The following is a 114729-nucleotide window of genomic DNA, read 5'->3' as shown; positions in this document are numbered from 1 at the left end:
GCCAGTTCCACTTCGGAACCGGTGGCGATCAGGATCAGCTCAGGCTTGCCAGCACAATCCTTCAGCACGTAGCCACCCTTGGCGGTGTCGGCCAGTTGCTGGGCGCTGCGGTCCATCTGGGCCAGGTTCTGACGAGAGAAGATCAGCGCAGTCGGGCCGTCGGTACGCTCGATGGCGTGCTTCCAGGCGATGGCGGATTCAACCTGGTCACACGGGCGCCAGGTGCTCATGTTCGGGGTCAGACGCAGGGAAGCGATCTGCTCGACCGGCTGGTGAGTCGGGCCATCTTCACCCAGACCGATGGAGTCGTGGGTGTAAACGAAGATGGCGCGCTGCTTCATCAGGGCGGCCATGCGCAGGGCGTTGCGGGCGTATTCCATGAACATCAGGAAGGTGGCGCCGTAGGGGATGAAACCACCGTGCAGGGCGATACCGTTCATAATGGCGGACATGCCGAACTCGCGTACACCGTAGTGGATGTAGTTGCCGGAGGCATCGTCGTTGGTCAGGGACTTGGAACCGGACCACATGGTCAGGTTGGACGGCGCCAGGTCGGCAGAGCCACCCATGAACTCCGGCAGCAGCTTGCCGAAGGCTTCCAGCGAGTTCTGGGACGCTTTGCGGGTCGCGATCTTGGCCGGGTTGGCTTGCAGGGTTTCGATGATCTTGGCGGATTCAGCGGCCCAGTTGGCCGGCAGCTCGCCAGCGGTACGGCGCTTGAATTCGGCAGCCAGGGTCGGGTGAGCGGCTTCATAGGCGGCAAACTTGGCAGCCCAGTCGGCTTCCAGTTTGGCGCCCTTCTCCTGACCGTTCCACTCGGCAGCGATGTCGGACGGGATAACGAACGGCGCGTGGTCCCACTTCAGGAAGGCACGGGCGGCGGCGATCTCGTCATTGCCCAGCGGTGAACCGTGGCAGTCGTGGGAGCCGGACTTGTTCGGGGAACCGTAACCGATGATGGTGCGGCAGCAGATCAGGGTCGGCTTGCCGGTCTCGGCCTTGGCGGCTTCGATGGCAGCGTTGATCGCTTCCGGGCTGTGGCCGTCAACGGCGGCAATCACGTGCCAGCCGTAAGCTTCGAAGCGCTTGACGGTGTCGTCGGTGAACCAGCCTTCCACGTGACCGTCGATGGAGATGCCGTTGTCATCCCAGAACGCGATCAGTTTGCCCAGTTGCAGGGTACCGGCCAGGGAGCAGGCTTCGTGGGAGATACCTTCCATCAGGCAGCCGTCGCCCATGAAGGCGTAGGTGTAGTGGTCGACGATGTCGTGACCCGGCTGGTTGAACTGCTCGGCCATGGCCTTCTCGGCGATCGCCATGCCCACGGCATTGGTGATGCCCTGACCCAGCGGACCGGTAGTGGTTTCAACGCCCGGCGCGTAACCGTACTCCGGGTGACCCGGGGTGCGAGAGTGCAGCTGGCGGAAGTTTTTCAGATCGTCGATGGAGAGGTCATAACCGGAGAGGTGCAGCAGGGAGTACAGCAGCATGGAGCCGTGGCCGTTGGAGAGAATGAAACGGTCGCGGTCGGCCCACTTGGGGTTGTTCGGGTTATGTTTGAGGTGGCTGCGCCACAACACTTCGGCGATATCCGCCATTCCCATGGGGGCGCCCGGGTGACCGGAGTTGGCTTTTTGAACGGCATCCATACTCAATGCGCGAATGGCATTGGCAAGCTCTTTACGAGAAGGCATCTGTATCTCCTGCGATTGCTTCATTTGATGGCCAAGATTAAGGCGCGTTATTGTCCCAGCAGGGGGCGCGGCGTGCAAATATTATCTGGGCGAATAAAGTGGCTTTGGGAGCTCAATCGCTTTTCTTGACAGGGCAAACGATTGAGCCGTAACCGCTTTACACCCCAAATGGGGTAAAGCGCGGATCTTGTTCGGCCAGGGGGCGGTAAAACCAAAATAGTGCTGGCAATCGAGGGGGGCGCTAACTAAAATGGACGTCCAGATGTAGATACCTCTACAATCATCCTATCATCACCCGGTTATTGCTGCGGCGATAACCCCAGACAAGCTGAGAATCCCATCATGGCAAAGCTGTTTACTTCCGAGTCGGTCTCCGAAGGCCATCCCGACAAGATTGCGGACCAGATCTCCGATGCGGTCCTGGACGCCATCCTCAAGCAAGACACCAAGGCCCGTGTCGCCTGCGAGACCCTGGTCAAGACCGGCATGGTCATGGTGGCCGGTGAAGTAACCACCACCGCCTGGGTAGACATCGAGCAGATCGTGCGCGACACCGTGCGCGACATCGGCTACACCCACTCCGACATGGGCTTCGACGCCGACTCCTGCGCCGTGCTGAACGCCATCGGCAAGCAGTCCCCGGACATCAACCAGGGCGTTGACCGCAGCGATCCGCTGGAGCAGGGCGCGGGCGACCAGGGCCTGATGTTCGGCTACGCCACCAACGAAACCGACGTGCTGATGCCGGCCCCCATCACCTACTCTCACCTGCTGGTGAAGCGTCAGGCTGAAGTGCGCAAGAACGGCACCCTGCCGTGGCTGCGCCCGGATGCCAAGAGCCAGCTGACCTTCGCCTACGACGACTCAGGCAAGATCATCGGTGTGGATGCCGTGGTTCTGTCTACCCAGCACGCCGAGTCCATCAGCCACAAGGATCTGGTGGAAGCGGTGCGCGAAGAGATCATCAAGCCGGTACTGCCGGCCGAGTGGGTCAACAAGGACACCAAATACTTCATCAACCCGACCGGCCGTTTCGTCATCGGCGGCCCGATGGGTGACTGCGGTCTGACCGGTCGCAAGATCATCGTCGACACCTACGGCGGCATGGCCCGTCACGGTGGTGGCGCCTTCTCCGGCAAGGATCCGTCCAAGGTTGACCGCTCCGCTGCCTACGCCGCCCGCTACGTGGCCAAGAACATCGTCGCCGCCGGTCTGGCCGATCGCTGTGAAATCCAGATCTCCTACGCCATCGGCGTGGCCGAGCCGACCTCCATCAGTGTCGAAACCTTCGGCACTGCCAAGGTGGCCGAGGATCTGCTGGTCAAGCTGGTACGCGAGCACTTCGAACTGCGCCCGTACGGCCTGATCCAGATGCTGGATCTGAAGCGCCCGATCTACCAGGCCACTGCCGCCTACGGTCACTTCGGTCGCAACGAGTTCCCGTGGGAACAGACCGACAAGGCCGAACTGCTGCGTTCCGCCGCCGGTCTGTAAGCGTCACGCTTGTGGTATAAAGGGGAGCCTGGCTCCCCTTTTGCTTGTCCGCCATTTGCCGAGAACCCGATGTCCGTCACCGCTACCCGCCTCGACTCTGCCCTGCACCAGCAGTTGCTCGCCCGTGTCGATGCCTGTTTTGTGCAGGCCGAAGCGCGCCTTGGCCGCCCCTTTCCCCGCCCGCAAGTCCATTGCAACATGCGTGGCCGGGCGGCAGGGTCGGCGCGGCTGCAAACCTGGGAGCTGCGCTTCAACCCGGCCCTCTATCAGGCCAACCAACAGGCGTTTCTGGCCGAGGTGGTGCCCCACGAGGTGGCCCACCTGCTGGTTTATGCCCTTTGGGGTGAACATAGCGGCGAAGGGCGTGGCAGATCGCGGGTGCTGCCTCACGGCCGCCAGTGGCAATCGGTGATGCGGGAGGTGTTCGGCCTTGAGCCCAGAACCACCCATAGCTTCGATCTGGCGGTCCTGGCGCAGCCGACCATCCCCTATCGCTGCCTCTGCCAGCAGCATCAGCTGTCGGTGCGCCGCCACAACAAGGTGGTGCGCGGCGAGGCTCGCTACCACTGCCGCAGCTGCAAGCAGCCGCTGGAACGGGCTGGCTCGTCGCAGTAAGCCAGCCGGTGTTGCGTCCCTGTGCTAGGGTGCCTCTCTGCTTTTTCCGCCAACCATCTCATTGCCAAGGATCACCATGTTTCGTCCCCTGCTCTCTCTCGCCCTGACCCTGCTGGTCAGTCTGCCCCTGCATGCCCAGACCTTTCGCGCCGCCAAACAGGATCTGAACCGCCTCTATCAGGATCACCCGGTTACCTTCTATTGCGGCTGCAAGATTGACTATCAGGGCAAGAAAATGAGCCCGGATCTGGCCAGCTGCGGCTATGAGCCGCGCAAGCAGCCCAAGCGCGCCGCCCGCATCGAGTGGGAGCACGTGGTACCGGCCTGGGAGTTCGGCCACCAGCTTCAGTGCTGGCAGCAGGGCGGTCGCAAGAATTGCGGCAAAAGCGACGAGTTCAACCAGATGGAGGGGGACATGCACAACCTCTTCCCCGCCATCGGCGAGGTGAACGGCGATCGGGCCAACTTCCGCTTCTCCGACTGGAATGGCACCCCGGATCAGTACGGCCAGTGCCGGATGCTGGTGGACTTCAAAAATCGCCAGGTGCAGCCGCCCAAGGGGCCGGTACGTGGCCAGATCGCCCGCGCCTACCTCTACATGAGCCAGCAGTATGGGCTGCGTCTGGCGGCGCAACAGCGTAAACTGTTCGAAGCCTGGGACAGGCAGTACCCGGCCGACGGCTGGGAGTGCGAGCGCAACCGCCGCATCGGCAAGCTGCAGGGCAATACCAACCCCTTTATTGAAAAGCAGTGCCGATAACCCCATCTATGGGCACAAGGGATTTAAACCCCCTCTTCTTGAACCAGAGACTGACACTGAGCCATGCGCATTCCACGTATCTATGAACCGGCCGCCCTGCAGGTGGGCCAGACCCTCGCCCTGTCGGAAGACGGTGCCAACCACATCGGCCGGGTGCTGCGCATGCAGCCGGGTCAGCAGCTCGAGCTGTTCAACGGCGACGGCAACCAGTACCCCGCCACCATCGCCAACGTCGGCAAGAAGTCGGTGGAAGTGACCATCGACAGTTGCGACACCCGCTCGGTGGAATCCCCGCTGGCCATCCACTTGGGTCAGGTGATCAGCCGCGGCGACAAGATGGACTTCACCATCCAGAAATCGGTGGAGCTGGGCGTCACCTGCATCACCCCGCTCTTCTCCGAGCGCTGCGGCGTCAAGCTGCCGGCCGATCGACTGGAGAAAAAACGCGAGCAGTGGCAGAAGGTGGTGATCAGCGCCTGCGAGCAGTGCGGCCGCAATACCGTGCCCGAGGTGCGCATGCCGATGGAACTAGACGCCTGGCTGGCGGAAGAGACTCAGGAGCTCAAGCTCAACCTGCACCCGCGCGCCCCTTACAGCATCAACACCCTGCCAATCCCTGAGCACGGCGTGCGCCTGCTGATCGGCCCGGAAGGGGGCTTGTCGAGCGACGAGATCGCCCGTACCGTGCAGGAAGATTTCAAAGAGATGCTGCTGGGGCCGCGGGTGCTGCGCACCGAAACCGCCGCCCTGACGGCGATTACTGCGCTGCAATGCCGATTCGGCGATCTCGCTTGATCCCATCGGCCGCATTGAGCAGCCGCACGGCAACCTCGATGCAGCCGCAAGCGGCCGATTACGCTGCGCTAATCGACCCTACAACCCCCTCGAGCCATTAAGAAGGAACAGCGGATGACCATTAAACTCGGCATCGTGATGGACCCCATCTCGGCCATCAACATCAAGAAGGACTCCAGCTTCGCCATGCTCGAAGAGGCGCAAAAGCGCGGCTACGAGCTGTTCTATCTGGAGATGAAAGACCTCTACATGGAGGGCGGTCGCGCCTTCGGTACCATGCGTCCGCTCACCGTCAAATATGACTATGCCGACTGGTACACGCTGGGCGAGGTAGTGGATCAGCCGCTCTCCAGCCTGGACGTGATCCTGATGCGCAAGGATCCCCCCTTCGACACAGAGTTCATCTACGCCACCTACATGCTGGAGCGGGCTGAGGATGAGGGCTGCCTCATCGTCAACAAGCCGCAGAGCCTGCGCGACGCCAACGAAAAGCTCTACACCGCCTGGTTTGCCGAGCACACCCCGACCACGCTGGTGACCCGCCGTGCCGACAAACTGCGCGCCTTCCACGCCAAGCACAAGGACGTCATCCTCAAACCGCTGGACGGCATGGGCGGCGCCTCCATCTTCCGCATGAAGGAGGATGACGCCAACGTCGGCGTCATCATCGAGACCCTCACCGAGCACGGCAGCCAGTACTGCATGGCGCAGACCTATCTGCCCGCCATCAAGGATGGTGACAAGCGGGTGCTGGTGGTGGACGGTGAGCCGGTGCCCTACTGCCTGGCTCGCATCCCGGCCCAGGGGGAGACTCGTGGCAACCTGGCGGCCGGCGGCCGTGGCGAGGCGCGCCCCCTGAGCGAAGCAGACTGGGCCATCGCCCGTGCGGTGGGCCCGACGCTGAAAGAGAAGGGGCTCATCTTCGTCGGTCTCGACATCATCGGCGATCGGCTGACCGAGATTAACGTCACCAGCCCGACCTGCATCCGCGAGATTGAAGCGGCCTTCGACGTGCACATCACCGGCATACTGATGGATGCCATCGAGCGTCGGCTGGCCAAGGCTTGAGCGGCTCCAGCCACGACTACAGACGATAAACTACAGAGGCGGCCCCGGGGCCGCCTCTTTTCTATCCTGTTTTTTTCCATCCTGCCTTTGCTCTTTCCTGCCTCTGCCCATCAGCAGCGGAACTGCCCCACCTTCACCTTGAGTTCGCTTGATAGCTGTTCCAGCTCGTGGCAGCTCTGGTTCAACTGGGAGGCGGCCTCTGTCGACTCGCTGGCGATGTGGGCGATATTGACCACGTTGCGGCTGATGTCCTCGGCCACCTTGCTCTGCTCCTCCGCCGCCGTGGCGATGTGGGTATTCATCTCGTTGATCACGTTGACCGAACTGACTATCTCGCCAAGCGCCTGACCGCAGGCCAGCACGGTGCGGTTGGACTGCTCCACCTGATCCAGTCCCAGCTCCATGCTGGACGCCGCCTGGGTAGCCCCCTGCTGCAGCTTGACGATGGTCTTGCCGATCTCCTCGGTGGATCGCTGGGTACGCTGGGCCAGGGTGCGCACCTCGTCGGCCACCACCGCAAACCCTCGCCCCTGATCGCCGGCCCGCGCCGCCTCGATGGCGGCATTGAGCGCCAGCAGGTTGGTCTGCTCGGCGATGCCGCGAATGGCGTCCATCACGCTGCTGATATTGCGGCTGTCATCAGCCAGCTGGGTGATCATGGCGGCGGTGTTCTGGATCTGGGACGACAACCCGGACATGCACTGGATGGCGTCCGCCACTATCTGGTGACCGTGCCGGGCAATCCCGTCGGCATGGCGCGCCGCATCGGCAGCGTTGTTGGAGCTGTTGGCCACTTCCGCCACGGTCGCGCTCATCTGGTTCATGGCCGTCGCGGTCTGATCGGTCTCGGCCTGCTGCTGGGCGAAGCGCTGGCGGCTCTCGACGCCGATATGGGCCAGCTGGGCCGACTCCCTGGCGAGCTGCTCCGCCATGCCGTTGATCTGGGTGATGAGCTCACGAAAATGGCAGATCACGTCGTTGAGGGAGTGGGACAGCCCGCCCATCTCGTCCTTACGCAGCACCGGTGCCAGCTTGCTCAGATCGAGATCCGTCTGCATGCCGCGCAAGATCCCGCCCATGGCAGCCAGGGGCTGGCTGACGCTGCGCCCGGCCCACACCCCGAAGAACAGGATGCAGGCGCCGCCGACCACCAGCAGCAAGATAAACAGCCGGTTGAGCTGTACCCTGAGCACGTTGAGCTCGGTCATGTTCTTCTCGGCCTCCTTCAGCTGATACTCCACCAGGGCGCTGATCCCGTCGCTGACCGGGTCGATCACCCGATAGAGTGGCATGATATGGGCGGCCAGCTGACCCTGATTGCTCCCCTGCATGTCGGCCAGGATCTGCATCACCGCCTCAATCTCCCGGTCTGCCGCCGCGAACAGCCCCTGCATCTGGTCGGCTTCCCGCTGCTCCGCCTGGCTCATCGGCTGGCTGCGGTAGCCCTGCCAGATGCGCTTGATCTCCTGCTGGGCGGCGCTCATGTCCGCGCGCGATCTGGCGGGGTCAAAGCCCCCCACATTGGCCTTGTTGGCCGCATCGATCACCTTGACCGCGTAGAGATCGGCGATCTGCTTGAGCTCCTTGAGCTGCACCACCTCCCCCTGATACATGCTGTTCATCCCTGCCATCAGCTGGGACATCGCCTGGATAGCCCCGATCACCAGCAGCACCAGTGCCAGCAGGGGTACCACACAGCCCAGGATCAACTTCTGTCTGATCGAAATACCTTCCATGGTGTTATCTCCATCCTGGCTGCGGCGGGGAACCGGCCCGCAAGCGGTAAAAAGCGGTTTTGCCCGCCTCGGCGAACTGCCATAATTGACCCAAATACCTTTGCAATATTTGGCCCATATGCAAACACTGCAAAATCACTTCCTGCTCGCCATGCCGAGCCTCTCCGATCCCTATTTCGAGCGTTCGCTGGTCTACCTGTGCGAACACAGCGAAGAGGGCGCCATGGGGCTGGTGGTCAACATCCCGGTGGACATGTCGCTGGATGCCATGCTGACCCAGCTCAAGCTGGCGCCGCCCCCCAGCCCCGAGCTCAAGCAGCCGGTGCTGCAGGGAGGGCCGGTGCACGCCGACCGCGGTTTCGTGCTGCACAGCTTCCGACCCGGCTTCAACTCCACCCTGCAGGTGGGGGATGAACTCATGGTCACCACTTCCAAGGATATATTGGAAACCCTGGGCACCGAGGAGGCCCCCGCCCACTGGCTGGTGGCGCTCGGGTATGCCGGCTGGAGTGCCGGCCAGCTGGAGCAGGAGCTGGTCGACGGTGCCTGGCTGGTGATACCGCCCAATCCGGATCTGGTGTTCAAGACCCCGATCCATCAGCGCTGGCAGCAGGCCGCCGCCAGCATAGGGGTCAACCCCATCCATCTATCCAGCGACATCGGCCACAGCTGATGCCGTTTGCCACGCATTTCGCGAGGCATTTTGAGGAATCAATGCAATGTCATCACGCAGTATCATGGGCTTTGACTACGGCACCAAAAGCATAGGGGTGGCCATCGGTCAGGAGCTTACCGGCACGGCCCAGCCCCTGCGCGCCATCAAGGCCAACGACGGCATCCCCAACTGGGACGACATCGACAAGCTGCTCAAGGAGTGGCAACCGGATCTGCTGGTTGTCGGCCTGCCGCTCAACATGGACGGCACCGAGCAAGAGATCACGGTGCGGGCCCGCAAATTCGGCAACCGGCTGCACGGCCGCTTCGGCAAACAGGTGGAGTTCAAGGACGAGCGGCTCACCACCACGGATGCGCGGGCGCGTCTGTTCGAGCGGGGAGGTTATCGGGCGCTGGAGAAAGGCAGCGTGGACGGGGTCTCCGCCCAGCTGATCCTGGAAGCCTGGATGGAAGAGCAGTACGGTTGACAGACGGGGGAGAGGCAGGTCAATCCTGCCCCTCCCCCATGCCTGCATCAGGCCTTGGCCTGTTGCGAGAGCAGATCCTCCCCTTCTTCACCCTGACCGGCATGCATCATGCGGTTGAGCCAGGGCACCATCAGCGCCATCACCACCGCCACCAGCAGCGTCACCAGCCCAATCTTGCCAAACACGTCCGTGTAGATTGGCAGGGTCTGCAGCGGATCGGTCACCCCTTGCGGCACGGCGGTAAAGGTCGCCACATAGCCTCCCAGCAAAGAGGCCATCGCCTGGGTCAGGAACCACATCCCGAGGATGAAGCCCATCAGCCGCTGCGGCACCAATGCCGCCACCATGGCCAGCCCCAGGGCGCTGATCATCAGCTCTCCCAGACTCTGGAACAGATAAATGAGCACCATGAACCAGGGTGAGGTGAGCCCCTGTGCATCGGCAAACCAGATGCCGGACGCCGCCGCGGTGAGAAAGCCGAGGGAGCAGAACAGCATGCCCAGGGTGAACTTGAGGGGCATGGTGAGATCCCGCCCCTTGCTGCCCAGCCGGGTATAGATCATCGCCAGCACCGGGCTGCCCACCACCACCCAGAAGGGGTTGAGCGCCTGGAAGCTGATGGGGTTGACGCTCATCCCCAGCATCTCGTGATGCATGTTGTTGATGGCAAAGAAGTTGAGCGAGGTCGGCATCTGGGCGTAGAGCACGTAGAACACCACGGCTTCCAGCATCAGCACGAAGGCCACGTACATCTTGTTGCGGGCCACCGCATCGAGCTTGAAGGCCTCGCGAAAGAAGAAGATCACCACGGCCAGGGTCACCGTCATCAGCACCATGTTGGCGATCACCACGTGGTGCATCAGCCAGGCGCAGAAGAAGACCAGCGCCACCGATCCCAGCAAGACCAGCAGCAGCTTGCCGTAATCGAGCGGCAGATGGTCGGGCTCGGAGCCGATGTCCCTGACCATGTGACGACAGGCGAAGAAGGTCAGCAGCGCGATGACCAGGCCCACCCCGCACAGGTTGTAGGTCACCGTATAGCCGTAGTGATCGGCGATGACCGGCGCCAGCGACAGCGAGATGAGCGAGCCGATGTTGATCGACATGTAGAACAGGGTGAAGGCCCCATCCAGCCGGGGATCGCCGCGCTCATAACACTTGGCGAGCAGGCTGGCGGGGTTGGCCTTGAACAGGCAGTTGCCGACCGCGATGGTGCCCAGTGCATAGAAGATGAGGTCGGGATTGTAGATGGACATGCCGGTCATGAAATAGCCGATGACCAGCACGATGGCCCCCAGCACCATGGTGCGTTTGGTGCCCAGCACGTGGTCGCCCACATAGCCACCCACCGAGATGAGGCCATATACCAGCGCCGAGAAGGCACCGAAGGTGATGAACGACTGCTCCTGTGAAAATCCCAGCTGCTGGACGAAGAACACCGCTAGGATCCCCTGGACGCCGTAATAACCGAAGCGCTCCCAGAGTTCGACGAAGAAGATCATGAAAAAGGGTTTGGGCTGTTGCAACAACCCGGTCGGGGCCGATGGACGCATGCTAACCTACCTGTCTTGGTGTTTTTTATTGGTGTGATATGGGGCCGCCGCACGGATAAGTGTGCACGGGCACCTCTGTCTGTGGTGATCACCACTGTGCTCGCAGCGGCGGATGGTCAGCTGGCAGGGCTGGGAATAAGCCGGATGGCTCCTGACACGATAAGGTGGGGGATCGGGCGACTTCATGCCCGGCACAATATTCCGCAGGCGTTTGGCAACGGGCTGGCAGCTGTTTGCACCCGTCATCGCACACCGTACACTCTCGCGACAATTGTAAAAGCCGAAAAATCGACAGATGGCATGATAAGACACTGCTATTAACGCAAACCAATAGCCGATCACACTTCACTTGTTGCAATAGGTGAAGTTTTCTAATGAAACCACATTAGTTTTATTGGTGCAAACGGATCTGTTTTTCCCGCTGCCAACCCTCTATGCATAAAAAAACGCCGGACTGGCCGGCGTTTTTCAATATGGTGTTGGCGACCCGTGGGCCGTCCGCCAAGTGTGGCGGATCAAGGGGCCAGCTGGCTCAAAATGGCATGGGCCGCGCTGATCCTGGCTTCGTTGGGGTAGTTGCGGTTGGCCAGCATGACGATGCCGATCCCTTTGGCAGGCACGAAGGCCACGTAGGCACCAAAGCCGTTGGTCGAGCCGGTCTTGTTGTAGAGTCGCGCCCCCCCCGTCTCTTGGGACGCGGCAACAGGTTTGACCGGGTTGGCATTGTAAATCACCGCCGAGGAGTTGCCCGCCAGCAGCGTCTGCTCGCTGACGGGATAGGTGTAACTCTCCCAGCCCAGCCCCTGGGTCATCTCGCCGACCGAGTAGCGTCCTTGGTGGGTCAGGGAGATGGCCTGCTGCAACGCCTTGTCATCAACCCCGCTGATATTGGCCTTCACGAAGGCGAGCAGATCCGCCGAGCTGGTCTTGATGCCGTAGGCCTCGTCGGCCAGCATGCCGGGATTGACCCTGATGGACTTGTCCTCTTTCGAATAGCCATAGGCGTAGTCCCCCATGGCCTGCTTCGGCACTTCGAGATAAGTGTGATGCAAGCCGAGCCCGGGCAGCAGGGTCTGCGCCATCAACTGGGCAAACGGCTGCTGCAGACTGCTCGCCGCCAGATAGCCGAACAAGCCGATGCTGGGGTTGGAGTACTGGCGATGGCTGCCCGGCTGATAGGCCGGCGTCCACTGGCGATAGTAAGCCTGCATCTGTTCGACCGATTCCACCTCGTCGGGGAATTGCAGCGGCAGCCCCCCGGCGCTGTAGGTGGCGAGTTCCGCCATGGTGACACCATCAAAGGCGGAGCCCTTGAGCCAGGGCGCGTGCCGGCTCACCTTGTCCTCCAGCCCAATCGCCCCCTTGACCACGGCGTAGGCACCCAGGGTGGCGGTATAGGTCTTGCTGACCGAACCAATCTCGAACAGGGTCTGCTCGCTGACCTTCTTCCCGGCCGCCATATCGGCCAGCCCATAGTTGAAGTAGTGGGCCTGCCCCCCCTTCAGTACGGCGACCGCCATGCCCGGGATCCTGTGCTGCTTGAGCATGGGGCGGATGGCGTCATCCACCACAGCGTTCAGCGGATCAACGGGGGCCGCCAGGGAGAGCGGGGCAAGCAGCAGGGTGCCGAGGGCCGGCAGTGGCAGGGATCTGGTCTGTTTCATGGCAAAAATCTCAGTATGTTCAGGAGCTGTCAGCCTAACCGGCCTGCGTGTGCCGGGCATGAGCCTGGGTGAAGTCTGTGTGAAGTCACCCACCAAATCATCCAGATTCAATGAGTTATCCATGACTTGCCCCTCTTGCCCGGCAACGGGCGTATAAGCTGTAGGGGCGGCATCACACAGGGAGGCGCACGTGCAGACACAACCACAGATAACCCGGCTGCTGACGGCACTGGAGCAGGTGATCCTCGGCAAGCCGTTGCAACTCAAGATAGCGCTGGTGACCCTGCTGGCTCGCGGCCACCTGCTGATCGAGGATCTGCCCGGCATGGGCAAGACCACCCTGGCCCACGCCCTGGCGCAGGTGCTGGGGCTCGACTGCCGGCGGGTGCAGTTCACCGCCGATCTGCTGCCGGCCGACCTGCTGGGGCTGCAGATCTTTGACCCCCACCAGCAGCAGTTTCGCTTTCATCCGGGCCCCGTCTTTACCCAGGTACTGCTGGCGGACGAGATCAACCGCGCCAGCCCCAAGGTGCAGAGCGCCCTGCTGGAGGCCATGGCCGAAGGCAAGGTGAGCATAGAGGGAGAGAGCCACCCGCTGCCCGCCCCCTTCTTCGTCATCGCCACCCAGAACCCGGCGGATCAGGCGGGCACCTACCCCCTGCCAGAATCCCAGCTCGATCGCTTCGCGGTGCGCCTCTCCCTCGGTTTTCCCACCCCGGAAGCGGAGCGGCGACTGCTGCGCGGGGCCAGCCAGAGCGCGCCCCTCGAGCGGCAGCTGAGCGCCGCCGAGCTGGCTGCCCTGCAGGCCGAGGCGGCGCAGATCCACCTCTCCGATGCCAGTCTCGACTACCTGCTGGCGCTGGTGCAGCAGAGCCGCTTCGACGCCGACCTGCCGCAACCGCTCTCACCCCGCGCCGCCCAGACCCTGCTGGCGGTGAGCCGGGCCTGGGCGCTGGTGGCGGGCCGCCGCTTCGTCAGCGTGGAGGATGTTCAGGCGGTCTTCCCCTACGTGGCCGAGCACAGGCTCAGGGGCAGCTTTGGGGTGCAGCGTGGCGAAGCCTGCCCGCTGAGCCAGCGCCTGCTGGCCCGGGTCGATCCGGATCGCCCCTGATGAACTGGCGCCAGCGCAGGGCCAGTTGGCAACAAGGCTGGCTGGCCCGGCGCATCCCGCCGGCCCGCCAGATCACCCTGCAGGGGCGCTGCCTGTTCATCCTGCCCACCCGGCTCGGCCTCTGGTATCTGCTGGTGATGCTGGCCATCTATCTGCTCGGCACCAACTACCAGAACAACCTGGTGTTGCTGGTGGCCTACGGCCTCGGCAGCCTGTTCATGGTCACCATGTGGCTCACCCACCGCAACCTGCTGGGGTTGTCTCTGCTGGGGGGGGCCACCGTGCTGGGAGAGGCGGGCAGCCCCCTGCCCATGCCCATCACGGTGCGCAGCGAACGGCCGCTGCAGGCACTGCAATTTTCCCTCAATGAAGGGCGGCTCTGGCTGGCGCAGGTGGATGCGGTGCCGCAACCCCTGCTCCTGCCGGTGCTGGGCCCTCGGCGCGGACGCCTGCCGCTGGAGAGGCTGCGGGTGGAGAGCCGCTACCCCCTCGGCCTGTTTCGCTGCTGGACGCTGCTGGACCTGCAGCTGGAGGGCTGGCTCGCGCCGGCCCCCGAGTACGGTCCCCTGCGCGGGGAGGCGACGGCCGATGCGGCGGGCAACCGGGGGCAGCCCACCCCGGCCTCGATGGGGGATTTCGACATGCTGCGGGCCCACCAGAGCGGGGAGCCGCTGAGCCGGGTCGCCTGGAAGCAGCTCGCCCAGGGACGCGGCCTGCTGGTGAAGCAGTTCTGCGAGCCGGGGCAGGATGATACCCACCTCAGCCTGCAGCGGGTCGGCGGCCGGGATCTGGAGCAGCGGCTGGCGGTGCTCGCCTGGTGGTGTGACGACTATACCAAACGGGGCATTCCCTTCAGCCTGACGCTGGCGGGCCGGACGCTCGGGCCGGACAGCGGGGCCGCCTTTTTGCAGCGCTGCCGGCTGGCGCTGGCCCGCGTCGATGCCATAGAGCCGACGCAGGAGGTCGACCTCGATGTTGCTCGATAACCGGCGCCTGCTACCGCTGCTCGCCCTGCTGCAACTGCTGCTGATCCCGGCACTCTGGCCCCAGCTGCAACTCTGGGTGGTGGCCGTTTCACTGCTCACCCTGGGCGGGCGGGCCATGATGCTGTGGCGGGGCTGGCGTCCGCCGCCTGCCGCCGCACTGGCACTGCTGGCCATGCTGGGTGTGGCGCTGCTTGGCTGGCAGTGGCGCCAGCTCGGCACCCTGCCGGCCCTCATCAACCTGCTCTGGCTCGGCTACGGCCTCAAGCTCATCGAGGTACGGCGAGAGCGGGATGTGGAGCAGGTGCTGCTGCTCGCCTTCTTTCTCGTCGCGCTGGCGCTGGTGCAGCGGCAAAGCATGGGGTGGGCCCTGGCGATGACGGGGGCGCTCTGGCTGGCGGTCACCACCTTGCTGGCGGCGGTGCAGCCCCTCGGCCAGCGGCTGTGGCGCCGGGCCGGGCTCATCCTGCTGCTGGCCATCCCCCTGCTGCTCACCCTGTTTCTGCTGCTGCCAAGGCTGGCACCGCTCTGGCAGATGCCGAACAGCAGCCGCGCCCTCTCCGGCCTCTCGGAGGAGGTGGCCCCCGGCGACATCAGCGAGCTGGTCAACTCCTCCGAGCTGGCCTTTCGCATCACCTTCGCCGCCGCCCCGCCCCCGCCAGAGGAGCGCTACTTCCCGCTGATGCGCCAGGAGCGGTTCGATGGCCGGCGCTGGTTGCTCAGCGAGCAGGTGCGCCGCTGGCAACAATCCCAATCCGTGCAGATGCAGCCGGCGGCCAACCCGGCGACCCCACTGCCGGCCGGCAGCTATCAGGTGATCGCCGAGCCCCAGCGCCTGCGCTGGACCCTGGCCCTGGCCAACCCCGAGGTGTTGAGCGGCCCGGTCACCTTGAGCCCCCTCGCCACCCTCTATCGCCAGGATCGGGGGGATGGCCGCGTCAGTTACCGGGTCAGCACGGCCGCCATGGCGCCACCTGCCGATGAAACTGCCCGTCACCTCAACCTGCAGTTGCCCGCCGGTGGCAACCCCAAGGCCAGGGCCCACGCCCTGGCGCTCAAGGCCCGCCATCCGACGCCGGAGGCGCTGGCCGCCGCCCTGCTGGGCGAGTTTCGCCAGGGCGACTTCTACTACACCCTGCAGCCGCCGCGGCTGGGACAAGACGGGGTGGATGACTTTCTGTTCGAGAGCCGGCGCGGCTTTTGCGGTCACTACGCCACGGCCACCGCCTTCGTGCTGCGGGCGGCCGGCATCCCGGCCCGGCTGGTGACCGGCTACCTCGGCGGCGAGTGGAATCCGAGGGGCAACTACCTGGAGGTGCATCAGTTTGATGCCCACGCCTGGGTGGAGTATCTGGATGAGCAGAACCGCTGGCAGCGGCTCGATCCCACCGCCGCAGTGGCCCCCCAGCGCATCGAGGGGGGCATGCCGGCGGCCCTTGGCGGCGAGTTCGCCGCCGCTGACCCCCTCTCCTTGCAGCGCTATCGCAACTGGGCCCTGCTCAACCAGTTGCGCTGGTGGGGGGCCAATCTCGACTACCAATGGACCCGCTGGGTGCTCAACTATGATGCCGCCAGCCTGTGGCAGCAGCTGGGACAACGCTGGCCGGTGCTGGCCGGCCATACTCACTGGCTGATCCTGGCCGCCCTGCTGGGGGTGGCCAGCCTGGTGGGTGGCCTGCTGATCTGGCGCGGCCCCGCTCCGCTACCCCTGCGGCTATGGCAGCCCCTGCGCCGGCGCGCCGCCCACCATGGCTGGCAGCCCTTGGCGGGGGAGAGCCTGGCCAGCTGGTGCGAGCGCCTCGCCGACCTCAGACCCTCTCTCGCGCGGCCACTGCAACAGGGCGCCTGGCTCTACCGGCGCTGGCGTTATGCCCCCTTGTCGGCTGCACAGCGCCACCGCACCTTGCGCCAGCTACGGCGGCGGTTACGCCAGATCTGCCGGCGCTGGGATGCCCGCCACTGACGGCAGTGCAGCGTCAACACACCTTGCGCCAGCTGCGGCGACGACTGCGCCAAATCTGCCGGCGCTGGGATGCCCACCACTGACACGCCCAAACGAAAGGGGAGCCAGTGGCTCCCCTTGTTGTCAGACAACGGCGACTGCGAGGCTTATGCCTGCTTGCTGTTTTGCGCCGGATTGTCCCAGATCCCCTCTTCCAGCTGGCTGCGGATCTCGGGGTACTTGTTGGCGTCGAAGGTGGGCACCTTGCCCAGCTTGAGCTGGTCGTTGTAGTCCCGCGCCAGCTTGATGGCCACCCCGGAGAGCAGCAGAATCGCCACCAGGTTGACGATGGCCATCAGCCCCATGGAGACGTCCGCCATGGCCCACACGGTCGGCAGCTCGCCCACCGAGCCGAACATCACCATGCCCAGCACGAACATCCGGAACAGCATCAGGCCGCCCTTGTGGTTGTGCTCGAGGAACACCAGGTTGGTCTCGGCGTAGGAGTAGTTCGCCACGATGGAGGTGAAGGCGAAGAAGAAGATGGCCGCCGCGATGAAGATGTTGCCACCGCCACCGATCTGGGAGGAGAGCGCCCTTTGGGTCAGCTCCACCCCGGTGATGCCGGAGCCCGGTTCAAACTGGCCGGACATCAGGATGATGGCGGCAGTACAGGTACAGATGACGATGGTATCGAGGAACACCCCCAGCATCTGCACATAGCCCTGGGAGGCCGGGTGCGGCGGATAGGGCGTCGCGGTTGCGGCGGCGTTGGGAGCGGAGCCCATACCGGCTTCGTTGGAGAAGAGACCGCGCTTGATGCCGTTGATCATCGCCTGGGAGATGGCGTAGCCCAGCGCACCGGAGCCGGCCTGCTCAAGACCGAAGGCAGACTTGATGATCAGGCTGAACACCCCCGGCAGCTCGCTGATGTTCATGGCCACCACGAACAGCGCCATCAGGATGTAGGCCAGCGCCATGAAGGGCACGACCAGCTCGGCGAAACGGGCGATGCCGCGAATGCCGCCGAAGATGATGAGACCGGAGAGAACCACCAGCGCCAGACCGCTGACCCAGTCGGGGATGCCGAAGGCCACGTTCATCGCCAGGCTGATGGAGTTGGCTTGTACCGCGTTGAACACCAGACCGAACGCCAGGATCAGGCAGAGCGAGAACAACACCCCCATCCAGCGCATGCCGAGCCCCTTCTCCATGTAGTAGGCGGGGCCGCCACGGTAGTTGCCGTCCTCATCCTTGACCTTGTAGAGCTGGGCCAGGGTGCTCTCGACGAAGGCGGTCGCCATGCCGATGAAAGCGATCAGCCACATCCAGAAGATGGCACCCGGGCCACCCAGATAGATGGCCACCGCCACCCCGGCCAGATTGCCGGTACCCACGCGGGCGGCAAGGCTGGTACAGAGGGCCTGGAAAGAGGAGATGCCGGCGTTGTCTGATTTGCGGCTGTTGCGCAAGACGGAGAACATGTGGCCGAAGTGGCGGATCTGGATAAAACCCAGGCGGAAGGTGAAGAAGATGCCGACGCCGATGAGCAGGTAGATGAGCACGGCTCCCCACATCAGGTCGTTAATCATTGCGATCAAGGTGTCCATATTTCTCTCGTTGTTATCACATCCATGGTCAGTCTGCGCTGACCCCTTGCTGTCTGTTTCTGAATTTGCGGTTCACTAAAGGGGCGGAATCTAGCATAGCGAGGGAGTTCAGAATAGTGATCGGGATCACTGCGGAAACAAAAAACGAGCGATCCAGTGCATTAAAGCTTCATTTAACTCGCAAAATTTCAACAAAACTGAGAATCCAATCAATCAGCCGACAAATTAGACCCAAAAGAGCACTTTTTGGCAATTATCTACATAGAGGTAGAGCAAGCAGAGAAGGGGGCAAACCATTACGCAAGCGTTTATCCATCCGGGTAGCCAAAACCCCCTTGTTTCGCCAAACGTTTTACACGTAATAAAATTTCAAGAGGCTGATCTGACAATTTGTGTGATCGATGCCACAAAACCGATAATCAACCAAAAAAGTTGTTTTTGGCGGCCGCTAAATTCACTCTGGCAAAAATGATAAAAGTCGTTTTTTATCAAATACTTTTAGCCACTCTTTCCCACTGCGGCCAGGGAGTGGCTGATAAGCATACAGCCCCCCCTATTGCAGGATGAGCCACATCCGTATTAATTAGGCAGGCAATGACGATGGGGCACACCCATCGCGCTTTTCTGAGCCTGAGTCGCCGGGATTTTGTAATTTTATTTCAGAACTGTCGTCTCACGCCCGCCACCCCCGAGCCAGCACCCTTTGCAAGAGAGTGCGCCCTCATAAAGAGATGATATTTGCCATGGCCGATAAATTAACCCAGCTGAAAGCCCTGACCACAGTTGTCGCCGACACCGGTGATATCGAAGCCATCAAGCGCTACCAGCCCATCGATGCCACCACCAACCCCTCTCTGGTGTTGAAGGCATCCGAGATCCCCGAATACGCGGCGCTGATCGAAGACGCCATCAACTGGGCCAAAGCCCAGAGCCAGGACAAGGCACAGCAAATCATCGACGCGGGCGACAAGCTGGCGGTCAACATCGGCCTGGAAGTGCTGAAAATCGTCCCGGGCCGCATCTCCACCGAAGTGGATGCCCGTCTCTCCTTCGATACCCAGGCCAGCATCGCCAAGGCCCGCAAACTGATCCGTCTCTACAACGAAGCCGGTATCAGCAACGATCGCATCCTGATCAAGCTGGCCTCCACCTGGGAAGGCATCCGTGCCGCCGAGGTGCTGGAGAAAGAGGGTATCCAGTGCAACCTGACCCTGCTGTTCTCCTTCGCCCAGGCCCGTGCCTGTGCCGAAGCCGGCGCCTTCCTGATCTCCCCGTTCGTCGGTCGCATCCTCGACTGGTACAAGGCCAAGCACAACCGTGACTACACCGCCAGCGAAGATCCGGGCGTGGTTTCCGTCACCTCCATCTACGACTACTACAAGCAGCACGACTACCCGACCGTGGTCATGGGCGCCAGCTTCCGCAACACCGGCGAGATCCTGGAACTGGCCGGCTGCGACCGTCTGACCATTGGCCCGGCCCTGCTGGAAGAGCTGAGCAAAACCGAAGGCGCCGTGGTCCGCAAGCTGAACTACACCGGCGAGCGCAAAGCCAAACCGGCTCCGATGACCGAAGCCGAATTCCGCTGGGAACTGAACCAGGACGCCATGGCCCACGAGAAGCTGGGCGAAGGCATCCGCATGTTTGCCATCGACCAGGGCAAGCTGGAAACCATGCTGGCCAGCCGCCTCTGATGAGAGCCGTCATGAGCCGATGAAAACCGGGTTCCCGCAAGGGAACCCGGTTTTTTTATGAGCGTCGGACCCTTGTCATGTGTTCGTCACGAAAACGTTTTATTTTCAATGCCGTTATGTTATACGGATGGTGAAAACGAGAATAACCAAGGAGGGAGCCATGGAAATGTTCAACTTCGAATATGACGATGTAGTTGAGCTCGGTTCACGTAGCCGCGGGACAACGGGAAAGAAACGTAAATGGCGTGAGATTGAGGCGTTGAAAGACAAACACCGCCTGCAGAAGGAGCTGCAATCCATCGACATCGCCTACGAAGGTCTCTCAGACGAGATCGAACTGTAAAAACAAGGCCCCGGTTAACCGGGGCCTTGTTTTTTAAGAGAGTGTTTCCCCTCAGGAAGAGAGCGGCAGCGATAGACGCTTGGCCAGTGCCTGAAAGTGCTGGCTGATCTCGGGCCCGAACAGCGGATCCCCGATGGCGCGGTTCTGCCAGATCTGTTCGAGGTGACGCCAGTCATCCTCGGTCAGCGAGTCGCGCAGATGGGGGAAGATGACCCCCTCCTCGTAGTTCATGTGCGCCTCCTGCAGCGCCACGAACTGCTCCAGCTTGGCGGTAAACTGATCGAGCGGGATCACCGCATCCATCAGGATCATCTCCACCATCTCCTTGAGTTCGGCGCCGGCCTCCAGCAACTTGGCATGCTCGGCCTGAAGCCGGTTGGCAACGTCCCCCTCCACGACCCGGTACTTGAGGTAGTAGTCATAAATGATGTCTTCCTTCGGATGGTGATACTTGTCCGACACCTCCCTCAGGTAATCCACCACATCGCGGATCAGGAAATAGCTGACCCGCTGTTCATCGCGAATGGCGGCGAGCTTGTGTTTGAGCAGATCCAGCAACCTGGCGATGTTGAGATGGTCCTTGTGCAGACTGGCTAGCATGGGCACTCCTTGCGCTGAAATGAGACGATCCTGTTTCGAGTATACGGTCATTTATCGCGCCAACTTTGCACTCAATCAAGTCATCTGCAGACAAAACAGCGGGTAACGCACAATGCCGCCCCCCTGTTCATGCCCCCGCTCGTCAGCCGTCGGGCCCCTTACTCGCAGACCGAGTGCCAGTTGATGGGGCTCATCCCCTGCTGGCTCAGCAACCGGTTGGTTTCGGAGAAGTGGCCGCAGCCGATGAAGCCGCGATGAGCAGAGAGCGGGCTGGGATGCGGCGCGCTCAGCACATGATGCCGCTGCCTGTCGATGAAGCGACCCTTCTTCTGGGCATGGGCGCCCCACAGCAGGAAGACCACCCCCTGACAGCTGGCATTGATCTGCTCGATGACCCGGTCGGTGAAGGTCTCCCAGCCCAGATGGGCATGGGAGTGGGCCTGGCCCGCCTGGACCGTCAGCACGGTATTGAGCAGCAGCACCCCCTGTCTGGCCCAGGACTCCAGAAAGCCGTGACTGGGTGTGACAAAACCCGGCAGGTCCCGCTGCATCTCCTTGTAGATGTTGACCAGCGAGGGGGGCGTGCGCACCCCGGGCAACACCGAGAAGCAGAGGCCGTGTGCCTGATTGGGGCCGTGATAGGGATCCTGACCCAGGATCACCACCTTGACCTGATCCAGCTCGGTCAGCTTGAAGGCATTGAACACGTCGGTCGCCGGCGGATAGATCACCTTGCCCGCCTCCCGCTCACTCCTGACGGTCGCCAGGGTCGCCTTGAAATAGTCCTGCTCCTTCTCGGAGCCAATTACATCAGTCCAGGTCTGCACCCCAATCTCCTCATTGAATCTGTCCGGATGGACGCCCTGTTACCCCGTGCAGGGTCACACCGTCTGATGCGGGTCGGCGCGCCACCATCCTCGATGAATACGGCGGGTTTTGCGGCATGCGGCTTGGCCCATGCCGGGCCATGCGAGCCAGCACGCCGCCATCCTCGCTGAATGCGGCAGGACATGGTGCTGGGCCAGTGCTGGCATCACCATGCCCTCATTAATGCGGCAAGGGGCTCAGGATAGGGGGCCAGCCCCCGGGACGCAACCTTGGCACCCTCTTCCGAGCCCCCTCGCCCCCGAATGGCAACGGTATGACAACCTCCCGCTCACCCAGCTCTCCCGGCCACTGTGGGCAACGGGGTCACGTTGACCGTGACAATCGGCGGCTCGGCTGAGGCAGCCTTATGCCAAGGCAACCTTATATAGCTGTGTGAACAGCAGAGAGAGGGCAAACCTGGCCCCGCCACCTTCACCGCAGGCTTGGCCCTGATGCCCCCACACAGAAGATGAGGTCGGCTCATGCATGACGCAAACCTTAAAACATGTAGTTAAATTACTAGATTTAATTAATAGAAGATGCATAATTAAGATATCTTACACAATCAGAGAAATGACCTCTTTTTGATTAATCTCAATAATTTAATCCCTTCAAGCTCGCGCAAACCGCGTATTTTTTGATTTAGATCAATTTTCGTAATATTACCATCGTGGTATATATGACCCAACAAAGTAAAGGTGTAAGGCAAGGGCCCTTTAAATCATCCCGGTGGTTTAAATACATCAGGGTAATTTCCTTACAGTTGAATCCGCTTTCCTATGAGGAGTCATACCATGATCAAGGGCATCCAAATCACCCAGTCTGCCAACGCCGCTCTGCTGAACTCGTTCTGGCTGCTGGACGAAGAGAAGCAACAGGCTCGTTGCATCTGCGCCAAAGGCGACACCTTCGCCGCCGATCAGGAAGTCAGCGTCTCTGACCTGGGCCAGTTCGAATACCGTGAACTGCCGGTACAAGCCGAGCCGGCTGTCGAAGGTGGCCAGCACCTGAACGTCAACGTCCTGCGTCGCGAGACCCTGGAAGACGCCATTGCCAACCCGGAAAAGTACCCGCAGCTGACCATCCGTGTCTCCGGCTACGCCGTGCGCTTCAACGCACTGACCCCGGAACAGCAGCGTGACGTGGTGACCCGCACCTTCACCCAGAGCCTGTAAGTCGCTCTGCACCAACCGGTATCATGAAAAACGGCCCAAACGGGCCGTTTTTTTATGGCTTGAATTCACCCACCCGCGCTCGCCGCCCTTGCTCGACAGGCTGTCAGCGCACGGTGCGGGCATCGGCGGCTCAATGCTGATCCAGCTTGACGGCTTGTGGCGGCTTGCTCAACGCCTCGTGCATCTGCTGCTCATCGAGCTGATCGCAGTAACGGGCCACCACCAGGGTTGCCACCCCGTTGCCGATGAGGTTGGTCAGGGCGCGGGCCTCCGACATGAAGCGATCGATGCCGAGGATCAGCGCCAGCCCGGCCAGCGGCAGGTGGCCCACCGCCGAGATGGTGGCCGCCAGCACGATGAAGCCACTGCCGGTCACCCCGGCGGCCCCTTTCGAGGAGATGAGCAGCACCACCAGCAGGGTGATCTGCTGGAACAGATCGAGCGGGGTGTTGGTGGCCTGGGCGATGAAGATAGCCGCCATGGTCAGATAGATGGAGGTGCCGTCCAGGTTGAAGGAGTAACCGGTCGGGATCACCAGCCCCACCACCGACTTCTTGCAGCCGAGCGCCTCCATCTTCACCAGCATGCGCGGCAATACGGATTCAGAAGAGGAAGTTCCCAGCACGATCAGCAGCTCTTCCCGGATATAGGAAATAAAACGCAGGATGCTGAAGCCATTCGCTCTGGCAATACTGCCCAGCACCAGGAAAATAAACAGCAGGCAGGTCATGTAGAAGCAGGCAATTAATTGTCCGAGCTGAACCAGCGAGCCGATACCATATTTCCCAATGGTAAAGGCCATCGCACCAAATGCCCCAACCGGTGCCAGCCGCATGATCATGTTGATGATCCCGAAAATAACCTGGGAGAAGCTGTCGATGACATTGAATATCACTTTGCCCTTCTCGCCGATATGGTGCAGGGAGAAGCCGAACAGCACTGCAAATAACAGCACCTGCAGAATGTTGCCGCTGGCGAAGGCGCCGATCACGCTGCCCGGGATCACGTCCAGCAGGAAGGGGATGATGCCCTGTGCCTTGGCCTGCTCGGCATAGGCTGAGATGGCGCTGGCGTCCAGCGTGGCGGGGTCGACGTTCATGCCCGCCCCCGGTTGCAGCAGGTTGACCACGCACAGCCCGATGATGAGGGCGATGGTGCTGACCACTTCAAAATAGAGCAGCGCGATGGCGCCGGTTTTACCCACCGCTTTCATGCTCTCCATGCCGGCAATACCGGTCACCACGGTGCAGAATATAACCGGGGCGATGATCATTTTGATTAATTTAACGAAACCATCCCCCAGCGGTTTCATGTCCGCACCGAGGTCGGGATATATATGCCCCAGAATGACCCCGAGGGTGATCACTAACAACACCTGAAAATACAGGCTGCTGACTATTCTTTTCTGCATTCTTAACGTCCTGTCAATTTAATGAGATGTGTCATGGCAAAAATACGCATGCAGCAATCCGTGACGAAATAGAGTTATCTCGCCCGGTTCGTGCCGTTCCCTCATCACAACAGGGGTTACTTTCCCATGTTAAAAAAAGCAATTAATAGACATCAATCACACAACTGATTTAACAACATTAACACCACGGAAACCTGACTGTATTTATTCTGCGATTGATTTATGCTGACCAAAGAAATAAAAACAGGCCGCAAACAAAAATGCCCCGCAGTGCGGGGCATTTTTATTGGGCAAGCAAAGCCAGACTTAGATGGAAGTATCGAGCGGCTCGAAGCCCTTGATGAGATCGTCGATGGCCTTCATCTGCTTGAGGAAGCCTTCCAGCTTCTCCAGCGGCAGCGCGCTCGGACCGTCGCAACGGGCAATCTTGGGGTCCGGGTGGGATTCAATGAACAGACCGGCCAGACCGACCGCCATGCCGGCACGGGCCAGCTCGGTCACCTGCTCGCGGCGCCCACCGGAGGCAGCGCCCATGGGATCGCGGCACTGCAGGGAGTGGGTCACGTCGAAGATGACCGGATAGCCGCCGGTGCTCTTCTTCATCACGCCCAGCCCCAGCATGTCCACCACCAGGTTGTCATACCCGAAGTTGGCACCGCGTTCGCACAGGATCAGACGGTCGTTGCCGCACTCCTCGAACTTGTCGGTGATGTTCTTCATCTGGCTTGGGCTCAGGAACTGCGGCTTCTTGATGTTGATGACGTTGCCGGTGCGGGCCATGGCCTCCACCAGATCGGTCTGGCGCGCCAGGAAGGCGGGCAGCTGGATGACGTCGACCACCTCGGCCACCGGTTTGGCCTGATGGGGCTCGTGCAGATCGGAGATGACCGGCATGCCGAAGGTCGCTTTCAGCTCCTGGAAGATCTTCATCCCCTCTTCCAGACCCGGACCGCGATAGGAGTGGATGGAGGAGCGGTTGGCCTTGTCCCAGCTCGCCTTGAACACGAACGGGATACCCAGCTTGGAGGTCACTTCCACGTACTTCTCGCACACCGCCATCGCCATGTCGCGCGATTCCAGCACGTTCATGCCGCCGAACAACACGAACGGTTTGTCGTTGGCAACGTCGATGCCATTGACCTTGATATTCTTCTGTTCCATCTCAGGCTTCCTTAGGTAAAAGGGCTTGCAGGGCTTGAATCCACATCCGGCCGTGCTGCCCAAAGCTGCGCGACCTCGATACTCGTCGGTTGCATCTCCCAGGCCTTGCATGCAACGGCATGGGACTCTTCATTCGGCCAGGGCCTCGCCATGCAGCGGGGCCGTTGCCCGCCCCTCAGTGGAGGGGCTTGGGGCTCAGATCCAGCGCGGCCAGCTGGGCCTTGAGCACGTCCGCCACCGGATCGTCCGGGCACTGTTCAATAAAGTATTCAAAATCGTCGGCGGCAAAACGCGGGCAGTCGAGCTGCTCGTAGATGAAGCCGCGATCCCGCGTCTCCAGCGGGTCGCCGGGCTTCATCCGCAGCAGCAGTTCGCTGCAGCGCAGCGCCTCGGTCATCCGGTCTTCCCGCAGCAAAGCGCCCTTGCTGACGTTGAGCAGCCGCTCGATGATCTCCCACTGACCGGCAGGCTGCAGGTGATCCGAGCTGAGGGTGGCCAGATTGCCGAGGGCCCCGCGCAGCAACAGCTCGATGTGGTGCAGGCTCAGCTCGTCGCCGGTAAAGGGGTCGACATAGACCTCTCCCTCACTGCCGGCAAAGCTCACCAGGAAGTGGCCGGGGAAGCAGATCCCCTCCACATCCAGCCCGAGCTTGCGCCCCAGCTGAATGATGAGGATGCCAAGGCTGACCGGAATGCCCTGCTTGCGGGCCAGAACCTGGGCCAGATCGCAGTTGGCCACCGAGAAGTAGTCCTGCCAGTCGCCGTGAAAGCCTAAGGTCTGATAGAAGCCCTGCAGCAGCTGGCGGCGCACCTGGTCGCAATCCCCTTCCTCGATGGCCTCGTCCAACCAGGCGTCGAGCCGGGCCAGCTCCGCCGTCCCGCGGCCGCTGATGCCATGGATCTCGTCGCTCACCGACAGCGCCAGCTCGGCGATGTCATGGGCTTCGAAATCGGTCCATTCGTCTACGCGTATCATCGTCATCATCCTTAACCGAACAGGCTGGCCTGCTTGTAGACGGCCAGCTTGGCGATGAAGAAGACCCAGCCGAGGGCTCCCAGAAACGCAAACCAGCGGATGCCGTTACTGCGGGCCAGGCGCAGTGCCATCATGGCCAGAAAGGCCACCACCAGGATGGCGGTCAGCTTTTCGCTGAGCCAGGGGGTGGCGTTGTTGAGCGGGTTGAGATCCAGCACCATGCACAGCAGCACGCCGGAGAGCACCACCAGGCCGTTGAGCCAGCCGCTCAACCTGAGGGTACCGGCGCTGGCGGCGCGGCTCGAGCCGGTCTGCAGCCAATAGAAGCGCAACATGAACATCAGCACGGCCAAGCCTATCAGCAGCAAGTGCAGATGTTTGATAGCAAAATACATAACGTGTCCTTGAACAAAGGCAGGCCCGGCCTGCCCGTCATCATCACTGAGCCAGCCGCCCCAGGGTCACCCGCTCGTTATCGCCGTAATCGCGCACGGTTTCCACCTGAAGGTAGCCCTGTTGCAGCAGGAGTTGACGCACCGCCTCCCCCTGCTGCCAGCCATGCTCCAGCAACAGCCAGCCGCCCGGCAGCAGATGGGCCGGCGCGCCTGCCACGATCAGCCGGATATCCGCCAGTCCCTGCTCGTCCGCCACCAGGGCGGAGCGGGGTTCGAAGCGCACGTCCCCCTCATCGAGGTGCGGATCCGCCCCGTCGATGTAGGGCGGGTTGGAGACGATCATCGCAAAGCGCGGCGCCTTGCTTGACGAGGGCGCGACCAGCGGCTCAAACCAGCTGCCGTCGCGCACCTCGATGGGAAGGCCAAGGGCGGCGCTGTTGGCACGGGCCAGGGCTGCCGCTGCCGGCATCCTGTCCACCGCCCATACATCGGCATCGGGTCGTTCCGACTTGAGCGCCAGTGCAATGGCGCCGGTGCCGGTGCCCAGATCCAGCACGACGCAGGGGCCTGCTGGCAACCGCGCCAGCGCCTGTTCGACCAGCACCTCGGTATCGGGGCGCGGGATCAGGGTGGCCGGGCTCACCTTGAGCGGCAGCGACCAGAACTCCCGCTCACCGATCAGGTGGGCGATGGGCTCCCCCTCAAGACGGCGTTCAAGCCAGCCCTGCAGGGTCACCTGCTGGGCTGCATCGAGCTCGCGCTCCGGCCAGGTCATCAGGTAGCTGCGCCGGCACTCCAGCAGATGGCAGAGCAGCGCATCGGCATCGGCGCGTGGGGATTCCCCCCCTGCCAGGGTCGCCATGATGTGGGCGCGAGCCTGCTGGATCTGCATCAGTTGCTCTCGGCCAGGGAGGCGAGCTGATCGGCCTGGTACTCCTGGATCATCGGGCTGATGACGCAGTCCAGGTCCCCTTCCATGATCTCGCCGAGGCGATAGAGGGTGAGGTTGATGCGGTGCTCGGAGAGGCGCCCCTGCGGGTAGTTGTAGGTGCGGATACGCTCGGAGCGATCTCCCGACCCCACCAGGTTGCGGCGGGTGCTCTGCTCGGCGGCGCGGTGGCGCTCATCCTCGGCCGCCTGCAGGCGGGCGGAGAGCACCGACATCGCTTTGGCGCGGTTCTTGTGCTGGGAGCGCTCATCCTGGCACTCCACCACCAGCCCGGTGGGCAGGTGGGTGATGCGGATGGCGGAGTCCGTCTTGTTGACGTGCTGACCGCCGGCCCCGGAGGCGCGGAAGGTGTCGATCTTCAGCTCCGAGGGGTTGATCTCGATCTGCTCGGCTTCCGGCACTTCCGGCAGCACGGCGACGGTGCAGGCGGAGGTGTGCACCCGGCCCTGGGATTCGGTTTCCGGCACCCGCTGCACCCGGTGACCACCGGATTCAAATTTGAGGCGGCCGTAGACGTGCTCGCCCTCTACCTTGGCAATTACCTCCTTGTAGCCGCCATGCTCGCCGTCGTTGCAGCTGACGATGGAAACCCGCCAACCCTGGCGCTCGGCGTAGCGCGAATACATGCGGAACAGATCGCCCGCAAAGATCGCCGCCTCGTCACCACCGGCACCGGCGCGGATCTCCAGATAGCAGTTGTTGTCATCCTTGGGGTCGCGCGGCAGCAGCATCACCTGCAGCGCCTGCTCCTGCTCCTCGAAGGTCGCCTTGGCCAGTGGCAGCTCCTCCTGCGCCATCTCGCGCAGGTCGGCATCATCCTCTTCCAGCATCTGGCGGGTGGCATCCAGGTTCTCTTCGGCCTGGCGGAATTGCTGGAAAGCGTGAACGATATCTTCCAGCTGGGCATATTCCCGGGTCAGGGCGCGGTAGCGATCCTGATCCGCGGCCACGTCCGGCTCGCCGAGCATGGCCTGTACTTCTTCGTGGCGCTCGATGAGGCCTTCCAGCTTTCTGATCAGTGACGGGTTCATAAATCTTGTGTTCTCGATGGAGGACGGGACGACCGGCTGGTCGCCCCAAAACTATGACTCTTGTGACAACCCCAGCACTTGGCGCAACTGGGCCAGCTGGTGGTGATCCCCCTGGGCCGCGGCATGGCGCAGAGCCTGGGTCGGTGCGTGGATCAACTTGTTGGTGAGGCGGTGGGCCAGCGCCTTGAGCGCCTGCTCGGCATTCTCGCCCTGCTGCAGGGCCAGCAGGGCGCGCTGCAGCTCTTCGTCGGCCACCTGTTGGGACTGGTGGCGGTAATCGCGGATGAGATCCACCGAGTGCTGGCTGCGATACCAGCCCATGAAGTCGTCGCGCTCTTCCTGCACGATGAGCTCGGCCTCGGCGGCGGCCCGTTTGCGGGTCTCGAGATTCTGCTCGATGATGCCCTGCAGGTCATCCACCGTGTAGAGATAGGCGTCCGAGAGCTCGTCCACCTCCGCCTCGATGTCGCGGGGCACGGCGATGTCCACCAGGAACATGGGCTTGAAGCGGCGGGCCTTGAGCGCGCGCTCCACCATGCCCTTGCCGATGATGGGCAGGGGACTCGCGGTGGAGCTGATGACGATGTCCGCCTCGTGCAGGTAGTCCGGGATCTCTTCGAGCGTCATCACCTGGGCGCCGAACTCCTCGGCCAGCAGCTGGGCCCGCTGCAGGGTGCGGTTGGCCACCATCATCTGGGTGACGTTCTGCTCGCGCAGGTGGCGGGCCACCAGTTCGATGGTCTCGCCGGCACCGACCAGCAGCACCTTGGTCTGGGAGAGATCGGAGAAGATCCGCCGCCCCAGGCTCACCGCGGCAAAGGCCACCGACACGGCGCTGGCGCCAATCTCGGTATCGGTACGCACCCGCTTGGCCACCGAGAAGGATTTCTGGAACAGCCGCTCCAGCGATCCCTTCACCGCCTCGGACTGCTGGGCATGGGCGTAGGATTGCTTGATCTGCCCCAGGATCTGCGGCTCGCCCAGCACCAGGGAGTCGAGCCCGCAGGCCACCCGCATCAGGTGACGGACCGCCTCCTCGTCCTGATGCTGGTAGATGGCGGAGACCACCTCGGCCGCATCCAGACCGTGGAAACGCTGCAGCCACTGCAACACCTGCTCGCCCTGCCCCTGCGCCAGGCTGCAGTAAAGCTCGGTGCGATTGCAGGTCGAGACGATCACCGCCTCGCTTACACCGGGTTGGGCGACCAGCTCACGCAAGGCGCGATCGATGCAGTCCGGGCCGAAGGCGACCCGCTCCCGCAAGGCGACACTGGCGGTGTTGTGGTTGATTCCGAGGGCAAGCAAACTCATGAGTGGGCGTGGATCGTATCTGTGCGCTGGGAGTAAAGGCTGCCAATTGTACGAGAAAGGGTAAGTCTTTAAAAGCAATACGGCCGCCCCGTATACTGTGGCAAATCACCTTTTCCGGAGCATGACCTTGTTGTTGCGTCTTTTCACCCTTGGCTGCCTGCTGTTGCTGGCCGGTTGCGCCACTACCCAACCCCAGCGTGATCAGGTCAACTGGCAGCAGGAACGTACCCGTCTCGAGCAGCTCAGCCACTGGCAGCTGTCAGGCAAGATGGCCATCATCACCGCCCAGCAGAAGGGCAGCGCCCGGGTCAACTGGCAGCAGGATGGCGACGACTATCGCCTCAACCTCACCAGCCTGATCGGCACTCACATCCTCGAGCTCTCCCGCAGCAAGGGCGAGATCACCCTGATCGACAACGAGGGCAACCCGCACCAGAGCCAGGATGCCGAGGCGCTCATCTATCAGCTCACCGGCTGGAACATTCCGGTGGCCGGGCTGCCGGAATGGATCAAGGGCCTGCCGGGCCAAGCCGAATTCGAGCTCAACCCCGACCGCAGTCTGGCAAGCGTGCGGGACGGTCAGTGGCAGATCGTCTATGGCGACTACCGGGATCAGGACGGTTACCGCCTGCCGCACCTGCTCACCATGACCGGCCAGGGCAGTCGCCTCAAGCTGCAGATCAACCAGTGGACCATAACCCGCTGATGGCGGCCATCGACAAGGACTCCTCCATGAGCGTCATGCGCTGGCCGGCTCCGGCCAAACTGAATCTCTTTTTGCACGTCAACGGCCGTCGCCCGGACGGCTACCACGAGCTGCAGACCCTGTTCATCTTCCTCAACCACGGCGACTGGCTCGAGTTCGAGCCGCTCACCGATACCGACTTGCTCACCCTGAGCCCGGCCATTCCCGGCGTGCCCGACGAGCAGAACCTGATCATCCGCGCCGCCCGCCTGTTGCAGGCCAGGCTGCCAAGCCCGCAGGGAGCCCATATCCGGCTGGAGAAGGTGCTGCCCATGGGCGGCGGCATCGGCGGCGGTTCATCGGACGCGGCCACTACCCTGGTCGCCCTCAACCATCTCTGGCAGGCCGGCTTGAGTGAAGACGAGCTGGCCGAGCTCGGCGTGCAGCTGGGCGCCGACGTGCCGGTGTTCGTGCGCGGCAAGGCGGCCTTTGCCGAGGGGGTCGGTGAACGGTTGCAGCCGGTCGAGCTGCCGAGTGCCTGGTATCTGGTGCTCAAGCCCGATTGCCATGTGGCGACCGCCGCCGTGTTTCAGGATCCGGACCTGCCCAGAGATACCCCGAAAATGGCATTGCACAATCTGCTGGAAGGGGAGTGGAAAAACGATTGCGAATTGCTGGTGAAAAAGCGCCACCCCGAGGTTGCCAATGCGCTCGGCTGGTTGCTAGAATACGCGCCGTCAAGAATGACGGGCACAGGAGCCTGCGTCTTTGCTCAGTTTGAAGACGAAGTGGCTGCTCGGGAAGTGTTGGCAAAAGTGCCGAAAGGATGGGATGGGTTTGTCGCCAAGGGCGAGAACATATCACCACTCTTCGCTGCATTGCAACAAGTCAGTGATTGGGGTATCGCCAAGCGGTAAGGCAGCGGGTTTTGATCTCGCCATTCCTAGGTTCGAATCCTAGTACCCCAGCCATCTCCTGAACATCGAACAGGGTATATCGATTCACCTGCCGCAGCAGTCTTGCCGGGAGTGCACACTCCCCCTCGCCGGTTGCAGCACCCATCGTTACCCTCTCGTTGTCGGGAGGTCACTGGTCATCATGGATGACGGGGCGTCGACCAGCACGACGCTCAACCGACTTGCCGCATGCAACGTAGGCACCTGGCCTGAAAGCAGCCTATAGTGGTCTGACCCGTCAACTTGATAAATCGTTTGCCCCAAAACGATAAGGGTCTGAATAAGACTCCCCACATACTGGATGCAACCCCGAGGTTTCAAACCGTGCCTGACATGAAGCTGTTTGCTGGTAACGCAACGCCGGAACTAGCCCAGAAGATCGCAGATCGCCTGTTTATCAAACTCGGCAATGCTGCCGTAGGTCGCTTTAGCGACGGCGAGATCAGCGTACAGATCAACGAGAATGTACGTGGTGGCGATATCTTCATCATTCAATCCACCTGTGCCCCGACCAACGACAATTTGATGGAATTGATCGTGATGGTGGATGCTCTGCGTCGTGCTTCAGCTGGCCGTATTACTGCCGTTATCCCCTACTTTGGTTATGCCCGTCAGGACCGCCGCGTCCGCTCCGCCCGTGTTCCCATCACCGCCAAGGTCGTCGCCGACTTCCTCTCCAGCGTCGGTGTGGATCGCGTGCTGACCGTTGACCTGCATGCCGAACAAATCCAGGGCTTCTTCGACGTCCCGGTCGACAACGTGTTCGGCAGCCCGGTGCTGCTGGAAGACATGAAGTCCAAGAACCTCGAATCCCCCGTGGTCGTGTCGCCGGACATCGGCGGCGTGGTACGTGCCCGTGCCATCGCCAAGCTGCTGGACGATACCGACATCGCCATCATCGACAAGCGTCGTCCCCGCCCGAACGTCTCCCAGGTCATGCACCTGATCGGTGACGTGGCCGGCCGCGACTGCATCATCGTCGACGACATGATCGACACCGGCGGCACCCTGTGCAAAGCCGCAGAAGCCCTCAAGGAGCGCGGCGCCAAGCGTGTATTCGCCTACGCCACTCACCCGGTCTTCTCCGGTTCCGCCGTGGAGAACATCAAGAACTCCGTGATCGACGAACTGATCATCACCGACTCCATCCCGCTCACCGCGGAGATGAAGGCGGTCGACAAGGTCAAGCAGCTGACGCTCTCTTCCGTGCTGGCCGAAGCCATTCGCCGCATCAGCAACGAAGAGTCCATCTCTGCCATGTTTGAGCATTGATAGACCCGGTTGTGACAAAAACCGCCAGCTGGCGGTTTTTGTCTTTTTAGTCCCAGTTACACCCGGTACTGCCCTGCCCCGTCGCAGGTTAAGGATTGTTCCATGAATCGCTTGCGCCCGCTGCTGCTCCTTGCCTTCTGCAGCTTCCTGTTCGCCTGTCAGCCCGGCAATGAAGGCCAGCCCTTCGTGCTGACCCTGGCTCACATGAACGACACTCACTCCCAGTTTGACCCGGTCAACGCCGAGCTGAAGGGGCCCATCTTTGGCAAGCAGGGGGAGACCGACACCCTCTACACCCGCTTCGGCGGCTATCCGCGCCTGCTCACCATGGCGAAATCCTTCCAGGCCGATGCGCTGGCCAAGAACCAGCCGATCCTGCTGCTGCACGGCGGCGATGCCTGGCAGGGCAGCGGCTACTTCAAGCTCAACGAGGGGATGGCCAACGCCGAGCTGCTGAGCCAGTTCGGCCTCGACGCCATGGCCCTTGGCAACCACGAGTTCGATCTCGACAACCAGAAGCTCGCCCGCTTCATCCAGGGAGTCAACTTCCCGGTGCTGGCCGCCAATCTGGACACCCGCGACGATCCGGATCTGCGCCACGCCGCCAATCTCAAGCCGTTCGTCATCTACGCCTTCGACGGCAACCAGAAGAGCCCGGTCAGCGATCTCAACAACCTGCCCCAGGGCAAACAGCTGGTCGCCGTGATGGGGCTGGTGCTGGAGGACATGGCCAACATCTCCCCCAACGTCGGCAAGCTGCGCTTTGGCAACGAAATCACCTCGGCCCAGGCGACGGTGGACCTGCTGCGCCAGCACGGCATCAACCAGATCGTGGCGCTCACCCACATCGGCAACCAGCGGGATCTGGCGCTGGCGGCCAAGGTGAACGGCATCGACGCCATCGTCGGCGGCCACTCCCACAGCCTGCTCGGCGATTTTCGCAACATCGGCTGGGGCAACACCGGCGAGTACGCGGCGCTTGTCACCAACCCGGACGGGGTCGGCATGACCTGCGTGGTGCAGGCCGGCTCCTATGCCCAGGCCATCGGACTGGCTCAGGTGAGCTTCGATGCCCAGGGCCGGGTCATCGCCTGCAAGGGCCAGAACCAGCTGCTGGCCAGCCGCGACTTCTTCGCCGATCCCGCCCGCAAGCAGGCACTGGACGAGGCCCGCGGCAAGCAGGCAGCCAAGTTCATCGACGCCCAACCCAATCTGGTGACCGTGGATGAGGATCCCCGCCTGCGCGGCATCATCGACAGCCACTACAAGCCCGCCCTCGAGCAGGCCTTCGGCCCCGTCATCGCCACCCTGCCGGCCGCCCTGCAAAATGCCCGTCGCCCCGGCGACAACGGCAGCGACAGCCACGGCTCCGACGTCGCCCCGCTGGTGGCCGAGGGTCAGTACTACTGGGCCAATACCCCGGCGGTGCAGGCGCTGACCGGCGGCCCGGTCCACTTCGCCCTGCTGGCGGTGGGCGGCGTACGCGCCGATCTGCCGGCCGGCGAGCTGCGCGAAGGGGATGCGGCGCTCACCCTGCTGCCGTTCAAGAACCAGCTTTCGGTGCTCACCCTGACCGGCGCCGAGGTGCGTGCCCTGTTGACCGAAACCATCACCGCCACCCTGCCCGCCAGCGCCCACGCCGGCAAGTTCCCCTACGGTGGTCACCTGCGCTACACCTTCACCGAGACCACACCGGGCAAGCGCGGCACGCTGACCCAGCTGCAGTGGCAGGACGCTGACGGCCAGTGGCAGGATCTGGTGGATGCGACGCGCTACCGGGTGGTGATGAACGCCTACAGCGCCAACGGCAACGACGGCTGGCAGGCGCTGGCCCGCGCCCAGGCCCAGCACGCCGAGCGCCAGGATCTCGCCTGGCAGGATGGCAAATTGACGGCGTTCCCGGTCGAGCGGGTGGAGCAGAGCGGCGATCAGCTGAGCGCCCGCTACACCGCCGGCCATCAGCTTGACTGCAAGGCAAGCGGCCTGGATTGCGGCACCGACGCCGCCTCCTTCGTGCAGTATGTGCGCGAACAGCGCCCTACCCTGACGGCGCTGGCGGAAGAGACCGTCACCCTGGTGCGGGCCGCCCAATGAGTCGACTCTGCCACCGGCAAGCCACACCACGGGCCCCACGCAGGGGCCCGTTTTGCTGCCGTTGGCCACCGGTTCTCCCGCTTTTCCCCGGCACTGGCCGAGCTTTGGTTGAGTGATCGCCAGTCGGCGGCTAGAATATTGCGTCCCATTGCCCTGGGCAGTCGGCCCATTGCAAGCAGCGAGTGAAGAAATCAAGCGTGACAAGCCAAATCAAACTGATCGTGGGTCTGGGCAATCCCGGCCCGGAATATGCCAAGACCCGCCACAACGCCGGGGCCTGGTATGTGGAGCAACTGGCACGCTGGCACAACGTCAGCCTGCGCGAAGAGCCCAAGTTCTTCGGCCACACCGCCCGCATCCAGGTGGATGGCCAGGATGTGCGCCTGCTCATCCCGAACACCTACATGAACCTCTCCGGCAAGGCGGTGGCCGCGCTGGCCCGCTTCTACCAGATCGAGCCGGAAGCCATGCTGGTGGCCCACGATGAGCTGGACCTGCCCCCCGGCATCGCCAAATTCAAGCAGGGCGGCGGCCACGGTGGCCACAACGGCCTCAAGGACATCATTGCCAGGATGGGCAACAACAATAATTTCTTCCGGCTGCGACTGGGGATAGGTCACCCGGGCGCCAAGGAGCTGGTCGCCGGTTTCGTGCTGACCAAGGCCCCCAGCAGCGAACAGAGCCTGATCGACGCCGCACTGGACGAGTCCCTGCGCGCCACCGACATCCTGTTCAAGCAGGACATGACCAAGGCCATGAACCGGCTGCACAGCTTCAAGGCCGAGAAAGTCTGAATACAGATGCCTGACACGCGTCAGGGTCGAACAATATGACGGGGTCGCCCAAGAACCTGTTCATGCTCTGTAACGAGAGGTTGTCAGCAAGGTAAAGCGCAGCGCAGGAACCGGAGCGTATAGTCATACGTGAGCGCTCTTGGTTTCACATAAGCGAGCAGCACATGAGCCTTGATCACGGCCTCGCAGCAAGAGCATGGACAGGTTCTGCGGCCCTCACACAGCATCCATCAAGTAAGGTAACAATCCATGGGTTTTAAATGCGGTATCGTGGGCCTGCCCAATGTAGGCAAATCCACCCTGTTCAACGCGCTGACCAAGGCCGGCATCGAAGCCGCCAACTTCCCGTTCTGCACCATCGAGCCGAACACCGGCGTGGTACCGATGCCGGATCCCCGCCTCGATCAGCTGGCGGCCATCATCAATCCGCAGCGCGTTGTGCCGACCACCATGGAATTCGTGGACATCGCCGGCCTGGTGGCCGGTGCCTCCAAGGGTGAAGGTCTGGGCAACCAGTTCCTGGCCAACATCCGTGAAACCGAGGCCATCGGTCACGTGGTGCGCTGCTTTGACGACGAGAACATCGTCCACGTCGCCGGCAAGGTCTCCCCGGCCGACGACATCGAGGTGATCAACACCGAGCTGGCCCTCTCCGACCTGGATGCCTGCGAGCGCGCCATCAACCGCCAGTCCAAGCGCGCCAAGGGCGGCGACAAGGATGCCAAGCTGGAAGTGGAAGTGCTGGAGAAGATCAAGGTGGCGCTGGAAAACGGCCAGATGATCCGCGGCATGAAGCTGGACAAGGATGAGCTGGCCGCCGTCAGCCACCTCAACTTCCTGACCCTGAAACCCACCATGTACATCGCCAACGTGGCGGAAGATGGCTTCGAGAACAATCCCTACCTCGACAAGGTGCGCGAAATCGCCGCCGCCGAGAACGCGGTTGTGGTGGTCGTCTGCTGCGCCATAGAGGCTGACATCGCCGAGCTGGACGATGCCGACCGCGCCGAGTTCATGGCTGACCTTGGCATCGAAGAGCCGGGCCTGAACCGGGTGATCCGCTCCGGTTACGAGCTGCTCAAGCTGCAGACCTACTTCACCGCCGGTGTGAAAGAGGTGCGTGCCTGGACCATCCCGGTCGGCGCCACCGCTCCGCAGGCGGCCGGCAAGATCCACACCGACTTCGAAAAAGGCTTTATTCGTGCCCAAACCATCGCCTTTGAAGACTTTATCACCTACAAGGGTGAACAAGGTGCCAAGGAAGCGGGCAAGATGCGCGCCGAAGGGAAAGAGTACATCGTCAAAGACGGCGATATCATGAACTTCCTGTTCAACGTCTAATCCCATGAGAGGCCAGCATTTGCTGGCCTCTTTTTTAACTGGCCAAGGCTCGTATCTGCTGGCAAATGTCGTAAAAAAAACCAGATTGTTGGGCTTTTGCACGACAGCGACCAATAACTCACCAAACGCACCCAAATTCGGTTTTTCAAACAAAAAAAGGGTTGACGCCCCAGAGCCAGATACGCATAATTCGGCCCGCACAGTGACGAGGCAACGAGGCACTGGAAGCAAGGTTGGCTATGTAGCTCAGTTGGTTAGAGCATCGCACTCATAATGCGGGGGTCACAGGTTCGAATCCCGTCATAGCCACCATCTCTAGTTGGGGTATCGCCAAGCGGTAAGGCAGCGGGTTTTGATCTCGCCATCCCTAGGTTCGAATCCTAGTACCCCAGCCATTATTTCAGTTGTCGGCATTCAGATGTCGGTGACGGGTCAAGGGAAGCAGTGATGGGTGTTGAACTCGTCAATGTGCCCAGGTTCAAATCCTGGTATCCCGGCCACTGTTAAAAGATGTTTGATAGAATCTGTCAGGCATCGCTGTTGGGGCATCGCCAAGCGGTAAGGCAGCGGGTTTTGATCTCGCCATACCTAGGTTCGAATCCTAGTGCCCCAGCCATTTTTAAAAGATGTTTGATAGTCTCTGTCAGGCATCACTGTTGGGGTATCGCCAAGCGGTAAGGCAGCGGGTTTTGATCTCGCCATCCCTAGGTTCGAATCCTAGTACCCCAGCCATTATTCTGTTCTCTTCCACACCGTGGTTGACAACAAACGGCTATGTAGCTCAGTTGGTTAGAGCATCGCACTCATAATGCGGGGGTCACAGGTTCGAATCCCGTCATAGCCACCATTTTTAAAAACGTTCCTTCAATCATCTGATTGCAAAGAACACTGTTGGGGCATCGCCAAGCGGTAAGGCAGCGGGTTTTGATCTCGCCATACCTAGGTTCGAATCCTAGTGCCCCAGCCATTTTTGCTTGTATTCGACGCAAGTCGTGCACAAGACGGCTATGTAGCTCAGTTGGTTAGAGCATCGCACTCATAATGCGGGGGTCACAGGTTCGAATCCCGTCATAGCCACCATTACTCCTGCGGAAGTGGCGAAATTGGTAGACGCACCAGATTTAGGTTCTGGCGCCCTAGGCGTGAGAGTTCGAGTCTCTCCTTCCGCACCATCAAAAGCAGTACCAAACAGACCAGCTCAGGCTGGTTTTTTTGTATCCGGCGTTTGCCACTCTTCTTCCCCTCCCCATGCCATCGCACGTCTGCAATACCGCCCATGTATCAACGGCTGCGCCCTGTGCTCCCTCTACGACGGCGCTGATGCCCGGTTCCCGCTTTATTCATCCCTTTTCATGTCAGAGCATTGCGGGCAATAAAAAGGCGGCCCGCAGGCCGCCATGTCGTTTGCTGTCGTCAGAACGGGAAGAACCAGGGAATGGCGATGACGCTCACCACCATCACCAGCAAGGTGAAGGGCACGCCGATGCGCACAAAATCCACGAACCGGTAGTTGCCGGGGCCCAGCACCAGGGTGTTGACCGGCGAGGAGACCGGCGTCATGAAGGCCGCCGAGGCGGCGATGGCGATGGTCATGGCGAACGGATAGGGGGAGATCCCCATCTGCTGCGCCGTGCCCAGCGCAATCGGCGCCATCAGTACCGCCGTCGCGGTGTTGGAGATGAACAGCCCAATGATGGCGCACAGGGCGAACAGACTGGCCAGCATCACCCGTGGCCCCATCTCCCCTACCGCCGAGATCAGCGCGCCGACGATGAGATCCACCCCGCCGGTCTTTTGCAGCGCCAGCGCAAAGGGCAGCATGCCGACGATGAGGATCAGGGTCGGCCAGTGGATGGACTTGTAGGCGCTCTCCATGTCGATGCAGCGGAATTTGCCCATCAGCAGGCAGGCGATCAGCGCCGCGATCACGTTGGGCACCGGATCTGTCACCATCAGGGCGATCATCACCCCGAGGCAGATGAGGGCGTGAATGGCTTGACTGCGGGCCGGCGCCATCTCGTCCACCTCGGCCGGCAGCCCCAGCAGCAGGAAGTCGCGGCTGTGAGTCTGCAGCAGGCGGATCAGGCTCCAGTTGCCCACCACCAGCAGGGTGTCCCCCAGTTGCAGCGCCTCGTCCACCAGCTTGCCGCCAAGCGCCTCGCCGGCGCGGCGGATCCCCACCACGTTGAGGCCGTAGTGGGAACGAAACGCCACCTCGCGGATGCTCTTGCCGAGCAGACGGGATTCCGGGATGAGCGACACCTCTGCCATGCCCACCTCGCGCGCCTGATCAGAAAAATATTCGCCGCGCAGGATCATGGGCTCGAGTCGCGCCTCGCTGCAGAACTCGCGCACGTCCACCTCGGGGTCGGACATGTCGATGAGCAGCACGTCCTTGGCCTGGAACTCGGTCACCCCGGAGACGGTGACCATCACCCGCCGAAACTTGCGCCAGCGCTCCACTCCGATGACGTTGGCCCCGTAGCGGGCTCGCAGTTGCAGCTCGTCCAGAGTCTGGCCGATCAGCGGTGAATCGGGCCGGATCGCCAGCCGGCGCGCCCGGCCGGCCAGCCGGTAGTCGCGAATGAGATCGCGCATGGTGCTGCGCCCGATCTGCTTGCTCTTGCCCTCCTCCCCGTCACGCACCAGGGAGGTGCGCATCAGCAGCATGTAGAGGATCCCCATCCCCAGGATGATGACCCCCATGGGGGTGAAGCCGAAGAAGCCGAAGCCGTGGATGTTATGGCGCATCAGCTCGCTGTTGACCACCATGTTGGGCGGCGTCGCCACCAGCGTCATCATGCCGCTGATGAGGCCGGCAAAGCCGAGCGGCATCATCAGCCGGCCGGCCGGGATCCCCATCCGGTTCGCCACGCTCAGCACCACAGGGATGAAGATGGCCACCACCCCGGTACTGCTCATCACCGCCCCCAGCAGGGCGACCGCCACCATCAGCAGCACCAGCAATCGGGTCTCGCTGCTGCCGGCCACCTTCACCAGCGCATCCCCCACCTGATAGGCGATGCCGGTGCGCACCAACCCCTCCCCCACCACGAACAGGGCGGCAATCAGGATGACGTTGGGATCGCTGAACCCCGCCAGCGCCTCCGGCAGGGTCAGGGTGCCGCTCAGCACGAACAATATGATGATCAGCAAGGCAACCACGTCCATGCGGACCTTGTTGCTCACAAACAGATAAATGGCGCCCACCAGCATGCAGAGGACCCAGACCAACTCGGAATTCACACTTGCTCCTTTTGTTCAGCTCCACCCCGGCCGGAGCGGATTCCATCAGACCACAGCTCATTTCTCCCCGATTTGTTACATATCAATAAAGGGGCAGGGCATCATCGCATATCAGGGCGCCATCGGGGGCCTAAAGTTGCCCCTGCTGTTTGCCCATTCTTTGAGGTGGCTCGGCTCGGGTCGGACAAAAGTCCTGCCAGCCTCCCCCCATCGCCCCTAGAATAGGCCCGGTTCACGCCCCCAATTTTCAAAGGAAACGAAAATGAGCATATTCGAGTGGTTCAGCATCAATCACACCCTGGTGACCATACCGCTGGGCGGTGGCTACGCCATGTCGTGGATTGAAGCCGTCGGCACCCTGTTCGGGCTGGCCTGCATCTGGTGCGCCAGCCAGGAGAAGACCATCAACTACCTGTTCGGGCTCATCAACGTCAGCCTGTTCGCCATCATCTTCTTCCAGATCCAGCTCTACGGCCTGTTGCTGCTGCAGCTGTTCTTCTTCTGCGCCAACCTCTATGGCTGGTACGCCTGGACCCGCCCGGCCAACGCCCAGGGGGACACCCTGCAGATCCGCTGGCTCAGCAAGTCCAAACTCATCGCCACCGCCGCCGTGAGCGTGCTGGCCATCGCCCTGCTGACCCTCTACATCGACCCGGTGTTCGCCGCCCTGGCACGTACCTCGGTCGCCCTGCTCAACCTGTTTGGCGCCAATCTCGCCACTCCTGAGCCCTCCCCCGATGCCTTCCCCTTCTGGGATGCCAGCATGACGGTGCTCTCCGTGGTGGCCCAGATCCTGATGACCCGCAAGTACGTGGAGAACTGGATCCTCTGGGTGGTCATCAACATCATCAGCATCGGCGTCTATGCCGCCCAGGGGGTCTATGCCATGTCCCTTGAGTACCTGATCCTGCTGTTTATCGCCGCCAACGGCACGCGCCTGTGGATGGTCAGCGCCAAGCGCCCGCAACAGGAAGCGATCGCATGAGCCTGCTGCCCCATCTGCAATGCCGCCCGGACCAGATCGCCGAACGGGTGGTGCTGTGCGGCGACCCGGCTCGGGTCGACCGCATCGCCGGCCAGCTCGACGGGTGTGACGTGCTGGGCCAGCACCGGGAGTTTCGCCTGATCAACGGCCGCTACCGGGGGCTGCCCGTCACGATGTGCAGCACCGGCATCGGCGGCGCCTCCGCCGTCATCGCACTGGAGGAGCTGGTGCAGGCGGGCGCCCGCGCGCTCATCCGGGTCGGCTCCGCCGGCGCCCTGCAGCATGAAATCGCGCTGGGGGATCTCATCGTGGTGGAGGGGGCGGTGCGCAGCGAAGGCGCCTCGCAGGCCTACCTGCCCCCCGAGTACCCCGCCTGCGCCGACATCCGCCTGCAGGCCGCCCTGCTCGCCCATCTCGGCGCCAGCGGCCAGCCTCACTGGCACGGGCTGGTGCGCTCCCACGACAGCTTCTACCGGGATGACGAGCAGGACGTCTGCCGCTATTGGCACGCCCGTGGCGTGCTCGGGGCGGACATGGAGACCGCCTCCCTGCTCGCCGTGGGGCGCCTGCGCAAGGTGCGGGTGGCCGCCGTGCTCTGCAACGTGGTGGCTTTCGAGCAGGACGTGCAAGCGGGGGTGAGCGACTACGCGGCCAGCGAAGCCGCCATGATGATCGGCGAGCGGCTGGCCATCGCCGCCGCCCTCCACGCCCTGACGCAATAGACCGGGTCTGCCGGGGCCGCAGCGGCCCCGGCAAAACGTTAAGCCCGGCACATTCAGAGGCGCCAAAGCTGGCATCCCGCCTGCGCTCTTGCTAGCCTCATGGCCCTCGTCAAGCCGGGCCTTCACCATGCAGCAACAACCCTATCCGCTCGGTCGCTTTCACGCCGAGCTTGCCGCACTCGAACCGCGCTTTGCCGCGGCGCTGGCAGACTGCACCCTGTTCTCGCGCCGCTATCTGCCCGGCGAACCCATCATGCGCCAAGGGGAGTTGTGCGAGCAGCTCTATCTGGTGGCCCAGGGCCGGATTTCCCTCAACAGCGCGGTCCACTCAGGGCGGTTGTTTCAGCTCGGCGAGATTGAGTGCCATAGCCAGATCTTCGGCGAGATGGAGTTCTTCAGCGCCACCCCGGTGCAGTGGAGCGTGGTGGCCGAGACCGAGCTGGACGCCGCCGTCATCTGCGCCGACCAGCTGGCCAAACGGCTGCTGGCCGAGCCCGAGCTGACCCTCTTCTTCGCCGCGGCGCTCGCCAGCGATTATCTGGATACCCTGGACATCACCACCAGCCGATTGCTGCACCCCATCGCCTACAACATCGCCTTCGAGCTGTGGCGCGAGCGCCAGCGTACCCCCATGCTGGGCTCGCGCAAGCGGGCCCACGAGGCGGCGCGCTTCGGTACCACCGAGCGGGTCTATCGGCGCGCCCTCAAGGAGCTGATCGAGCAGGGCATAGTCGCCGACGGCAGCGACGGCCCGGTCATCGCCGATCTGGTCAGGCTGCGCGCCTACCTCGACCTTTGATTTCCATTCACCCCATTTCGATTCACCCTGTCAGGAGAGTGCCATGCCTACCTATCCCGAGTTCACCTTCTTCAGCCGCTTCGTCGCCGACATCCAGGCCGGCCGCAAGACCATCACCATCCGCGACGAGAGCGAGGCCAACTGGCAACCCGGCCAGCGGCTGGCCCTGTTCACCAACCCGGAGCACCAGCCCTTTGGCACCATAGAGGTGCTCTCGGTCAAGGCGGTCGCCTTCGATGAGCTCAATGACGAACACGCCCGCCAGGAGAACATGACCCTCCCCGAGCTCAAACAGGTGATCCGCGACATCTACCCCGCACTGCCGCCGCTCTATGTCATTGAATTCAAACTGCTTGCCTGAGCCGGATTTGGTCTTTGCCGAGCGATGTGTTAATAGTGTCCTCTTTTGAATCAGGGAGGTGACCCGAGTGTTTGAGATAGCGAGCCTGCGAGAGGGCATGATGCACGGGGTCGAGCTGTTCCAGCTGCTGCTGGAGATCATCTCCATCGCCTGCGTGGTGATAGGGCTGGGCAAGACCCTCTGGCTGGCGGCGCGGGTGCGGGATCACGAGCCCGGCTTTCCCCACATCCGGCTCTGTTTCGGCAGCTGGCTCATTCTGGCGCTGGAGTTCCAGCTGGCCGCCGACATCCTGGCCACCACGGTGGCACCGAGCAAGGAGGAGCTGATCCGCCTCGCCATCATCGCGGTGATCCGCACCTTCCTTAACTACTTCCTCGGCAAGGAGCTGGAAGCACAAGCGGAACGCCAGCAAGACAAGGCAGAGCGCCAGCAGGAGCAACGCAGCGAGCAGGCCAAGGCGGCTCAATAACCCGTTTCTTTGCACAGCATCATCGCTAAGTGTCGTGCCATCCCGACCACAACCATGGCTCGGGATGGCCCAGTTGTGACCCTCCCCTCACTTTTGGCAATCAGCCAACTATGGAACCCTTTTCAAGCCTTTCTCCGCCCTGTCGAGGGCCCGCACATCTGCGTAAGATAAACCATCGCTTCCCCCAACCGGCCCAGTTGATGAACCCGCGACCTCTCCACACACCCGACATCGACCTCGATAGTTGCGTCATCTACCAGATCTACCCCATGAGCTTTCAGGACAGCGATGGCGACGGCATGGGCGACATCAACGGCATTCGTCAGCGCCTCGGTTATCTGGCCACCCTGGGGGTTGATATGCTCTGGCTCACCCCCATTTATCGCTCCCCCAAGCGGGACAACGGTTACGACGTGGCGGACTACCGTGCCATCGACCCCGCCTTCGGTACCCAGGCCGAGATGGAGCAGCTAATCGCCGAGGCGGCCGCTCACGGCATCGGCATCATGATGGATATCGTCGCCAACCACACCTCCACCGAGCACGAGTGGTTTGTGCAGGCGCTGGCCGGCGATCCCCGCTATCAGGGCTACTACGTGTTTCGCGACCAAGCCTTTGTAGATGCCCACCCGGTTACCTCCATCTTTGGCGGCAGTGGCTGGCAGTACGTGCCGGCGCTTGATCGCTACTACCTGCACAACTTCGATGCGAGTCAGGCAGATCTGGACTGGGACAACCCGGCGGTACGGGCCGAAATGGCGCAGGTGATCAACTTCTGGCTGGGCAAGGGAATCAAGGGATTTCGCTTCGATGTGATCGACATGGTGAGCAAGGAGTGGGACCGACTTGCCATGAGCAATGGCCCGCGCCTGCACGACTATATCCGCGAGCTCAATGCCGAGAGCTTCGGCGGCCAGGGGATCATCACGGTGGGGGAGACCTGGGGAGCGGATCTCGCCCATATGCAGAACTATTCGAGCCCCGATGGCAGCGAGTTCAGCATGGTGTTCAACTTCGAGCATCTGGGGCTCGGCAGTGACAAGTGGACCTCCCGCTTCGACCCCCTTGCCTTCAAACGGGCCATGGCCCGCCACCAGCAGGGGCTGCACGGCCGAGGCTGGAACAGCCTGTTTCTCGGCAACCACGACCTGCCCCGCGCCGTCTCCCGCTTTGGCGATGACAGACCCGAATGGCGTGAAATCAGCGCCAAGCTGTGGGCCATGGTGCTGCAGGGCACCCCCTTCATCTATCAGGGGGAGGAGCTGGCCATGACCAACCGCCACTGGCAGCCGGGCGAGCTGCGCGATGTGGAGGCCATCAACTACCGCGCCAGCCAGTCAGGGCTGGATCCTGCCGAGCTGAATAGGCGGCTCGATGCCATCGGCCGAGACAACGCCCGCACCCCGATGCAGTGGGACGCCGGCCCCCACGCCGGTTTCAGCACCACCACGCCCTGGATTGCCCTCAACGCCAATCACGTCGAGATAAATGCCGCCGAGCAGCTGGCCCGCCCCGACTCGCCGTTTCACTGCTATCGCCAGCTCATCGCCCTGCGCAAGGCTCACCCTGTCGTTCGCCACGGCGACTTTGAGCTGCTTGATGGGGACGACCCAGATCGCATCAGCTATCGCCGCTGCTGGCGGGATCCGGCAAGCGCAGAGCGGCACACCCTGCTGCTGCTCGCCAACCTCACCGAGCGCCCCCTGGTCATGCCGCACCTTGATCAGGTGGAGGCAGGTGCCACCCTGCTGATGAGCAACTACCCGGGGCAGCCCACCGCCACCTTTGCCCCCTATCAGGCGGCCGCCTGGCTGCTGCCAGCAAGGGAGTAACTGGCAGCGCCAGCCTCCGTCACGAGGGGGCGGCCCCTGCCCCCGATGATTCCCCTCCCCTCGGCGGTCGATACGCCCCGGTGATTTACTCACTTAAAAACTTCGCGTTTTCAGGCTCACACCGCCTTGCCAGGCAATATCCAGTCACGGCTTGCTATCGACAATTGAAATAGTTCAACACCCTGTCTTTATTGGCAATAGTCGCCATCAAAAACGACGTTTTTATCATCAAGTGGCGATATTAAACGCTGTTTAGTCAGGGTTAAAAGTCAATTCAGATTTGCGCCCTTGTGGTTCTTCGTCGGCTCCTTATGGTTTCCATCCGAAGCGTGCGGCACGGCGCCGCACGCCGACGTTCAGGCTCGCGGGCACTCTCCCGCCATAACAACAGGAAATCATCATGCGCAAAACCGGCGTGGCACTCGCCCTCTCCACCCTCTTCTGGTTCCACTCGGCCATGGCGGCCCCTCTGATTTTCCCGGACGATCCGACCCTCACCGACGGCCAGCACTCCCCTGCCCTCGATCGCAGTTTCCAGCTGGCCCAGGACGATCTGGGCAACCGGATCCACCAGCTCCACCTGCCCCTCCAGACTGAACCGGAACTGGTGGCGGAGCTGGAGCAGATCGGCAAGGAGCAGGGGTTTTCGGTCAGCACCCACGCTGACATGTACACCTGGACCGAGGACAACATGTGGCTGTCTCGCGATGGCGCTCTCATCTTCCGCCCCCGGGCGCCGCTGGCCAACAAGGACAGCTACCACGCCTTCGTCACTGCCCTGACAGAGCAGAGCCCGGAGGCCGAGCAGGAGGGGCACTACAGCCTCGGCAGCCAAGCCTCCCAGGGGCTCAACGAGAGCATGCTCTCCCAGGCCAACACCTTCGCCGAGGCGCAGGGGCGCGAGCTCATCCCCACTTTCTCCATCATCGATGGCGGCAACATGCTGACCGGCCAGCGAGCCGACGGTACGCCCTATGCCCTGATCGGCCGCGACGCCCTGCTGCAGACCACCCTGCACCACAGCCGGCTGGACAGTGAGCGCATCGCCGCCTTGCAGGAAAAGATGGAGCGCGACGGCGAGTTTCGGCTGCACCTGAACGAAGAGGAGTGGCTGGGCAGCCCCTATACCTTCCAGAAGGGTCATGACACCGAGGTGGACCTCATACTGCTGGAGGCTGCCAACCTGCTGCCGCAGGGGCTGGATGAGCCGCAGCGCCACGCCTTTGCCAGGACCGCGCGTGCCAAGGCCGAGCTCGCCAAGTACGAAGTGGATGGGCCAACCCGGGAGGCGGTGGAGCAGCGGATGTTTCTGAGCCCGCAGCAAGGGGAGCGGATTGCCGAGCGCTATCGCACCATCCATGGCCAACCGCTGCCGGCCTCCTTCGATCTGCTGACCCGCCTCAAGCAGGAGTACGCCAGCCTGGTGGTGACCGCCGAGCTTCACTCCGAGTTCAATGATGAGCAGATAGCCCAGGCACTGCCGACGCAGGCAGCCGATGCCGCCACCCTGGCCCGGCTGGGTCACATGTTGCAAGCCGGTGGCTACCAGCGAACAGGGCTGGCTGGCGCCGAGCAAGATCACCAGACCCGCCGCTTCCTCGCCATGATGGCCATCAGCCAGCGCCTGATGGCGCAGGAGCTCAAGGTGGCCGAGCAGGATCTGGTGATCCTGGCCCAGCCCGGTTTTCACCTCGACATGGCCATGCGCCCACTGGCCGACGGTCGTATCCTGCTGAACGATCATGGAGCCAGCGCAGCGCTGATCGAACAGGTGCTGGCCGAAGGCGGCAGCCTGAGCGAGAGCGAGCGGCAGGAACTTGGCCAGAGCGTGACCGACCTGCGCCAGCAGAGCGAGCGCTGGCACAAGATCCATGCCCTCATCCGCCAGCAGTTGACCGATGCCGGCCTGACCCCCATCGCCACCCCGGGCGCGTTCAGCGTGGGCAAGCGGCCGGTGAACTGGATGAACGGCATCATGGGCACCCGCCAGCAGCCCTTCTACATCACCAATGCCGCCAGCATCGCCCCCCTCAATCAGGCATTCGCCGCCTGGCTGCAACGCGAGGTGGCCGGGCTCACCCCCTATTTCGTGGGTCAGGCTGCCAGCAACAAACGGGAGGAGTTCAACCAGGCGGAAGCCCTGCTGCGCGGCAGCGGCGGGCTTGATTGCATCACCCTGCACCACGAGTAGGACAACGCCCTCGCACGGGCCGGCATCACATCAGGCTGGTCCGTTCCCCGAGGCCAGATGCAAGGGAAATAGTGGTAGCAGAGAGACGCCAAGATGATTCAAAAGGGCTCCTTAAGGAGCCCTTTTTATGACTGATGTGAAAGGCCATCCCGCACCATGACCCTGCCATCCCGGCCGTGAAACACTCTCGCATCGCCCGACGGCGCAAATTAATTTGCCGCTTGATTATTTATTGACGGGGCCGGATCGACCCGTTTTGCGGCCGATCCAGTTAATCGAATTACCCTCAATAACCATCCCGCCCGACCCTCTGCCGACTTGCCCCCGTCACCGGCGATAGGCCGCCATCCCGCGCCACCGCGGCCTTTGGCATGATTATTTATCCCGTTTGTTCCGCGTTTATTTCCACTCTTACTATGGCGGCGACCTATCCATGGCCGGCTGATCACAGCCGTCATTCAAACTGGCATAGTAAGTGGGCAATTCATGATCACCACAGACGGAAACAACGCGGTCGCCTCGGTGGCCTACCGCACCAGCGAAGTCATCGCCATCTACCCCATCACCCCCAGCTCCAGCATGGCGGAACAGGCGTCAGCCTGGTCGAGCGAGCGGGGCCTGAACCTGTGGGGCGACGTGCCGCGCGTGGTGGAGATGCAGTCGGAGGGGGGCGCCATTGCCACCGTCCACGGCGCGCTGCAAACCGGGGCACTGGCGACTTCGTTTACCTCGTCCCAGGGCCTGCTGCTGATGATCCCCAACCTCTACAAGTTGGCGGGCCAGCTCATTCCCTTCGTGCTGCACGTGGCGGCGCGCACGGTGGCGACCCATGCCCTGTCGATTTTCGGCGATCACTCGGACGTGATGGCGGTGCGCCAGACCGGTTGCGCCCTGCTCTGCGCCAGCAATGTGCAAGAAGCCCAGGACTTTGCCCTGATCGCCCAGGTGGCCAGCCTCAACAGCCGGCTGCCCTTCATCCACTTCTTCGACGGCTTTCGCACCTCCCACGAAATCACCAAGATAGTGCCGCTCGATGACGACACCCTGCGCGCCCTGCTGCCCGCCGAGGCGATCCGTGCCCATCGGGAGCGGGCGCTGACCCCCGACAAACCGGTCATTCGCGGCACCGCCGCCAACCCGGACACCTATTTCCAGTGCCGGGAGGCCACCAACCCCTGGTATGACGATGGGTATCGCCATGTGAGCGAGGCGATGGACGCCTTCGGTGAGCGCACCGGCCGCCACTACCGGCCGTTCGAATACCTGGGTCACCCACAGGCCGAGCGGGTGCTGGTGCTGATGGGTTCCGCCATCGGCACCTGCGAGGAGGTGATCGCGCGGCTGATTGAACAGGGCGAGAAGGTGGGGCTGGTGAAGGTACGGCTCTACCGCCCCTTCTCGGCCGCGCACCTGCTGGCGGTCATTCCCGAGAGCGCCCGCAAGATTGCGGTGCTGGATCGCACCAAGGAGCCGGGCGCCCTGGCCGAGCCGCTCTATCTGGACGTGATGAGCGCCCTGGCCGAGGCGGTCAGCCGGGGGGATCGTGCCAGCCTGCCGCGGGTCATCGGCGGGCGCTACGGCCTCTCCTCCAAGGAGTTCAACCCGGCCTGCGTGCAGGCCATCTTCGATGAGCTGGCGCTGGATAACCCACGGCCGCGCTTCACCGTCGGCATCTTCGACGACGTCACCGGCCTCTCCCTGCCGCTGCCGACGTTGGATCCCGGCATTGGCAACCAGCACAAGCTGGAGGCACTGTTCTACGGCCTTGGCAGTGACGGCACCGTGTCGGCGGCCAAGAACAGCATCAAGATCCTCGGCAACCACACCGACCTCTACCCCCAGGGCTACTTCGTCTATGACTCCAAGAAGGCGGGTGGGCTCACCGTCTCCCACCTGCGGGTCGGCGAGCGGCCGCTGCAATCGGCCTACCTGGTGGACGAGGCGGACTTCATCGGCTGCCACCAGTGGCAGTTCATCGACATGTACCAGATGGCGGAGCGGCTGAGGCCCGACGGCATCTTCCTGCTTAACAGTCCCTACGACGCCGATCAGATCTGGCAGCGACTGCCCCAGGAGGTGCAACTGGCCCTGCTCCAGAAGCGTGCGCGCCTCTATACCATCAACGCCGCCAAAATTGCCCGCGAGTGCCAGCTCGGCAATCGCATCAATACCGTGATGCAGATGGCCTTCTTCCAGCTCACCGCCATCATACCGCCGGCAGAGGCGACCGAGCTGCTGCGCCAGACCATCGCATCGAGCTATGGCAGCAAGGGGCAGACACTGGTGGAGCGCAACTGGCAGGCCCTGGCCGCCACCTGTGAGGCGTTGACTCAGGTGCCGCTGCAGGCGCTTGACCCCGCCAGCCACCAGCGCCCGCCCGTGGTATCGACCAAGGCGCCGGACTTCGTGCAGACCGTCACCGCCACCATGCTGGCGGGGCTGGGTGACAGCCTGCCGGTCTCCGCCTTCCCGCCGGACGGCACCTGGCCCGTGGGCACCACCCGCTGGGAGAAGCGCAACATCGCCAAGGAGGTGCCCATCTGGCAGGCAGACCTCTGCACCCAGTGCAACTACTGCGTGGCGGCCTGCCCCCATTCCGCCATCCGTGCCAAGGTGGTGGACAAAGCGTCGCTGGCCGGTGCCCCCGCCACCCTGGATGCACTGGATGTGAAGGCCCGCGACATGCGCGGCCTGCAATACGTGCTGCAGGTAGCACCTGAGGATTGCACCGGCTGCAACCTCTGCGTCGAGGTATGCCCGGCCAAGGATCGCACCGAGCCGAGCCGCAAGGCGATCAACATGGAGTCCAGGCTGGATCACCTCAAGGCCCAGAAGGCCAACTACGACTTCTTCCTGGACTTGCCCGAGCGCACCGCCGAGCAGCTGGAGCGCATCGACATCCGCACCTCCCAGCTCATCTCGCCGCTGTTTGAATACTCGGGTGCCTGCTCCGGCTGCGGCGAGACCCCCTACATCAAGCTGCTGACCCAGCTCTACGGCGACCGGCTGCTGATTGCCAACGCCACCGGTTGCTCCTCCATCTATGGCGGCAACCTGCCCAGCACCCCCTACACCACCAATGCGGACGGGCGCGGGCCGGCCTGGGCCAACTCCTTGTTCGAGGACAACGCCGAGTTTGGCTTGGGCTTTCGGCTCACCATGGATCAGCATCGCGAGCGGGTACGCCGCCTGCTGGCGAGCCTGGGGGACGCCGTCCCGGCCGGGCTGCAACAGGGGCTGCAAGACACCAGCCTGCCGGTCTCCGAGCAGCGCGCCCATATCGAGCAGCTGCGCGCTCTGCTGCAGGGGCGCACCGACGCCGCGGCTCAGGAGCTGGCCCGTGATGCGGACTACCTGGTGGAGAAATCAGTCTGGCTCATCGGCGGCGACGGCTGGGCCTACGACATCGGCTACGGCGGGCTGGATCACGTGCTGAGCCTGGGGGAGAACATCAACGTGCTGGTGCTCGATACCCAGTGCTACTCCAACACCGGCGGCCAGCAGTCCAAGGCCACCCCGCTCGGCGCCATCACCAAATTTGGCGAGCAGGGCAAGCGCAAGGGGCGCAAGGATCTTGGCGCCAACGTGATGATGTACGGTCATGTCTACGTGGCGCAGATCTCCCTCGGCGCCCAGATGAACCAGACGGTGAAGGCCATTCAGGAGGCCGAAGCCTACCCGGGTCCGTCGCTCATCATCGCCTACAGCCCCTGCGAGGAGCACGGCTACGATCTGGCCCAGAGCCACGAGCAGATGAAGCAGCTGACCGCCACCGGCTTCTGGCCGCTCTATCGCTACGACCCGCGCCGCAGCGAGGAGGGCAAGGCGCCGCTGGCACTGGACTCCCGGGCCCCCAGCGCATCGCTGGCCGAGACCCTGCAGCAGGAGCCCCGCTTCAAGCGGCTGGAACGCCAGTTGCCGGAAATCGCCAGCCAGCTCTACCGGGAAGCGGAGCTGGACGCCAACCGCCGCTTCGCCTGGCTGAGCCAGCTGGCCGGCAAGGAGGCGCCAGCCCAGGAGTAGCAACGCAGACCCACCAACAAACAGGGCTCCCCATGGGGAGCCCTGTTGCTATGTCGCGGTGACGCCATCAGGCGTGGATGCTGGCCAGCTCGTGACGTTTCAACGCCAGCAGGGTGATGAGTAGCGCGGCGGTGGCGATCAGCGCCATGCCGATATAGGTGGCGCTGAAACCGGGCGCCAGCTCGGCCGGGCTCAGGCTGGCCAGGTTGTGGCTGCTGCCCGCCGGCAGAGCGGAGTGAAACAGCACGGAGCAGATGGCCACCCCGACCGCCCCCCCCAGCTCGCGACCGAAGTTGAACAGCGACATGCCGATGCCGCGATCTTCCCGTGGCAGAGCGTTTTGCACCACCACCGACAGCGCCGGCAGCACCAGGCCCAGCCCCAATCCGGCAAACCCCAGCCCCAGTCTGGCCCAGACGTCGAAGTGGATCTGCCACAGCGCCAGCGCCGACAGGGCGAACCCCACCACCACGAAGCGCCGGTAGTAACCGGTGCGGCCGATCAGCTTGCCGCCGACGAAGGCCCCCGCCGTGATGCAGACCATGAAGATCACCATGTAGAGCCCGCTCTCGCTGGCCCCCATCCCCTTCTGCCACTGCATTTGCAGCGGCAGATAGACCAGCACCGCGAACATCAGCAACTGCGAGGCCAGCGCCAGCAGCACGCTGACCAGATAACCGGGCAGCCGGGCCAGATGGGCCGGCAGTATGGGGTCGTGGGCCCGCCGCTCCACCAGGATCAGCAGCAGCAGGGCCAGCGCCAGTCCCGCCGCCAGCCAGATGGCGGGCAGGGCCGTCTCCGGCGAGAGCAGCAGCAGGCTCAGGGTGGTGACGGTGATCAGCAGCGCCGCCCCCTTCCAGTCGAAGCGACTGTGGCGACGCACATTGAGGTGACTCAGGTTGCGGTTCACCAGCCAGAGCGCGAGCGCCCCGAGCGGCAGGTTGATCCAGAAGATCCAGCGCCAGCTGAGCTGCTCGGTGAAGTAGCCGCCGAGCAGGGGCCCGGCGATGCTGGAGACCGCATAGACCGCCGAGATGTAGCCCTGATACTTGCCCACCTCCCGCGGCGGTATGCTGTCGGCGATGACGGTGAAGGCGAGCGCGATCAGGCCGCCGCCCCCCAATCCTTGCAGCACGCGGGCCGCCAGTAGGGTCGGCAGATCCTGGGCCAGGCCGCAGGCCACGGAGCCGGCCAGAAACAGGCCGATGCCGATGTTGAGCATGCGCACCCGGCCGAACATGTCGCTCAGCTTGCCGTAGATGGGCAGGGCGGCGGTGGCCGCCAGCAGGTAGGCGGTGACCACCCAGGTGAGGGCGGCGCCGGCGTTCAGCTCGGCCCCTATGATGGGCAAGGGGGTGGTGACTATGCTCTTTTCCAGTGAACCCAGGGCGATCACCAGGGCCACGCTCGAGAAGATGGTTTTTGGGGACATATGACGGGCTCGCTCATTTGAAAATGCCGGGATCTGCAACGCAGAACTTATTATTGTCTCATAAATCATCAGCCGATGGCCAAAACCGCCCCTGAGCGGCAAGCATGACCCCGGTCGCGGCATTGCCTCCTGCATTCTGGTAGGCTGGCTGTTCACCCCCAAGAGGAAGCAGCCCCATGTCCGAGCAGTTCCGGTTTGAGCAATACGATGCCCTGATTTTCGATATGGACGGCACCCTGGTCGACTCCATGCCCCTGCATCTGGATGCCTGGGAGGAGACCAGCGCCGAGTTCGGCCTGCCCTTCGATCGTGCCCAGCTCAATGAATTCGGCGGCATTCCCACCCGCAAGATAGTCGCCATCCTGGCCGAGCAGCATGGGCTGGATATCGATGTGGACGCCTTCACCCGGCGCAAGGTGGCGCTCTATCTTGAGCATATCGACAAGGTCAGCGTGTTTCCCGCCATGTGGGAGCTGGTCAAGCGCTGCCACGGCAAGGTTCCGATGGGCATAGGAACGGGCTCATCGCGCGAGCACGCCCTGCACATCCTGAAAAACACCGGTCTGGATGCCTATATTCCCGTACTGGTCAGTGCCGATGACATCGACAACCACAAGCCCCACCCCGACACCTTCCTGAAAGTGGCCGAGTTGCTCGGCGCCAATCCCGCCAACTGCCTGGTGTTCGAAGATACCCAGATCGGCCTGCAGGCCGGCCGCGCCGCCGGGATGGAGACGGTGCTGGCACTGGAGGGGGAGCTCTACCAGCGCTAGGCCACAATGCCCCTGCCACCAATGAAAACGCCTCCACAAAGGAGGCGCTTTGCATGCAGCAGTGCCGGGATAACCCGGCCCCGCCTTACATGGCGTTGGTGGATTCGAAGATCTTGTCGGCCGAGGCTTCGACGAAGCCCGGGTAGAGTACGCCGTCGGCCTGCGGGTAGCGCAGGGCGAATTCGTAGAAGCAGCTCGGGATGGTGCGCACGCCGTCGGTGAAGGCCACGTCCGCCTTGTCGGCCATGGTAGACGACTGCTCCAGCATCACCTGCGGGTCACCTTTCACCTCGCCACCCACGCCATTGAGCACGAAGCCCGCGGCCTTGAGGGCGGCGTTGACCTGCTGGATGGTGTCAAAGTCCTTCAGGCGGTTGATGTTGACGGTGAAGTGGTTGGCACGATAACCCCAGGCTGCCATCCAGGCCGCATACTCGCTCTCCGCCAGCAGGGTCTGGTAATCGGCCCAGGAGACCTGCCAGGGGGCGCCGGCATAGAGGAAGGCCTGGGTGTCGGTCAGATGATCGGGCACCTGAGCCGCCAGCTTGTGGATGATGGCCTGGGCCGCATCGGAGAGCTCTTCCACCTTCAGCTCGCTGATGAACACCTTGGGCGCGTCCGGGTCTTTATGCTCGAAGTGCTTGGCATAGAGCTTCTTGGCCTTGAACACGTACTCGCCCTTCTGCTCGTAGCCGAGCGCCAGGAAGTGGGCGGCCAGCTTCTCCAGCCCCAGCTTGGGCAGGTTGTAGGTGCGAAACGCCACGTGGTCGTTGACGATGGGCTCGCCACCACCCAGCAGTTGATGAACCTTGTGGGCACTAGGGGTGACTTGAATGTAGTTATCCCACAAATGACCGAACAGGGTGTCGATATCCTTTTGCATCTCTCTTTCCTTTGATTGCGGGTACAGACAAGGGCACCTGTTCAGTGCCCCTTTTATTGTCGTGGTCAGGCGCTGGCTTCAACGCAGAGAGCGCCTGCCTTTGCCTTGCTTAGAACGTCAGACCGGGAGACAGCTGATCCGGCATGGCGGCCTTGCTGTCTTCGACGGAAGCCACCGGGTACGCACAGTAGTCGGCAGCGTAGTAGGCGCTCGCCCTGTGGTTGCCGGAGGCGCCGATGCCGCCGAACGGCGCGGCACTGGAGGCGCCGGTGATGGGCTTGTTCCAGTTGACGATGCCGGCGCGAATACGCTTGAAGAAGTGGTTCCAGTCCGCCTCGCTGTCGCCGAGCAGGCCGGCCGAGAGGCCGAAGCTGGTGGCGTTGCCCTGGTCGATGGCGGCATCAAAATCGTCGTAGCGAATGAGCTGCAGCAGCGGGCCGAAGTACTCTTCATCCGGCAGCGCGCTGACTGCGGTCACGTCAATGATGCCCGGGGAGACGAAACCGGTGCCCGCTTCCAGATGCTTGAGGGTGAGCAGACTCTCGCCACCGAGGCGCTGCAGGTTGGCTTGCGCCTCGACCATGCCGAGCGCTGCCTTCTCGCTTATCATGGCGCCCATGAACGGCTGCTCGGCGGCGTCATAGAGGCCGACCTTGATCTGACCAACCACCGCTACCAGGCGCTTGACCAAGGCATCGCCCTGGGCGCTGCGCTCGACAAACAGGCGGCGCGAGCAGGTGCAGCGCTGGCCAGAGGTAATGAAAGCGGACTGCACGATGGCATGGACGGCCCCGTCGATGTCGCTCACGTCTTTCACGATCAGCGGGTTGTTGCCACCCATCTCGAGGGCCAGGATCTTGCCCGGCTGGCCGGCAAACTGCTGGTGCAGGAAGTGGCCGGTACGGGACGAACCGGTGAAGAACAGGCCGTCGATGTCCGGATTGCCCGCCAGCGCCTTGCCGGTGTCGACCTCGCCCTGCACCAGGTTGAGCACGCCCTTGGGCAGCCCCGCCTCCTGCCAGATCTTCAACATGGCCTCGGCTACCATGGGGGTCAGCTCGGAGGGCTTGAACACCACGGTATTGCCGGCGATCAGCGCCGGTACGATATGGCCGTTGGGCAGGTGGCCCGGGAAGTTGTAGGGGCCGAACACGGCGACCACGCCGTGGGGCTTGTGGCGTACGAACGCCTTGGCGCCCGGCATGGGGTTCTCCACGGTGCCGGTACGCTCGTCATGGGCGCGGATGGAGATGGCGATCTTGCCCTGCATGGCGGCCACTTCGGTGCGGGTCTCCCACAGCGGCTTGCCGGTTTCGCGGGCGATGGTCAGCGCCAGCGCCTCCTTGTGCTCGCCGAGCAGGTCGGCATAGCGACGCACGATGGCCAGACGATCTTCGAGGGCCAGATCGGACCAATGATAGAAGGCATGGCGGGCAGCCTTGACGGCAGCCTCCACCTGGGCGGCGCTGGCGGCCTCCCCTTGCCAGATCACCTGATTCTTGGCCGGGTCCTTTGACTCGAACGGCTTGCCTGCACCGGCCAGCCACTGACCGTCAATAAACTGAACTAACTGGCTCATCCTTCACTCCCTGTGGTTCGCAGGCAGCCTTGGCTGCCTGTTTCATATGCGGTTTTACTGCTGATATGGCTCAATCGAGATCGACGGCGCGCACCATGTCGCCATCCTGCACCTTGAGTGCGGTCGCCATCTTGGGCGGGATGATGGCTTCGTGCTTGTCCAGATCGACCCGGATATTGCCATAGCAGGCGCGGTAGTGCTCGTAGCGGGTATTGCAGACCAGATGGGTCTTGCCGCCGATGGGCTCACCCACCAGCACCCGCAGCTTCTGGCTGCGGCGCACGCTGCGAATGTTCTTCACGTCGCACTCGACGGTGGGGCCGGCATCGAAGATGTCGACATAGCCGCGATTCACGAATCCTTCGTCCTGCAGCATCTTGATGGCCGGGCGAGTCTTCTCGTGGGTCTGACCGATGACGGCACGCGCCTCGTTGCTCAGCAGATTGACGTAGATGGGGTACTTGGGCATCAGTTCGGCGATGAAGCGCTTCTTGCCGATGCCGGTGAGATAGTCGACGGTGGGAAAATCCATCGAGAAGAAATGCTTTTGCAGCCACTCGTAGAAGGGGCTGTGACCATCGGTATCGGAGACGCCACGCATCTCGGCGAAGACGGTCTCGTCAAACAGCTCGGGGTGTTCGGCCATGAACAGAAAGCGGTGCTTGGAGAGCAGACGGCCGTTGAGCCCCTCGCGGGCGCATTCGCGCAGAAACAGGGTGCAGAGCTCGGAATTGCCGGTGTAGTCGTTGGAGAGGGTGAGGGTTTCCACGACGTTGTAGATGCCGAGCTTGGGGGAAGAGTGCACCACCTTGCCGATGTGATAGTTGTAGAACGGCTGGGACAGGCCCACGGCCGCATCGATGGCGCAGGTACCGACCATTTCGCCGGTCTCCAGATCCTCGGCGACGAAGAAATAGAGGCAGTCACCCTTGCCCGCAGGCTTGTCCGAAAAGGTCTGGGTGGAAGCGTCTATCTTGCGCTGCAGCAGTTCATCGTTGACAGGCAACGAGGTCATGCCGGTGCCGGATTCGATGGCACAGGTCTTGAGACCGGCAAAATCTTTTTGCTCGATGGGACGGATAACCAACATAAATGACAACTCCCTTTCATTGACGACAGGTGGGGTCCCGGCTCCTGCCGGGAGGGCTCCCCACCTCAATTTGGATCAGGCGTTAACCACCTGGGCAACCGCTTTTTCGAACCGTACCAGCCCTTCCTTGATGTCCGCTTCCGGAATAACCAGGGACGGCGCAAAACGCACCACGTTGGTGCCGGCGACCAGCGCCATCAGACCCTGGTCGATGGAGGCCAGCAGGAAGTCGCGCGAGCGTCCCTTGTAGTCGTCGTTCAGCACGGCGCCCAGCAGCAGACCCTTGCCGCGCACTTCGCTGAAGCAGTGGTACTTGGCATTGATGGCCTCGATCCCTTCGCGGAACAGCTGTTCGCGCTGCTTGATGCCATTGAGCACTTCCGGGGTGTTGACCACGTCGATCACTGCCTCGGCCACCGCGCAGGCCAGCGGGTTGCCGCCGTAGGTGGAGCCGTGAGTGCCCACTTTCAGGTGGGAGGCGATCTCGGTGGTGGTCAGCATGGCACCGATGGGGAAGCCGCCGCCCAGCGCCTTGGCGCTGGTGAGGATGTCCGGCGTGACGCCCAGACCCATGTAGGCAAACAGATCGCCGGTACGACCGACGCCGGATTGCACTTCGTCATAGATCAGCAGGGCGTTGTGCTTGTCACACAGCTCGCGCACCCCTTTGGCAAACTCGTCGGTGGGACGAATGATGCCGCCCTCGCCCTGCAGCGGCTCCATCACCACGGCGCAGGTATTGTCGGAGATGACGGCTGCCAGCTCCGCCAGATCGTTGTAGGCCACGTGGGTGATGTCTGCGGGCTTGGGACCGAAACCATCGGAGTAGGCAGCCTGGCCGCCCACGCTGACGGTAAAGAAGGTACGACCGTGGAAGCCCTGGTGGAAGGCGATGATCTGGGTCTTGTGGGCACCGAACTTCTCGATGGCGTAGCGACGGGCCAGCTTGAGGGCGGCTTCGTTGGCTTCGGCACCGGAGTTGCAGAAATAGACCTTGTCGGCGAAGGTGGCGGCGACCAGCTTCTTGGCCAGGCGCAGGGCCGGCTCGTTGGTCATCACGTTGGAGAGGTGCCACAGCTTCTCGCCCTGGGTTTTCAGGGCCTCGACCAGCTTGGGATGGCAATGGCCCAGGCCATTGACGGCGATCCCGCCGGCGAAATCCACATACTCACGGCCTTCCTGATCCCAGACACGTGACCCTTCACCACGCACCGGGATGATCTTGGCGGGCGCATAGTTGGGAACCATCACTTCATCAAACACTTCACGTGTCACTGCCAACAACTCTGACATATTGCTCTCCTTCGATCTGGCGACAGAATAATCCACCGCCCAAAAGTTAAATCCATGTAAACACACCGGCATTGTCACAGAAAAAAAGCTAAAAGTCTGCAACAAAGCGCGTTACAGGGAACAATGTTCGACTGCCCGTGAGATTTTAGGCAACCGCATTGCATAACGGCTCAGGGGGTGTTGGCAAGAGATAATTTGGACAGGGAGGGAGGTGAATAAAGTGTCAGGGAAAATATTTTTGGCCTCCTTTCAATTCTGGGAGGCCGATCACAACTATTCAAGGATTAGCCAAAAAATTGGCCAGCAACTGATGACCCTGCTCGCTCAGAATGCTCTCCGGATGGAACTGAACACCCTCTATATTCAACTGCTTATGGCGCAGTCCCATGATCTCGTCCGGGCTGCCATCGGCATGCTCGCTCCAGGCGGTGATCTCGAGGCAATCGGGCAAGGTATCGCGCTCCACGATGAGCGAATGGTAACGAGTGACCCGCAGCGGGTCGTTGAGCCCCTTGAATACCCCCTCGCCGCGATGGCGAATGAGCGAGGTCTTGCCGTGCATCACCTGACGGGCGCGCACCACCCTGGCACCGAAGGCCTGCGCCAGCGACTGGTGGCCGAGGCAGACGCCGAGAATGGGGAGCTGGCCGGCAAAACGGGAGATGGCCGCCAGCGAAATACCCGCCTCATTGGGGGTGCAGGGACCGGGAGAGATCACCAGATAACGGGGAGAGAGCCGGGCAATGGCGTCCAGCGTCAGCTCGTCATTGCGCTTCACCACTACCTCCTGTCCCAAGGCGCCAAAATATTGCACCAGATTCCAGGTAAAGGAGTCGTAGTTATCGATCAACAACAGCATGGGTCAACCAGAGCAGAGAATTAACGATCCAGATAGCGACCCTGTTCCATTTCACGCTCGCGCTGGCACTCGGCCAGATAGATGGCGGCGGCGATGGCAGGGGTTTTGTGGTGCTTGTCGATGGCATTGGAGACCATCAGTTGCAGGGTATTGAGGTTTTTGGCCTTGCGAAACTTGCGCAGCCAGTGACCCTTGTCACCCAACTCTTCAATCGTGGTATTTGATTCGACAGACATGCTAACTCTTGGGGCAGACGCCCGCGTTTGAAATTGGAAGATGAAATAACGAATAGCAGGTCGGGTAAAACAAAGAAAGCCAGGCAAATACCCAGCTCTCTTCTACTACACCTTCCCAGTATGTCAGGCTCGAGGAACGAAGCCGACTACATCATATACGCTGGCCAGGGTTTTTTCAGCCCTTTCCCGCGCCTTTTGTGCACCGGCCGCCAAAATGGCCTGCAGATGAGCCTCATCCTGACGCAGCTCGTGGAAACGGGCCTGAATCGGCTCCAGCAGGGCAACCACGGCCTCGGCGGTCTCGGTCTTGAGATGACCGTACATCTTGCCTTCGAAATGCTGCTCCAGTTCGGGGATGGAGCGGCCGGTCACCCCGGACATCAGGGTCAGCAGGTTGGAGACCCCCGGCTTGTTTTCCGGATCGAAACGCACCACCGCCGGCTCGTCGGAGTCGGTCACCGCGCGCTTGATCTTCTTGACGATCTGCTTGGGATCTTCCAGCAGGCCGATGAAGTTGGCCTCGTTGTCGTCCGACTTGGACATCTTCTTGGTCGGATCCTGCAGGCTCATCACCCGGGCGCCTTCGGTCGGAATAAAGGGCTCAGGCAGGGTGAACACCTCGCCGTAGAGGTTGTTGAAGCGGGTGCAGATGTCGCGGGTCAGCTCCAGATGCTGCTTCTGATCGTTGCCCACCGGCACCTGATTGGCCTGATAGAGCAGGATGTCGGCCGCCATCAGCACCGGATAACCGAACAGGCCGACGTTGACGTTGTTCTCGAAACGGGCGGACTTGTCCTTGAACTGGGTCATGCGCGACAGCTCGCCCATCTGGGTGTAGCAGTTCAGGATCCAGCCAAGCTCGGCGTGCTGTGGCACGTGGGACTGGATGAACACGGTGCTCTTGGCCGGATCGATGCCGACCGCCAGATAGAGGGCGGCGGCATCCAGGCAGGCCTTGCGCAGGGCGGCCGGATCCTGGCGGGTGGTGATGGCATGCAGATCGACGATGCAGTAGAGGCAGTCGAAGTCATCCTGCATGTTGACCCACTGACGCAGGGCCCCCATGTAGTTGCCGATGGTCAGCTGGCCCGACGGTTGGGCCCCGCTCAATACGATAGGTTTAGTCATCAGAGTGTTGATCCTTGTTATTCGGCCTGCCTAGCCAGCTTATTCGGCCAGCAGCGCGTCGAGCTGGGCAAACTGTTCGCATACCCAGTCCGGGCGGGAATCTGCGATGGGACGGCCGTAGTTGTAGCCATAGGTCAGTCCCACCACCTTCATGCCGGCAGCCTGGGCGGCCAGCACGTCATTTTCGGAGTCGCCCACCATCAGGGTGCGCGACGGGCTGACACCCAGCTCGTGGCAGGCCAGCAGCAGCGGCTCCGGGCTTGGTTTCTTGACGGGCACGCAGTTGCCCCCCAGCCAGAGTGCGAAACAGTCGCCGATGCCGAGGGCATCGAGGATCGGCTGCACGAAGTGACTCGGCTTGTTGGTCACGATCGCCTGCTGGTAACCCAGCGCCTGCAGGCGGCGCAGGCTCTGTTCGACCCCGTCATACATGGCCAGCCCTTCCAGCAGGCAGGCCTGATAGTGACGGTCAAACAGCGGACGGGCGCTGGCAAACAGCTCGGGCGCTGCGCGATAGTCCAGCGCACGCTGGATCAGCTTGTCGGCACCGTTACCAACCCAGGTCCGCACCACGGCCTCGTCGGCCTCGGCCAGCCCGAGTTCGGTCAGCGTACGGTTGACCGCCAGCGCCAGTTGCGGGGCGCTGTCGATCAGGGTGCCGTCCAGATCGAACAGCACCAGGTCAAAATCACGTTCAGCGTTTGACATGAGAGAGCTCCGCCCGCATCTCGTCGATCACCGCCTTGTAGTCCGGACGACTGAAGATGGCCGAGCCGGCCACGAACATGTCGGCGCCAGCCTGGGCAATTTCACGAATGTTGTCGACCTTGACCCCACCGTCGATCTCGAGGCGAATGTCACGGCCGCTCTCGTCGATCAGGCGACGTACCTGGCGCAGCTTGTCGAGGGTGCCGGGGATGAAGCTCTGGCCACCAAAGCCCGGGTTGACCGACATCAGCAGGATCACATCCAGCTTGTCCATCACGTACTCCAGGCAAGTGAGCGGCGTGGCAGGGTTCAGCACCAGGCCAGCCTGGCAGCCCTGCTCCTTGATGAGGCCCAGGGAGCGGTCAACGTGGTCGGACGCTTCCGGATGGAAGGTGATGAGGGAGGCACCCGCCTTGGCAAAGTCGGGAATGATGCGATCCACCGGCTTGACCATCAGGTGCACGTCGATGGGGGCTTCGATACCGTAGTCACGCAGGGCCTGGCAGACCATGGGGCCTATGGTCAGGTTGGGCACATAATGGTTGTCCATCACGTCGAAATGGACTACGTCGGCACCGGCGGCCAGTACCTTGGCGACATCGTCCCCCAGACGGGCAAAGTCGGCGGAGAGGATCGAGGGGGCAATCAGAAAGTCTTTCATCAGCGTCATCCATTGGCAGCGTGGCAGAAAAAGCGGCGCAATTTTACCGCAAACGGACGCTGAAAACGACCCGCACACGGTACGGAAAAAGCGAACGCCATCATCACCACAAACGGATGCTGAAAACGACCCGCACACGGTACGGAAAAAGCGAACGCCATCATCACCGCAAACGGACGCTGAAAACGACCCGCACAGGGTACGGAAAAAGCGAACGCCATCGTCACCGCAAACGGACGCTGAAAACGACCCACACAGGGTACGGAAAAAGCGAATGCCATCATTGGCCGCAGCAGACATAAAAAACGGCACCCCGAGGTGCCGTCTGTGTCAGCCGAGTGGCGCCAGTTTGGCATCGCTCGGGTAGTAGCCCTGCTCCGGCTCGATACCGGGCGGATAGAGCGCCAGCAACTCGGCCACCTTGTTGCGGGTGCCGCCGTTGCGGCTGATGGTGCGCTTGACCAGGATCTCGTCGAGGCGGGCGCCGCGATAGAGCTCGCGGGTCAGCTCGATGTCGTGGTTGCTGATGAGCACGGGCACCCCTTTGCGCGCCGCGGTGTGGCGGGCCAGCCTGGCCAGCACGGCCTGATCGTCCAGGGTGAAGCCACCGGCCGAATAGGTGGTGAAGCTAGCGGTAGTGGAGAGCGGAGCATAGGGGGGATCGCAATAGATCACCCAATCCTCTTCGGCGCGCTGGATGGCATCGGCATAGCTTTCACAGATGAAGGTCGCCTTCTGCGCCTTCTCGGCGAAGGCCCACAGCTCTTTTTCCGGGAAATAGGGCTTCTTGTAGGAACCGAACGGGACGTTGAAGCCCCCCTTCTTGTTGTACCGGCACAGGCCGTTGAAACCGTGTCGATTCAGAAACAGGAACAGCAGGGCGCGCTCGAAGCTGGTGTCGGTCTGGTTGAACTGGGTGCGCAGCCGGTAGTAGGCCGCCTTGTGGTTGTGCTCGGTCACGAACAGCTTGCGCGACTCAGCGATGAACCGATCCGGCGTCAACTTGAGATGATTGTAAAGACCGATCAGATCCGGATTGATGTCGTTGAGCACATAGGCGTCGTAGTCGGTGTTGAGAAACACGGACCCGGCCCCGACGAAGGGCTCCAGCAACACACGCCCGGCCGGCAAACGCTCGGCAATCTCTTCAACCAGGGAGTATTTTCCCCCGGCCCATTTTAAAAAAGCGCGTGTTTTTTTCATGGAAATCCGGTGTTAAGAAGGCATCGACCAAAAAAGGGGGACGATTCTACCCCCTTCCCGGCCAAAATGGCTATTGCTTCAACTCTTTTTGTACCTGCGCAAACGACTTGGGCCAGGGTTGCCCCTTCAGCAAGGCGGGCGACAGCTTGCGAATGGCGGCCTTGGCCTGGTTGCTACTGGCGTAGTCCCCCTGCAGCACCACGTACCAGGGGCTGCCGCGGAACTTGGTTTGATAGACCCAGATCTTGCCGGCCAGAGCATTTTCGGCCACGAACTTGTCGACCGCCTTGGTGTTGCTCGCCCCCATCAGCTGGATGCTATAGTGGTTTCTGGGCTTCTTGTTCAGAGTGGCTGCGGGGGTCAACGCCACCTTGGGAGCAGGTGCCGCCACCGGTTCAACCGCGACTGGCTTGGCCACCGGCTTGCTGGCCGCTGGCGTGGCTTGGGCCTTGGCGGTGTTTGCCGGCTGGGCAGTCTGAGCGGTGGTATTGGGTGTGACAGCCTTCTCGGCAGGAGCAACTTGAGTGGCCGCTGCTTGCGAATCGGCGCCGGTCAGCTCATCCACCACCGCAGTGGGCAGGGCGCCGCTGACGTTGGGCTGCTTCATCAGCTTCTCGACCACCTCGTCGGAGATCACCACCCGGCGTCCTTCGTAGTTGGTCGATTCGGTGGTCACTGTGTCGCTCTCCACTGCCTTGGGCAATACCTTGGCATCCGGCTGCCAGTCGCGTACCACGCCGCCGGGATTGCTGGCGGCGCCATCACTGGCCGCACTCTGGCTGCCGTTCTGGCTGGTGTTGCTGCCGCCGATGGTCAGCGGATCGCCACCCGAGACGGGGATGGGCAACGCTGTGGTTTGGGTGGGCTCGGGGGCGGAACTCTTGCTGTCGCCGCCAAACAGGGCCGGCAGCAGATAACTCAGCGCCAGCAGAGCGCCGGCCAGCAGGGCCAGCAGGGTCGCAATCTTCTTGACGGGCAACTCGGCCTGACGTTTCTTGGGCCTTCTGTCGGTCATGATATCCTCCAGTAACTGCATGATGGTGGACGGATGTCCATTTGCCACTTTCAGGATCTCTTCCACTTTCGGCTTGGGCAAGAGGGCTGTCGGGATCTTGAGCTCTTTGGCCTTCTCATACAAGAAGATGCGTTGTTCGGGCGCGCCAAGCGGCGCGACTTCCAGCTCCAGCGCGGGCATGGCACGCCCTTTCAGCTGCGCCTTCTGATTGCGACACCAGACGTCACTGCCGGAGAGCACGATAGCCAACTGATGGGGGATCTTCAGGGTATCGTTGTGACGACACAGGCTCCACAACTCGCCGACCAGCTCGGCAGGCAGCTCGTCGGCCCGCTCAATGAGCAGCAGCAGGGTGGCGGGTTTGCCTTCCAGCATGCGGAAAAAGCTGTCTGCCAGCGCATCCTGTGGATTGAACAACGGCCGGGCCACCACCTGGGGCAGCAACAGCTGGCGCACGTCCACCATCTTCATGGCGGGACTGCCGATCAGGCTGACCACCCGCACTTTTTCCGGCAACGCTCCCAGCAGGGATTCGCACAAAGTGCCACGGCCACTGCCGGGTTTGCCGGAGAGAAAGATAAAAGGGTGATTGAATTCAATCAGATGCAGCAGCCGGTCAACCAGCTGCCGCTGGGAGGGAAATTTCAGCAGTTTATTCGTCACGACCAGACTCGATCACCGCCAGCAGTTCAGCATCGGAGACATCAGCCACCACCTGGGCATGACCTATGCCGACCGGCAGCACCAGACGCAGTTTGCCTTCCAGCACCTTCTTGTCGCGGCGCATGTGACGAATGAAGGCCGCAAAATCCATCTCTGACGGCGCCTGCACCGGCAGATTGGCCGCCAGCAGCAAGGCCCGGATACGGTCTACCTGTTGCTCGGTCACGTCCCCACGGGCCAGGGCGGTATTGGCGGCCAGCATGGTGCCTGCCGCCACGGCTTCGCCGTGCAGCCAGTTGCCATAGCCCTTCTCGGCTTCAATGGCATGCCCAAAAGTGTGGCCCAGGTTAAGCAGGGCACGCACACCGTGTTCGGTCTCGTCCTGGCCAACCACATCGGCCTTGATCTCGCAGCAGCGGCGGATGGCGTAGGCCAGCGCAGCCGGCTCCTGCGCCTGCAGACGGGACATGTTGGCTTCGAGCCAGCAGAAGAATTCGACATCCCAGATGATGCCGTATTTGATCACCTCGGCCATGCCGGCGGCAAATTCGCGGGCAGGCAGGGTCTGGAGACACTCGGTATCGATCACGACGTGTCTGGGCTGATAGAAGGCCCCGATCATGTTCTTGCCGAGGGGGTGGTTGACGGCGGTCTTGCCACCAACGGAGGAATCAACCTGGGAGAGCAGTGTGGTAGGCACTTGAATGAACGGAATGCCACGTTGATAGCTTGCAGCAGCGAAGCCGACAACGTCCCCTATCACACCGCCACCCAGGGCAATCAGAGTGGTATCACGACCATGGTTGGTTTCCAGCAGAGCGGACATGATCCGCTCAAAGGTAGCCAGGGTCTTGTAGGCCTCACCATCCGGCAGGATCAGGTGTTCAACCTGATAGCCCGACAGCAACTGGACAATCCGCTCAAGATACAAGGGCGCAACCACTGTGTTGGTCACAATCATGACCCGCTTGCCCTTGATGGTTTGCGTCAGCACCTCTGCGTGCTGCAACAGACCTGCGGCTATCTCGATGGGATAGCTGCGTTCACCCAGTTCGACCTTCAACCTTTCCATGGACGTCCTCTATATTACATGCCGATCAACTTAACGATTTGATTGGCAACAACTTTAGCGCTCTGGTCATCAGTCTGGATGACAAAGTCAGCCACTTCTTCATACAGGGCGTTGCGTTCTTGTGCCAGACGCTCGAGTACTTCGCGCGGCGGCTCTTCGGTTTGCAGCAAGGGGCGACGCTTATCTCTTTGCGTACGTGCCAGTTGCTTCTCAATGGTGGTTTCGAGGTACACCACGATGCCGCGAGCAGAGAGCTTGTTGCGTGTTTCACGGCTCTTGATGGCACCGCCACCCGTCGCCAGCACGATACCCTGCTGTTCGGAAAGGTCACCGATGACCTTCTCTTCGCGGATCCGGAAACCCTCTTCGCCTTCAACATCGAACACCCAGCCGATATCGGCACCACTGCGGCGCTCAATCTCATGATCTGAGTCGAAAAACTCCATATGCAGTTGTTCTGCCAGATGTCTACCTATGGTGCTCTTGCCCGCACCCATGGGACCTATCAGGAAAATATTGCGTTTCTCAGCCATGTCTTTTCGTTAGTAATTACAAACTGTACGACCCCGACAAACTCTCGATCGGGGTACCTATGAACCTTATCTTGCGATGGATCAGGAGGGGGATTATCTCAATAGAAATCAGGACTGGCAACCGCAGCCCTTACGCCCCAGCCTCATTGGGGCGTAAGGTTATATGTGTTTTACCTTCACATGTAAAGTCTTCAGAAGGCGTCGGTGACTATCTTCGGCGTCACGAAAATCAGCAGCTCGCGCTTTTTGTTCTCGCTGGTTGTCTTGCGAAACAACACCCCCAGACCCGGGATGTCACCCAGCAGGGGCACCTTGGTGACGTCGCTCTTGATGGTCTGTTGATAGATGCCACCAAGCACTAACGTCTCGCCATTGTTGACCAGCACCTGGGTGGTGATGGACTGGGCGTTGATGGAGACGGCATCACCGGTACCGGTCGGCACGGTTTCACCCTTGGTATCCTGGGTCACGGTCAAATCCAGGATCACCCTGTTGTCGGGGGTGATCTGCGGCGTCACCTTGAGGCTCAGCACCGCCTTCTTGAAGGTGACCGAAGTTGCCCCGCTGGAAGAGGACTCCACATAGGGGATCTCGGTACCCTGTTCGATCAGCGCCGGCTTCTGGTTGGCCGTGGTGACCCGGGGACTGGCAATGATCTCGGCCTTGCTCTCTTTCTCAAGGGCCGACAGCTCGAGATCCAGCAAGGTACCATCCGCCAGCCGCGCCACCTGGAAGGCCAGGGTGCCGGCGGCGTTGGTCACCGGCAGATTGACGTTCAGCCGATCGTCCACCCCAGGTCGGGTGATGGTCGAGCCGCCATTGTTGTTGCCGGAGCCGTCATTGCCCTCGATGGTGCCCGAGGTACTGTTGCCGTGACCGTCATTCTTGGTTACCCCCCAACGCACCCCGAGCGCCTCGTCAAAGCCGTCATCAATGGTCACCATCCGCGCCTCGATCACCACCTGCTTGACCGGAATATCCAGGATATCCAGCATGCGCTTGATGTTGCTGATGACGTCGGCAGTGTCCTTGACCACCAGCACGTTGGTCCGCTCATCAACACTCACCGCCCCCTTGGAAGAGAGCAGCTTGGTGCTCTCGGACGAGAGCAGCGCCGCTACTTCGGATGCCTTGGCATAGTTGATTTGCAGATACTCGGTATAAAGCGGTGCCAGATCGGCGACCTGGTTGCGGCTCTCCAGCTGCTGTTTCTCGCGAGCGGCAATCTCTTCGGCTGGCGCGACCAGCAGGATGTTGTTGTCCAACCGCTTGTCGAGCCCCCGCACCTTCAAGATGATGTCGAGTGCCTGCTCCCAGGGCACCCCGTCCAGCCGCAGGGTGATGTTGCCCGACACCGAATCCGTGGTCACCAGATTGAGGTTGTTGAAATCCGCGATGAGCTGCAGCACGGTTCTCACCGGGATATCCTGGAAATTGAGAGAGATGGGTTTGCCCTGATACTGCTTGCCGGCAGTCGCCGCGCTGCGCTTTTTCACCTCGACGATGAACATCTTGTCCGCCTGATCATAACGGTAGTCAAACTGGCCGTTGACCGAGAGTTCAAACAAGGTGTCGTTACCCTGGCGGAACACCTCAACCTGAGAGACAGGGGTAGCAAAATCCTGCACGTTGATCAGATTAAGCAAATCGTCCGGTACCCGGGTGCCGTGAAACTTGGCAAGCACCGTCTGGCCACGGCTGCTGACGTCAACGGCGGCGGAGCTGTTATCCAGCGTCACCAGAAATTCCCCCTGCCCGTCCTTGCCACGCCTGAAATCGACCCCTTTCACGGAATTGAAGTAGGCACCGCTGGCCGCCGTCTGTGGTGATGGCAAGACCGGCTTGCTGGCCACGGGCGCTGCCACTGGAACGCTCTGGCGAGCAAGCTGCTGACTGTTGATCAGTGCGGACGAGGCTGCCGGCTGGGTATTGATAAGTGCAGACGAGGTCGGCTGGGGGGCCACCAGTCCAGAGGATGCTGTGGTGGCTGGCAGCGGCATGGCTGCTTTTTCTCCCAGTGCCACCAACAACTTGTTGCCCTGCTGATGCACCTGATAGGGGGTCAGTTGATCGAGGGCGATCTTGATATCGAGACCTGCCCCCTTGCCCTCAACCTTGAGGTTGTCCACCCCTTGCTGCTTGATGGGCAAGGGGTTCACGTTGAGTGCTCCCACTGCCCCCGGCACATGCAGCAGCAGTTGGTTGGGTTCATAGGAGAGACGATCGGTAAATCCGCTGACCGGTTCACTGAAACTCAACTCCAGCAACAGCTGATCGGCCATCAGCGGATTGACCTTGACCTCCTGCAGGGTTGCCACAGCCCAGGCCTGGCTCCATGCTCCGGCGCAAAACAGCAGGGTAACTCGGGCTACCATACCTATTGTTGTTTTCATCGCATCATCCCTGATTATCGTTTTGCTTCAAGATTGGCCATGCCCAGCTGAGTTTCTCGAGTCACCCAGCATCCTTTGCCATCCGGTATAGTCTCAATCAAATCCACGTAGGTGTCAGTGATCCTGATCACCCGTCCTTGATCCAGTCCCATGTGTTGATTGAGACCCACCCGGATGGATTGACCATCAGGAGTCCTGATCAAGGCCCACAACTGTCCCTGCTTGCCAAGTGAGCCCTGCATGCTCAGGCTGGCCAGTGAATAGCGCTCCAGTACTTCTTTCTCCCTGTTGGCCACTATCTGGGCGCAATCCGGCTTCACCTTGGCATCCACCTTGGCACTGCTGGTTTCAGGCTGGGGGGCGATGAAGGGGCTGCGCTGATCGCTGAGGTGATAAGCCATGGGGGAAAAGGGTTTGATTTCGGGAAGAGGCTCGATGGGTACTGGTTTTCTGGCCTTGGTTGCGGCCACATAGTTGTCCATGTCGTCCTGCCCACCGCAGGCGGTCAACAACAGGGCAGGCAACAGCACGCAGAGTAGCTTCATTTGGTCTGCCCCACGGTTTTGCCATTGTATTTGTAAGTTTTGGCCAGCATCGACATGGCAATCCTGTCACCCTGCTCCTTGCCCTGTCCCAGCGTGAACGATTCCAGGATGACGATACGCGGCAAGGCCGCCATGTCGGCCGTGAACTTGCCTATCTCATGATAAGTGCCCACTACTTCGATTCGCATGGGCAGCTCGGTGGAGAACTCGTGTTTGATCTCGGGCTCCCAATTGATGCGATTCAATTTGAGCCCATTGTCGGTAGCAATGAAACTGATGTCATCCAGCAATCCGGCCACTTCGTGAGTATTCGGCAACTGCTTGAGCTGGGTATCAACCAACTGTTCGAGCTGCACCATCTGCGTCTTGTAGGCACCGAGGTTGGCTGCCAGCATCGCCTTGCTCTCGAACTGCGCCTTGAGTTCGGCCTCCTCGTTGGTTTCCTGGGTCAACAGGGTCAGTGAGTTGGCAATCACGTAGTAATAGATGGCTCCCCCCAGCAAGGCACAGAAGAACAGGATGAAAATCCCCTTGGCCAGCTTGGGCCAGCTGGCAATGTTGTTGAGATCCAGTTCGTTGAGCTGTTGTAGATTCATTGCTGCTCCTTAGCCACATCGACCGTGGCACCTGCCGCACCCGCGACCTGGAACATCATGGAGAACTGGCTGAGCGAAACGGGCGCCACATCGGCCGCAAAAATCGTGCTGATCTGCGACTGCCCCAGCCAGCCGGAGCCATCGATACGACGCATCATGCTGGCTACCCTGCCATAGGCCTCGGTCTTGCCATTCACATCTATTTGGTTGTTCTGCAAGGCAAGCGTATTGAGGTAAACCCCGTTGGGAACCAGCGAAGGCAACTGGTTGAACAGACGAACCGGCAGATTGCGACGCATCTGCAGGTGTTCGATCAATTGCATGCGATCGATCAGCTCCTTACGTCGCTCCTTGAGCAGGCGGATCTCACCAAGCTGGGCATCGAGGATGGTCATCTCCTGCTGCAAACGCTGGTTGCGCTGCTGCTGATGGCCTATCTGCTGCTCTACCAGCCAGTCGGCGGCAAAGCCGAGTGAAGCCGTGATGGCCATGAAGATGCCCAGCATGACCCCGAATTGCTTTTTCTGCCGCTGGGCCCTGGCCTCACGCCAGGGCAGGAGGTTTATATTTGACATGGCGTGAAGCTCCTCAATGCCAGACCCAGCGCCGTCATGAACTTGGCACCGTGGACCGCCCCCTCCCCTTTCGGCTTGCCGAACAGGGCAAAGGGATCAGGATGCAATACCTCACAGTTCAACTCGTTGCCGACCTGGGCCACCAGCCCGGGTAGCAGGCTTCCACCGCCGGTGAGCACCAGTCTGGAAAGCTCCCTGTGTCCGGAAGAGCTGCAAAACAGCTGCACGTTCCGCCTGACTTGCTGCAGCAGGGCATTCATATGGGGCAGCAACACATCCAGTTCGTGATCAACCGGCAGCTTGCCTTGCAACTTGGCTTGCTCGGCATCATCCAGCGACAGGTTGTAGAAAGAGGCCAGCGCCTGACTATATTGATCGCCACCGAAGTTTTGCAGGCGTGAGTAGATAACCTCTCCCTTTACCAGTGCAGCAAAGGTCATGGCGCTCGCTCCGATATCAATAACGCCGACCGGTTTCTCCCACTCCTGCAGCTCCGGCAGGCAGGCAAGCACGGCGCGGCCCAGTGCGTGGGCGCCCACATCCACCACCTTGGTGGTCATGTCGGCTTCCGCCAGCGCGGTCACCCGCCCGCTCACGCTCTCGGTGCGGGCCGCACTCAACAACACTTCGCGGCGCTCCTGATCGTTGACCTTGCCCAGAATTTCAAAATCCAGGCTCACTTCATCTAGGGGAAAGGGGATGAGTTGTTCGGCCTCGAGCTGAACCTGATTCTCCAGCTCGTTCTCACCCAGCGCGGCATCCACCTGAATGACTTTGGTGATAACGTTGGAACCGGTGACGGCAGTCGCAACATACTGGCTGCTGCCGGAGATGAGGCGCTTGAGGGCCTTGAGAGACTGGCTGACCCGTTCGATATCCTGCAGCTGATAATCGACCAGAGTGCCTTTGGGAGTGGCAACTTCGGCCACCGATTCGAGATGCAGTTTGCCGGGACGACCGGTAATGGTCACGGCCTTGATGGTCTGGCTGCCAAAATCAATACCCGCCAGAGGAAGCAGAGAACCTTTGTTGAATAGCCCAAACATATACACATCCATGCGTTATTGGGTTTTAGGATTGATTGTAGGACAGCTAATCAGAAGATGATGACTTAACTCATCCTAAATGCTCTATCTATCAATGTCATAAAGTTTATGCCGAAAAGTGATACAACTCGCTTTCCGGCTGCCCCTCGCCTCCCCTTGGTTATTGAGCCACAGAATGCTAACCTCCCGCCTCTTCTCGAGGAGCCGGGCAGCCGTCAGGAAAACCTCGAATTTCCGGAGGCAAAAGGGCTATACTCTGCGCCCGTTGGCTAATTTTAAGACGATTGGTAGTTCTTCCATGCTGAAATGGCTCGTACGCCTGTTTATTGTCATGATGCTGGGTGCTGTGCTGGGTGTTGCCAGCCTCATCGGTATCTACTTCTACATCAAGCCCCAGTTGCCGGATGTGACCGCGCTGCGCGACGTCAAGCTGGCCACCCCGATGAAGGTGTACAGCCGGGATGGGGAATTGATCTCCCAATTTGGCGAAATTCGTCGCATCCCGCTGCATCTGGATGAAATTCCCCAGTCCATGATCGATGCGGTACTGGCGACCGAAGATGCCCGTTTCTATGAGCACCCGGGGATCGACCCCATCGGCATCATTCGTGCAGCCACCGTCTGGGCCGTCTCCGGTCAGGCCCGCCAGGGCGCCAGCACCATCACCCAGCAGGTTGCCCGCAACTTCTTTCTGAGCAATGAAAAGACGCTGGTGCGCAAGATAAAAGAGGTCTTCCTGGCCTGGCGCATCGAGCAGAATCTCTCCAAGGACGAGATCCTGCAGCTCTATCTCAACAAGATCCCGCTCGGCTACCGGGCATTCGGGGTCGGTGCCGCCGCCCAGGTTTACTTTGGCAAGGAGGTCAAGGACCTGACGCTGGACGAGATCGCCATCATTGCCGGTCTGCCCAAGGCGCCGTCCATGCTGAACCCGATCCGCTCACCGGAGCGTGCCTTTGCCCGTCGCAACGTGGTACTTGGCCGCATGCTGGAAACCGGCAAGATCACCCAGGCCCAGTTCGACGAAGCATCCAAGATGCCGGTCAAGGCCCGCTATCACGGTGCCGAGATCACCTTGAATGCCCCTTATCTGGGGGAGATGGTGCGCCAGAAGATGGTGGAGCAGTTCGGTGAAGATGCCTACACCATGGGTCTGCACGTCTATACCACAGTCACCGCCAAGCGCCAGCGCGCCGCCCGTCAGGCCTTGCTCGACGGCGTTTTCGACTATGACATCCGCCATGGCTACAAGGGCGTGACCGCCCAGCTGTGGAAAGCGGGCGAAGCCGATTGGGATTATGACAAGATCATGGCCCATCTGGCCAAGCAGCCCACCTATGAGCCGCTGATGGCCGCCGTCGTCACCAAGCTGGCTGACAAGAGTGCGACCATAGTGCTGAAGAACGGCAAGCAGGCTGAGCTTGGCTGGAACGGCATCAAGTGGGCACGCGCCTTCATCACCGACGATCGTCAGGGCTTTGCTCCCCGCTCGGCCCGCGACATGCTGAAAGTGGGCGCCCAGATCTGGGTACGGGAAAAGGGTGAAGAGCTGCTGCTCTCCCAGATCCCCGAGGTCAACGCCGCCCTGGTGGCCATGAACCCGCAGGATGGTGCCATCGAGGCGCTGGTAGGCGGCTTCAGCTTCGAGCTATCCAAGTTCAACCGGGTCGATCAGGCACGCCGCCAGATAGGCTCCAACATCAAGCCCTTCCTCTACGCCACCGCGCTGGAACAGGGCTACACCCTGGCCTCCCTCATCAACGATGCGCCGATCAACCAGTGGGATCCCTCCAAGGGCCCCATGTGGCAGCCCAAAAACTCCCCGGCCATCTATGAGGGGCCCACTTCCCTGCGCCTCGGCCTCGCCAAGTCGAAGAACGTGATGTCGGTGCGCCTGATGCGCGCCATCGGGCTGGATACCTACATCGACGGCCTGACCCGCTTCGGCTTTGCGCGCGATACCATCTCGCCCAACGAATCGCTGGCCCTGGGTGCTGCCGAGTTCACCCCGCTGGAAGTGGTGCGCGGCTACTCGGTCATGGCCAACGGCGGCTTCCAGGTCACCCCCTATTTCATCACCGAAGTCACCGACAGCTTCGGCGCGCCTCTCTATCAGGCCAACCCGGCAGCCGCCTGCCGTGACTGTGGTGTGCTGGCCGCCGCCGGTCTCGACAGTGCGGATGCCTATGCCAATACGGCGCCGGACTGGAAAGCCCAGTGCCCCATCGATCCGGTCGTTCCCGGCAACATGGCACCGCAGACCATCAGTGCCCAGAGCACCTTCTTGGTGACCGACACCCTGACCACCGCCATCTGGGGTGGCAATGGCTGGCGCGGTACCGGCTGGCGGGCGGCGCGCGACCTCAAGCGCCACGATATCTCCGGCAAGACCGGGACCACCAACGAATCCCGTGATGCCTGGTTCTCCGGCTATACCCCGAATCTGGTCGCCACCTCCTGGATCGGTTTTGACAACCACCAGCGTGGTCTGGGCCGGGCCGAATTTGGCGGCGGTGCCGCACAGCCCATCTGGATCGACTTCATGAAGACGGCGCTCAAGCAGGTGCCTGAGCGCAAGATGCCGGTACCGGAAGGGATCATCACGGTGCGGATCGATCGTGAGACCGGCCTGTTGACCAACCGAACCGACGGCAGCAGCACGGAAGAGTTCTTCAAGGAAGGCACCGAGCCGACCCGCTACGCGACACAGAGCTCGGATGGCAATCAGGTGTACGGCGGTGAGGGTTCGCCCACCGATGGTCCCGTCTCCACCGACGATATCTTCTAAACCACCGCAGAAGATAAAAAAACCGGCGCAATGCGCCGGTTTTCTTTTTTGTGGCCTTGTAGTAGCGATGTGCAGTCAGCCAAGCAGGCTCTGCATCAAGCGCGAGATACGAGCGGCCAGCTCGTTGAAGCAGGGACGGCGCACCGAGTAGTGGCGATAGAGCAGCGCTATGGTGCGCCCAGGCACGGGGTCTACCACAGGTCGATAGCTAACGCCTCCCTCTTCGGCATTGGCGGGCACGGCGAGCCTGGGTACCAGCGTCATGCCGCTGCCGGCGGCCACCATGTTGCGCAGTGTTTCGAGGCTGGTGCCCTTGAAGCGCTGATCCTCGCCGATACCGGCGGCGAAACAGAATCCCATCGCCTGATCCCGCAAGCAGTGGCCATCGGCCAGCATCAGCAACTTCTTGCCCTTGAGATTACTGAGCGGCACCGCCTTGGCCTTGGCCTCCGGATGCTGCTGGGGCACCGCCAGCCACATGGGTTCCTGATAGAGCGGGATCGAACCAAATCCGTCCATGCCCTCCAGCTCGGCCAGGATCAGGCAATCCAGCTCCCCCTCTTCCAGCCGCTTGAGCAACACCTGGGTCTGCTCTTCATAGAGGTAGAACTCCAGCTTGGGAAAATGCTCGCGCAGATCCTGAATGATGTGAGGCAGCAGATAGGGCCCGACGGTAGGAATGAAGCCGATGTGGATCTCGCCGGACATGGGCTCGGCAAAGTGCTGGCCGATGCTCTTGAGCTCACGTACCTCTTTGAGTACCTTGCGAGCCTGCTGGGCCATTGCATCGCCAGCCGGGGTAAACAGCACCTTGCGCGAGGTACGCTCGATCAGGATCACCCCTAGTTCATCCTCCAGCTTGCGCAGCTGGCCGCTCAGGGTGGGCTGACTGACGAAGCAGCGCTCCGCCGCCTTGCGAAAGTGCTTCTCCTCTTCCAGCGCCACCAAATACTCGAGATCGCGAAGGTTCATACATCCAGAATCCTGCCAACCAATGGGGTCATTAGCATGCCCAAGAACGGCGGAACGAACAAGGGATGGTGCAAGAGGGAGAGTCGATAGGCCGATAAAACAAGGCGGGCCCGGATCCAGGATCCGGGCTCGCAGCAGCGAGCATCCAACCCGTCTTTACACCCGGAAGCGGCGTACCATCTCCTGCAACTGGGTCGCCAGGTGATTGAGGTCGTTACAGGCCTGTGCCATCTGGGTTGCACCAGCGGCCACTTCCTCGGAGGCATGGCTGATATTGACCACGTTGCGGTTGAGCTCTTCACTCACAGCCCCCTGCTCTTCGGTGGCGGTCGCAATCTGGATATTCATGTGGGAGATGCTCTCCACCGAGCCGCTGATCTCGGAGATGGATGCCCCCGCCTCCCGCGCCGTGCTCACGGTGGAGTTCATCATGTCCTGGCTCTGCTGCATGGTGGTGCCGGCCTGCTCGGCCCGCTGCTGCAGTTCGGCGATGATGGTGTTGATCTGGGAGGTGGAATCTTGAGTCCGCTTCGCCAGGGTGCGCACCTCGTCGGCCACCACCGCAAAGCCGCGCCCCTGCTCGCCGGCCCGGGCCGCCTCGATGGCGGCGTTGAGCGCCAGCAGGTTGGTCTGCTCGGCGATCCCGCGGATCACCTCCAGCACCATGCCGATGTTGCGGCTGTCGTCGCCAAGCTGACGGATCACCACGGCGGTGCTCTCGATGGCGCCGGCAACCTGTTCAATACGTTTGATGGAGTCGTTGACGGTGCGAGCCCCCAGTTCGGCGGTGCTGCTGGCGGCACTGGCTGCGCTGGCGGCATCGCTGGTGTTGCGGGACACCTCCTGCACCGTGGCTTGCATCTCGTTCATGGCGGTGGCCAGCTGGTTCAGCTCGTGCTGCTGGCTGTTCATGTTGTTGGCGGACTGGCGCGCCACCGCGCTGATCTCTTCGGCTGCCGAGCTCAGTTGCACCACGGAGCCGGAGACTTCACTGACCAGGGTACGCAGGTTCTTCTGCATCTCGCCAAAGCCCTTGGCCAACTGCCCCAGCTCGTCGTTGTTGAACTGGCTGGCGTCAAGATGGGCCGCCAGATCGCCAGCAGAAACCTTGCGGGTCTGCTCCAGCAGCGCCATCACCGGATTGCGGATCTGGCCGGTCAGCAGCCAGGCCACCACCACCACGAACAGCACTGTGATGAGGCTCACCACGATACTCATGGTGCGCGAGCTGCTGTAAAGGTCGGCCACCGACTTCACCATGCCATCGGCAATCTCGTTGTTGATCTCACGCAGGCGGTAGGATTTGGTACCCACTTCCTCCAGGGCAATCCGGGTCTCGTTCTTGCGCAGGCTCTTCACTTTTTCCAGATCGCCGCTGGCAAAGGCGGCTACCAGCTGCTCGTGCACCGAGAAGTACTTGGCGCCAGCAGCCACCAGCTGTTCATAAGTTTGCTTCTCTTCATCGGTGCTGAAGGGCAACGAGCCGTACTTTTGCGCCGCCGCGTCAAACTCCTGCTTGGCCTTGTTGAAGGTGACGGTACGTTCGCTTACCTCCTGGGCATCCTTGTTGAGGCCGCCAATCACCTGCGCCAGTTCGGAGCGACGGGCATCGAGAATGGCCACGTGCATCTGGCTGGCATAGCGGGTCGATGGCAACAGGTTGCCCGAAATGGTGGCGGTATCCGTGTAGAGACGGGACAGCTGAGTGATGGAGAACCACGCCAGTCCCACCACTAGCAGGGCCAATACGGCAAAACCGGCGCTCAACTTCTGACCTATAGACATATTTTTGAACATGATTGGTATCCTTGGCGGCTAGACGCAAGCCTGCGGAGCCGAGCTCCCAGACTATCCCCATAGAGCATAGCGCGATGATCGCAAGCGGATGATTTTCAAACTGTCCGCTACTGAATATATCGTCTCGCCTGGGGATAGCATGAGCGCCGGACAGGTAGGAAAAATCTGCGACGAGCACCTCGGACGCTGCACATCCGCCATCGGATACGACCTGCTGTTCGCTCAACGATTCATCATGAGCTGGATCTGGCGAGCAAACACCTCTGGTTCACCCAGGAAGGAGGAGGCGGACAAGGGGGTTACTTTGTCGCCCTGTACCAATCCCAGGGTCGGGTAGCCCTGTCCACCGAGACGGCGCATCCAGCGCTGGCTGTCGGCCAGATGACTCGCCAGGTCGGCCTGCTGGTAGGCCTTCACAAAATCATCCGCGCCAATGTTCTGCTCCGCCGCCAGGCTGGTCAGATGCTCGAGCGAACCAGTCCAGATGCCATCGCGATAGTGGGATTGCTGGATGCGGTGCAGCAGGCTCAGACCGTTGCCACCCTGAGCCGTCACCGCCAGGATGGCACGGATGGGCTGCTCCGAATCGAGCAGCAGACCATCGCGCAGCAGCAACTCGTTGAAATAGCGCTCGCCGAAAGGCTGGCCGGTCAGCGCCTGGATCCGCTCGTCATGGGGACGGACGTAGTCGCGCAGGGCCTGGCCCATCGCCTGCCTGCGCCCGCCAAGCCATAGACCACCGGCGTGCAGCTCGATGCGCAGCTCCGGAATGGCAGCCGCAGCCTTCAACAGCGGGGCGGCGCCGTAGCACCAGCCGCAGAGGGGGTCGTATACATAATGCAGAGTCGTTTCGTTCATGTGATTCACTCGTTCATTCGGCTAAAAAAACCGGGCCCTTGGGCCCGGTAAAAAAACACAGGGAAGTAGGCGTCAGGGGTTTACCACTTCATCTCGCCGGTGTTGACCTTGGCACCGATGGCCAGACCATCGTCGACCGGCAGGGACGGGTAAGCCTTCTTGAGTGCTTCAATCAGCTGGCCGGAGTTCTTGGCTTTGGCCAGCTCCTGCTCAAAGCGCTCTACGTAGTCACGGGTGAAGGTCACGGCGGCGCTGCCCTTGGGAGCAGTCCCCAGGAAGTGACCCGGCACCACGCGCTCGGGCTTCAGCGCCAGCAGATTGTTCAGCGCCTTGACCCAGTTGCTGCGAGCAGCCTTGGTCTGGCTGTCAGCCATCCACACGTGCACGCCGCTGTAGACCGGTACGCCACCAAACGCCGTCTTGATGGACGATGCCCACAGGTAGGCATTCGGGGTGTTCATCTCTTTGATCTCGATCTTCTCGCCATCCAGGGTCAGATGGCTGGCCGTCATCACTTGCGGCACGGTCAGGCTCTTCGGTGCACCCTTGCCGAGGATGGGGCTCCAGTAGCTCAGCTTGGCGTCCTTGGTCTGGTTGATATGGTCGACCACATGCTGGTCCGCCAGCACCTTGACGTCCGGGAAGGCTGCCTTGATGGGTTCCAGACCGAAGTAGAAGTCGGGGTCACCGGCACTGATATAGACGGTGGTCAGCTTCTTGCCGCTCTTCTTGATCATGTCGACCAGCGCCTGGCCGTTTTGTACGTCGAACTGGGCATCGATCAGGATCGCTTCTTTGTCGCCGGTCACCAGGGAGGAGGAGACCGGGAAGATTGCCTTCTCGCCCGGGTTGTAGACGGTCACGGTGAGCGGGGCGGCCATGGCGGCACCGCTCAGCAGGGTGGTGGCCAGGGTCAGGTTGCGGATCAGGGTATTGTTCATCGGGTATTCCTCATCAAGTCATCAGGGGTTCATCAGATGGACACAGTTTATTGGATCAATTACGGTACAAATACAGCATAATAAGCGCATCACTGTTGCATTAATCGAGCATATAGAGAGCCTGAGATGGATCGACTGACCGCATTGCGGGTCTTTGTCAGCGTAGTCGAACAGGGCAGCCTGAGCGGCGCCGGGGAGAAACTGGAGATGTCGCGCGCCATGGTGACGCGCTACCTGGCGGAGCTGGAGCAGTGGATGGGGGCACGGCTGCTGCACCGCACCACCCGCCGGCTCAGTCTGACCGGCCCTGGGGAAGAGGCGCTGAACCGGGCCCGCGCCATGCTGGCGCTGGGGGAAGAGATGGAGCAGATCGCCGTGCGCGGCGACGAGGCCCCCAAGGGGCAACTGCGCATCACCAGCAGCTATTCACTCTCGGAAGCCCTGCTGGTGGGCGCCGCCAATGACTACCTGGCACGCTATGCGGGCACCGCCATCGATATCCTGCTGCTGGACCGCACCGTCAATCTGGTGGAGGAGCGGATCGATCTCGCCGTGCGCATCACCAATGACCTCGACCCCAACCTGGTGGCCCGCCGGCTCGGCACCTGCCACTCCGTGGTCTGTGCCAGCCCGGCCTATCTGGCCAGGCACCCGACCCCGCACAAGGTGCAGGATCTCGCCCTGCACAACTGCCTCACCTACACCTATTTCGGCAAGAGCCTGTGGGAGTTTCAGGGACCGGACGGGCCCGAATCGGTACCGGTGAGCGGCAACCTCAGCGCCAACATCTCCAACCTGCTGCTGGAGGCGACGCTGGAGGGGGCCGGCATCAGCCTGCAGCCCCGCTACTCGGTCCAACCCCATCTCGATACCGGCACCCTGGTGCCGCTGCTGGAGCAGTGGCAACCCAAGCGACTCGGCGTCTACGCCGTCTACGGCACCCGCAAGCAGATGTCACCGCTGTTGCGCAGCTTCCTCGACTTTCTGGTGGAACGCATGGCCATCGACCCCATGTGGCGAGAGTAGTGGCCGGAACAAGAGACAACGCAAACATGCGAAAGGGGCCAGCAGGCCCCTTTCGCGCATATGTCACACCAATTTGTTGGCGTCAGGCTTCGAAGCCGGTCAGCGGGGTTTCGGCAGGCGTCTCCTGCGTCACGTCCAGATAGATATCCCGATAGGCCACATAGATGGAGTAGTTGAGCGCCGGGATCACCACCAGCAGACCCACCAGCATCAGCGCCGCGCCAAACAGCATCAGGATGGCGGCGATCAACCCCCACCAGAGGAAGGGCCACATGTTGGTCAGGCAGCCTTTGAAACTCAGTTTGGCGGCCTGCAGGATCCCCACGTCGTGGAAAAAGATGAGGGCGGGGGCGAAGGTGATGGCCATCAGCACCGGGATCAGCAGTGCCAGCCCCAGCAGCAGACAGAGCAGCAGCCCCTGGGCCTGGGCCGCCGTCACCACCAGAGATTCGGGATCCTGGGTCAGCAGGGAAGTGAGCCCCCACATGGAGAGCAGTCCCAGGCAGATGAGGCCGATCAGGCTGAACAGGGCCAGCACCAGCAGACCCCCCAGCATCAGCGGGGTCAGCTTGTGGCGAAAACCGGAGAAGAAATCGGCAAAGCGCAGCGGATTGCCTTCATAACCGTGACGGGCCACCGCCACCCAACCGGCCCCCCAGACCATATAAAGCAGCTGGGAGATGAGGCTGCCCGCCGGCAGACGCTCCAGCAGCAGACCGACCGCAAACCAGATGAGGACCATGGCGACACTGACCCCCATCCCCTTGTTGAAAACATCGAAACCGGATCGCACCCAGACCCAGCCACGCCCGATGGGGTGACGAGCAGGTTCTGCGCGCAGGGGGGACAATCCATTCATAACATTTCCTCGGTTCAAAACGGCTGGTTGCCGATTCTAGAGCCATGGGCCGACCGACTCAATGGCGGGTCACCGCCGAGACCGGTTTTGCACGTCATGGCTGCTTGTATCAGACGTTACGGTTATCATAAGAGACCCCTTTGCAAGGGGCATTCACTTATTCAAGAGAATCCAAGATGCGTACATCTCACCTGGCGCCAATTCTGCTGGCCTCCCTGTTGCTCAACCTCTGGCAGTGGCAGGCCGACCCTGTCAAACCTCAGTCGGGATCCGACACCGCCAGCCCCGCCAACAGCCCGTCGCAATGCGATTCGGCCACCAGCCAGAACAGCGGCCAGAGCACCGGGCAGAGCCTGCTGGCCAAGCTGCCCGGCAAGGGCAGCCAGAGCGAGCCCGCCCCCGCCCAGGAGGTGCTGCCTCCCAATCCCGAGCTGGAGGCCGCCATCAGCCAGTGGAGCCAATCGAGCGAAGGATCCGTGCTAATCGAGCGGCTCTATGACGCCGAACAGGGCAGCCAGCTCACCACCGTCTTCGACCGGCTCGACATAGTGGAAGACGTGCGCGGCCAGGTTCAGGAGCAACTGCGCGAGCTCTATCGCCTCGGCTTCGACCATCCCGATGCCTACGAGCAGGAGAGCCAGCGCATCTGGGGCAACCTCGGCAACCTGCTGGGGGAGGATACCCGCACCCGGCTCGAACAGGAGATCTACTCGGGCGATACCAACCGCCTGCTGGAGATCCAGGGTCGCCTGGCCGAGCACGGCGAGCTGCTGGCACCGGCCCAGCGCCAATCCCTGACGCGTCTGCTGAGCGAGGCGAACCAGCAGCTGGCCCAGCAGGAGAGCGGTGATGCCGGCACCTATCTGGAGAACCAGCGCGCCTATACCCAGCGGGTACTGGAGAGCAGCCGCAGCTTCCTCAATCCGGATCAGCTCAAGGTGGTACAAGACATGCTGGAGCTGGACCTGGTGCGCCAGGAGGTGTCGGTCCAGATGGAGGCCATCTACCAGCGCTTCCAGCCAGCGTCCTGATTTCGTTACCGTTTCGTTTTAGTCAACCCAGTCTGGAATCATCATGAGAGTCGTTTGTTGTCTATTGTTGCTGCTGGCCAGCCAGTCCGCCCTCGCCGAGGGCTTCATCAGTCGCCTGCTCAACCACCCTGTGCCGGGGGGCGTCGCCGTGGTGGCGCTCGGCAGCGAGGCGCAGGCCCCGACCGCCCGCTATCAGGGCAAGCCGGTGCTGGTAGTACGTGAAGAGGGCAAACGCTGGATTGCCATCGTCGGCATCCCCCTCAAAAGCCAGCCCGGCCCCCACCAGCTGCAGGTGAGCGATGGCCGCACCCTCGGCTTCACGGTCGGCACCAAGCACTACCGGGAGCAGCACATCAAGCTCAAGAACAGCCGTCAGGTCAACCCGCTGGCCGAAGACATGACCCGCATCAACCGCGAACTGGCGGAGCAGACCCGCGCCTACCAGACCTTCAGCCCGACCCAGCCGAGCAACCTGCTGTTCGACAAACCGGTGGACGGGCCGCTCTCCAGCCCGTTCGGGCTGCGCCGCTTCTTCAACGGCGAAGAGCGCAACCCCCACTCCGGTCTCGACTTCGCGGTCGGTGCCGGCACCCCCATCAAGTCGCCGGCGGCGGGCAAGGTGATCCTGATCGGCAACTACTTCTTCAACGGCAATACGGTGTTCGTCGATCACGGTCAGGGCCTCATCAGCATGTTCTGCCACATGTCGAAGGTCGACGTGAAGCTGGGCCAGAGCCTACCCCGCGGCGGCATCGTCGGCCGGGTCGGCGCTACCGGCCGTGCCACTGGTCCCCACATGCACTGGAATGTCAGTCTCAACGACGCCCGTGTCGACCCCGCCATCTTCATAGGCGCCTTCAAGCCCTGAGGTCGGTGACCTGTCAGGAGCGCTCAAAACGAAAAAGGCAGCCTAGGCTGCCTTTTTGATGGCCGACTGACGACATATCAGGCGGCGTGCTGACGCGCCTCCTTGCCCATAGCTCGCCACATCACCAGTACCAGCAGGGTGCTGCAGGTGGGCAATGCCAGCCAGACACCGGATACCCCCCACAGGGAGGAGAAGCCCCACAGGAAACCACCGATCAGCACCAGCTTGCCGCCGGTGAGCAGGGAGGCGATACGAGCCCGGTTGATCGCCTGGAAGTAGGTGGCCCCCACCAGCAGCAGGCCTTCCATCGGCAAGCCCCAGAAGTAGAGCCAGATGCCGAGGCTGGCCACCGGCAAGAGGGCTGCGTTGTCCCCGGCAAACAGGTAGACCACCCCCTCCGGCCACAGATAGAGCGGCAGCATGCCGCACAGGGCCACCAGCAGGGTCACCCCCAGCGCTAGGTTGCGCACCCGCAGCACCCGTGCCCAGTTGCCCGCCCCGGCGTTGAAGCTGGCGATGGGCTGGATGCCCATGGCGATCCCCTCGAAGATGAGATAGAAGAAGGCCTCGCTGTAACTGATGACGCCGTAGGCCGCCACGTGCAGCGAGGTGCCCACCGCCAGCAGCGCCTTGTTGTGCAGCGCCAGCACCACCGACAGGTAGAGGTACATCAGAAAGCTCGACACCCCGAGTCGCAGCGTCTCACCCATCAACCGCCAGTCGGGTCGCAGGGTGTCCCAGCCAATGCGCAGCTGGCTGCGCGGGGTGAAGAAGTGCCACAGGCAGAGGCCGCCGGTCACCGCCTGGGAGAGCATGGTCGCAATGGCGGCCCCCGCCAGTCCCCAGGGGATCACCGCCATCAGCAGGTAATCGAGCAGCACGTTGAGCACGCCGCCTCCCACCAGGATCCAGGTGGTGAGGCCGGGTCGCCCGTCGTTGCGCAGCAGGGCGGTAAACGCCATGGAGAGCACCGCAAACACCCCGAGCCAGGCATACCACTGCAGATAGGCGAAGCCGGCGTCAAAGATGACTCCCTCCGCCCCCATCCAGATCAGCATGGCCTCGCCGTAACGGATGCCGATGAAGGCGAGCAGCCCAGAGGCGATGAGCACCATCACCAGTGCGTTGCCGACGATGTGGCGGGCCCTCGCCTGCTCCCCCTTGCCCAGATAAAACGAGGCGAGCGCCGAGGAGCCCATGCCGATCAGCGCCCCCACCGCATAGAGCACCGCGCAGATGGGGTACGCCAGCATCATGCCGGCCAGCCCGTCCTGACCCAGAATATGGCCGACGAAGATGCCGTCTATGGTGACATAGATGCCGGTGACCAGCATGGCGGCCACGGTCGGGGTGACGTAGCGCCAGAACAGGCGGGAAAGAGGGGCCGTGCCCAGATCGACTGCGGACATAAAATGCTCAACGGAGGGAAAAACGGCCAGAATGATAGCCAAAGCGGGCCGGGAACGCCCGTTATTTATGTTACAAATCATTAATATGGAAAACTTTACCCGCCCCGGCCCCTGCTTTAGGCTAGGGCGACCTCACCTGAACGGAAACGTGCGCCATGTTGCAACGCCTGCTCTGCCTGCTGCTCTCTCTTACTCTCCTCACTCCCCTTGCCCAGGCCGATGACGCCATCACCCAGGTGGAAGAGCTGCTGCAGAGCGTGCCCAAGACCGACACCCCGGAAAACCAGAAGTTGCGGGAAAGTTACCAGCAGGCGCTGCAGTTTGCCCGGGAGGCCCAGCGCTATCGCGAGCAGGGCAAGGCCTATCAGCAGATCCTCATCGACTATCCCAAGGAGTCGGCCCGTCTCAAGGAGAGCCTGCACAACTACCAGCCCCAGCCTCGCCCGGCCCTCTCCTCCCTGAAAGAGGAGGCCCTGCGCCAGGCCATCGGCCTGAGCAGCAACCGCCAGCTCAACCTGCGCAAGGAGCGTCAGGGGGTGATGGACAGCCTCAACCAGCTGGAGAGCACCGGCCAGGAGTATCACCTGCGGGTCGACGAGCTGCGCAAGCAGTTGCAGCAGACCCGCGCCCTGCTCGACCGGCTCAGCTTCAGCAGTGAATCGGATCGCCTGCAGGATGCCCAGCAGCTGGTCACCCGCCTCAAGGAGCAGAGCCTCTCCGACCGGATCCAGATGCTGGAGCTGGAGCAGCTCTCCGCCCAGCAGCGCAACGATCTCGGCAAGCTCAGGCTGCAAGAGCTCAACCTCGCCATCACCGACGAGGATGAGTGGCAGGCCAGCCTGCTCAACCAGCAGAACCAGCTGCGCCGCGACAAGACCGAGCAGGCGCTGGCGGAGAGCGAGCGGCTGCGCAAGCAGCTCACCTCCGACATGCCGCTGCTGCTGGAGCAGCAACAGCAGAACCAGGCGCTCTCCATCCAGCTCGGCGCGCTGGAGGATCAGATAGAGCGGGTGCAGGATGAGCAGCGGGTGATCGACAAGAACCTGTCGAGCCTGAACGACCTGGTCAACTCGGTGCGCGAGCAACTGGAGTGGCTGCAGATCAGCAACGCTTACGGCGAGAACCTGCGCAGCAAACTCTCTGATCTACCCGCCTACTTCCCCCTCGACAAGCTGGAGTCGGCCATCGTCAACGCCCGCATGGCCAAGTACCAGTACGAGACCGAGCAGGACGCGCTCAAGGATCCGCGCCAGATGCGCGATCAGCTGCTGGCCACCGACGAAGTGGCCCTCGATCGTGCCCAGCAGGCGGTGCTCGACAACCTGCTCAAGGCCCGTCGCCAGCTGTTGACCCGGCTCAACGACGCCTCCGACAGCCTCATTCAGGAGCAGACCCGGCTCAAGCTGCTCTACAGCCGCCAGAACAGCAAGATCGACGAGATCCGCGAGCTCAGCGCCAGCCACCTGTTCTGGATGCCGGACGTGCGCCCGCTCACCCCGGCCGTGCTGCTCGGGGTGCCGGCGGCCCTCGGCCTCGCCCTCAACCCGGTCAACTGGCTGCAACTGCCCCAGGCCATCGCCGAGAACAACCCCATCACCCTCACCTTCGCCGGCATCGGCATCCTGGTGCTGGCCTGGTGCTGGTTCAAACTGGCTCGCCACCTGACCCACTACAGCCAGCACATAGCGCCCCGCATCGGCAAGGTGACCCAGGACAAGTTCAGCCTCACCAGCCGACTGCTGATGCGCTCCCTGCTCGCCTCCCTGCCGCTGCCCGCCATGGTGCTGATGGTGCGCGGCCTGCTCGACGGCGCCTGGCAATATCCGTTTGCGGTGGCGGTGGCCCGCGGCCTTGGCGAGATCTGGTTCCTGCTGCTGGCGCTCTTGATGGCCCGTCACCTGACGCTGGAGAAGGGGATCCTGATCCTCCATTTCCGCTGGCAGAAGGAACGGGTGCAGAAGGTGTGGAGCCAGTTTCGCACCCTCTTGCTGGTGATCATCCCGAGCTTCTTCGTGCAGGGCATGGCCAACAGCTATCAGGAGCACGCCTTCTACGACTCCCTCGGCCGGCTGGCCTTCATCGTCGGCGCCCTCTGGCTGCTGCTGTTCTTCGCCCGCCTCAACCGGGAGCGGCTGCCGCTCACCTGGGGCCAGGCCGACATGACCAAGCCGCACCTGCTGCACCACTTCATCTGGAACAGCCTGATGCTGGCCCCGTTGCTGGCGGTGATTGGCTCCCTGCTCGGCTACTTCTACACCTCCCGCATCCTGCTGCGCCAGCTGGAGCTGAGCCTGCTGATGGGGCTGGGCTGCCTGCTCGTCTACTATCTGGCGCACCGCTGGATGCTGATCCAGCGCCGCCGCCTCGCCTTCGAGCGGGCCAAGAGCAAGCGGGCCGAGATCCTGGCCCAGCGCGGCCGGGAAGAGGGGCATGACGAGCTCAGCTCCGAGATCCCGGACGTGGTGGAAGACACCGAGCTGGATCTGGATACCATCAGCGCCCAGTCGCTCGGGCTGGTGCGCACCCTGCTGATGCTGGGCTTCACCATGCTGGTGGTGGTGCAGTGGTCCGAACTCAACTCGGCGTTCAGCTTTCTGCGCAGCATCGAGGTGTGGCAGGTGAGCAGCAAGATTGGCGGCATCGAACAGCTCTCCGCCATCACCTTGCAGGATCTGATGCTGACGGTGTTCACCTTCATCTTGACCGTGGTCACCGCCCGCAACCTGCCGGGCCTGATGGAGCTGACCCTGCTCCAGCACCTGAGCCTCTCCCCCGGCACCGGCTTTGCCATCACCACGGTGACCAAGTACATAGTGCTGGTGGTGGGGGCGCTGACCGGCTTCTCCATCCTCGGCATCGACTGGTCCAAGGCGCAGTGGATGGTGGCGGCCCTCTCCCTGGGCCTGGGTTTCGGACTGCAGGAGATCTTCGCCAACTTCGTGTCGGGCCTCATCATCCTGTTCGAGAAACCGATCCGGCTCGGCGACACCGTCACCATTCGCGAGCTGACCGGCACCGTCACCAAGATCAAGACCCGCGCCACCACCATAGTGGACTGGGACAGGAAGGAGATCATCGTTCCCAACAAGGCCTTCATCACCGAACAGTTCATCAACTGGTCGCTGTCAGACGCCATCACCCGGGTACGGCTGCGCATCCGCATCGGCCTGACCCAGGAGCCCAGAAAGATACAGACCATTCTGGAAGAGTCGATCCGGTCCTCCACCCTGGTGCTGGAGACCCCCTCTCCCGAGGTGTTCCTGATCGAATTCACCGACTCGGCGCTGATCTACGAGATCCGGCTCTACGTCAACAGCATGGATCACCGCATGCCCATCACCCACGAGGTCCACTCGCTGGTGCTGGAGAAATTGCAGCAACAGGGGCTGGGGCTGCCGCACCAGCAGATCGACATTCGTCTGAGCCGGGCCTGAGCAGGCACCACAGGAGTACATCATGCAGATCATTGCCCATCGCGGCGCCAGCGGACTGGCACCGGAAAACACCCTCAAGGCCATCCGGCTGGCGCTGGCGCTGGGCGCCGGGGCCATCGAGATCGACGTGCAGCTGGCCGACGGCGAGCTGTGGGTGTTCCACGACCGGCGGCTGGAGCGCTGCACCGACGGCGGCGGCGTGTTGACGGCCCAGTCGCACGCCTATCTGGCGAGCCTGGATGCCGGTGAGGGAGAAGGGATCCCGACCCTGTGGCAGGTGATGGAGGCGATTGCCGGCCAGGCCGAGCTGCACATCGAGCTGAAAGGATCACAAACAGCCGACGAGGTGGCCCGACTGACCCGGCGTGCCGAGGCCGAGCTTGGTTTCGCGCCCACGCAGTGGGTCGTCTCCTCCTTCCATCACCCGGAGCTCGCCCGCTTTGCCACCCTGCGCCCCGACATCCGGTTGGGGGCACTCACTTCCACCATTCCCCTCACCCTCGCCAAGTTTGCCGCCGAGCTGGGGGCCTGGTCGCTCAACTGCGACGTGGATTTTGTCGATCAGGCTCTGGTGCAGGATGCCCACGACCGCGGGCTCAAGGTGCTGGTCTATACGGTCGATGAACCCGCCGATCAGGCGATGCTGGCCGCCATCGGCGTCGATGGCGTCTTTACCAACCGGCCGGACCGCTTCCTGCCGCCGGCCAAAAACGGACTCATTGTGCCAGGGAGAGATCGATAACCGCTGATTTAAGCTATAAATTTAAAGGCGCACCGGGATACAAAAAGTTCTACTTTGGCCGATACAGTGTTGGCCCATAACAATAAAACCACACATCGCAGACTGACGCTCACAAGGATGTAAACATGAACTTATCCATCAAGAACAAGCTTGTCCTCGCCATCGGGGTCATTATCCTGGTCATCACCGGCCTGCAGGTCTGGTACAACACCACCCAGCTGAGAAGCGAAACCCAGCGCCTGATCTGGAGCTTCATCGACGACAGCTCGGCTGCCAATGTGAAAGGCATCTCCCGCTGGCTGGATGCCCGCATCAGCATGGTCACCTCCACCAAGGAGGCCTTCGCCAAGGAGGACGAACCCATCAGCCATCTGGCCCAATCCATGAATGCCGGCAACTTTGACCTAGTCTACGTCGGCACCAAGGATGGCAAGATGATCCAGAGCAAGCCGACCGATCTGCCAGCCGGCTATGACCCTCGTCAGCGCCCCTGGTACAAGGACGCCATGGCCGCCGGCAAGCTGGCCATCACGGCCCCCTACGCCGACATCACCACCGGCCAGCTGATCATCACCATCGCCGAGCCCTTCACCCGGGGCAATACCCAGGGAGTCATCGCCGGTGACGTCTCCATCGACGCCCTGGTGCGCGACGTACTGGCCATCAACTCGGAAGGGACCTACGCCATCCTGGTGGACAGCAATGGCACCATCATCGCCCACCCGGACAAGGAGCTCGCCCTCAAACAGGCGACCGCCATCTCCCCCGAGCTGACCGCCGCCAAGGTCAACGAGCTGGCCCATGACAACACCATCTCCGAGATGGATATCAGCGGCAAACCCAGCGTGTTCGACCTGACCGAGATCCCCAACACCAACTGGTATTTCGGCATAGTGGTGGATGAAGCGGTCGCCTATCAGTCCGTCTCCCGCATGGTGACCTCCGCCCTGCTGCAAGGCCTGCTCACCATCCTCATCGTCGCCGGCTTCTCCTATGTCGCCATCAACGGTTCGCTGGCCCCGCTGAAAACCCTGGGCGAAGCGATTGCCGATCTCTCCCGCGGCAACGGCGACCTGACCCGCCGCGTCAAGATCGAGCGTGAAGACGAAGTGGGTATCGTCGCCAAGCACGTCAACACCTTCATCGACCGGATCCACGTGATGGTGCAGGACATTTCCAACTCCTCCGGACAGCTGAACCAGCAAGCCAAGTCGTCCCACAACATGGCGGAAAAATCGAGCCAGGGTCTGGCTCGCCAGCAAAACGAGATCTCCCAGATCGCCACCGCAGTACACGAGATGTCCGCCACCGCAGTGGAAGTGGCCAGCAACGCCGAGCAAACCGCCGATGCGGCCCGCAGCTCTTCCAGCAGCTGCGAGCACGGCAAGCAGGTGATCGCCCGCAACCAGCGCTCCATCACGGATCTGGCCACCCAGGTCAAGCAGGCTTCCGGCATCATTCAGGAACTGGAAAAGAACGCCCAGGAGATCAACACCATCCTCTCCACCATTCAGGGCATCGCCGAGCAGACCAACCTGCTGGCGCTGAACGCCGCCATTGAAGCGGCCCGGGCCGGTGAACAGGGTCGCGGCTTTGCGGTGGTGGCCGACGAGGTGCGGGTACTGTCCCAGCGTACCCACAGCTCCACCGTCGAGATCCGCAGCATGATCGAAACCCTGCAGCGCAACACCCAGGGCGCCGTCAGCACCATGCACGAGGGTCAGTTGCTGGCCCAGAACAGCGTGGAAGATGCCAACGATGCCACCCAGGCACTGGAGCAGATCACCGCCTCCATCAACCAGATCTCCGACATGGCCACCCAGATCTCCAGCGCCGCCGAGGAGCAGCGGGCGGTGACCGACGAGGTCAGCCGCAACATCCAGGCGGTCAAGGATGTCTCGGACGAGCTGGCGGTTGATGCCGACAGTTCGCGCCATCTGTCTGAACAACTTAAAAATATTTCAGGTGAACTGAGCAATCAGGTCGGCATGTTCCGGATCTGATCAACCGAAATCAAAGGGGCCACACAGGCCCCTTTTTTTATGAAAAAATGCTTTTGTTTCAATAGTTATTACCACATCAACAATCGGGACTATGGGGATGGAAATCCCCATACGAAGCGCTATCTCGTCATAAAGCAACGCATCAAGGCCGACATTCGGATTAGTTTTTTGAACTCAAGCACAGTATTGTTCTATCCGTGAATAATTATTATTAAATATTTTTGATAAAAAACTTAAAAACTTTATGGGTAATACCTAAAAAGAGAGGTGTTTCTCATTTTTTTGAAAGAAAACTAAGTATAATCCTGAGCTTAAAATAACCATAGCAATGACAGCGGCTGATACCGATAACTGAAGGATGGCGATAATTACGGCGTTTTCATCCAAGGAATGGGGTGATTTTGATAAAAGTCACCATTGCCAAGCACTAAAACAAACCAGTTTGACTTGCATCAAGCCTGAATTTTTTTCATAGAGCAAAATCGTGCCCAGCAAATCTATCCCTAAGGAGGCAGATGTGGATATTATCAAGACCGATGTCGCCATCATCGGTGCTGGTGGCGGTGGCCTGCGTGCCGCAATCGCCATAGCAGAAGCCCACCCGGAGCTGGAGATCGCCCTGATCTCCAAGGTCTACCCGATGCGCAGCCACACCGTGGCCGCAGAAGGCGGTGCCGCCGGTGTCGTCCGTGATGATGACTCCCTCGAAAACCACTTCAACGACACCGTATCCGGTGGCGACTGGTTGTGTGAGCAGGACGTGGTCGACTACTTCGTCAACAATGCCACCAACGAGATGATCCAGCTGGAGCACTGGGGTTGCCCCTGGAGCCGCAAGCCGGACGGCAAGGCCAACGTGCGTCGTTTCGGCGGGATGAAGATCCCCCGCACCTGGTTCGCGGCAGACAAATCCGGTTTCCACATTCTGCACACCCTGTTCCAGACCTCCATCAAGTACCCGACCATCAAGCGCTTTGACGAGCACTTCTGCATGGATCTCATCGTGGAAGATGGTCGCGTCCAGGGCGTGTTGACCTTCGACATCCAGAACGGCATCACCCGCTTCATCCAAGCCAAATCCGTCATTCTGGCCACCGGTGGCGCCGGCCGTGTCTATCGCTACAACACCAACGGCGGCATCGTCACCGGTGACGGCATGGCGCTGGCCTACCGCCACGGCGTGCCGCTGCGCGACATGGAGTTCGTACAGTACCACCCGACCGGTCTGCCGGGCACCGGCATCCTGATGACCGAAGGTTGTCGTGGTGAAGGCGGCATCCTGCTCAACAAGGATGGCTACCGCTACCTGCAAGACTACGGTCTGGGCCCGGAAACCCCGGTCGGCCAGCCGAAGAACAAGCACATGGAGCTGGGCCCGCGCGACCGTCTCTCCCAGGCCTTCTGGCAGGAGCAGCAAAAAGGCCGCGTGATCCAGGGCCCGATGGGCGATGTGGTTCACCTCGACCTGCGCCACCTCGGCGAGAAGTACCTGAAAGAGCGTCTGCCCTTCATCTGCGAACTGGCCAAGGCCTACGTGGGTGTGGATCCGGTGAAAGAGCCGATCCCGGTCCGTCCGACTGCCCACTACACCATGGGCGGCATCGAGACCAACGGTCAGTGCGCCACCCGCATGCCGGGTCTGTACGCCCTGGGCGAGTGTGCCTCGGTCGGTCTGCACGGCGCCAACCGTCTGGGTTCCAACTCCCTGTCCGAGATCGTGGTATTCGGCAAGGTAGCCGGCGAGCACGCCGGTGAGTTTGCCAAGACCCAGCAACACGGCAACACCCAGGCGCTGGCCGCCAAGGCCGAGGCGCTGATCAAGCAGCACCTCTCCCTGCTCGATATCGATGGCACCGAAAACCCGGCCGATATCCGCAACGAGTTGGGCATGTCCATGGAAGCCGGGGTCGGCATCTACCGTACCGAAGAGCTGATGCAGGGCACCATCGACAAGATCAACGAGCTGAAGGCCCGTTACAAGAAGATCAAGATCAACGACAAGTCCTCGGTCTTCAACACCGACCTGCTGTACGCCATCGAACTGGGCTACATGCTGGACGTGGCCGAAGCCATGGCGCACTCCGCCCTCAACCGGAAAGAGTCCCGCGGTTCGCACCAGCGTCTGGACGGTTACGAAGAGCGTGATGACGTGAACTTCCTCAAGCACACTCTCTCCTTCTACAACGGTGAAGGGGCCCCGACCATCGATTACTCCGATGTGAAGATCACTAAATCCCAACCGGCGAAACGCGTATACGGTTCCGAGGGTGAGAAACAAGACGAGGCTAAGAAGAATGGCTGAGATGATCGAAATTGAAATCCTGCGCTACCGTCCCGAGCAGGATAACGAGCCCTGGATGCAGACCTTCCAGGTGCCCTACCTCAAAGAGATGTCCCTGCTGGATGCGCTGCAATACATCAAGGATCATCTGGACTCTACCCTGAGCTTCCGCTGGTCCTGCCGGATGGCGATCTGCGGCTCCTGCGGCATGATGGTCAACGGCATTCCCAAACTGGGTTGCAAGACCTTCCTGCGCGACTACCTGCCGGGCAAGATGACCATAGAGCCGCTCAACAACTTCCCGATCGAGCGCGATCTGGTGGTCGACATGTCCGACTTCATCGAGAAGCTGGAGAGCATCAAGCCGTACATCATCCCGGCCGAGCCGCGCAGCCTGTGCGACGGCGAGTACACCCAGACCCCGGCTGACATGGCGAAGTATCACCAGTTCTCCATGTGCATCAACTGCGGTCTGTGCTACGCGGCCTGCCCGCAATATGGCATCAACAAGAAGTTCACCGGTCCGGCAGCACTGGCGCTGGCCTATCGCTACAACGCCGACAACCGCGACAGCGCGTCCAGAGAGCGGATGAAGATCATCAGCCAGGACGAGGGCGTCTGGGGTTGTACCTTCGTGGGCTACTGCTCCGAAGTGTGCCCGAAAGGCGTGGATCCGGCGGCGGCCATCCAGCTTGGCAAGGTCGAGAGCGCCAAGGACTACATGATCGCCATGTTCAAGCCAGATTGAGATCAGGAATGAGACCATGAACAACACCAATAGCAAACGTAAGCCTTACGTCCGCGAAATGAAGAAAGACTGGTGGCTGAAGAATGCCTTCTACACCAGTTACATGATCCGCGAAGGCACCAGCATCTTCGTCTCCATCTACGCCGTCGTGCTGATGTGGGGTCTGTTGCGGCTGGTACAGGGTCAGGAGGCGTTCAACGGCTGGCTGGAATCCCTGCAAAGCCCGATCGCCATCCTGTTCCATGTCATCGCCCTGGCAGCCTGCCTGTTCCACGCCAAGACCTGGTTCGCACTGGCCCCGAAAGCCATGCGCATCTTCCGTGGCGAAGACCTGGTGCCGGAGAAGCCGATCGTCATCGCCCAGTATGTGGCGCTGGCGGTGGTATCCCTGCTTGTCCTGATCATCGTGGCCTGAGGAGAAAACCATGAGACGTTCTGACGAACCCAGTTATTGGTGCCTGTTTGGTGCCGGGCTGTCACTCAGAAACGTTGGCCACGATCTCTCAATCATGATTTGAGGAAAAAATATGAGACGTTCTGACGAGCCTATATACTGGGGACTGTTTGGTGCCGGTGGCATGGTGGTTGCCATGCTGCTGCCGGTCATTGTCCTCATCACCGGTCTGCTGGTGCCCATGGGCATCATGGACGTGGAGACCATGAGCTACGAACGCGCACTCGAGTTCGCCAGCTCCTGGTGGGGTGCCTGCATCCTGCTGGTGATCATCGCCCTGCCCATCTGGCACGGCATGCACCGCATCTACCACGGCCTGCATGATCTGGGGATCCACACCACCAAGCTGCACCACTATGTGTTCTATGGCTTCGCCTTCCTGGTGTCCGCCATCACTCTGGGTCTGCTGATGGTACTGGTATTCCAGTAAGCGCATCCTGACGCAATGACAAACCGGGCCAAGTGCCCGGTTTTTTTATGGCCCCTCGGCGGCTCACGCCGCAGCCCGATAACGGGCATGATCCCTGGATGTGTCAAGGCACTCAGCAACGTTCAATGCCAACTGTCAGCCCCGTCACCAGAGCATCGGCGCCGGTTCACGGCCGTTTTCCGCGTAGTAGAGCGACGGCAGAAACTGCGCCAGATAGCTGAACTCGCTGTAGCAGTGGCGCATCAGGTTGAAGCCTACCTCGTCCGGTACCTCGTCAAACGGATTGGCGCAGGCCTTGCCCAGCAGGAAGCGGCTGCGCAGCACACAGCCATAGGAAGTATCGCGCGCCAGGTGCAGCATCTCGCCATCCAGCGGCGCCCCCTGTTCATCCAGGGCTACCTCGTCGCCAAAGCCGATACGGGCGCAGATGGCGGCAGAGAGAGCCTGCGTCTCCCGCGCCTCCTGCAGCGCCTGCGACGCGAACACCTCTTCGGCACCGTGAAACTTGAGGCGGGCCGCCACTGGCGGCAGTTCGGCAAGCCACTCCACCGCCGCTATGCTGGCCCCCACATAGCGCTCCCCTTTTTTCCAGTGATGATCCCAGCCCCGGTGCTCGACGTGGTCGTGCGGGTGCCACCACCTGATGTGCTGGGTCGTCTCGAAGAAGGTGAACCACCAATCCAGCATGCGCCCCTTGCAGCCGTGCAGATCGGTGCGGATGGCGACCGTCAGCAGGCCGTCGGTGCTGCGGGTCAGGCCCATTTCCAGGCGCAGCGGCTGCGGCCTGAGCAACTCATTGATGTCATTGACGCCCCAGGGGGCAAACAACGGGGAAGTATCCATGATGAGACTCCGATAAATTAGGAAACTAATTTCGTTTCCTAATTTAGGCTATGCCTGTATGCTTGGTCTGTCAATGCTTTCCAGGAGCCCATCATGTCACAGCAAACCGATGAAGAAACACGCTCACGAGGCCGCCCGCTTACCCCGGAAGCCGACCTGCGCGCCGCCCTGGCCGAGGCGACGCTGACCTTGTTGCTCAAGGGGGGCTACGGCGCCGCGACCGTGGATGCGGTGGCCAAGCAGGCGGGGGTTGCCAAGAAAACCCTCTACCGCTTTGCCGCCAACCGTGACGATCTGGTGGCGCAGGCGGTGCGCAGCTGGACCGATGCCTTTCAACCGGCCTTCGAGCAGGATGCAACCCATTCCGAGGCGCTGGGGGAGATGCTGGAGCAGGGCTTGCAGGCCATTGCCAGCCAGGTGTTGAGTGCACCGGCGGTGGGCATGTTCCGGCTGCTGCAGCATGAGTTCGCGGGGCGCGATGCCCTGCTGGCGGCCTATCAGGAGAACGGCATTGCGCGCGGCAGGGCGACCCTGGCGGCGTGGTTGCAGCGCCAGCAACAACTGGGCTGGCTGCGCGAGCTGGACACCGCCCAAACCAGCGATCTGTTGCTGGCGATGACCATGGCGGAGCCGCTGCGCCAGATGGCACTCGGCTTGCTGGCACCGGGCAGCGACATCCGCACGCGTATCGCCGCCGCCGTAGCCCTGGTCCTGCCCGGTCTGGTGCGAGAGTAAAGCCCCCTTGGCAAGGAGGCTGCGCCAGGGCAACAGGTGAGATGACATCCGAACGCAGAACCTGGCGAAGAGCCGCCAGGCCCCATCACCGCCATAAAAAACCGGGCGTCAGGCCCGGTTGTTGATGGTGCTCACTCTGTCGGCGGTAAAAAGCGGCGCATCACCTCGTCGCTGTAACCGCTGTCCTGAAACTCGATGAACACCTGATTGAGGCGGGTCACCAGCTCATAGGCTCGTGGCGATCCCTTGCTCACCAGCAGATAGAAGCCCTTGCGGCTGGGCAGGGCGAGGTTGAGCAGGCCGCTCTCGCTCTGGTAGATGCCAAGGCCGATGCCGCTCATCAGCGGTTCAATTTCGCTGGGCAAGAAGTCGCAGCGATCACGCCCCAGCATGTCCAGCGCCTGCTGCAGCTGCTTGACCCGGCGCGGCTCCAGCGCCAGTCCGTAAGGGGCATAGTTGTAGCCGATCACCCCGCACACCCGGGAACGATTGACCGTCTGCAGATCGGGCGCCTCGGGGAAGCGCCGCTTGAGGTAGAAAAATCCGAGGTGGGTGTAGTAGAGCGGCACGCTGTAGAAGGCATACTCCGCCCGCTCCGGCTTGTAGCTGGCATCCCAGGTCAGCTCACACAAGCGGTTCTGGCGATAATCGGCCAGCTCCTGCTGCACTCGCGCCCAGGGCAGATAACGGATCTTGTAGGGCAACCCGAGCTTTTTCAGGGCCTCGAGCACCTGGGTCGTGGCGGAGCCGGTGAGACGGCGGGTGTCGGGCACACCATCCTTGCGCTCCCAGTAGGTGAAGGGGGCCCACTCGTTGCCCTCCCCCAGACAGATCTGCACCTCGGGCTGGGCCGCCTCCACCAGCCCGGCCAAGCCCCATCCCAGCAGCAACAACATGGATCGCGTCATCGTCTCCCTCCTTCGCTTCCCTTGCAGCTTAGTTCAGGTGGGCGTGACGCTCCCCGTCAGGGTGCCTTCTCCTGCCACAGGGCCAGCAGGGGCGCGGGGATGGCGCCGTAGCGCAAGGTCGGGGTCTGGTGCCAGTCGGCCAGCCGCTGCAGCGCTTTGGCCAGATCCTGCGCCAGGGTCCGGGTCACCCTGACTCCCGCTTCCAGATAGAGACTCTTTACCTCGAAGATCCCCTGCTGGCGATGGGCCTTGGCGTCCATCCTGCCCACCAGCTTGCCGCGATGCAGCAGCGGCAGCACGAAGTAGCCGTACTGGCGCTTGGGCGCCGGGGTGTAGCACTCGATGCGATAGTCGAACTGGAACAGCTCGCTGGCCCGTTTGCGATCCCAGACCAGCGGATCAAACGGCGACAGCGCCGTGGTGTGGCTGGCCTTGAGAGTGCCGGACTGGGCCTGGGCCAGCTCATCTGCCAGCGAGGCGTGCACGAAGGCGCCGTGCTGCCACCCCTCCACCCGCACCGGCAGCAGCTCTCCCTCGTCCGCCAGCTGATGGAGCAGGGCGTCGTATTTGCCGCGCCGCAACCGATAGTAGTCGGCCACCCAGCCGGTCTTGACCAGCCCCAGCGCCCGGCAACTGGCCCGCACCATGTCTCTTTGTGCCTGTTCCAGGCTCGGCAGATCCCGCTCGTCGCGCCACTCGGGTATCACCCGCTCGGCCAGATCGTAAACTCGCTGGAAGTTGCGCCGCTCGCGCACCATCAGCTGGCCTGCGGTAAACAGCACCTCCAGGTGGCGCTTCTCCGGCTTCCAGTCCCACCAGCCGTTGCCCTTCCCCTCTTTGCGTTCAAAATCCGCCGCTCGCACCGGGCCGTGCTGGCGAATGCGCTCGATGATCTCGCCAATATCCTGTTGGTGGGTGGCGAGCCAGTTGGCCGAAAATTTCCAGCCCATGGCAGCGGGATCCAGCATGCGATGGCGCAGCAGCCGGTAATCCTCGCGCGGCACGAAGCAGGCCTCGTGCGCCCAGTATTCGAAGATCTGGCCATCGGCCAGCAACTGCTCCAGCCAGCGCGGATCGTACTGCCCCAGCCGGCTGAACAGCACCAGATAGGGGCTGCGGGCCACCACCGAGATGGTGTCTATCTGCAGCAGCGCCATGCGGCGGATGGTAGCCAGCAGGTCGACCGCGCGCGCCTTGCCGCGGCGCGGCGTCAGCAGGCCCTGGGCCGCCAGTTGCAGATGGCGGGCATCCTGCAGTGAAAGATGGGGAATCGACATGACGAACCACTCCTTGGTATCGGGGGACGGGCGGCTGGCGGCGCCAGGGGCTAAATGCAGGGAAACAGGTAAGCGGACCCCGCCAATCAGGCCATCAGCATGCCCAAGCCGCCGCCAAATGAAAATGCCCGGCTCAGAACCTGTTCACGATCTGTGACGAGAGGTCGTCAGCAAGGTAAAGAGCAGCGCAGGAACCAGAGTGTATATAAATACATGAGGATTCCGAGCAGCACATGAGCCTTGATCACGACCTCACAGTAAGAACATGAGCAGGTTCTCAGGGTTTGGTGATGACCGCCACATCCACGTGGGGAAACTCGACCTGCGCCTGCCAGCAGGCTGCCAGGGCCCGAAAGGAGGCCTCGGCGAAGAAGACGATGTGGGTCGGATCGTGGCGATAGCGCCACTGCCGAAAGCGCTCATCCCCCAGCACCCGCTGAGTCTGCAGCACCAGCAGGCCGCCGGGCTTGAGGCAGCCCCACAGCCTCTCCAGCACGGCGCGCGGGGTGGCGATGTGCTCGATCACCTCGGTACTGGTGATGAAGTCATACTGCTGCGCCAGCAGCTCGGGCTCATCGGCATAGAACTTGTCGTAACCCGCCATCTGGTAGCCCGCCTCGCGGCCCATGGCGATGAGCGCCGGGCCCGGGCCGCAGCCAAAATCGAGGCCGCTGGCCGGCGGAGGCAGGCGGCGCTGCACCTCGCCGAAGGCCCGCTGCAGAAACTGGCGATAGCGGGGATCATCCACCTGGTTGTCGTGGCCGTCATAGACCGCCTTCTCGCGCGCGGGATCCAGGTGCTCGGCCGCATCCAGCCAGACCAGCTCGCAGGCCCGGCAGCGATGGTACAGCTTGCCGGCCACCGGCAGCTCATAGGCATCGGCGACATAGCAGAGCGGGCAGGATAAGGGGGTCATGGCATCTCCTCTCGAAAGCGGGGCGGTCAAAAGTGGCCGCAGCTTGCCTGCCCGTCTGGCGGCTGACAAGGATTTTGTCCGGCTGCCCCACGATCGGGTCGCAGCTTTACCTCTCTTTTCAACCAGTTGCTTCGGTGTTAAGCAGATTTTTTACCTCTTAAGGGTTTCTTAAGTTTGCCCCTTTAGTCTGATGACAATCGACAAGAAGGAGCCATCCATGACCACTGAAATTCAAGCCCCCTATCGGCTGACGCTGGCCGATACCCCGCAACAGGTCATGGCACTGCAGGGTTACATCCAGGCCGCCTACAGCCAGGAGTTCAACGCCCGCATTCCCCATTTTCTGCCCTGCCTGCTCGGCCTCTACCGGGCCGACGGCCTGCTGGTCGGCGCCTGCGGTCTCAAGCTGGCCAGCAGCGAGCGCCTCTATCTGGAGCAGTATCTGGAGCAACCCATCGAGGCCGCCATCGAAACCCGGCTCGGCGCCCCCGCCCGGCGGGATCGCATCGTCGAGGTGGGCAACCTCGCCTGCAGCGAGCCCGGCAACGCCCGCCTGATGTTTGCGGCGCTCTGCCGCCTGCTGTGCGACAACGACCTCGACTACGTGGTGTTCACCGGCACCGCCAAACTGCGCAACAGCTTTCACCGCCTCCACCTCACCCCGGTCGAGCTGGCCCCCGCCCAGGCCGACAAGGTGGGTGACGACGCCAGCGCCTGGGGCGCCTATTACCACTGCCAGCCCAAGGTGATGGTCGGCGATCTCGGCCAGGGACGGCAGGCACTGGCCCAGGGCAGCCTGCTGCTCTCGCTGCTGGCGCCCATGCCGTCCCTGTTCAACTGCCCGCACCGGAGCGCCTTATGATGCTGTTTGACCAAATCGCCTACTTCGCCCGCCAGACGCCCCACAGCCCGGCCCTCGCCAGCAGCCAGCACAGCCTCAGTTACGAGGCGCTGTGGCAGCAGTTGCCGCCGCTGGCCGACCGCCTGCAGATGGCCGGGATCAGCCGGCTGGCGCTGCAGCTCGACAACGGCCTGCCCTGGGCGCTCATCGATCTCGCCTGCACCATGGCCGGCATCGTGGTGATCCCGATCCCCCACTTCTTCAGCCTGGAGCAGCAGGAGTGGCTGCTAGAGAGCAGCGGCGCCGACGCCCTGATCGGCCCCCACCATCCCGGTTGGCAGGCCAGCGATCCGCTGCAACTGGCGGTCGGCGAGCTGCCGCTGTGGCGCCGTACCCCTGCCCGGTTGCCGCCTCTGCCGGCCGGCACCGCCAAGATCACCTATACCTCCGGCACCACGGGTCAGCCCAAAGGCGTCTGCCTGTCGCTGACCCAGATGATGGCGGTCTGCGCCTCGCTGGCCGAGCGGGTCGCCCCGGCCAAGGTCGAGAAGCACCTGACCCTGCTGCCGCTCACCACCCTGCTGGAAAACCTGACCGGCCTCTACGTGCCGCTGCTCACCGGCGCCTGCAGCCGCATCCCTTCACTGGCGGAGCTCGGCTTTGCCGGCTCCAGCAAGCTGGACCCGGCCACCCTGGCCCAGGCCCTGCTGCGCTGGCCCACCCACAGTCTGGTGCTGGTGCCCGAGCTGCTGCGCCTGCTGCTGGCCCTGTGCAGCGCCAACCCGGCGCTGGCCGAGCAGCTGGCCGGCCTGCGCTTCGTCGCGGTGGGCGGCGGCAAGGTCTCGCCCGAGCTCATCAGCCGGGCCCGCAAGCTGGGGCTGCCGGTCTACGAGGGATACGGTCTGTCGGAGTGCGGCTCCGTCGTGGCGCTCAACGGTCCCGACGGCCACAGCCTGGGCAGCGTCGGCCAGCCACTGCCCCACTGCCGGGTATCGATCGCCGCCGACGGCGAGATCCTGGTGGAAGGGGCCGCCATGCTCGGCTATCTGGGCAGCGACGAACCGACGCCAGCACAGGTCGCCACCGGCGATCTGGGCCACCTGGATGATGAGGGCTATCTGCACATCACCGGGCGCAAGAAGAACGTCCAGATCACCGCCTTTGGCCGCAACTTCTCCCCCGAGTGGGTCGAGGCGGAAGCCCAGCTCTGCCCGGCCATCGCCCGCATCGTGATCTTCGGCGACGGCCAGCCGGCCAACGTCGCCCTGATCCAGACACTGCCAGGCGCCGACGCCCAGCTGGCCCAGCAGATCGAGCAGCTCAATCACCGCCTGCCCGACTATGCCCGCATCCATCACTGGCTGCCGGTGGCGCTGGATCAGCATCCGGAGCTGCTGACCGCCAACGGCCGCCCCCGTCGCGAGCGGATTTATCACCACTTTTCCCGGCAGATCAGCCAATGCCTTACAGGAGAGACCTCATGAGCTTCTATCAAGTGCTGCAACAAGCCACCGCCCCGGCCCGGGAGCATCTGTTCAACGCCCCCATCATAGAGGCGTGCCGCAAGGGGGAGATCTCCCGCGACATCTACCTGCGCTTCCTCTCCCAGGCCTTCTATCACGTGCGCCACACGGTGCCGCTCTTGATGGCCACCGGCGGCAAGCTGGGTCAGGAGTATGAGTGGGTGCGCGGCGCCATCGCCGAGTACATCGACGAGGAGTACGGCCATCAGGAGTGGATCCTGAGCGACATCCGCGCCTGTGGCGGCGATGCCGAGGCGGTGCGTCACGGCCAGCCCGAGCTGCCCATCGAGCTGATGGTGGCCTTCCTCTATGACCAGGTACAGCGCGGCAACCCCATGGGCTTCTTCGGCATGGTCCAGGTGCTGGAAGGCACCAGCGTCGCCATCGCCCTGACCGTGGCCGATCAGCTCAAGGCGGGTCTCGGCCTGCCCCCTCAGGCCATGAGCTACCTGAGCTCCCACGGCGCGCTGGATCAGGAGCACCTCAAGTTCTTCGAGTCCCTGATGAACCGGGTGGAGAGCCCGGCCGATCAGGCAGCCATCATTCACTCGGCCAAGGTGGTCTACCGCCTCTACGCCGACATGCTCTATCAACTGACGGAAAACCAGACATCATGAAGCTTGAAGGAAAACTCGTGCTGCTCACGGGCGCCAGCGGCGGGATCGGCGAAGCGCTGGCCCAGGAGCTGGCGGCCCAGGGGGCACACCTGTTGCTGCACGGACGCAGGGCCAGTGCGCTGGAGCGGCTGTGTAAGGAGCTGCCGCACCCGGAGCGCCACCAGACGGTGATCGCCGATCTGGGCTCGCCCCAGGAGCGGGCCAAACTGTTGCAGCACCCGGCGCTGGACGAGGGGCTGGACGTGCTGATCAACAACGCCGGCTGCAACCAGTTTGCCTGGCTGGAGGATCAGAGCAGCGAGCAGGTGGAGCGCCAGCTGCTGCTCAACGTCGAGGCGCCGATCCAGCTCACCCGCATGCTGCTGCCCCGCCTGCGCAAACCGGCGGTGATCATGAACGTCGGCTCCAGCTTCGGCGCCATCGGCTACGCCGGCTACAGCGTCTACTGCGCCAGCAAGTTCGCCCTGCGCGGCTTCAGCGAGGCGCTCGGCCGCGAGCTGGAGGGTACCGGCATCCAGGTGCTGCACTTTGCTCCCCGCGCCACCCGTACCCGCCTCAACTCGGAGGCGGCCTACGAGATGAATGCCGAGCTCGGCACCCACACCGACAGCCCGCAGGACGTGGCCGAGGAGGCCGTCATCGCCCTGTGCAACGAAACCCGCCGCAGCTGGCTCGGCTGGCCGGAGAAGCTGTTCGTGCGGCTCAACGGCCTGCTGCCCGGCCTGGTCGACCGGGCGCTGGCCAAGCAAAAACCCATCATAGAGCGCTATGCCCGCCACGCGGCGCCCGCTGCCGGCAATGCGGGACACACCACTTCCGTCATGACAGAGAAGGAACGTTAAGATGAAGCACGCCACTTTCCGCCCCCGTTTCACCCACGGCGCCCTCCTGCTGCTCATGCTGGGCTCGGGGATGGCCCAGGCCGCCGACGCCCTGCCCGTCATCCAGCAGCAGTGGGCCGTCTGTCAGTATCAGCAGACCGGCAAGGCCAAGGAGAGCTGCCTCGAACAGCTGAGCAGCCAGGCCGATCAGGCCAGCGCCAAGGAGGCCTTTCGCACCGACCTGCTGATCTGGTCGGCCATCGTCAAGAGCACCTGGGCCGGCGCCAAGGGCGGGCTGGGGGCGCTGGGTCTGGTCAAGGAGGCCAAGGCCAAGCTGGAGATCGCCCTCAAGCAGGATCCCAAGGCACTGGACGGCTCCGCCTATACCAGCCTGGGCTCGCTCTACTATCAGGTACCGGGCTGGCCGGTGGGCTTTGGCGATGACGAGAAGGCCGAGCAGCTGCTCAAACAGGCGCTGGCCATCAACCCGACCGGCATCGACCCCAACTTCTTCTACGGCGACTTCCTGCTGGATCAGGGTCGCAAGGCCGAAGCCAAGAGCTATCTGGAGAAGGCGCTGAGCGCCCCGCCCCGGCCGGGTCGCGAGCTGGCGGATCAGGGTCGACGCATCGAGATCCGCGATCGCCTCGACAAGCTGTAAACCCAAGTCGGCTCAGAGCGCTATTTAAACTCTGCCCACCAGCTTGCATACTGGTGGGCAGCGTCTTTTGAGGGGAATAACAATGCGGATCCTGTTGGTGGAAGATGATGTGATGCTGGGCGACGGCATGGTGGATGCCCTGCGCAGCAGCGGCTACACGGTGGACTGGCTGCAGCAGGGGCTGCCCGCCCTGTCGGTGCTCAAGAGCGAGGAATTTGCCGCGCTCATTCTGGATCTCAACCTGCCGGACATCGACGGCATCAGCCTGCTGCGCAAACTGCGCCGGGAAGGCCAGACGCTGCCGGTGCTGATCCTCACCGCCCGCGACGCCCTGGATGACCGGGTGCTGGGGCTGGATGCCGGCTCCGACGACTACATGGTCAAGCCGTTCGCCCTGCAGGAGCTCAATGCCCGCCTGCGCGCCCTGGTGCGGCGCAGCAAGGGGCAGGCCCAGGCGGTGCTCGAATACGGCGAGCTGCAGCTCTATCCCGAGTCCCAGCAGGTCACCTATCGGGGCGAGCCGGTCAAGCTCACCCCCCACGAATACAAGCTGCTGCAGGAGCTCATCACCCAGAGCGGCCGGGTGCTGAGCAAGGATCAGCTGCAGCAGAGCCTCTACGGCTGGGACGAGGGGGCCGAGAGCAACGCGGTGGAGGTGCACATTCACCACCTGCGCAAGAAGTTCTACAGCGACCTCATCCGCAATATCCGCGGGGTCGGCTACATAGTCCCCCAGCTTGAACAGGCCCAGCGCCGGGACCACCGGGCATGACGCGTCCCCGCTCCATCCGCCGCTTCCTGCTCTCCGGCATCCTGGCGCTGGTCAGCGCCAGCCTGGCCATCAGCGCCCTCATCGGGTATCTGGAGGCCAATCACGAGATGGAGGAGCTGTTCGATGCCCGTCTCGCCCAGTCCTCCCGCATCACCAACCAGCTGCTCAGCCGTTATCTGGAGCAAAATGGCGAACTGCCCGCCAACGGCACCGTCTATCAGGACTGGGAACAGCACAACCCGGATCAGTGGCAGAAGGACACCAGCTTCAACCTGCGGGGAGAGGACAGGGAGCTCACCCCCTTCGGCCACGAATTCGAGCGCAACCTCTACTTCCAGCTGCTGAGCGAGCAGGGCCACATACTGCTGCGCTCCCCCAGCGCCCCCAGCCAGCCCCTAGGCGCCCTGGCCCCCGGCTTCAACAACGTCACCAAGGACAACCACGAGTGGCGCACCTTCACCCTCTACAACCAGGACGAGCACACCTGGCTCATCGTGGCGGAGCGGGATGACGAGCGCAGCGAGCTGGCCAGCAAGATGGCCACCCTGGCCATGCTGCCGCTGCTCATCACCCTGCCCTTCCTGCTCGGCCTGCTGTGGTGGCTCATCTCCCGCGGGCTGGCGCCGCTGCGGCAGCTGGCCCAGGCCATCGGTGAGCGCCACCCGGCCAACCTGAGCCCGCTCACCCTGAAGATCCGGGCCCAGGAGCTGACCCCACTCACCAACGAGATCAACCGGTTGATGCACGCGCTGGCCGACACCATAGAGCGGGAGAAGCAGTTCACCAACGAGGCGGCCCATGAGCTGCGCACCCCGCTGGCGGTGCTGCGCATCCACAGCGAAAACGCACTGGCCGCCGAGGATGCAGAGAGCCGTCAGCACTCCCTGCAGAAGATGCTGCTGGCGCTCGATCGCAGCGATCGGCTGCTGCGCCAGCTGCTGACCCAGGCCCGCATCGACAACCAGCAGGGGCTGGAGCTGACCGAGCTCAACCTGAACCAGCTGTTGCAGGGCACCCTGGCCACCCTGGCCCCCATCGCCCTGAAAAAGGATCAGCAGCTGTCGCTGGAAGGCACCGAGCAGCTGACGGTGATGGGGCAGGCCACCCTGCTGGAGCTGATGTTCAGCAACCTCATCGACAACGCGCTGCGCTACACCCAGGCGCAGGGCGAGATCGCGGTCGAGGCGCGCCAGGAGGGGCACAGGGTCAGGGTCGACATTCGCGACAACGGCCCCGGCATCCCCACCGCCGCCCTGTCACGCCTGTGCGAGCGCTTCTTTCGGGTCAATCCCCAGCAGGGGGACGGGGTCGGCCTCGGCATGGCCATCGTCTCGCGCATCGCCCAGTTGCACGGCGCCGATCTCGATATCCACAACCGGCCGGAAGGGGGGCTGGAGGTGAGCGTGCTGCTGCCCGCCCCCTCTCGCCCAGCCTGATCATCACCATAAAAAACGGGGGCCTGGCCCCCGTTTTTTATGTCGTTCGCTTCCCTCAGCGACAGCTCGGCTGCACCGTGAAGGTACGGCTCGAATCCACTGCGCCCAGATCTGCCAGCAAGCGGCGCCCCAGCAACACCGGATAGATCATCTTGCTGCGATCGCGCAGGGTGAACCACTCCTCATACACCTTGTCACCCAGGCAGATGGACATGGTGACCGTGGGGCGCTGCTCCATGCCGCCGGCACCGCGCACCGTCACCATGTGCTCCACCGGTCGCTCCAGGGTCTGGCTCACCTGCCGGTCGGTGTTGGCATCGGTCACCTGCAGGGTAAAGCGCACCCAGGACTTGCCGTCACGCTTGAAATGGCGCAGATCCCGCGCATCGAGCGAGGAGGTAAGCGCCCCGGTATCCAGCTTCATCTTCACCGCCACCCCGCTCGGCATGATGAGTCCCTTCTCAATCCAGCCATAGACGGCAGGATCGGAGGCAGCCCGCGCCGCTCCCGGCAGGGCGAGACCGACCAGCAACAGCAGCGGCATCATTCGCAATCCGAACATCTTCACTCCTTGTCAGGGCAGGGCCGACGCTGGCCCGAGCAGCCCAGAGTGGGGATGGAAAAGGCAGCTGTCAACTGGTGAACGTGGCCGCCTCGCCGCCACCAGCGCGGCCATGGCGCGCAACGTCAGGATCACGCAGCAACATGCCAAACAGGATTCAATCAGGATCTTTCAAGTGAACGAACGGGGAGACATGAGCGGGCTTGGATGAAACCCAAGGCTGCGCTCAGGTTGTGACGCCAAAGGCTACCACAAGGCTTCGTGAATTATCAGTCTTGTTCCGACGGGATTTTTGCCTACACTGTTGTAAACCGGAGGGCCTGAAAACCACCGGTTTTTTTGCGCCTGCCGAAAAGTTGCCACTGCAAAGTGACCTATCAAACAAGGCTCAATAAGGAATTCGTAATGCGTATCGAAGAAGACTTGAAGCTCGGTTTCAAGGATGTCCTGTTCCGCCCCAAGCGCTCTACTCTCAAGAGCCGTTCCCAAGTCAGCCTGACCCGTCAGTTCACCTTCAAGCACACCCAGACCCAATGGCAGGGCGTGCCCGTCATCGCCGCCAACATGGATACCGTCGGCAGCTTCGCCATGGCGCGTACCCTGGCCAGCTTCGAGATGATGACTGCAGTACACAAGCACTACAGCCTTGCGCAGTGGCAAACCTTCGTCAACGAGACCGACCCGGCGCTGCTGGGTCATGTGATGGTCTCTACCGGCACCTCCGAGGATGACTTCACCAAGACCCGCCAGATCCTGGCCATGTCCAGCGCCCTGCGCTTCATCTGCGTCGACGTGGCCAACGGCTACTCCCAGCACTTCGTCGAGTTTCTGCGCAAGATCCGCGAAGCCTGCCCGAACCACGTCATCCTGGCGGGCAACGTGGTCACCGGCGAGATGGTGGAAGAGCTGATCCTCTCCGGCGCCGACATCGTCAAGGTCGGCATAGGCCCGGGCTCGGTCTGCACCACCCGGGTCAAGACCGGCGTCGGCTACCCGCAGCTCTCCGCTATCATCGAGTGTGCCGATGCGGCCCACGGCCTGGGCGGCCAGATCGTCGGTGACGGCGGCTGCACCTGCCCGGGGGATGTGGCCAAGGCGTTTGGCGGCGGCGCCGACTTCGTGATGCTGGGCGGCATGCTGGCGGCCCACGAGGAGTGTGGCGGCGAAATCGTCGATGTGGATGGCGAACCCTTCATGAAGTTCTACGGCATGAGCTCCTCAAGCGCCATGGACAAGCACGCCGGCGGCGTCGCCGAGTACCGCGCCTCCGAGGGCAAAACCGTGCTGCTGCCCTATCGCGGCCCGGTCGAAAACACGGTGCGCGACATTCTGGGCGGGGTGCGCTCCACCTGTACTTATGTGGGTGCCAGCCAGCTGAAAGAACTCACCAAACGCACCACCTTTATCCGGGTACGTGAGCAAGAAAACAACGTCTACGGCAAGGAGTAACCTGCCGCAGCCACCGTCACGCGCTGACGGTTAGAAGCCAGCCAACCGGTGTGCTACCCTGCGCACCGGTTTTTTTGTATCTGGATGCCCTGACATGACCAGCCCCCTCCCCCCGTTTGACTGGGATATCTTCTGCTGCGTAGTGGACAACTTCGGCGACATCGGCGTCACCTGGCGGCTGGCTCGCCAGCTCAAACAGGAAGGCGCGCTCCCGACCCACGGCGATGAGGTGCAGGTGCGGCTCTGGGTGGACGATCTGGCCAGCTTTGCCCGCATCTGTCCGGGGCTCGACCCCGCGCAGGATAGCCAGTGGGTCGATGGCATCCATATCCAGCACTGGCACGATACCCTGCCGGCCGACACCCTCCCGGCCAAAGTGGTGATCGAGGCCTTTGCCTGTCAGCTGCCCGCCCCCTTCATTGAACGAATGGCCGAGCAGATGGCGAGCCAGCCCAGGCCCCCCTGCTGGATCAACCTCGAATACCTCTCGGCCGAATCCTGGGTCGAGGATTGCCACGCCCTCGCCTCGCCCCAGCGGGTCGGCAACCAGAGTCTCAACAAATACTTCTTCTTCCCGGGCTTCACGGCCAGAACCGGCGGCCTCCTGTGCGAGCGCGGCCTCATCGCCGAGCGTGAGCGCTGGCAACAGGATGAAGCCGGGCTTGCCGCCTACTGGGCCAGCCTCGGCCTGCCGCCCAAGCAAGAGCACGAGCTGCGGGTCAGCCTCTTCACCTACGAGAGCCCCGCCCTGACCAGCCTGGTCGAGAGCTGGTGCCAGAGCGCCACGCCCGTCACCCTGCTGCTGCCGCTCGGGCGCTCCCTCAACGACGTGCTCACCGGCGCCGGGCTGGCAGCGGCCATTCCGACGGCCAAGGCAGGGGCGCTGCTGCAGTCGGGCAACCTCACCATCAAGCTGCTGCCGATGACCGATCAGGCCGGTTACGATCGGCTGCTGTGGAGCTGCGATCTCAATCTGGTGCGCGGGGAAGACTCCTTCGTGCGGGCCCAGTGGGCCGCTCGCCCTTTCCTGTGGCACATCTATCCGCAGGAAGAGCAGACCCACATGGTCAAGCTGGACGGCTTTCTCGACCACTATCTGGCAGAGCTGCCCACCGCCACCGGCCAGTGGCTGCGCGGTTTCAGCCACGCCCTCAATCAGGGGGAAAACTGTCGCGATTGGTGGGCGCAATGGCCGGAACACGCCGCGATATGGCGGCAACATGGGCGACCTTGGTCACAGAAGCAGCTCAGGGATGGGGATCTCGTCACTCGGCTGGTGAAATTTTTAGAAAGCCGTATATAATCTGGCAGTTTTTATCTGCCCGTATACGAACAGGAATTTTTACATGAAAACCGCACAGGAAATCCGCGCTGGTAACGTCGTCATGATCGGTACCGAGCCGATGGTGGTCCAGAAAGCCGAATTCAACAAATCCGGCCGTAACTCCGCCGTGGTCAAGATGAAGCTGAAAGGCCTGCTGAACGGCAGCGCCACCGAGACCGTATTCAAGGCCGACGACAAGCTGGAAGTTGTTCAGCTGGAACGTAAAGAGTGCACCTACTCCTACTTCTCCGACCCCCTGTATGTCTTCATGGACACCGAGTACAACCAGTACGACGTCGAGAAAGACAACCTGGGTGATGCCCTGAACTACATGGTTGACGGCATGGAAGACATCTGCGAAGTGACTTTCTACAACGAGAAAGCCATCTCCGTAGAACTGCCGACCACCATCGTTCGCGAAGTCGAGTACACCGAGCCGGCCGCCCGTGGCGACACCTCCGGTAAAGTGACCAAGCCGGCCCGTCTGAAGGGCACTACCTACGAGCTGGCCGTTGCCGCCTTCGTAGAGATCGGCGACAAGATCGAAATCGATACCCGCACCGGTGAGTTCAAGCGTCGCGTCAACTAAGTTGACCCCTTGAATCCATGGTGAAAAAGCGAGCCTTTGGCTCGCTTTTTTTATGGGTGCACGACGCCACCCGGCTGTATTCAAAGCGCAAACATGGCTAAATGGGCAAACTGGTTTGTGCCATCCTCCGGAGCGCCCCATGACATCTCTGCATAAAGGTCTGTTGCTGCTGTTGACCCTGGTACTGCTGGTCCTCTCCGGCTGGCAACCCTATGACAGGGCGACCTGGTTGATGGAAGTCGCGCCGGTGCTCATCGCCATGCCGCTGCTTGCCCTGACGCACCGCCATTTTCCGCTCACCAGCCTGCTCTATCTGTGCATCACCCTGCACGCCATGGTGCTGATGCTGGGCGGCGCCTATACCTACGCCCGCGTCCCGCTGGGATTCGAGCTGCAGCAGTGGCTCGAGCTCAGCCGCAACCCCTATGACAAGATTGGCCACTTCTTTCAGGGCTTCGTGCCCGCCCTGGTGTGCCGGGAGATCCTGCTGCGCGGAGGTTATGTGCAGGGCCGGCGCATGCTGGCGTTTCTGGTGGTCTGCGTGGTGCTCGCCATCAGCGCCACCTACGAGTTCATCGAGTGGGGGGCCGCCCTCGCGCTCGGTCAGGGGGCGGATGAGTTTCTCGGCACCCAGGGCGACCCCTGGGATACCCAGTCCGACATGTTCTTCGCCCTGATTGGCGCCGTCACTGCCCTGCTGCTGCTCTCGCCCCTGCACGACCGCCAGCTGGCCGGGCTCGCCAGCACCGATCGGCCGTCACCCTAGCGCTGCCACTTCCCCCTTCAGAAAATCGGCCTGGTGCCGCTAACCCGAGTAACCGGGGGAGCGCACTATGGCCAGATTGTTTTTATCACTGCTGTTACTGACCCTGCTGGCAAGCAACCCCTTGCAGGCCAGCGAGGGCACACCGCTTACGCCGCTCGACTACTGGCAGAACAACGACTGGCAGGGGCTGCCCAACAGCACCCAGATCGACAAGCAGACAGTACTGTTCGCCAAGCACGACAGCGACAGCTATGTGGGGCTGGCCATCCTCTTGCCCGACTGGCAGCGCAGCGGCCAGCTGTGGCAGCTGACCCGGGCCCTCGGCCGGCTCGGCTTCGATACATTGCTGCTGCTCCCCTCGCCCCAACAGACCGAACTGGACCCCGCCGCCGAGAAAAAGCAGCAGGCCATCGACGACTTTCGCAAGCAGTTCGCCACCCGCATCAGCAAGCTGGGGGATGCCAAGCTGCAGGAAGGGGGCTTCAAGCTGATACTGGCGCAAGGCACCGGCGCCGCCTGGGCCACCAACCTCATCGCCAGCGACCAGCTGCCCGCCCCCGATGCGCTGGTGCTGCTCGACGGTTTCTTCCCCGACCAGCAGAGCAACCAGATCTTCGCCAAGGAGATCGCCCAGGCCACCATGCCCACCCTCGACCTCTATCAGGAGGATGGCGGACGCTGGCCGCTGCTGGCCGCCGAGGCGCGCAGAAGCGAAAGCCGCCGCAGCCACAAGCTCAACTACCGCCCCTACGCCCTGCTGGAACTGGACGAAACGCCGACCCGGATCCAGGGCTGGCTCACCCATCTCGGCTGGCTCTGACCCGAAAAATGCCGCCTGCCTCACATCCGGCGCGATTGCCAAGCCATTGATGCGCAGCAAACTGGCCCTCGGTCGCCGATGTTTGGCATCATGAACGCCTCAACGGCAGGAGGCTCCATGCAGCAAATTGTGTTTCTCGACAGCGATACCCTGGATACCGGCATCACCCTGCGCCACCCCGATTTTCCCCATCACTGGCAGAGCTACCCGAGCACGGCCCCCGAGCAGGTGGTGGAGCGGCTCAAAGACGCCAGCATCGCCATCATCAACAAGGTGCGCATCGGCGCCGCCGAGCTGGCCCGGCTGCCGGACCTGAAACTCATCGCGCTGGCCGCCACCGGCAGCGACAACGTAGATCTGGAGGCGTGCCGCGCCGCCAACGTCGGCGTCTGCAACATCCGCAACTACTCGGGCCCCTCGGTGCCGGAACACGCCATGGCGCTGATGCTTGCTCTGGCGCGCAACCTCTTCTGCTGGCGCCAGTCGCTGCTGGAGGGGCGCTGGCAGCAGAGCGGCCAGTTCTGCTTCTTCGATCACCACATCACGGATCTGCACGGCAAGCGGCTCGGCATCATCGGCAAGGGGACGCTCGGTCAGGCCCTAGGCGAGCGGGCCAGGGGGATCGGCATGGAGGTGCGCTACGCCCAGAGCCAGGTCGGCGCCAGCCACGACGAGGATCGGCTGCCGCTGGACGAACTGCTGCAAAGCGCCGATGTCATCAGCCTGCACTGCCCGCTCACCCCCTATACCCGCAACCTGATTGGCGAGCGGGAGCTCGAGCTGATGAAGCCGGGCGCCCTGCTGATCAACGTCGGCCGTGGCGGTCTGGTGGACGAGGAGGCCCTGCTGCGGGCACTGGCCAACGGCCGCCTCGGCGGTGCCGGTTTCGACGTGGCGAGCGTCGAGCCGCCGCCTCCCGACCATCCGCTGATGCAGGCGCTGCAGTACCCCCACTTCATCCTCACCCCCCACGTGGCCTGGGCCAGCGAGGAGTCGATGCAGCGTCTCGCCAATCAGCTGATCGACAACATCAACGCCTTCGCCGAGGGGCGCCGCCAACACCGGCTGGTGTGAGCGGCCAGCCGAGCCAAACAAGAGAGGGGCCTGTCGGCCCCTCTCTCATTGCTGGCAGCGATCAATCATCGTCGTGCCATCTGTGTTTCTTGTGCTTCTTGTGTTTCTTGTGGTGCCTGTGCTCATCGTCGTAGTAACGATCGTTGCTGCTCTTGTGGCCATCACCAGTCTTGGCGCCGATGGCGGAGCCGCTGGCCCCGCCGACACCGGCCCCGATCAGCTGACCCGCGCTGCCACCCACGCTCTTGCCGATGGCCGCGCCACCGAGGGCCCCGACCGCGCCACCAAGGGCCGCTTCATTCTTGTTGCCCTTGTTGGCCGTGGCGGCGCCACCAGCCGCACCGCCCAGCGCCGCCCCCACCAGGGCACCGGTATCACCGCCCAGCTCCTTGCCGATCATGGTGCCGGCCACGCCACCCGCACCGCCACCGAGGATGGTATTGAGTGTCTCCGAGGCCTGCGCTACGCCGCTGACCAGCAGCAGTGAGCCCAGCAGGGCCAGGGCGCTCATGCCACGCTTGTTCATCTCCATGGGGTACTCCTGTCAAACCTGATTAATTTCCCCGAACTATACGATTCCCGCCAAAGGGCGCCACTGTCGCAGGAGAGCGACACCGCCTCCCACGCCGCCTGCGACGCCGGTCAATTAGCTCATAAGATATTGAATCTAAATACGTAAATGACATCGCATGGAAATTGGGCAGCGAACGGTGCCGGGGCCCACCGAGCGGCAGCGGTCGCTTAGCCGTTATCCATATGACAGGATCTGTCAGCACCCTGCTCCTGCCGGGTCCGCTCCGTCAAAGACCAGCCATCGCGCCCCAGCCGCTTGCTCCGATAGAGACACTCGTCGGCCCGCTCGAACAGCAGCACACCCTCATCCGGGCTGTGGGCGCCGCCCACGCTCAGGGTCACCGCCTCGCAAAACTCGCGCCACTGCTGATTACGCACCCGCGCCAGCAGTCGGGTCAGCCCGGCCTCCAGCTCGCTGCGTGGCCAGGGCAACAGGGCGGCGAACTCGTCTCCCCCGATCCGGTAGACGCAGCCACTGCCCAGCTCCGCCACCAGCAGCTCGGCGACCCGGCAGAGCACGCCGTCCCCCACCGTGTGCCCCCAGTTGTCATTGATGCGCTTGAAGTTGTCGACGTCGAACAGCAGCAGCCAGTGGGGAGTGGCGCTCTCCTCCAGTTCGCTGCGGCGCTGGGTGAAGGCCCGCCGGTTCATGATGCCGGTGAGGGGGTCGTGCAGCAGGGCATCCTGCCCCTACAGAAAACTGGCCCGCACCTGATCTATCTCGCTCAGGCTGCTGTGCACGAACCAGGTCTTCAGCTGGCAGGGAGTCTGGGTCGGATCCCGCACTATGCCGGTCAGCGAGCCGGCCACCAGCGCCTGCTCCTGATTGAACACCCGCACCAGAAAGTTGATGCTGCAAAACCAGATGGCAAACAGCGAGAACAGCGGCAGCACCACCATCAGCAGGGCCTCCTCGAGGCCGTCGTGAAACAGCTCTGGCGGCAGATAGATGTTGAGATCCCAGTCGATCCCCTCCAGCTCCCGGCGCAGATGGCGGCCATGCCAGATCACCTCCAGTCCGCTGCCCGCCACGCCCGCCGTGGTCACCGGCGGCTGATAAAGCGCCATGTTGCAGCCCACCACCAGCTGACCTCCCCCCCGCGAGCTGATGTAGATGGCCGCCTGGTTGCGACCCATGGCCCGCTGCAGTGCCTGCTGGATGGCGTTGAACGACATGTCGACCATCAGCAGGCCGAGCAGCTGACCATCCAGCCCCTTTACCCGCTTGATCAGGGTCAGGATCTGCTTGTCCGAGCCGTACTCCTGGTAGGGCCCCAACCAGATGAGCTCATCCCCCGGCATCGACAGAGCCCGATACCAGGGCCGGTTGGCGGCACGATACTCGGCAGGCTGCTGCCAGGCCGGGTAGCTGCTGATGCGGTCCGTTTGCGGGTGGTAGAAGTAGATGTAGTGGCTGTCGCGCTTGATCTGGTGGGCAATGGCCCAGA

At 62.3% G+C, this 114729-nt stretch carries 100 protein-coding genes, 9 tRNA genes and 1 pseudogene (2 of these 110 running past the window's edge); 62 read left to right on the top strand and 48 right to left on the bottom strand.

What is annotated here, in order from left to right; all coding sequences use genetic code 11:
* Positions 1-1694: the 5' portion of a transketolase gene (gene tkt / locus PG881_RS01620; RefSeq protein WP_016351585.1), read on the bottom strand. It extends 298 nt beyond the left edge of the window; only the first 1694 of its 1992 coding nucleotides appear in the window; its start codon is at positions 1692-1694; its stop codon lies beyond the left edge, outside the window.
* A 342-nt stretch (positions 1695-2036) separates the two neighbouring features.
* On the opposite strand from tkt, the gene metK reads away from it, so the two are divergent.
* The 5 genes from metK (at position 2037) to gshB (ending at position 6426) form a co-directional block, all read left to right on the top strand.
* Entirely contained in the window at positions 2037-3188 is a 1152-nt protein-coding gene (gene metK, locus PG881_RS01615; protein ID WP_270797839.1) for a methionine adenosyltransferase, read from the top strand.
* Positions 3189-3257: 69 nt separating this feature from the next.
* Positions 3258-3803, top strand: coding sequence for a SprT family zinc-dependent metalloprotease (locus PG881_RS01610; protein ID WP_270797838.1), 546 nt, complete (start codon positions 3258-3260; stop codon positions 3801-3803).
* 76 nt (positions 3804-3879) lie between these two features.
* Positions 3880-4563 (top strand): endonuclease, encoded by a 684-nt coding sequence (locus PG881_RS01605; RefSeq protein ID WP_060390007.1) that lies wholly within the window; start codon positions 3880-3882, stop codon positions 4561-4563.
* Positions 4564-4626: 63 nt separating this feature from the next.
* Positions 4627-5358 (top strand): 16S rRNA (uracil(1498)-N(3))-methyltransferase, encoded by a 732-nt coding sequence (rsmE, locus tag PG881_RS01600; RefSeq protein WP_029304178.1) that lies wholly within the window; start codon positions 4627-4629, stop codon positions 5356-5358.
* 114 nt (positions 5359-5472) lie between these two features.
* Positions 5473-6426 carry a glutathione synthase gene (gene gshB, locus PG881_RS01595; RefSeq protein ID WP_270797837.1) on the top strand — a complete coding sequence of 318 codons (954 nt, stop codon included), beginning with the start codon at positions 5473-5475 and terminating at the stop codon, positions 6424-6426.
* Between the two features lie 110 nt (positions 6427-6536).
* Here the strand turns inward: gshB and PG881_RS01590 are convergent, their stop codons facing one another.
* Positions 6537-8162 (bottom strand): methyl-accepting chemotaxis protein, encoded by a 1626-nt coding sequence (locus PG881_RS01590; protein WP_270797836.1) that lies wholly within the window; start codon positions 8160-8162, stop codon positions 6537-6539.
* A 118-nt stretch (positions 8163-8280) separates the two neighbouring features.
* Here PG881_RS01590 and PG881_RS01585 point away from each other — a divergent pair, with 118 nt between their 5' ends.
* Positions 8281-8835, top strand: coding sequence for a YqgE/AlgH family protein (locus tag PG881_RS01585; RefSeq protein ID WP_016351591.1), 555 nt, complete (start codon positions 8281-8283; stop codon positions 8833-8835).
* Between the two features lie 46 nt (positions 8836-8881).
* Positions 8882-9304, top strand: coding sequence for a Holliday junction resolvase RuvX (gene ruvX / locus PG881_RS01580; protein WP_011706917.1), 423 nt, complete (start codon positions 8882-8884; stop codon positions 9302-9304).
* 47 nt (positions 9305-9351) lie between these two features.
* Here the strand turns inward: ruvX and dtpB are convergent, their stop codons facing one another.
* Together dtpB and ampC are read right to left on the bottom strand one after the other, a co-directional pair.
* On the bottom strand, positions 9352-10857 hold the full coding sequence (gene dtpB, locus PG881_RS01575; protein WP_011706918.1) for a dipeptide/tripeptide permease DtpB: 1506 nt from the start codon (positions 10855-10857) through the stop codon (positions 9352-9354).
* A 515-nt stretch (positions 10858-11372) separates the two neighbouring features.
* Positions 11373-12521 (bottom strand): FOX/MOX family class C beta-lactamase, encoded by a 1149-nt coding sequence (gene ampC / locus PG881_RS01570; protein ID WP_270797835.1) that lies wholly within the window; start codon positions 12519-12521, stop codon positions 11373-11375.
* Positions 12522-12711: 190 nt separating this feature from the next.
* Between ampC and PG881_RS01565 the strand changes: the two genes are divergently transcribed.
* From PG881_RS01565 to PG881_RS01555, 3 genes are read left to right on the top strand one after another with little or no spacing between them, the layout of a single operon-like run.
* The gene (locus PG881_RS01565; RefSeq protein ID WP_270797834.1) at positions 12712-13632 is read left to right on the top strand and encodes an AAA family ATPase; all 921 of its coding nucleotides are present in this window, start codon (positions 12712-12714) and stop codon (positions 13630-13632) included.
* Positions 13632-14618: a DUF58 domain-containing protein gene (locus tag PG881_RS01560; RefSeq protein WP_270797833.1), complete on the top strand. Its 987-nt coding sequence runs from the start codon at positions 13632-13634 to the stop codon at positions 14616-14618. Before PG881_RS01565 ends, PG881_RS01560 begins: the two co-directional genes overlap by 1 nt.
* A complete protein-coding gene (locus PG881_RS01555) occupies positions 14605-16578 on the top strand; it encodes a transglutaminase family protein (protein WP_270797832.1) in 1974 nt (657 codons plus the stop codon). Before PG881_RS01560 ends, PG881_RS01555 begins: the two co-directional genes overlap by 14 nt.
* Before the next feature lie 146 nt (positions 16579-16724).
* Here PG881_RS01555 and PG881_RS01550 read toward each other — a convergent pair whose 3' ends face one another.
* The gene (locus PG881_RS01550) at positions 16725-18167 is read right to left on the bottom strand and encodes an alanine/glycine:cation symporter family protein (protein ID WP_011706925.1); all 1443 of its coding nucleotides are present in this window, start codon (positions 18165-18167) and stop codon (positions 16725-16727) included.
* A 743-nt stretch (positions 18168-18910) separates the two neighbouring features.
* Here PG881_RS01550 and tal point away from each other — a divergent pair.
* Entirely contained in the window at positions 18911-19861 is a 951-nt protein-coding gene (tal, locus tag PG881_RS01545) for a transaldolase (protein ID WP_016351598.1), read from the top strand.
* Positions 19862-20021: 160 nt separating this feature from the next.
* Complete coding sequence (locus PG881_RS01540) at positions 20022-20204, top strand: DUF3545 family protein (protein WP_016351599.1); 183 nt, start codon at positions 20022-20024, stop codon at positions 20202-20204.
* A 51-nt stretch (positions 20205-20255) separates the two neighbouring features.
* On the opposite strand, the gene PG881_RS01535 is transcribed toward PG881_RS01540, so the two are convergent.
* Positions 20256-20804 (bottom strand): hemerythrin domain-containing protein, encoded by a 549-nt coding sequence (locus tag PG881_RS01535; protein WP_011706927.1) that lies wholly within the window; start codon positions 20802-20804, stop codon positions 20256-20258.
* A gap of 158 nt (positions 20805-20962) precedes the next feature.
* A complete protein-coding gene (ung, locus tag PG881_RS01530; protein ID WP_016351600.1) occupies positions 20963-21631 on the bottom strand; it encodes a uracil-DNA glycosylase in 669 nt (222 codons plus the stop codon).
* Positions 21632-22465: 834 nt separating this feature from the next.
* Between ung and grcA the strand changes: the two genes are divergently transcribed.
* Entirely contained in the window at positions 22466-22846 is a 381-nt protein-coding gene (gene grcA, locus PG881_RS01525; protein ID WP_011706929.1) for an autonomous glycyl radical cofactor GrcA, read from the top strand.
* A 130-nt stretch (positions 22847-22976) separates the two neighbouring features.
* Here the strand turns inward: grcA and PG881_RS01520 are convergent, their stop codons facing one another.
* From PG881_RS01520 to hemA, 7 genes are all read right to left on the bottom strand, one after another.
* Entirely contained in the window at positions 22977-24257 is a 1281-nt protein-coding gene (locus tag PG881_RS01520) for a dicarboxylate/amino acid:cation symporter (RefSeq protein ID WP_270797831.1), read from the bottom strand.
* Between the two features lie 306 nt (positions 24258-24563).
* Entirely contained in the window at positions 24564-25418 is an 855-nt protein-coding gene (gene kdsA, locus PG881_RS01515; RefSeq protein ID WP_011706931.1) for a 3-deoxy-8-phosphooctulonate synthase, read from the bottom strand.
* A gap of 175 nt (positions 25419-25593) precedes the next feature.
* Complete coding sequence (locus tag PG881_RS01510) at positions 25594-26394, bottom strand: SirB1 family protein (protein ID WP_010633228.1); 801 nt, start codon at positions 26392-26394, stop codon at positions 25594-25596.
* Between the two features lie 11 nt (positions 26395-26405).
* Positions 26406-26789: a SirB2 family protein gene (locus tag PG881_RS01505; protein ID WP_224480950.1), complete on the bottom strand. Its 384-nt coding sequence runs from the start codon at positions 26787-26789 to the stop codon at positions 26406-26408.
* A 43-nt stretch (positions 26790-26832) separates the two neighbouring features.
* On the bottom strand, positions 26833-27681 hold the full coding sequence (gene prmC / locus PG881_RS01500) for a peptide chain release factor N(5)-glutamine methyltransferase (protein ID WP_270797830.1): 849 nt from the start codon (positions 27679-27681) through the stop codon (positions 26833-26835).
* Positions 27681-28769, bottom strand: a complete 1089-nt coding sequence (gene prfA, locus PG881_RS01495) for a peptide chain release factor 1 (RefSeq protein ID WP_011706935.1) — start codon at positions 28767-28769, stop codon at positions 27681-27683. Before prfA ends, prmC begins: the two co-directional genes overlap by 1 nt.
* A gap of 51 nt (positions 28770-28820) precedes the next feature.
* Positions 28821-30080 carry a glutamyl-tRNA reductase gene (gene hemA / locus PG881_RS01490; protein WP_016351604.1) on the bottom strand — a complete coding sequence of 420 codons (1260 nt, stop codon included), beginning with the start codon at positions 30078-30080 and terminating at the stop codon, positions 28821-28823.
* 121 nt (positions 30081-30201) lie between these two features.
* Between hemA and lolB the strand changes: the two genes are divergently transcribed.
* The 15 genes from lolB to PG881_RS01415 all read left to right on the top strand — a co-directional run bounded on the left by lolB (position 30202) and on the right by PG881_RS01415 (position 38394).
* Positions 30202-30786, top strand: a complete 585-nt coding sequence (gene lolB, locus PG881_RS01485) for a lipoprotein insertase outer membrane protein LolB (protein WP_011706937.1) — start codon at positions 30202-30204, stop codon at positions 30784-30786.
* A gap of 26 nt (positions 30787-30812) precedes the next feature.
* Entirely contained in the window at positions 30813-31682 is an 870-nt protein-coding gene (ispE, locus tag PG881_RS01480) for a 4-(cytidine 5'-diphospho)-2-C-methyl-D-erythritol kinase (RefSeq protein WP_270797863.1), read from the top strand.
* Positions 31662-31736: transfer RNA gene (locus PG881_RS01475), tRNA-Gln, on the top strand. Before ispE ends, PG881_RS01475 begins: the two co-directional genes overlap by 21 nt.
* Before the next feature lie 309 nt (positions 31737-32045).
* Positions 32046-32993, top strand: a complete 948-nt coding sequence (locus PG881_RS01470) for a ribose-phosphate pyrophosphokinase (RefSeq protein ID WP_005298464.1) — start codon at positions 32046-32048, stop codon at positions 32991-32993.
* 102 nt (positions 32994-33095) lie between these two features.
* Positions 33096-35087: a bifunctional metallophosphatase/5'-nucleotidase gene (locus tag PG881_RS01465; RefSeq protein ID WP_270797829.1), complete on the top strand. Its 1992-nt coding sequence runs from the start codon at positions 33096-33098 to the stop codon at positions 35085-35087.
* Between the two features lie 197 nt (positions 35088-35284).
* Entirely contained in the window at positions 35285-35881 is a 597-nt protein-coding gene (gene pth, locus PG881_RS01460; protein ID WP_005298460.1) for an aminoacyl-tRNA hydrolase, read from the top strand.
* Between the two features lie 249 nt (positions 35882-36130).
* Entirely contained in the window at positions 36131-37222 is a 1092-nt protein-coding gene (ychF, locus tag PG881_RS01455) for a redox-regulated ATPase YchF (RefSeq protein ID WP_016351608.1), read from the top strand.
* 235 nt (positions 37223-37457) lie between these two features.
* Positions 37458-37534: transfer RNA gene (locus tag PG881_RS01450), tRNA-Met, on the top strand.
* An 8-nt stretch (positions 37535-37542) separates the two neighbouring features.
* A tRNA-Gln gene (locus PG881_RS01445) sits at positions 37543-37617 on the top strand.
* A gap of 146 nt (positions 37618-37763) precedes the next feature.
* A tRNA-Gln gene (locus PG881_RS01440) sits at positions 37764-37838 on the top strand.
* Positions 37839-37879: 41 nt separating this feature from the next.
* Positions 37880-37954 (top strand) — tRNA-Gln (locus PG881_RS01435).
* Positions 37955-37992: 38 nt separating this feature from the next.
* A tRNA-Met gene (locus PG881_RS01430) sits at positions 37993-38069 on the top strand.
* Between the two features lie 45 nt (positions 38070-38114).
* Positions 38115-38189 (top strand) — tRNA-Gln (locus PG881_RS01425).
* Between the two features lie 36 nt (positions 38190-38225).
* Positions 38226-38302, top strand: a tRNA-Met gene (locus PG881_RS01420).
* Between the two features lie 8 nt (positions 38303-38310).
* Positions 38311-38394, top strand: a tRNA-Leu gene (locus tag PG881_RS01415).
* 241 nt (positions 38395-38635) lie between these two features.
* On the opposite strand, the gene PG881_RS01410 is transcribed toward PG881_RS01415, so the two are convergent.
* Positions 38636-40468: an SLC13 family permease gene (locus tag PG881_RS01410; protein ID WP_011706943.1), complete on the bottom strand. Its 1833-nt coding sequence runs from the start codon at positions 40466-40468 to the stop codon at positions 38636-38638.
* 262 nt (positions 40469-40730) lie between these two features.
* Between PG881_RS01410 and pnuC the strand changes: the two genes are divergently transcribed.
* The 8 genes from pnuC (at position 40731) to nifJ (ending at position 51850) form a co-directional block, all read left to right on the top strand.
* Positions 40731-41453, top strand: coding sequence for a nicotinamide riboside transporter PnuC (gene pnuC, locus PG881_RS01405; protein ID WP_011706944.1), 723 nt, complete (start codon positions 40731-40733; stop codon positions 41451-41453).
* Positions 41450-42175, top strand: coding sequence for a nucleoside phosphorylase (locus PG881_RS01400; RefSeq protein ID WP_270797828.1), 726 nt, complete (start codon positions 41450-41452; stop codon positions 42173-42175). Before pnuC ends, PG881_RS01400 begins: the two co-directional genes overlap by 4 nt.
* Before the next feature lie 127 nt (positions 42176-42302).
* A complete protein-coding gene (locus tag PG881_RS01395; RefSeq protein ID WP_270797827.1) occupies positions 42303-42974 on the top strand; it encodes a Crp/Fnr family transcriptional regulator in 672 nt (223 codons plus the stop codon).
* A 43-nt stretch (positions 42975-43017) separates the two neighbouring features.
* Entirely contained in the window at positions 43018-43335 is a 318-nt protein-coding gene (yqfB, locus tag PG881_RS01390; protein WP_257685162.1) for a N(4)-acetylcytidine aminohydrolase, read from the top strand.
* A 67-nt stretch (positions 43336-43402) separates the two neighbouring features.
* Positions 43403-43804 (top strand): DUF1622 domain-containing protein, encoded by a 402-nt coding sequence (locus PG881_RS01385; RefSeq protein WP_016351614.1) that lies wholly within the window; start codon positions 43403-43405, stop codon positions 43802-43804.
* 200 nt (positions 43805-44004) lie between these two features.
* On the top strand, positions 44005-45636 hold the full coding sequence (locus PG881_RS01380; protein WP_270797826.1) for an alpha-glucosidase: 1632 nt from the start codon (positions 44005-44007) through the stop codon (positions 45634-45636).
* A 400-nt stretch (positions 45637-46036) separates the two neighbouring features.
* Positions 46037-47827 (top strand): hypothetical protein, encoded by a 1791-nt coding sequence (locus PG881_RS01375; RefSeq protein WP_270797825.1) that lies wholly within the window; start codon positions 46037-46039, stop codon positions 47825-47827.
* A gap of 486 nt (positions 47828-48313) precedes the next feature.
* A complete protein-coding gene (gene nifJ / locus PG881_RS01370) occupies positions 48314-51850 on the top strand; it encodes a pyruvate:ferredoxin (flavodoxin) oxidoreductase (RefSeq protein ID WP_270797824.1) in 3537 nt (1178 codons plus the stop codon).
* A 67-nt stretch (positions 51851-51917) separates the two neighbouring features.
* On the opposite strand, the gene PG881_RS01365 is transcribed toward nifJ, so the two are convergent.
* Complete coding sequence (locus PG881_RS01365; RefSeq protein WP_223950090.1) at positions 51918-53282, bottom strand: MDR family MFS transporter; 1365 nt, start codon at positions 53280-53282, stop codon at positions 51918-51920.
* Between the two features lie 176 nt (positions 53283-53458).
* Between PG881_RS01365 and PG881_RS01360 the strand changes: the two genes are divergently transcribed.
* Positions 53459-54055 (top strand): HAD family hydrolase, encoded by a 597-nt coding sequence (locus tag PG881_RS01360; RefSeq protein WP_011706953.1) that lies wholly within the window; start codon positions 53459-53461, stop codon positions 54053-54055.
* 85 nt (positions 54056-54140) lie between these two features.
* On the opposite strand, the gene PG881_RS01355 is transcribed toward PG881_RS01360, so the two are convergent.
* The 19 genes from PG881_RS01355 to tapM all read right to left on the bottom strand — a co-directional run bounded on the left by PG881_RS01355 (position 54141) and on the right by tapM (position 72145).
* A complete protein-coding gene (locus PG881_RS01355) occupies positions 54141-54938 on the bottom strand; it encodes a DUF1338 domain-containing protein (RefSeq protein WP_011706954.1) in 798 nt (265 codons plus the stop codon).
* A 109-nt stretch (positions 54939-55047) separates the two neighbouring features.
* Positions 55048-56517 (bottom strand): succinylglutamate-semialdehyde dehydrogenase, encoded by a 1470-nt coding sequence (gene astD / locus PG881_RS01350; protein WP_270797823.1) that lies wholly within the window; start codon positions 56515-56517, stop codon positions 55048-55050.
* Positions 56518-56587: 70 nt separating this feature from the next.
* Positions 56588-57607, bottom strand: coding sequence for an arginine N-succinyltransferase (gene astA, locus PG881_RS01345; RefSeq protein ID WP_270797822.1), 1020 nt, complete (start codon positions 57605-57607; stop codon positions 56588-56590).
* 75 nt (positions 57608-57682) lie between these two features.
* Positions 57683-58900, bottom strand: a complete 1218-nt coding sequence (locus PG881_RS01340) for an aspartate aminotransferase family protein (protein WP_041218447.1) — start codon at positions 58898-58900, stop codon at positions 57683-57685.
* A gap of 277 nt (positions 58901-59177) precedes the next feature.
* Complete coding sequence (locus tag PG881_RS01335; RefSeq protein WP_029304205.1) at positions 59178-59759, bottom strand: aminodeoxychorismate synthase component II; 582 nt, start codon at positions 59757-59759, stop codon at positions 59178-59180.
* 20 nt (positions 59760-59779) lie between these two features.
* The gene (locus tag PG881_RS01330; RefSeq protein WP_011706959.1) at positions 59780-59995 is read right to left on the bottom strand and encodes a hypothetical protein; all 216 of its coding nucleotides are present in this window, start codon (positions 59993-59995) and stop codon (positions 59780-59782) included.
* Positions 59996-60118: 123 nt separating this feature from the next.
* The gene (gene trpS / locus PG881_RS01325; RefSeq protein WP_005298400.1) at positions 60119-61123 is read right to left on the bottom strand and encodes a tryptophan--tRNA ligase; all 1005 of its coding nucleotides are present in this window, start codon (positions 61121-61123) and stop codon (positions 60119-60121) included.
* Positions 61124-61162: 39 nt separating this feature from the next.
* Positions 61163-61831, bottom strand: a complete 669-nt coding sequence (locus PG881_RS01320; RefSeq protein ID WP_011706961.1) for a phosphoglycolate phosphatase — start codon at positions 61829-61831, stop codon at positions 61163-61165.
* Positions 61818-62492, bottom strand: a complete 675-nt coding sequence (gene rpe, locus PG881_RS01315) for a ribulose-phosphate 3-epimerase (RefSeq protein WP_016351625.1) — start codon at positions 62490-62492, stop codon at positions 61818-61820. The genes PG881_RS01320 and rpe overlap by 14 nt, the downstream gene beginning before the upstream one ends.
* A 5-nt stretch (positions 62493-62497) precedes the next feature.
* The gene (locus PG881_RS01310) at positions 62498-62776 is read right to left on the bottom strand and encodes a hypothetical protein (protein ID WP_270797821.1); all 279 of its coding nucleotides are present in this window, start codon (positions 62774-62776) and stop codon (positions 62498-62500) included.
* A gap of 46 nt (positions 62777-62822) precedes the next feature.
* Positions 62823-63695 carry a Dam family site-specific DNA-(adenine-N6)-methyltransferase gene (locus tag PG881_RS01305; RefSeq protein ID WP_270797820.1) on the bottom strand — a complete coding sequence of 291 codons (873 nt, stop codon included), beginning with the start codon at positions 63693-63695 and terminating at the stop codon, positions 62823-62825.
* Positions 63696-63765: 70 nt separating this feature from the next.
* Entirely contained in the window at positions 63766-65373 is a 1608-nt protein-coding gene (locus tag PG881_RS01300; RefSeq protein WP_270797819.1) for an SPOR domain-containing protein, read from the bottom strand.
* Positions 65363-66445, bottom strand: a complete 1083-nt coding sequence (aroB, locus tag PG881_RS01295) for a 3-dehydroquinate synthase (protein WP_085735549.1) — start codon at positions 66443-66445, stop codon at positions 65363-65365. Before aroB ends, PG881_RS01300 begins: the two co-directional genes overlap by 11 nt.
* A gap of 14 nt (positions 66446-66459) precedes the next feature.
* The gene (aroK, locus tag PG881_RS01290; RefSeq protein WP_005298388.1) at positions 66460-66978 is read right to left on the bottom strand and encodes a shikimate kinase AroK; all 519 of its coding nucleotides are present in this window, start codon (positions 66976-66978) and stop codon (positions 66460-66462) included.
* A 191-nt stretch (positions 66979-67169) separates the two neighbouring features.
* The gene (locus PG881_RS01285; protein WP_270797818.1) at positions 67170-69371 is read right to left on the bottom strand and encodes a type IV pilus secretin PilQ; all 2202 of its coding nucleotides are present in this window, start codon (positions 69369-69371) and stop codon (positions 67170-67172) included.
* A 14-nt stretch (positions 69372-69385) separates the two neighbouring features.
* A complete protein-coding gene (locus tag PG881_RS01280; RefSeq protein WP_011706967.1) occupies positions 69386-69916 on the bottom strand; it encodes a pilus assembly protein PilP in 531 nt (176 codons plus the stop codon).
* Positions 69913-70512, bottom strand: coding sequence for a PilO family type IV pilus biogenesis protein TapO (gene tapO, locus PG881_RS01275; RefSeq protein ID WP_270797817.1), 600 nt, complete (start codon positions 70510-70512; stop codon positions 69913-69915). The genes PG881_RS01280 and tapO overlap by 4 nt, the downstream gene beginning before the upstream one ends.
* Complete coding sequence (gene tapN / locus PG881_RS01270; RefSeq protein ID WP_270797816.1) at positions 70509-71087, bottom strand: PilN family type IV pilus biogenesis protein TapN; 579 nt, start codon at positions 71085-71087, stop codon at positions 70509-70511. Before tapN ends, tapO begins: the two co-directional genes overlap by 4 nt.
* Positions 71075-72145, bottom strand: coding sequence for a PilM family type IVa pilus assembly protein TapM (gene tapM / locus PG881_RS01265; protein WP_029299362.1), 1071 nt, complete (start codon positions 72143-72145; stop codon positions 71075-71077). Before tapM ends, tapN begins: the two co-directional genes overlap by 13 nt.
* Before the next feature lie 286 nt (positions 72146-72431).
* Between tapM and PG881_RS01260 the strand changes: the two genes are divergently transcribed.
* The gene (locus PG881_RS01260; protein WP_270797815.1) at positions 72432-74921 is read left to right on the top strand and encodes a penicillin-binding protein 1A; all 2490 of its coding nucleotides are present in this window, start codon (positions 72432-72434) and stop codon (positions 74919-74921) included.
* A gap of 75 nt (positions 74922-74996) precedes the next feature.
* On the opposite strand, the gene oxyR is transcribed toward PG881_RS01260, so the two are convergent.
* The 4 genes from oxyR to PG881_RS01240 all read right to left on the bottom strand — a co-directional run bounded on the left by oxyR (position 74997) and on the right by PG881_RS01240 (position 79489).
* Complete coding sequence (gene oxyR / locus PG881_RS01255) at positions 74997-75893, bottom strand: DNA-binding transcriptional regulator OxyR (protein WP_029304212.1); 897 nt, start codon at positions 75891-75893, stop codon at positions 74997-74999.
* Positions 75894-76049: 156 nt separating this feature from the next.
* Positions 76050-77690 (bottom strand): methyl-accepting chemotaxis protein, encoded by a 1641-nt coding sequence (locus tag PG881_RS01250; protein WP_139706952.1) that lies wholly within the window; start codon positions 77688-77690, stop codon positions 76050-76052.
* Between the two features lie 222 nt (positions 77691-77912).
* Positions 77913-78548: a DsbA family protein gene (locus PG881_RS01245; protein ID WP_139706950.1), complete on the bottom strand. Its 636-nt coding sequence runs from the start codon at positions 78546-78548 to the stop codon at positions 77913-77915.
* Positions 78549-78628: 80 nt separating this feature from the next.
* A complete protein-coding gene (locus tag PG881_RS01240) occupies positions 78629-79489 on the bottom strand; it encodes a Vmh family MBL fold metallo-hydrolase (protein ID WP_270797814.1) in 861 nt (286 codons plus the stop codon).
* Between the two features lie 126 nt (positions 79490-79615).
* Between PG881_RS01240 and PG881_RS01235 the strand changes: the two genes are divergently transcribed.
* Positions 79616-80515 (top strand): LysR family transcriptional regulator, encoded by a 900-nt coding sequence (locus tag PG881_RS01235; RefSeq protein WP_223950076.1) that lies wholly within the window; start codon positions 79616-79618, stop codon positions 80513-80515.
* An 82-nt stretch (positions 80516-80597) separates the two neighbouring features.
* Here PG881_RS01235 and PG881_RS01230 read toward each other — a convergent pair whose 3' ends face one another.
* Positions 80598-81374, bottom strand: a complete 777-nt coding sequence (locus PG881_RS01230) for a BPSS1780 family membrane protein (protein ID WP_113994192.1) — start codon at positions 81372-81374, stop codon at positions 80598-80600.
* 176 nt (positions 81375-81550) lie between these two features.
* On the opposite strand from PG881_RS01230, the gene PG881_RS01225 reads away from it, so the two are divergent.
* Entirely contained in the window at positions 81551-82405 is an 855-nt protein-coding gene (locus tag PG881_RS01225; protein ID WP_029299356.1) for a hypothetical protein, read from the top strand.
* A 43-nt stretch (positions 82406-82448) separates the two neighbouring features.
* Positions 82449-83273: a M23 family metallopeptidase gene (locus tag PG881_RS01220; protein ID WP_044800557.1), complete on the top strand. Its 825-nt coding sequence runs from the start codon at positions 82449-82451 to the stop codon at positions 83271-83273.
* Positions 83274-83350: 77 nt separating this feature from the next.
* Here PG881_RS01220 and PG881_RS01215 read toward each other — a convergent pair whose 3' ends face one another.
* Complete coding sequence (locus tag PG881_RS01215; RefSeq protein ID WP_041213679.1) at positions 83351-84682, bottom strand: MATE family efflux transporter; 1332 nt, start codon at positions 84680-84682, stop codon at positions 83351-83353.
* A gap of 155 nt (positions 84683-84837) precedes the next feature.
* On the opposite strand from PG881_RS01215, the gene mscM reads away from it, so the two are divergent.
* The 7 genes from mscM (at position 84838) to frdD (ending at position 94774) form a co-directional block, all read left to right on the top strand.
* Positions 84838-88116, top strand: a complete 3279-nt coding sequence (mscM, locus tag PG881_RS01210) for a miniconductance mechanosensitive channel MscM (RefSeq protein WP_270797813.1) — start codon at positions 84838-84840, stop codon at positions 88114-88116.
* A gap of 22 nt (positions 88117-88138) precedes the next feature.
* Positions 88139-88858, top strand: a complete 720-nt coding sequence (locus PG881_RS01205) for a glycerophosphodiester phosphodiesterase (protein WP_270797812.1) — start codon at positions 88139-88141, stop codon at positions 88856-88858.
* Between the two features lie 125 nt (positions 88859-88983).
* Positions 88984-90861, top strand: a complete 1878-nt coding sequence (locus PG881_RS01200) for a methyl-accepting chemotaxis protein (RefSeq protein WP_076360364.1) — start codon at positions 88984-88986, stop codon at positions 90859-90861.
* Between the two features lie 517 nt (positions 90862-91378).
* Complete coding sequence (frdA, locus tag PG881_RS01195) at positions 91379-93163, top strand: fumarate reductase (quinol) flavoprotein subunit (protein ID WP_011706984.1); 1785 nt, start codon at positions 91379-91381, stop codon at positions 93161-93163.
* On the top strand, positions 93156-93890 hold the full coding sequence (locus PG881_RS01190; protein ID WP_011706985.1) for a succinate dehydrogenase/fumarate reductase iron-sulfur subunit: 735 nt from the start codon (positions 93156-93158) through the stop codon (positions 93888-93890). Before frdA ends, PG881_RS01190 begins: the two co-directional genes overlap by 8 nt.
* Positions 93891-93906: 16 nt before the next feature.
* Positions 93907-94305 carry a fumarate reductase subunit C gene (locus PG881_RS01185; RefSeq protein WP_270797811.1) on the top strand — a complete coding sequence of 133 codons (399 nt, stop codon included), beginning with the start codon at positions 93907-93909 and terminating at the stop codon, positions 94303-94305.
* Positions 94306-94417: 112 nt separating this feature from the next.
* Positions 94418-94774, top strand: a complete 357-nt coding sequence (frdD, locus tag PG881_RS01180) for a fumarate reductase subunit FrdD (RefSeq protein WP_011706986.1) — start codon at positions 94418-94420, stop codon at positions 94772-94774.
* Between the two features lie 144 nt (positions 94775-94918).
* On the opposite strand, the gene PG881_RS01175 is transcribed toward frdD, so the two are convergent.
* Entirely contained in the window at positions 94919-95617 is a 699-nt protein-coding gene (locus PG881_RS01175; protein ID WP_269383229.1) for a DAPG hydrolase family protein, read from the bottom strand.
* A gap of 93 nt (positions 95618-95710) precedes the next feature.
* Here PG881_RS01175 and PG881_RS01170 point away from each other — a divergent pair, with 93 nt between their 5' ends.
* Positions 95711-96352: a TetR/AcrR family transcriptional regulator gene (locus tag PG881_RS01170; protein WP_270797810.1), complete on the top strand. Its 642-nt coding sequence runs from the start codon at positions 95711-95713 to the stop codon at positions 96350-96352.
* 131 nt (positions 96353-96483) lie between these two features.
* Here the strand turns inward: PG881_RS01170 and PG881_RS01165 are convergent, their stop codons facing one another.
* The 3 genes from PG881_RS01165 to PG881_RS01155 form a co-directional block, all read right to left on the bottom strand.
* Positions 96484-97260 (bottom strand): substrate-binding periplasmic protein, encoded by a 777-nt coding sequence (locus PG881_RS01165; RefSeq protein ID WP_017409219.1) that lies wholly within the window; start codon positions 97258-97260, stop codon positions 96484-96486.
* 56 nt (positions 97261-97316) lie between these two features.
* Positions 97317-98537, bottom strand: a complete 1221-nt coding sequence (locus tag PG881_RS01160; protein ID WP_270797809.1) for a winged helix-turn-helix domain-containing protein — start codon at positions 98535-98537, stop codon at positions 97317-97319.
* A gap of 277 nt (positions 98538-98814) precedes the next feature.
* Positions 98815-99453 carry a class I SAM-dependent methyltransferase gene (locus PG881_RS01155; protein WP_270797808.1) on the bottom strand — a complete coding sequence of 213 codons (639 nt, stop codon included), beginning with the start codon at positions 99451-99453 and terminating at the stop codon, positions 98815-98817.
* A gap of 217 nt (positions 99454-99670) precedes the next feature.
* Here PG881_RS01155 and PG881_RS01150 point away from each other — a divergent pair, with 217 nt between their 5' ends.
* The 7 genes from PG881_RS01150 to PG881_RS01120 all read left to right on the top strand — a co-directional run bounded on the left by PG881_RS01150 (position 99671) and on the right by PG881_RS01120 (position 106124).
* Entirely contained in the window at positions 99671-100315 is a 645-nt protein-coding gene (locus tag PG881_RS01150) for a thermostable hemolysin (RefSeq protein ID WP_270797807.1), read from the top strand.
* Positions 100312-101778 (top strand): AMP-dependent synthetase/ligase, encoded by a 1467-nt coding sequence (locus PG881_RS01145; protein WP_270797806.1) that lies wholly within the window; start codon positions 100312-100314, stop codon positions 101776-101778. The genes PG881_RS01150 and PG881_RS01145 overlap by 4 nt, the downstream gene beginning before the upstream one ends.
* Positions 101775-102434, top strand: coding sequence for a TenA family transcriptional regulator (locus PG881_RS01140; protein WP_043121138.1), 660 nt, complete (start codon positions 101775-101777; stop codon positions 102432-102434). Before PG881_RS01145 ends, PG881_RS01140 begins: the two co-directional genes overlap by 4 nt.
* On the top strand, positions 102431-103276 hold the full coding sequence (locus tag PG881_RS01135; RefSeq protein ID WP_270797805.1) for an SDR family oxidoreductase: 846 nt from the start codon (positions 102431-102433) through the stop codon (positions 103274-103276). Before PG881_RS01140 ends, PG881_RS01135 begins: the two co-directional genes overlap by 4 nt.
* Before the next feature lies 1 nt (position 103277).
* Positions 103278-103916 carry a tetratricopeptide repeat protein gene (locus tag PG881_RS01130; protein ID WP_043165314.1) on the top strand — a complete coding sequence of 213 codons (639 nt, stop codon included), beginning with the start codon at positions 103278-103280 and terminating at the stop codon, positions 103914-103916.
* Between the two features lie 82 nt (positions 103917-103998).
* Complete coding sequence (locus PG881_RS01125) at positions 103999-104688, top strand: response regulator (protein ID WP_011706997.1); 690 nt, start codon at positions 103999-104001, stop codon at positions 104686-104688.
* Positions 104685-106124 carry an ATP-binding protein gene (locus tag PG881_RS01120; RefSeq protein ID WP_049048249.1) on the top strand — a complete coding sequence of 480 codons (1440 nt, stop codon included), beginning with the start codon at positions 104685-104687 and terminating at the stop codon, positions 106122-106124. Before PG881_RS01125 ends, PG881_RS01120 begins: the two co-directional genes overlap by 4 nt.
* Positions 106125-106179: 55 nt before the next feature.
* Here PG881_RS01120 and rloA3 read toward each other — a convergent pair whose 3' ends face one another.
* Complete coding sequence (rloA3, locus tag PG881_RS01115) at positions 106180-106686, bottom strand: retropepsin-like aspartic peptidase RloA3 (RefSeq protein WP_043119333.1); 507 nt, start codon at positions 106684-106686, stop codon at positions 106180-106182.
* A 405-nt stretch (positions 106687-107091) separates the two neighbouring features.
* Between rloA3 and PG881_RS01110 the strand changes: the two genes are divergently transcribed.
* The 6 genes from PG881_RS01110 (at position 107092) to PG881_RS01085 (ending at position 112708) form a co-directional block, all read left to right on the top strand.
* On the top strand, positions 107092-108135 hold the full coding sequence (locus tag PG881_RS01110) for a GMP reductase (protein ID WP_017409231.1): 1044 nt from the start codon (positions 107092-107094) through the stop codon (positions 108133-108135).
* A gap of 94 nt (positions 108136-108229) precedes the next feature.
* Complete coding sequence (gene earP, locus PG881_RS01105; RefSeq protein ID WP_270797804.1) at positions 108230-109438, top strand: elongation factor P maturation arginine rhamnosyltransferase EarP; 1209 nt, start codon at positions 108230-108232, stop codon at positions 109436-109438.
* Positions 109439-109481: 43 nt separating this feature from the next.
* Entirely contained in the window at positions 109482-110048 is a 567-nt protein-coding gene (gene efp / locus PG881_RS01100; protein WP_011707002.1) for an elongation factor P, read from the top strand.
* 139 nt (positions 110049-110187) lie between these two features.
* Entirely contained in the window at positions 110188-110814 is a 627-nt protein-coding gene (locus PG881_RS01095; protein ID WP_270797803.1) for a DUF2238 domain-containing protein, read from the top strand.
* Between the two features lie 67 nt (positions 110815-110881).
* Positions 110882-111634, top strand: a complete 753-nt coding sequence (locus PG881_RS01090) for a DUF3530 family protein (protein WP_270797802.1) — start codon at positions 110882-110884, stop codon at positions 111632-111634.
* Between the two features lie 117 nt (positions 111635-111751).
* Complete coding sequence (locus PG881_RS01085) at positions 111752-112708, top strand: D-2-hydroxyacid dehydrogenase (protein WP_270797801.1); 957 nt, start codon at positions 111752-111754, stop codon at positions 112706-112708.
* A 61-nt stretch (positions 112709-112769) separates the two neighbouring features.
* Here PG881_RS01085 and PG881_RS01080 read toward each other — a convergent pair whose 3' ends face one another.
* Together PG881_RS01080 and PG881_RS01075 are read right to left on the bottom strand one after the other, a co-directional pair.
* Positions 112770-113240, bottom strand: a complete 471-nt coding sequence (locus PG881_RS01080; protein ID WP_270797800.1) for a hypothetical protein — start codon at positions 113238-113240, stop codon at positions 112770-112772.
* 209 nt (positions 113241-113449) lie between these two features.
* A pseudogene (locus PG881_RS01075) lies at positions 113450-114729 on the bottom strand (GGDEF domain-containing protein) (it continues 274 nt past the right edge of the window).

It is taken from the genome of Aeromonas sp. QDB54 (assembly GCF_027707385.1).
Taxonomy (GTDB): Bacteria; Pseudomonadota; Gammaproteobacteria; order Enterobacterales; family Aeromonadaceae; genus Aeromonas; species Aeromonas hydrophila.
The sequence above is the reverse complement of the archived record's forward strand: the minus strand, read 5'-3'. Positions and strand labels throughout refer to the sequence as shown.

Bases quoted from the DNA above. Each gene is read 5' to 3' on its own strand.
- metK (WP_270797839.1), top strand. From the start codon at position 2,037: ATGGCAAAGCTGTTTACTTCCGAGTCGGTCTCCGAAGGCCATCCCGAC.
- PG881_RS01610 (WP_270797838.1), top strand. From the start codon at position 3,258: ATGTCCGTCACCGCTACCCGCCTCGACTCTGCCCTGCACCAGCAGTTG.
- PG881_RS01605 (WP_060390007.1), top strand. From the start codon at position 3,880: ATGTTTCGTCCCCTGCTCTCTCTCGCCCTGACCCTGCTGGTCAGTCTG.
- rsmE (WP_029304178.1), top strand. From the start codon at position 4,627: ATGCGCATTCCACGTATCTATGAACCGGCCGCCCTGCAGGTGGGCCAG.
- gshB (WP_270797837.1), top strand. From the start codon at position 5,473: ATGACCATTAAACTCGGCATCGTGATGGACCCCATCTCGGCCATCAAC.
- PG881_RS01590 (WP_270797836.1), bottom strand. From the start codon at position 8,162: ATGGAAGGTATTTCGATCAGACAGAAGTTGATCCTGGGCTGTGTGGTA.
- PG881_RS01585 (WP_016351591.1), top strand. From the start codon at position 8,281: ATGCAAACACTGCAAAATCACTTCCTGCTCGCCATGCCGAGCCTCTCC.
- ruvX (WP_011706917.1), top strand. From the start codon at position 8,882: ATGTCATCACGCAGTATCATGGGCTTTGACTACGGCACCAAAAGCATA.
- dtpB (WP_011706918.1), bottom strand. From the start codon at position 10,857: ATGCGTCCATCGGCCCCGACCGGGTTGTTGCAACAGCCCAAACCCTTT.
- ampC (WP_270797835.1), bottom strand. From the start codon at position 12,521: ATGAAACAGACCAGATCCCTGCCACTGCCGGCCCTCGGCACCCTGCTG.
- PG881_RS01560 (WP_270797833.1), top strand. From the start codon at position 13,632: ATGAACTGGCGCCAGCGCAGGGCCAGTTGGCAACAAGGCTGGCTGGCC.
- PG881_RS01555 (WP_270797832.1), top strand. From the start codon at position 14,605: ATGTTGCTCGATAACCGGCGCCTGCTACCGCTGCTCGCCCTGCTGCAA.
- PG881_RS01550 (WP_011706925.1), bottom strand. From the start codon at position 18,167: ATGGACACCTTGATCGCAATGATTAACGACCTGATGTGGGGAGCCGTG.
- tal (WP_016351598.1), top strand. From the start codon at position 18,911: ATGGCCGATAAATTAACCCAGCTGAAAGCCCTGACCACAGTTGTCGCC.
- PG881_RS01540 (WP_016351599.1), top strand. From the start codon at position 20,022: ATGGAAATGTTCAACTTCGAATATGACGATGTAGTTGAGCTCGGTTCA.
- PG881_RS01535 (WP_011706927.1), bottom strand. From the start codon at position 20,804: ATGCTAGCCAGTCTGCACAAGGACCATCTCAACATCGCCAGGTTGCTG.
- grcA (WP_011706929.1), top strand. From the start codon at position 22,466: ATGATCAAGGGCATCCAAATCACCCAGTCTGCCAACGCCGCTCTGCTG.
- PG881_RS01520 (WP_270797831.1), bottom strand. From the start codon at position 24,257: ATGCAGAAAAGAATAGTCAGCAGCCTGTATTTTCAGGTGTTGTTAGTG.
- kdsA (WP_011706931.1), bottom strand. From the start codon at position 25,418: ATGGAACAGAAGAATATCAAGGTCAATGGCATCGACGTTGCCAACGAC.
- PG881_RS01510 (WP_010633228.1), bottom strand. From the start codon at position 26,394: ATGATACGCGTAGACGAATGGACCGATTTCGAAGCCCATGACATCGCC.
- PG881_RS01505 (WP_224480950.1), bottom strand. From the start codon at position 26,789: ATGTATTTTGCTATCAAACATCTGCACTTGCTGCTGATAGGCTTGGCC.
- prmC (WP_270797830.1), bottom strand. From the start codon at position 27,681: ATGCAGATCCAGCAGGCTCGCGCCCACATCATGGCGACCCTGGCAGGG.
- prfA (WP_011706935.1), bottom strand. From the start codon at position 28,769: ATGAACCCGTCACTGATCAGAAAGCTGGAAGGCCTCATCGAGCGCCAC.
- hemA (WP_016351604.1), bottom strand. From the start codon at position 30,080: ATGAGTTTGCTTGCCCTCGGAATCAACCACAACACCGCCAGTGTCGCC.
- lolB (WP_011706937.1), top strand. From the start codon at position 30,202: ATGACCTTGTTGTTGCGTCTTTTCACCCTTGGCTGCCTGCTGTTGCTG.
- ispE (WP_270797863.1), top strand. From the start codon at position 30,813: ATGAGCGTCATGCGCTGGCCGGCTCCGGCCAAACTGAATCTCTTTTTG.
- PG881_RS01465 (WP_270797829.1), top strand. From the start codon at position 33,096: ATGAATCGCTTGCGCCCGCTGCTGCTCCTTGCCTTCTGCAGCTTCCTG.
- ychF (WP_016351608.1), top strand. From the start codon at position 36,131: ATGGGTTTTAAATGCGGTATCGTGGGCCTGCCCAATGTAGGCAAATCC.
- pnuC (WP_011706944.1), top strand. From the start codon at position 40,731: ATGAGCATATTCGAGTGGTTCAGCATCAATCACACCCTGGTGACCATA.
- PG881_RS01400 (WP_270797828.1), top strand. From the start codon at position 41,450: ATGAGCCTGCTGCCCCATCTGCAATGCCGCCCGGACCAGATCGCCGAA.
- PG881_RS01395 (WP_270797827.1), top strand. From the start codon at position 42,303: ATGCAGCAACAACCCTATCCGCTCGGTCGCTTTCACGCCGAGCTTGCC.
- yqfB (WP_257685162.1), top strand. From the start codon at position 43,018: ATGCCTACCTATCCCGAGTTCACCTTCTTCAGCCGCTTCGTCGCCGAC.
- PG881_RS01380 (WP_270797826.1), top strand. From the start codon at position 44,005: ATGAACCCGCGACCTCTCCACACACCCGACATCGACCTCGATAGTTGC.
- PG881_RS01375 (WP_270797825.1), top strand. From the start codon at position 46,037: ATGCGCAAAACCGGCGTGGCACTCGCCCTCTCCACCCTCTTCTGGTTC.
- nifJ (WP_270797824.1), top strand. From the start codon at position 48,314: ATGATCACCACAGACGGAAACAACGCGGTCGCCTCGGTGGCCTACCGC.
- PG881_RS01365 (WP_223950090.1), bottom strand. From the start codon at position 53,282: ATGTCCCCAAAAACCATCTTCTCGAGCGTGGCCCTGGTGATCGCCCTG.
- PG881_RS01360 (WP_011706953.1), top strand. From the start codon at position 53,459: ATGTCCGAGCAGTTCCGGTTTGAGCAATACGATGCCCTGATTTTCGAT.
- PG881_RS01355 (WP_011706954.1), bottom strand. From the start codon at position 54,938: ATGCAAAAGGATATCGACACCCTGTTCGGTCATTTGTGGGATAACTAC.
- astD (WP_270797823.1), bottom strand. From the start codon at position 56,517: ATGAGCCAGTTAGTTCAGTTTATTGACGGTCAGTGGCTGGCCGGTGCA.
- astA (WP_270797822.1), bottom strand. From the start codon at position 57,607: ATGTTGGTTATCCGTCCCATCGAGCAAAAAGATTTTGCCGGTCTCAAG.
- PG881_RS01340 (WP_041218447.1), bottom strand. From the start codon at position 58,900: ATGTCAGAGTTGTTGGCAGTGACACGTGAAGTGTTTGATGAAGTGATG.
- PG881_RS01335 (WP_029304205.1), bottom strand. From the start codon at position 59,759: ATGCTGTTGTTGATCGATAACTACGACTCCTTTACCTGGAATCTGGTG.
- PG881_RS01330 (WP_011706959.1), bottom strand. From the start codon at position 59,995: ATGTCTGTCGAATCAAATACCACGATTGAAGAGTTGGGTGACAAGGGT.
- trpS (WP_005298400.1), bottom strand. From the start codon at position 61,123: ATGACTAAACCTATCGTATTGAGCGGGGCCCAACCGTCGGGCCAGCTG.
- PG881_RS01320 (WP_011706961.1), bottom strand. From the start codon at position 61,831: ATGTCAAACGCTGAACGTGATTTTGACCTGGTGCTGTTCGATCTGGAC.
- rpe (WP_016351625.1), bottom strand. From the start codon at position 62,492: ATGAAAGACTTTCTGATTGCCCCCTCGATCCTCTCCGCCGACTTTGCC.
- PG881_RS01310 (WP_270797821.1), bottom strand. From the start codon at position 62,776: ATGATGGCATTCGCTTTTTCCGTACCCTGTGTGGGTCGTTTTCAGCGT.
- PG881_RS01305 (WP_270797820.1), bottom strand. From the start codon at position 63,695: ATGAAAAAAACACGCGCTTTTTTAAAATGGGCCGGGGGAAAATACTCC.
- aroB (WP_085735549.1), bottom strand. From the start codon at position 66,445: ATGGAAAGGTTGAAGGTCGAACTGGGTGAACGCAGCTATCCCATCGAG.
- aroK (WP_005298388.1), bottom strand. From the start codon at position 66,978: ATGGCTGAGAAACGCAATATTTTCCTGATAGGTCCCATGGGTGCGGGC.
- PG881_RS01285 (WP_270797818.1), bottom strand. From the start codon at position 69,371: ATGAAAACAACAATAGGTATGGTAGCCCGAGTTACCCTGCTGTTTTGC.
- PG881_RS01280 (WP_011706967.1), bottom strand. From the start codon at position 69,916: ATGAAGCTACTCTGCGTGCTGTTGCCTGCCCTGTTGTTGACCGCCTGC.
- tapO (WP_270797817.1), bottom strand. From the start codon at position 70,512: ATGAATCTACAACAGCTCAACGAACTGGATCTCAACAACATTGCCAGC.
- tapN (WP_270797816.1), bottom strand. From the start codon at position 71,087: ATGTCAAATATAAACCTCCTGCCCTGGCGTGAGGCCAGGGCCCAGCGG.
- tapM (WP_029299362.1), bottom strand. From the start codon at position 72,145: ATGGATGTGTATATGTTTGGGCTATTCAACAAAGGTTCTCTGCTTCCT.
- PG881_RS01260 (WP_270797815.1), top strand. From the start codon at position 72,432: ATGCTGAAATGGCTCGTACGCCTGTTTATTGTCATGATGCTGGGTGCT.
- oxyR (WP_029304212.1), bottom strand. From the start codon at position 75,893: ATGAACCTTCGCGATCTCGAGTATTTGGTGGCGCTGGAAGAGGAGAAG.
- PG881_RS01250 (WP_139706952.1), bottom strand. From the start codon at position 77,690: ATGTTCAAAAATATGTCTATAGGTCAGAAGTTGAGCGCCGGTTTTGCC.
- PG881_RS01245 (WP_139706950.1), bottom strand. From the start codon at position 78,548: ATGAACGAAACGACTCTGCATTATGTATACGACCCCCTCTGCGGCTGG.
- PG881_RS01240 (WP_270797814.1), bottom strand. From the start codon at position 79,489: ATGAACAATACCCTGATCCGCAACCTGACCCTGGCCACCACCCTGCTG.
- PG881_RS01235 (WP_223950076.1), top strand. From the start codon at position 79,616: ATGGATCGACTGACCGCATTGCGGGTCTTTGTCAGCGTAGTCGAACAG.
- PG881_RS01230 (WP_113994192.1), bottom strand. From the start codon at position 81,374: ATGAATGGATTGTCCCCCCTGCGCGCAGAACCTGCTCGTCACCCCATC.
- PG881_RS01225 (WP_029299356.1), top strand. From the start codon at position 81,551: ATGCGTACATCTCACCTGGCGCCAATTCTGCTGGCCTCCCTGTTGCTC.
- PG881_RS01220 (WP_044800557.1), top strand. From the start codon at position 82,449: ATGAGAGTCGTTTGTTGTCTATTGTTGCTGCTGGCCAGCCAGTCCGCC.
- PG881_RS01215 (WP_041213679.1), bottom strand. From the start codon at position 84,682: ATGTCCGCAGTCGATCTGGGCACGGCCCCTCTTTCCCGCCTGTTCTGG.
- mscM (WP_270797813.1), top strand. From the start codon at position 84,838: ATGTTGCAACGCCTGCTCTGCCTGCTGCTCTCTCTTACTCTCCTCACT.
- PG881_RS01205 (WP_270797812.1), top strand. From the start codon at position 88,139: ATGCAGATCATTGCCCATCGCGGCGCCAGCGGACTGGCACCGGAAAAC.
- PG881_RS01200 (WP_076360364.1), top strand. From the start codon at position 88,984: ATGAACTTATCCATCAAGAACAAGCTTGTCCTCGCCATCGGGGTCATT.
- PG881_RS01190 (WP_011706985.1), top strand. From the start codon at position 93,156: ATGGCTGAGATGATCGAAATTGAAATCCTGCGCTACCGTCCCGAGCAG.
- PG881_RS01185 (WP_270797811.1), top strand. From the start codon at position 93,907: ATGAACAACACCAATAGCAAACGTAAGCCTTACGTCCGCGAAATGAAG.
- frdD (WP_011706986.1), top strand. From the start codon at position 94,418: ATGAGACGTTCTGACGAGCCTATATACTGGGGACTGTTTGGTGCCGGT.
- PG881_RS01175 (WP_269383229.1), bottom strand. From the start codon at position 95,617: ATGGATACTTCCCCGTTGTTTGCCCCCTGGGGCGTCAATGACATCAAT.
- PG881_RS01170 (WP_270797810.1), top strand. From the start codon at position 95,711: ATGTCACAGCAAACCGATGAAGAAACACGCTCACGAGGCCGCCCGCTT.
- PG881_RS01165 (WP_017409219.1), bottom strand. From the start codon at position 97,260: ATGACGCGATCCATGTTGTTGCTGCTGGGATGGGGCTTGGCCGGGCTG.
- PG881_RS01160 (WP_270797809.1), bottom strand. From the start codon at position 98,537: ATGTCGATTCCCCATCTTTCACTGCAGGATGCCCGCCATCTGCAACTG.
- PG881_RS01155 (WP_270797808.1), bottom strand. From the start codon at position 99,453: ATGACCCCCTTATCCTGCCCGCTCTGCTATGTCGCCGATGCCTATGAG.
- PG881_RS01150 (WP_270797807.1), top strand. From the start codon at position 99,671: ATGACCACTGAAATTCAAGCCCCCTATCGGCTGACGCTGGCCGATACC.
- PG881_RS01145 (WP_270797806.1), top strand. From the start codon at position 100,312: ATGATGCTGTTTGACCAAATCGCCTACTTCGCCCGCCAGACGCCCCAC.
- PG881_RS01140 (WP_043121138.1), top strand. From the start codon at position 101,775: ATGAGCTTCTATCAAGTGCTGCAACAAGCCACCGCCCCGGCCCGGGAG.
- PG881_RS01135 (WP_270797805.1), top strand. From the start codon at position 102,431: ATGAAGCTTGAAGGAAAACTCGTGCTGCTCACGGGCGCCAGCGGCGGG.
- PG881_RS01130 (WP_043165314.1), top strand. From the start codon at position 103,278: ATGAAGCACGCCACTTTCCGCCCCCGTTTCACCCACGGCGCCCTCCTG.
- PG881_RS01125 (WP_011706997.1), top strand. From the start codon at position 103,999: ATGCGGATCCTGTTGGTGGAAGATGATGTGATGCTGGGCGACGGCATG.
- PG881_RS01120 (WP_049048249.1), top strand. From the start codon at position 104,685: ATGACGCGTCCCCGCTCCATCCGCCGCTTCCTGCTCTCCGGCATCCTG.
- rloA3 (WP_043119333.1), bottom strand. From the start codon at position 106,686: ATGTTCGGATTGCGAATGATGCCGCTGCTGTTGCTGGTCGGTCTCGCC.
- PG881_RS01110 (WP_017409231.1), top strand. From the start codon at position 107,092: ATGCGTATCGAAGAAGACTTGAAGCTCGGTTTCAAGGATGTCCTGTTC.
- earP (WP_270797804.1), top strand. From the start codon at position 108,230: ATGACCAGCCCCCTCCCCCCGTTTGACTGGGATATCTTCTGCTGCGTA.
- efp (WP_011707002.1), top strand. From the start codon at position 109,482: ATGAAAACCGCACAGGAAATCCGCGCTGGTAACGTCGTCATGATCGGT.
- PG881_RS01095 (WP_270797803.1), top strand. From the start codon at position 110,188: ATGACATCTCTGCATAAAGGTCTGTTGCTGCTGTTGACCCTGGTACTG.
- PG881_RS01090 (WP_270797802.1), top strand. From the start codon at position 110,882: ATGGCCAGATTGTTTTTATCACTGCTGTTACTGACCCTGCTGGCAAGC.
- PG881_RS01085 (WP_270797801.1), top strand. From the start codon at position 111,752: ATGCAGCAAATTGTGTTTCTCGACAGCGATACCCTGGATACCGGCATC.
- PG881_RS01080 (WP_270797800.1), bottom strand. From the start codon at position 113,240: ATGGAGATGAACAAGCGTGGCATGAGCGCCCTGGCCCTGCTGGGCTCA.